At 72.2% G+C, this 91957-nt stretch carries 87 protein-coding genes and 1 riboswitch; of the genes, 43 read left to right on the top strand and 44 right to left on the bottom strand.

Translation table 11 applies throughout. The annotated features are described in order from the left end of the window. Positions 1–463: 463 nt before the first annotated feature. A complete protein-coding gene (locus ACWC91_RS24355; protein WP_376501769.1) occupies positions 464–1126 on the bottom strand; it encodes a DNA-3-methyladenine glycosylase in 663 nt (220 codons plus the stop codon). A 74-nt stretch (positions 1127–1200) separates the two neighbouring features. Between ACWC91_RS24355 and ACWC91_RS24350 the strand changes: the two genes are divergently transcribed. Together ACWC91_RS24350 and ACWC91_RS24345 are read left to right on the top strand one after the other, a co-directional pair. Next, complete coding sequence (locus tag ACWC91_RS24350) at positions 1201–1740, top strand: YbhB/YbcL family Raf kinase inhibitor-like protein (protein ID WP_388472427.1); 540 nt, start codon at positions 1201–1203, stop codon at positions 1738–1740. A 164-nt stretch (positions 1741–1904) separates the two neighbouring features. After that, entirely contained in the window at positions 1905–2411 is a 507-nt protein-coding gene (locus ACWC91_RS24345; RefSeq protein WP_141362276.1) for an HNH endonuclease, read from the top strand. 66 nt (positions 2412–2477) lie between these two features. Here ACWC91_RS24345 and ACWC91_RS24340 read toward each other — a convergent pair whose 3' ends face one another. The 3 genes from ACWC91_RS24340 to ACWC91_RS24330 form a co-directional block, all read right to left on the bottom strand. Beyond that, positions 2478–3422, bottom strand: a complete 945-nt coding sequence (locus tag ACWC91_RS24340; protein ID WP_141362274.1) for an SPFH domain-containing protein — start codon at positions 3420–3422, stop codon at positions 2478–2480. 141 nt (positions 3423–3563) lie between these two features. Next, positions 3564–3995, bottom strand: a complete 432-nt coding sequence (locus ACWC91_RS24335; RefSeq protein WP_141362272.1) for an NfeD family protein — start codon at positions 3993–3995, stop codon at positions 3564–3566. Between the two features lie 51 nt (positions 3996–4046). Continuing rightward, complete coding sequence (locus ACWC91_RS24330; protein WP_141362270.1) at positions 4047–4844, bottom strand: ABC transporter ATP-binding protein; 798 nt, start codon at positions 4842–4844, stop codon at positions 4047–4049. A 152-nt stretch (positions 4845–4996) separates the two neighbouring features. Between ACWC91_RS24330 and ACWC91_RS24325 the strand changes: the two genes are divergently transcribed. Beyond that, positions 4997–5794 carry a hypothetical protein gene (locus tag ACWC91_RS24325; protein WP_225074030.1) on the top strand — a complete coding sequence of 266 codons (798 nt, stop codon included), beginning with the start codon at positions 4997–4999 and terminating at the stop codon, positions 5792–5794. Positions 5795–5891: 97 nt separating this feature from the next. On the opposite strand, the gene chpE is transcribed toward ACWC91_RS24325, so the two are convergent. From chpE to ACWC91_RS24310, 3 genes are all read right to left on the bottom strand, one after another. Next, a complete protein-coding gene (gene chpE / locus ACWC91_RS24320; RefSeq protein ID WP_225074031.1) occupies positions 5892–6137 on the bottom strand; it encodes a chaplin ChpE in 246 nt (81 codons plus the stop codon). Positions 6138–6293: 156 nt separating this feature from the next. After that, on the bottom strand, positions 6294–6935 hold the full coding sequence (locus ACWC91_RS24315) for a response regulator (protein WP_225074032.1): 642 nt from the start codon (positions 6933–6935) through the stop codon (positions 6294–6296). Then, complete coding sequence (locus ACWC91_RS24310) at positions 6928–8073, bottom strand: GAF domain-containing sensor histidine kinase (RefSeq protein WP_281154793.1); 1146 nt, start codon at positions 8071–8073, stop codon at positions 6928–6930. The genes ACWC91_RS24315 and ACWC91_RS24310 overlap by 8 nt, the downstream gene beginning before the upstream one ends. Positions 8074–8546: 473 nt before the next feature. Here ACWC91_RS24310 and ACWC91_RS24305 point away from each other — a divergent pair, with 473 nt between their 5' ends. Further along, positions 8547–9266, top strand: coding sequence for a transglycosylase SLT domain-containing protein (locus ACWC91_RS24305; RefSeq protein WP_281154794.1), 720 nt, complete (start codon positions 8547–8549; stop codon positions 9264–9266). Between the two features lie 82 nt (positions 9267–9348). Here the strand turns inward: ACWC91_RS24305 and ACWC91_RS24300 are convergent, their stop codons facing one another. Continuing rightward, the gene (locus tag ACWC91_RS24300) at positions 9349–11871 is read right to left on the bottom strand and encodes an ABC transporter ATP-binding protein/permease (RefSeq protein ID WP_225074035.1); all 2523 of its coding nucleotides are present in this window, start codon (positions 11869–11871) and stop codon (positions 9349–9351) included. A gap of 243 nt (positions 11872–12114) precedes the next feature. Between ACWC91_RS24300 and ACWC91_RS24295 the strand changes: the two genes are divergently transcribed. Together ACWC91_RS24295 and serB are read left to right on the top strand one after the other, a co-directional pair. Beyond that, on the top strand, positions 12115–14418 hold the full coding sequence (locus ACWC91_RS24295; protein WP_450641608.1) for a streptophobe family protein: 2304 nt from the start codon (positions 12115–12117) through the stop codon (positions 14416–14418). A 108-nt stretch (positions 14419–14526) separates the two neighbouring features. After that, positions 14527–15735 carry a phosphoserine phosphatase SerB gene (gene serB, locus ACWC91_RS24290; protein ID WP_225074037.1) on the top strand — a complete coding sequence of 403 codons (1209 nt, stop codon included), beginning with the start codon at positions 14527–14529 and terminating at the stop codon, positions 15733–15735. A 37-nt stretch (positions 15736–15772) separates the two neighbouring features. On the opposite strand, the gene ACWC91_RS24285 is transcribed toward serB, so the two are convergent. The 4 genes from ACWC91_RS24285 to ACWC91_RS24270 form a co-directional block, all read right to left on the bottom strand. After that, positions 15773–16291 (bottom strand): SixA phosphatase family protein, encoded by a 519-nt coding sequence (locus ACWC91_RS24285; protein ID WP_225074038.1) that lies wholly within the window; start codon positions 16289–16291, stop codon positions 15773–15775. Positions 16292–16412: 121 nt separating this feature from the next. Next, complete coding sequence (locus ACWC91_RS24280; RefSeq protein ID WP_281154796.1) at positions 16413–16622, bottom strand: hypothetical protein; 210 nt, start codon at positions 16620–16622, stop codon at positions 16413–16415. A gap of 253 nt (positions 16623–16875) precedes the next feature. After that, the gene (locus ACWC91_RS24275) at positions 16876–16995 is read right to left on the bottom strand and encodes an SGM_5486 family transporter-associated protein (RefSeq protein ID WP_263637344.1); all 120 of its coding nucleotides are present in this window, start codon (positions 16993–16995) and stop codon (positions 16876–16878) included. 49 nt (positions 16996–17044) lie between these two features. Further along, a complete protein-coding gene (locus ACWC91_RS24270) occupies positions 17045–18400 on the bottom strand; it encodes a CynX/NimT family MFS transporter (protein WP_225074040.1) in 1356 nt (451 codons plus the stop codon). 82 nt (positions 18401–18482) lie between these two features. Between ACWC91_RS24270 and ACWC91_RS24265 the strand changes: the two genes are divergently transcribed. Beyond that, positions 18483–19175 carry a FadR/GntR family transcriptional regulator gene (locus ACWC91_RS24265; protein WP_225074041.1) on the top strand — a complete coding sequence of 231 codons (693 nt, stop codon included), beginning with the start codon at positions 18483–18485 and terminating at the stop codon, positions 19173–19175. Here ACWC91_RS24265 and ACWC91_RS24260 read toward each other — a convergent pair. The 3 genes from ACWC91_RS24260 to fabG form a co-directional block, all read right to left on the bottom strand. Further along, positions 19153–19503 carry a hypothetical protein gene (locus ACWC91_RS24260; RefSeq protein ID WP_225074042.1) on the bottom strand — a complete coding sequence of 117 codons (351 nt, stop codon included), beginning with the start codon at positions 19501–19503 and terminating at the stop codon, positions 19153–19155. The two genes, ACWC91_RS24265 and ACWC91_RS24260, sit on opposite strands and share 23 nt — an antisense overlap. A 210-nt stretch (positions 19504–19713) precedes the next feature. Then, positions 19714–20481 (bottom strand): enoyl-ACP reductase FabI, encoded by a 768-nt coding sequence (gene fabI / locus ACWC91_RS24255; RefSeq protein ID WP_141362248.1) that lies wholly within the window; start codon positions 20479–20481, stop codon positions 19714–19716. Between the two features lie 5 nt (positions 20482–20486). After that, a complete protein-coding gene (fabG, locus tag ACWC91_RS24250) occupies positions 20487–21206 on the bottom strand; it encodes a 3-oxoacyl-[acyl-carrier-protein] reductase (protein WP_225074043.1) in 720 nt (239 codons plus the stop codon). Positions 21207–21514: 308 nt separating this feature from the next. On the opposite strand from fabG, the gene ACWC91_RS24245 reads away from it, so the two are divergent. The 3 genes from ACWC91_RS24245 to tyrS all read left to right on the top strand — a co-directional run bounded on the left by ACWC91_RS24245 (position 21515) and on the right by tyrS (position 25872). Then, the gene (locus ACWC91_RS24245; protein ID WP_450641613.1) at positions 21515–23038 is read left to right on the top strand and encodes a TldD/PmbA family protein; all 1524 of its coding nucleotides are present in this window, start codon (positions 21515–21517) and stop codon (positions 23036–23038) included. 82 nt (positions 23039–23120) lie between these two features. Continuing rightward, on the top strand, positions 23121–24515 hold the full coding sequence (locus ACWC91_RS24240; RefSeq protein WP_450641614.1) for a metallopeptidase TldD-related protein: 1395 nt from the start codon (positions 23121–23123) through the stop codon (positions 24513–24515). An 88-nt stretch (positions 24516–24603) separates the two neighbouring features. Further along, a complete protein-coding gene (gene tyrS / locus ACWC91_RS24235; protein WP_225074046.1) occupies positions 24604–25872 on the top strand; it encodes a tyrosine--tRNA ligase in 1269 nt (422 codons plus the stop codon). 104 nt (positions 25873–25976) lie between these two features. On the opposite strand, the gene ACWC91_RS24230 is transcribed toward tyrS, so the two are convergent. Beyond that, positions 25977–26267 carry a GlsB/YeaQ/YmgE family stress response membrane protein gene (locus tag ACWC91_RS24230; RefSeq protein WP_141362238.1) on the bottom strand — a complete coding sequence of 97 codons (291 nt, stop codon included), beginning with the start codon at positions 26265–26267 and terminating at the stop codon, positions 25977–25979. A 269-nt stretch (positions 26268–26536) separates the two neighbouring features. On the opposite strand from ACWC91_RS24230, the gene ACWC91_RS24225 reads away from it, so the two are divergent. Both ACWC91_RS24225 and ACWC91_RS24220 read left to right on the top strand, forming a co-directional pair. Beyond that, on the top strand, positions 26537–26935 hold the full coding sequence (locus ACWC91_RS24225; protein ID WP_225074048.1) for a DUF3099 domain-containing protein: 399 nt from the start codon (positions 26537–26539) through the stop codon (positions 26933–26935). Between the two features lie 211 nt (positions 26936–27146). Next, complete coding sequence (locus ACWC91_RS24220; protein WP_225074049.1) at positions 27147–27365, top strand: hypothetical protein; 219 nt, start codon at positions 27147–27149, stop codon at positions 27363–27365. 7 nt (positions 27366–27372) lie between these two features. Here ACWC91_RS24220 and moaA read toward each other — a convergent pair whose 3' ends face one another. The 3 genes from moaA to ACWC91_RS24205 all read right to left on the bottom strand — a co-directional run bounded on the left by moaA (position 27373) and on the right by ACWC91_RS24205 (position 30520). Then, positions 27373–28362: a GTP 3',8-cyclase MoaA gene (gene moaA / locus ACWC91_RS24215; protein WP_225074050.1), complete on the bottom strand. Its 990-nt coding sequence runs from the start codon at positions 28360–28362 to the stop codon at positions 27373–27375. 173 nt (positions 28363–28535) lie between these two features. Next, positions 28536–30167: a solute symporter family protein gene (locus tag ACWC91_RS24210; RefSeq protein ID WP_225074051.1), complete on the bottom strand. Its 1632-nt coding sequence runs from the start codon at positions 30165–30167 to the stop codon at positions 28536–28538. Further along, on the bottom strand, positions 30164–30520 hold the full coding sequence (locus ACWC91_RS24205; RefSeq protein WP_225074052.1) for a DUF485 domain-containing protein: 357 nt from the start codon (positions 30518–30520) through the stop codon (positions 30164–30166). Before ACWC91_RS24205 ends, ACWC91_RS24210 begins: the two co-directional genes overlap by 4 nt. 259 nt (positions 30521–30779) lie before the next feature. On the opposite strand from ACWC91_RS24205, the gene ACWC91_RS24200 reads away from it, so the two are divergent. The 4 genes from ACWC91_RS24200 to ACWC91_RS24185 all read left to right on the top strand — a co-directional run bounded on the left by ACWC91_RS24200 (position 30780) and on the right by ACWC91_RS24185 (position 36675). After that, positions 30780–32327, top strand: a complete 1548-nt coding sequence (locus tag ACWC91_RS24200) for a S8 family peptidase (RefSeq protein ID WP_281154798.1) — start codon at positions 30780–30782, stop codon at positions 32325–32327. Between the two features lie 91 nt (positions 32328–32418). After that, entirely contained in the window at positions 32419–33954 is a 1536-nt protein-coding gene (locus tag ACWC91_RS24195) for a S8 family peptidase (protein WP_225074054.1), read from the top strand. Positions 33955–33991: 37 nt separating this feature from the next. After that, positions 33992–35371, top strand: coding sequence for a CoA transferase (locus ACWC91_RS24190; protein WP_450641616.1), 1380 nt, complete (start codon positions 33992–33994; stop codon positions 35369–35371). A 299-nt stretch (positions 35372–35670) separates the two neighbouring features. Then, on the top strand, positions 35671–36675 hold the full coding sequence (locus ACWC91_RS24185) for a CopD family protein (RefSeq protein WP_450641617.1): 1005 nt from the start codon (positions 35671–35673) through the stop codon (positions 36673–36675). A 34-nt stretch (positions 36676–36709) separates the two neighbouring features. Here ACWC91_RS24185 and ACWC91_RS24180 read toward each other — a convergent pair whose 3' ends face one another. Continuing rightward, on the bottom strand, positions 36710–37420 hold the full coding sequence (locus ACWC91_RS24180) for a VIT1/CCC1 transporter family protein (protein ID WP_450641618.1): 711 nt from the start codon (positions 37418–37420) through the stop codon (positions 36710–36712). Positions 37421–37573: 153 nt separating this feature from the next. Between ACWC91_RS24180 and ACWC91_RS24175 the strand changes: the two genes are divergently transcribed. The 4 genes from ACWC91_RS24175 to ACWC91_RS24160 all read left to right on the top strand — a co-directional run bounded on the left by ACWC91_RS24175 (position 37574) and on the right by ACWC91_RS24160 (position 40529). Beyond that, complete coding sequence (locus ACWC91_RS24175) at positions 37574–38560, top strand: DEDDh family exonuclease (RefSeq protein ID WP_225074057.1); 987 nt, start codon at positions 37574–37576, stop codon at positions 38558–38560. Between the two features lie 78 nt (positions 38561–38638). After that, complete coding sequence (locus ACWC91_RS24170) at positions 38639–38872, top strand: hypothetical protein (RefSeq protein WP_141362214.1); 234 nt, start codon at positions 38639–38641, stop codon at positions 38870–38872. Positions 38873–38921: 49 nt separating this feature from the next. Next, on the top strand, positions 38922–39713 hold the full coding sequence (locus ACWC91_RS24165) for an SURF1 family cytochrome oxidase biogenesis protein (protein ID WP_281154801.1): 792 nt from the start codon (positions 38922–38924) through the stop codon (positions 39711–39713). 60 nt (positions 39714–39773) lie between these two features. Then, the gene (locus ACWC91_RS24160) at positions 39774–40529 is read left to right on the top strand and encodes an SDR family oxidoreductase (RefSeq protein WP_376501743.1); all 756 of its coding nucleotides are present in this window, start codon (positions 39774–39776) and stop codon (positions 40527–40529) included. A gap of 36 nt (positions 40530–40565) precedes the next feature. Here ACWC91_RS24160 and amaP read toward each other — a convergent pair whose 3' ends face one another. The 8 genes from amaP to ACWC91_RS24120 all read right to left on the bottom strand — a co-directional run bounded on the left by amaP (position 40566) and on the right by ACWC91_RS24120 (position 46133). Continuing rightward, positions 40566–41144, bottom strand: a complete 579-nt coding sequence (amaP, locus tag ACWC91_RS24155) for an alkaline shock response membrane anchor protein AmaP (RefSeq protein ID WP_376501741.1) — start codon at positions 41142–41144, stop codon at positions 40566–40568. A gap of 4 nt (positions 41145–41148) precedes the next feature. After that, positions 41149–41820, bottom strand: a complete 672-nt coding sequence (locus tag ACWC91_RS24150) for a DUF6286 domain-containing protein (RefSeq protein ID WP_450641619.1) — start codon at positions 41818–41820, stop codon at positions 41149–41151. Next, positions 41817–42149 carry an Asp23/Gls24 family envelope stress response protein gene (locus ACWC91_RS24145; protein WP_225074457.1) on the bottom strand — a complete coding sequence of 111 codons (333 nt, stop codon included), beginning with the start codon at positions 42147–42149 and terminating at the stop codon, positions 41817–41819. The genes ACWC91_RS24150 and ACWC91_RS24145 overlap by 4 nt, the downstream gene beginning before the upstream one ends. Before the next feature lie 48 nt (positions 42150–42197). Further along, a complete protein-coding gene (locus ACWC91_RS24140) occupies positions 42198–42383 on the bottom strand; it encodes a hypothetical protein (RefSeq protein ID WP_141362204.1) in 186 nt (61 codons plus the stop codon). Between the two features lie 88 nt (positions 42384–42471). Then, complete coding sequence (locus tag ACWC91_RS24135) at positions 42472–42963, bottom strand: Asp23/Gls24 family envelope stress response protein (RefSeq protein ID WP_141362202.1); 492 nt, start codon at positions 42961–42963, stop codon at positions 42472–42474. Between the two features lie 79 nt (positions 42964–43042). Then, positions 43043–43846: an enoyl-CoA hydratase/isomerase family protein gene (locus tag ACWC91_RS24130; protein WP_450641621.1), complete on the bottom strand. Its 804-nt coding sequence runs from the start codon at positions 43844–43846 to the stop codon at positions 43043–43045. A gap of 131 nt (positions 43847–43977) precedes the next feature. Next, positions 43978–44199, bottom strand: a complete 222-nt coding sequence (locus ACWC91_RS24125; protein ID WP_018567695.1) for a helix-turn-helix domain-containing protein — start codon at positions 44197–44199, stop codon at positions 43978–43980. A 335-nt stretch (positions 44200–44534) separates the two neighbouring features. Then, positions 44535–46133 carry an ABC-F family ATP-binding cassette domain-containing protein gene (locus tag ACWC91_RS24120; RefSeq protein ID WP_141362198.1) on the bottom strand — a complete coding sequence of 533 codons (1599 nt, stop codon included), beginning with the start codon at positions 46131–46133 and terminating at the stop codon, positions 44535–44537. A gap of 239 nt (positions 46134–46372) precedes the next feature. Between ACWC91_RS24120 and ACWC91_RS24115 the strand changes: the two genes are divergently transcribed. Next, positions 46373–46786 (top strand): VOC family protein, encoded by a 414-nt coding sequence (locus ACWC91_RS24115; protein ID WP_376501735.1) that lies wholly within the window; start codon positions 46373–46375, stop codon positions 46784–46786. A 22-nt stretch (positions 46787–46808) separates the two neighbouring features. Here ACWC91_RS24115 and ACWC91_RS24110 read toward each other — a convergent pair whose 3' ends face one another. From ACWC91_RS24110 to ACWC91_RS24100, 3 genes are all read right to left on the bottom strand, one after another. Beyond that, on the bottom strand, positions 46809–48194 hold the full coding sequence (locus ACWC91_RS24110) for a hypothetical protein (protein ID WP_225074064.1): 1386 nt from the start codon (positions 48192–48194) through the stop codon (positions 46809–46811). Between the two features lie 342 nt (positions 48195–48536). Next, positions 48537–49664 carry an alpha/beta hydrolase gene (locus ACWC91_RS24105; RefSeq protein ID WP_225074065.1) on the bottom strand — a complete coding sequence of 376 codons (1128 nt, stop codon included), beginning with the start codon at positions 49662–49664 and terminating at the stop codon, positions 48537–48539. A 136-nt stretch (positions 49665–49800) separates the two neighbouring features. Next, positions 49801–50523 (bottom strand): class II aldolase/adducin family protein, encoded by a 723-nt coding sequence (locus ACWC91_RS24100; protein ID WP_376501733.1) that lies wholly within the window; start codon positions 50521–50523, stop codon positions 49801–49803. Positions 50524–50678: 155 nt separating this feature from the next. Between ACWC91_RS24100 and ACWC91_RS24095 the strand changes: the two genes are divergently transcribed. From ACWC91_RS24095 to cobI, 9 genes are all read left to right on the top strand, one after another. Further along, positions 50679–51941 (top strand): inorganic phosphate transporter, encoded by a 1263-nt coding sequence (locus ACWC91_RS24095; protein WP_225074067.1) that lies wholly within the window; start codon positions 50679–50681, stop codon positions 51939–51941. Between the two features lie 33 nt (positions 51942–51974). After that, positions 51975–52199, top strand: a complete 225-nt coding sequence (locus ACWC91_RS24090; RefSeq protein WP_225074068.1) for a hypothetical protein — start codon at positions 51975–51977, stop codon at positions 52197–52199. Between the two features lie 227 nt (positions 52200–52426). Further along, positions 52427–52571, top strand: a riboswitch (cobalamin riboswitch). A gap of 100 nt (positions 52572–52671) precedes the next feature. Continuing rightward, complete coding sequence (locus ACWC91_RS24085) at positions 52672–53613, top strand: cobalamin biosynthesis protein (RefSeq protein WP_225074069.1); 942 nt, start codon at positions 52672–52674, stop codon at positions 53611–53613. Continuing rightward, positions 53610–55142, top strand: a complete 1533-nt coding sequence (locus tag ACWC91_RS24080) for a cobyric acid synthase (RefSeq protein WP_450644204.1) — start codon at positions 53610–53612, stop codon at positions 55140–55142. The genes ACWC91_RS24085 and ACWC91_RS24080 overlap by 4 nt, the downstream gene beginning before the upstream one ends. After that, positions 55139–58792, top strand: a complete 3654-nt coding sequence (cobN, locus tag ACWC91_RS24075) for a cobaltochelatase subunit CobN (RefSeq protein ID WP_450644202.1) — start codon at positions 55139–55141, stop codon at positions 58790–58792. Before ACWC91_RS24080 ends, cobN begins: the two co-directional genes overlap by 4 nt. Beyond that, positions 58789–60795 (top strand): putative cobaltochelatase, encoded by a 2007-nt coding sequence (locus tag ACWC91_RS24070; protein WP_225074072.1) that lies wholly within the window; start codon positions 58789–58791, stop codon positions 60793–60795. The genes cobN and ACWC91_RS24070 overlap by 4 nt, the downstream gene beginning before the upstream one ends. Next, positions 60795–61403 carry a cob(I)yrinic acid a,c-diamide adenosyltransferase gene (gene cobO, locus ACWC91_RS24065; protein WP_225074073.1) on the top strand — a complete coding sequence of 203 codons (609 nt, stop codon included), beginning with the start codon at positions 60795–60797 and terminating at the stop codon, positions 61401–61403. The genes ACWC91_RS24070 and cobO overlap by 1 nt, the downstream gene beginning before the upstream one ends. Continuing rightward, positions 61397–62782, top strand: coding sequence for a cobyrinate a,c-diamide synthase (locus ACWC91_RS24060; protein ID WP_281154806.1), 1386 nt, complete (start codon positions 61397–61399; stop codon positions 62780–62782). The genes cobO and ACWC91_RS24060 overlap by 7 nt, the downstream gene beginning before the upstream one ends. After that, entirely contained in the window at positions 62779–63528 is a 750-nt protein-coding gene (gene cobI / locus ACWC91_RS24055) for a precorrin-2 C(20)-methyltransferase (RefSeq protein WP_450644199.1), read from the top strand. Before ACWC91_RS24060 ends, cobI begins: the two co-directional genes overlap by 4 nt. Before the next feature lie 26 nt (positions 63529–63554). On the opposite strand, the gene ACWC91_RS24050 is transcribed toward cobI, so the two are convergent. Continuing rightward, positions 63555–64286 carry a ZIP family metal transporter gene (locus ACWC91_RS24050; RefSeq protein WP_225074076.1) on the bottom strand — a complete coding sequence of 244 codons (732 nt, stop codon included), beginning with the start codon at positions 64284–64286 and terminating at the stop codon, positions 63555–63557. A gap of 95 nt (positions 64287–64381) precedes the next feature. On the opposite strand from ACWC91_RS24050, the gene cobM reads away from it, so the two are divergent. The 6 genes from cobM to cobC are packed head-to-tail and all read left to right on the top strand — an operon-like array spanning position 64382 to position 70720. Next, positions 64382–65200 carry a precorrin-4 C(11)-methyltransferase gene (gene cobM, locus ACWC91_RS24045; RefSeq protein WP_225074077.1) on the top strand — a complete coding sequence of 273 codons (819 nt, stop codon included), beginning with the start codon at positions 64382–64384 and terminating at the stop codon, positions 65198–65200. Further along, positions 65197–66441, top strand: a complete 1245-nt coding sequence (gene cbiE, locus ACWC91_RS24040; protein WP_450726032.1) for a precorrin-6y C5,15-methyltransferase (decarboxylating) subunit CbiE — start codon at positions 65197–65199, stop codon at positions 66439–66441. Before cobM ends, cbiE begins: the two co-directional genes overlap by 4 nt. Then, positions 66438–68138: a precorrin-3B C(17)-methyltransferase gene (gene cobJ / locus ACWC91_RS24035; protein ID WP_225074079.1), complete on the top strand. Its 1701-nt coding sequence runs from the start codon at positions 66438–66440 to the stop codon at positions 68136–68138. Before cbiE ends, cobJ begins: the two co-directional genes overlap by 4 nt. After that, on the top strand, positions 68135–68731 hold the full coding sequence (locus ACWC91_RS24030; protein ID WP_450643623.1) for a precorrin-8X methylmutase: 597 nt from the start codon (positions 68135–68137) through the stop codon (positions 68729–68731). Before cobJ ends, ACWC91_RS24030 begins: the two co-directional genes overlap by 4 nt. Beyond that, positions 68728–69645, top strand: a complete 918-nt coding sequence (locus ACWC91_RS24025; RefSeq protein WP_450643622.1) for a sirohydrochlorin chelatase — start codon at positions 68728–68730, stop codon at positions 69643–69645. The genes ACWC91_RS24030 and ACWC91_RS24025 overlap by 4 nt, the downstream gene beginning before the upstream one ends. Continuing rightward, positions 69635–70720, top strand: coding sequence for an Rv2231c family pyridoxal phosphate-dependent protein CobC (gene cobC, locus ACWC91_RS24020; RefSeq protein ID WP_450643621.1), 1086 nt, complete (start codon positions 69635–69637; stop codon positions 70718–70720). Before ACWC91_RS24025 ends, cobC begins: the two co-directional genes overlap by 11 nt. A 63-nt stretch (positions 70721–70783) precedes the next feature. Here the strand turns inward: cobC and ACWC91_RS24015 are convergent, their stop codons facing one another. The 3 genes from ACWC91_RS24015 to ACWC91_RS24005 form a co-directional block, all read right to left on the bottom strand. After that, complete coding sequence (locus tag ACWC91_RS24015; RefSeq protein WP_450643620.1) at positions 70784–71764, bottom strand: SCO1860 family LAETG-anchored protein; 981 nt, start codon at positions 71762–71764, stop codon at positions 70784–70786. Positions 71765–72373: 609 nt separating this feature from the next. Continuing rightward, positions 72374–72592, bottom strand: coding sequence for a hypothetical protein (locus tag ACWC91_RS24010; protein ID WP_450726030.1), 219 nt, complete (start codon positions 72590–72592; stop codon positions 72374–72376). A gap of 787 nt (positions 72593–73379) precedes the next feature. Further along, positions 73380–74477: an amidohydrolase family protein gene (locus ACWC91_RS24005; RefSeq protein ID WP_450643619.1), complete on the bottom strand. Its 1098-nt coding sequence runs from the start codon at positions 74475–74477 to the stop codon at positions 73380–73382. Between the two features lie 127 nt (positions 74478–74604). On the opposite strand from ACWC91_RS24005, the gene ACWC91_RS24000 reads away from it, so the two are divergent. The 5 genes from ACWC91_RS24000 to thpD all read left to right on the top strand — a co-directional run bounded on the left by ACWC91_RS24000 (position 74605) and on the right by thpD (position 79432). Further along, positions 74605–75708, top strand: coding sequence for a pyridoxal-phosphate-dependent aminotransferase family protein (locus ACWC91_RS24000; RefSeq protein WP_376501712.1), 1104 nt, complete (start codon positions 74605–74607; stop codon positions 75706–75708). 457 nt (positions 75709–76165) lie between these two features. Further along, positions 76166–76705 (top strand): diaminobutyrate acetyltransferase, encoded by a 540-nt coding sequence (gene ectA, locus ACWC91_RS23995; RefSeq protein WP_225074087.1) that lies wholly within the window; start codon positions 76166–76168, stop codon positions 76703–76705. An 87-nt stretch (positions 76706–76792) separates the two neighbouring features. After that, positions 76793–78064 carry a diaminobutyrate--2-oxoglutarate transaminase gene (gene ectB / locus ACWC91_RS23990; RefSeq protein ID WP_450643618.1) on the top strand — a complete coding sequence of 424 codons (1272 nt, stop codon included), beginning with the start codon at positions 76793–76795 and terminating at the stop codon, positions 78062–78064. Positions 78065–78132: 68 nt separating this feature from the next. Continuing rightward, a complete protein-coding gene (locus ACWC91_RS23985; protein ID WP_450643617.1) occupies positions 78133–78537 on the top strand; it encodes an ectoine synthase in 405 nt (134 codons plus the stop codon). Between the two features lie 7 nt (positions 78538–78544). Then, entirely contained in the window at positions 78545–79432 is an 888-nt protein-coding gene (thpD, locus tag ACWC91_RS23980; RefSeq protein WP_450643616.1) for an ectoine hydroxylase, read from the top strand. Positions 79433–79587: 155 nt separating this feature from the next. Here the strand turns inward: thpD and ACWC91_RS23975 are convergent, their stop codons facing one another. From ACWC91_RS23975 to ACWC91_RS23965, 3 genes are all read right to left on the bottom strand, one after another. Continuing rightward, positions 79588–80673: an aminotransferase class V-fold PLP-dependent enzyme gene (locus tag ACWC91_RS23975; protein WP_374113869.1), complete on the bottom strand. Its 1086-nt coding sequence runs from the start codon at positions 80671–80673 to the stop codon at positions 79588–79590. A 71-nt stretch (positions 80674–80744) separates the two neighbouring features. After that, on the bottom strand, positions 80745–81467 hold the full coding sequence (locus ACWC91_RS23970; protein ID WP_225074092.1) for a DsbA family oxidoreductase: 723 nt from the start codon (positions 81465–81467) through the stop codon (positions 80745–80747). A gap of 218 nt (positions 81468–81685) precedes the next feature. Continuing rightward, positions 81686–83212, bottom strand: coding sequence for an aldehyde dehydrogenase (NADP(+)) (locus tag ACWC91_RS23965; protein ID WP_450643615.1), 1527 nt, complete (start codon positions 83210–83212; stop codon positions 81686–81688). A gap of 167 nt (positions 83213–83379) precedes the next feature. Between ACWC91_RS23965 and ACWC91_RS23960 the strand changes: the two genes are divergently transcribed. Both ACWC91_RS23960 and ACWC91_RS23955 read left to right on the top strand, forming a co-directional pair. Continuing rightward, positions 83380–84153, top strand: a complete 774-nt coding sequence (locus ACWC91_RS23960) for an IclR family transcriptional regulator (protein ID WP_225074094.1) — start codon at positions 83380–83382, stop codon at positions 84151–84153. Positions 84154–84156: 3 nt separating this feature from the next. Further along, on the top strand, positions 84157–84636 hold the full coding sequence (locus tag ACWC91_RS23955) for a GNAT family N-acetyltransferase (protein WP_225074095.1): 480 nt from the start codon (positions 84157–84159) through the stop codon (positions 84634–84636). A 63-nt stretch (positions 84637–84699) separates the two neighbouring features. On the opposite strand, the gene ACWC91_RS23950 is transcribed toward ACWC91_RS23955, so the two are convergent. From ACWC91_RS23950 to ACWC91_RS23925, 6 genes are all read right to left on the bottom strand, one after another. Continuing rightward, a complete protein-coding gene (locus ACWC91_RS23950; protein WP_450643614.1) occupies positions 84700–85497 on the bottom strand; it encodes an HAD family acid phosphatase in 798 nt (265 codons plus the stop codon). 130 nt (positions 85498–85627) lie between these two features. Continuing rightward, entirely contained in the window at positions 85628–86794 is a 1167-nt protein-coding gene (locus tag ACWC91_RS23945; protein ID WP_450726028.1) for a pectinesterase family protein, read from the bottom strand. Positions 86795–86879: 85 nt separating this feature from the next. Then, positions 86880–88199 (bottom strand): pectate lyase family protein, encoded by a 1320-nt coding sequence (locus tag ACWC91_RS23940; RefSeq protein WP_281156758.1) that lies wholly within the window; start codon positions 88197–88199, stop codon positions 86880–86882. A gap of 133 nt (positions 88200–88332) precedes the next feature. Further along, positions 88333–89673, bottom strand: a complete 1341-nt coding sequence (locus ACWC91_RS23935; RefSeq protein WP_225074099.1) for an ABC transporter substrate-binding protein — start codon at positions 89671–89673, stop codon at positions 88333–88335. Between the two features lie 183 nt (positions 89674–89856). Continuing rightward, positions 89857–90696: a DUF6807 domain-containing protein gene (locus ACWC91_RS23930; protein WP_281156759.1), complete on the bottom strand. Its 840-nt coding sequence runs from the start codon at positions 90694–90696 to the stop codon at positions 89857–89859. Further along, entirely contained in the window at positions 90693–91829 is a 1137-nt protein-coding gene (locus ACWC91_RS23925; RefSeq protein ID WP_450644838.1) for a Gfo/Idh/MocA family protein, read from the bottom strand. The genes ACWC91_RS23930 and ACWC91_RS23925 overlap by 4 nt, the downstream gene beginning before the upstream one ends. Positions 91830–91957 lie beyond the last annotated feature (128 nt).

The following is a 91957-nucleotide window of genomic DNA, read 5'->3' as shown; positions in this document are numbered from 1 at the left end:
TGGCGTTGATTTTTGGCACGCTGTTGAGTTCTCAAGGAACGGACGCTTCCTTTGTACTCACCCTCTCGGGCTTTCCTCCGGGCTTCCCTTCGGTGTTTCCGACTCTATCAGATCTTTTTCCGATCCGATTTCCTCGGCGCTTTCCAGTTCTTCGCTCTCGCGTTTCCCTTTCCGGCGGTTCCGACTCTATCAGATCCTTTCTCGACCTGATCCCCAGTCAGCGGGGTTTGTCCTGGGCTTTTGGGCTTTCGCCCGTCGGCCTTTCGACATTCACTACGCTAGCTGATTTCCCCGGCGACTCATAATCGAGTCCTTGCGAGTTCGAATTCGGGTACGCGGGCGCACCGAAGACGACCCCGCTGAAGGGGTGATCGTTAGGTAGTGGGTTGGCCGCTCCGGCTGCAGGCGATCGCCGTACCCGGTTCAGCGGCTTGGGCCACGTTACGCACCTTCCGCTGGCGAGTCAACTTCCCAGTCCACTTCGGCGGCGCCTCGGCACATGGGCCCGGTACGGGCTCACCGTCCGGTCGTCAGCGACCCAGAAGCGCCAGGGGTGGACGTCGCCGTTGCCGCCCTCGCCGGCCACTCCGGTGCGCGGACCGTTGCGTACCTGATCGGCACGGACGGGTGTACCGGTGAGCATCCGTATAGGGGTGTCGCCGGCGGCGCAGGCGTCGGTGCCGTCGAGGGTCCGGTCCACGGCCAGGGCCATGGCCAGACGGGCCGGACCTTTGGCCAGCTCCTTGTCGTCGCGGGCCGAGAGGCGGCGGGCGCGGGCCAGCTCGGCGCCCTCGACGATCTCGCCGGCGCGGAGCAGGACTCCGCTCGCCCTGCCCTCGGGTCCGCACACCAGGTTCATGCAGTGCCACATGCCGTAGGTGAAGTAGACGTATACGTGGCCGGGGGGACCGAACATCACGCCGTTGCGGGCCGTGCGGCCGCGATAGGCGTGGGAGCCGGGGTCGTTCGGACCGTCGTAGGCCTCGACCTCCGTCAGGCGCAGGGCGATCGGGCCGTCGGGGGTCGTTCGCACCAGGACGCGGCCCAGCAGGTCGGGGGCGACCTCCACGACGGGGCGGTCGAAGAACTCTCTGGGCAGCGGCGTACGGGCCGAGGACGCGATCACGGCTCACGAGCGTAGTCCAGCCGGATGGGATCATTGATCGGGAATCATCCAGGAACCGATCAGGAGGTACCGAGGTGACCGAGCTCAAGCGGCGGCCGCTCCCCCACGACTTCCATCCGCCCGTGCCGTCCTTCACGGTCACGAGCGACGACGTCCGGGAGGGCGCGACGCTCGGGGACGCTCAGGTCCACGCGGGCGGGAACACCTCCCCGCAGCTGCGCTGGGCGGGTTTTCCGCCGGAGACCAAGAGCTTCGCCGTGACCTGCTACGACCCGGACGCCCCGACGGGCAGCGGGTTCTGGCACTGGGTGGTGTTCGACATCCCGGCCTCGGTGACGGAGCTGCCTGCGGGTGCGGGCGGCGGCGCGTTCAAGGGGCTTCCCGGGGGCGCCGTGCACGCGCGCAACGACTACGGCACGAAGGACTTCGGCGGTGCCGCGCCGCCGCCCGGGGACGGACCGCACCGGTATGTGTTCACGGTGTACGCCGTGGACCAGGACAAGCTCGGTCCGGACTCGGACGCCTCGCCCGCGGTGGTGGGCTTCAACCTGCGCTTCCACACGCTGGCGCGCGCGCAGCTGATCGGTGAGTACGAGAATCCCGCCGAGGGCTGAGCCGCGCGGCGCGCAGGCCGCCGTTCACTGAACGTTTGCCCGCTTCTGGTCTTGGACGTGGCCGGGGGCGGGCATTTTTATTGCGTTGTCCATCCCGGCGAGCCCGGCCAGAGTTGATCCAGCCCGCCAGGGGGTGGGCCGGCGCTCTTGGGAGGTGGGCTGGGATGCGGGACACGCTGGTGCTGAACGCGAGCTTCGAGCCGCTGTCGACGGTGACGCTGAAGCGAGCGGTCGTGTTGGTGCTCCAGTCGAAGGCCGTGGTCGAGCAGGCTCATCCGGAGCTGCGGCTGCGTGGTGCCGAGGTCGACATCCCCGCACCCCGGGTCATACGGCTGTGCCGGTATGTGAGGGTGCCGTTCCGAAGACAGGCTCCGTGGTCGAGACGGGGTGTGCTCGTACGGGACCGGCACCGGTGCGCGTACTGCGGGCGGCGCGCGACGACCGTGGACCACGTGGTGCCGCGGTCGCGGGGCGGGCAGGACACCTGGTTGAACACGGTGGCCTCGTGCGCGGAGGACAACCACCGCAAGGCGGACCGGACTCCGGAGCAGGCCGGGATGCCGCTGCTGCGGGAGCCGTTCGAGCCGACGCCCGCGGACGCGATGCTTCTGGCGCTGGGGCAGGAGGAGTTGGAGGCGCTTCCCGCCTGGCTGGCCCGGTCGGCCGCGTAGGCGTACATCAGTGGGGCCCGCCTTCGTGACGAAGGCGGGCCCCACTGGCATGGCGGACCGGACGGGTCAGTCGATGGACGGCTTCTCGCGGCGTTCGGTGGCCGCGGGGGCGTTGCCGCCGCTCGGAGCGCCGCCCAGGGAACCGAAGTTGCCGATGGCTCCGGACAGGCCCTTGAGGGCGTCGCCGATCTCGCTGGGCACGATCCAGAGCTTGTTGGCGTCGCCCTCGGCGATCTTCGGGAGCATCTGGAGGTACTGGTAGGAGAGCAGCTTCTGGTCGGGGTCTCCGGCGTGGATGGACTCGAAGACGGTGCGGATGGCCTGGGCCTCGCCCTCGGCGCGCAGGGCTGCGGCCTTGGCCTCACCCTCGGCGCGCAGGATCTGGGACTGCTTCTCGCCCTCGGCGGTGAGGATGGCGGCCTGGCGCGTACCTTCGGCGGTGAGGATCGCGGCGCGCTTGTCGCGGTCGGCGCGCATCTGCTTCTCCATCGAGTCCTGGATGGAGGTGGGCGGTTCGATGGCCTTCAGCTCGACGCGGTTGACGCGGATGCCCCACTTGCCGGTGGCCTCGTCGAGGACGCCGCGCAGGGCCGCGTTGATCTCCTCGCGGGAGGTCAGGGTGCGCTCCAGGTCCATGCCGCCGATGATGTTGCGCAGGGTGGTGACCGTGAGCTGCTCGATGGCCTGGATGTAGCTGGCGACCTCGTAGGTGGCGGCGCGGGCGTCGGTCACCTGGTAGTAGATGACGGTGTCGATGTTCACGACCAGGTTGTCCTGGGTGATCACCGGCTGCGGCGGGAACGGCACGACCTGTTCACGCAGGTCGATGCGGTTGCGGATGGTGTCGATGAACGGGACGACGATGTTGAGGCCCGCGTTCAGTGTTCGTGTGTAGCGGCCGAAGCGCTCGACGATGGCGGCGCTCGCCTGTGGGATGACCTGGATCGTCTTGATCAGGGCGATGAAGACCAACACCACCAGGATGATCAGAACGATGATGACCGGTGCCATCGTTGCTGCCCGTACCCTTCTCCGCCTCGGCTCTTTCGGAAGATCTTACGGTTGTCGAAGATCTTGCTGGTCGAGTCTGACAGACCGTTACCCAACTCGCTGCCTGTTCGGCCCACTTGCGTTGTCGCCTTTGGTGCGAGGTCACATGACGACGGCGGTGGCGCCCTCGATGTCCACGACGTCGACCTGTTCGCCGGCTTCGTAGACGTGGTCCGTGTCGAGCGCGCGTGCCGACCAGATCTCCCCGGCGAGCTTGATACGGCCGCCGGAGCCGTCGACGCGTTCCAGGACGACGGCCTGCTTGCCCTTCAACGCGTCCACTCCCGTGGCGAGTTCGGGGCGCTGTTTGCCGTGCCGGGCCGCGATGGGCCGGACGACGGCGATGAGGGCGACCGAGACGACGACGAAGGTGAGCACCTGGACGACGACGCCGAAGCCGAAGCCCGCGACGGCCGCGGCGGCGACCGCCCCCACCGCGAACATGCCGAACTCCGGCATCGCGGTCACCACGAGCGGGATTCCGAGCGCCGCCGCGCCGACCAGCCACCACACCCATGCGTCGATGTTGTTCACATGGTCATGTTAGGCCGCGGGCGGTGACGGCGGACAGGGTGCGGAGTGGGTTCAGGACAGCGGCAGTCCCTGGGCGGTCCAGCGGTCACCGACCTGTTCGACGACGAGCGGGAGACCGAAGCACAGGGAGAGGTTGCGGGAGGTGAGTTCGAGCTCCAGCGGGCCGGCGGCGAGGACCTTGCCCTGGCGGATCATCAGGACGTGGGTGAAGCCGGGGGCGATCTCCTCGACATGGTGGGTGACCATGATCATCGAAGGGGCGATCGGGTCCCGGGCGAGCCGGCCGAGGCGGCGGACCAGGTCCTCGCGGCCGCCGAGGTCGAGACCGGCGGCGGGCTCGTCGAGCAGGAGCAGTTCGGGGTCGGTCATCAGGGCGCGGGCGATCAGGGTGCGCTTGCGCTCGCCCTCGGAGAGGGTTCCGAACCTGCGGTCCAGGTAGTCGCTCATGCCGAGGCGGTCGAGGAAGGCGCGGGCGCGCTGCTCGTCGACGTCCTCGTACTCCTCCTGCCAGCCGGCGGTCATGCCGTAGGCGGCGGTCAGCACGGTCTGGAGCACGGTCTGGCGCTTGGGGAGCTTCTCGGCCAGGGCGATGCCGGCCATGCCGACGCGGGGGCGCAGCTCGAAGACGTCGGTGCCGGGCCTGCCGAGCGTCTCGCCGAGGACGGTGGCGGTGCCGCTGCTGGGGAAGAGGTAGGTGGAGGCGACGTTCAGCAGGGTGGTCTTGCCGGCGCCGTTGGGGCCGAGGATGACCCAGCGCTCACCCTCCTTGACCGACCAGGAGACCTGATCCACGAGAGCCCGGCCCTCACGGACCACGGATACGTCCTGAAGCTCCAGAACATCGCTCATGAGCGCGTTGTCTCCCCTTGCAGTGTGCCGCCGGTCTCGGCTGTCGCGTACGCCTGTGGCTGGGTCCGCCGCGCCGGTGGGCGCAGCCCTCACCGAATCTACGCCACGAGCCGGGCGGGCCGTTCCATCGGTCCGGTCCTTAGGGTGGAGGCATGCTCTCGGAACCGCGCTCTGGACGCCTCGCCGCTTGGGGAAACTCCCTCTTGTCCGGATATGTCTCACCGGACGACGCCGTGCTCGCCATCGTCGGGGACGACGCTGTCCATCGGGTGGAAGGGCTGCCCGGGGAGTCGGGGCCGGTCGGACTCACGTTGGCGCTGGGGCGGCTGCGGCGGCTCGGGGTGGGCGCGCTGCGGGTGGCGCTGCCCGCGCCGGGGCATCCGCTGGGGCTGAGCGGGCCGCCGGAGTTCAACGCGCGGGCGCTGGAGGCCGGGGAGGCGGTGCTCTGCCACGGGGCCGCGTTCGGGCTGGTGCCCCAGGTGCACGAGGCGGGACCCGAGGGCGATGTCCACGCGGAGGTGCTGTGGCACGTGCTGCCCGTGCGGGAGGCGCCGCCGGCCGACGTGCCGTCACTGGGCGAGGCCGAACGGGAACTGGCGGAGGCGCTGCGGGAGGCGACTTCGGTGCTGTCTCGGCTGGACGTGGCCGGATCGGGGCCGGTGGCGGAGGCGGCGATCGACGCGTACCGGGCGCGGGCCGAGCGGGGGCAGGAGGTTCTGGCGCCGGGGTATCCGCCGCGGGCGGTGCGGGTGCTGGAGCTGGCGCGGCGGGTGGCGCTGCTGGTGTCGCTGGCGTACGAGAAGGGGCACGGGGGCGCCGTGAGCGCGTCCGAGATGGCGGCGCGGGGGGCCGCGCTGCGTCCGGTGGAGCGGACGGCTCGGCGGGCGCAGGTGGCGGCGTACAACTCGGTGGTGGAGGAGCGGGAGAAGCGGGAGAAAGGGGCGCGCTGACGAGTGGCCCGACCGGCGTCGGGACTGCCCGCGGACGGCGAAGGGGAACGCGAAACGGCCTCCCGGGGGGAGCCGGGAGGCCGTCGGTCGAGGTGGCTCAGTGGTTGAGGCCGAGGTTGCCGAAGGCGGGGTTCAGGACGCCGATGACGTTGACGCTGTTCCCGACGGCGTTGACCGGGATGTGGACCGGGGCCTGGACGACGTTGCCCGAGACGACGCCCGGGGAGCCCTTGGCGGCGCCGCAGGCCCAGGCACCGTCGGTGGCGGAGGCCATGGAGGCGCCCGCGGCCACGAGCCCCCCGGCCACCATCGTCACGGCCGCCGCCTTCTTCAGGTTCTTCACTTCCGACCCCTCCTGGTGATCGCCGCGACGGTCGCCGCGGCACGCACTGGAGAACGGCCGGGGCGCACGGAGGTTGCGCCATCCGGGGGACATTCCCACGACGGTATGAATCTCAGTCCGGAGGGGAACCCTCCGCATTGCCGTCCGCGGGTGGAGTCAGCCGCTCACGCCGTGGCGTACGGCCCACAGCGCGGCCTGGGTGCGGTCCGCCAGGTCGAGCTTCATCAGGATGTTCGACACATGTGTCTTGACGGTCTTCTCGGAGAGCACCAGGGCCCGGGCGATCTCGCGGTTCGAGCGGCCGTCGGCTATCAGGCCGAGCACCTCCCGCTCCCGCTCCGTCAGTGACGTTCCGCGGCTCTGGCCGGAGTTGTTCTCCTCCTGGGACAACAGGACGCCCGCGACCTCCGGTTGGAGGAGGACGTGCCCGGCGTGAACCGAGCGGATGGCGCCGGCGAGAGCGTCGGGGTCCACGTCCTTGTAGACGTACCCGGCGGCGCCCGCGCGCAGCGCCGGGACCACCGTGCGCTGCTCGGTGAAGCTGGTGACGATCAGCACGCGTGCGGGGTTGTCGAGTTCGCGGAGCCGGCGCAGCGCCTCGACCCCGTCCATGACGGGCATCTTGACGTCCATGAGGACGACGTCGGGCCTCAGTTCCTCGGCGCGGGCGACTCCCTCGGCGCCGTCCGCCGCCTCGCCCACGACCTCGATGTCGTCCTGCACCTCCAGAAAGGTGCGCAGGCCCCGGCGGACCACCTGGTGGTCGTCGACGAGCAGCACCTTGATTGCGTCAGCCACCGGGGACCTCCATCTCGATCGCGGTGCCCTTGCCGGGCTCCGATTCCACTGTCAGCCGTCCGCCGACCCCGCTCGCCCGGTCCCGCATGGAGACCAGGCCGAGATGGCGTCCCGCGCGGCGCACCGCCTTCGGGTCGAAGCCGGTGCCGTCGTCGGTGATCCGCAGGACGGCACCGCTGCCACGGCGGTCCAGGGTGACGTGGACGTGGTCCGCCCACGCGTGCCGCAGCGCGTTGTGCAGGGCTTCCTGGGCGACGCGGAGCATGGCCTCCTCCTGCGCGGCGGGCAGGGCGCGGATGCCGCGGGTCGTGAAGGTGACGCGCGCGCTGTGGGCGCGGTCGAGGACCTGGATCTGGGTGCGGAGGGTGGCGACCAGGCCGTCCTCGTCGAGGGCGGCGGGGCGCAGCTCCACGACGGCGGCGCGCAGTTCGTCGGTGGCCTCGGCGGCGAGCGCGGCCACCTGCTGCAGTTCGCCCTTGGCGCGCGCCGGGTCGCGGTCCACGAGGGCGGTGGCGGCCTGGGCGGTCAGGCGCAGGGAGAACAGTTTCTGGCTGACCGCGTCGTGCAGTTCGTGGGCGAGACGGGAGCGCTCCTCGGCGATGGTCAGCTCGCGGCTGCGTTCGTAGAGGCGGGCGTTGGTGAGGGCGATCGCGGCGTGCTGGGCGAGGATGGCGAGCAGTTCCTCGTCCTCCTCGGTGAAGCCGCAGCCGCCCCGGGGCGTCTCGCGGTTCTTGTTCGCGAGGAACAGGGCGCCGATGACCTCGTCGCCGTCGCGGATCGGCAGGCCCAGGAAGTCGGACATCTCCGGGTGGGCGGCGGGCCAGCCCTCGAAGCGCGGGTCCTCGCGCAGGTCCGCGAGGCGCTCGGAGCGGGCCCCGTGCAGCATCGCGGCGAGGATGCCGTGCTGGCGCGGGAGCGGGCCGATGGCCCGCCACTGCTCGTCGCTGACCCCGTCGACCACGAACTGGGCGAAGCCCCCGTGGTCGTCCGGCACGCCGAGGGCGGCGTACTGCGCGTCGAGCAGTTCGCGGGCCGAGGCGACGATCGTCTTCAGGACGTCGCGCACCTCCAGATGCCTGCTCATGGCCAGCAGCGCGGCGCTCACCGCGGCGAGGCCGGACCTGGGGCCTTGACTCATGTCCTCACGGTACCGGCGGGGGGTGACGGCGCGGATCGGCCCTGTGACGGCCGCGCCCCGGTCGCTGGACCTAGGTCCGGCGGCCCGGTACCGGACGGGCCGGGGGCGGCGGCGCGTACCGCGTCCCACTCGGAGAACCCGCTCACCCAGTGCGTTGCGACGGCAACCAACGGTGAGAAAACCTCGCCCCCGATGTGAGGGCACCCACAGGACGCAGGTCACGTACGAACGGACATAGGAGACAGCAGGCCCCATCGCGAACGGGACAGACGTTCCCGTCTGTCCTATTTTGTCCGTTCCGCTCCACTACCCGGCTTCGTACGTCACACCTTTGCCAGGGCATTTTGCGGCCGCTAAGAATTGCTCTCGTCGCTCAACGCCGCGGGTTTCCGCTCGCGGCGATTGTGTGGGACGGACCCCCTCCCGCAGTCCGGAGAGCGACCTCCGAGCTACTCGAAGAGGTCTATTTCGCCATGCCCGCAAACTTCCGTCGTCACAGTCGTGCCCTGGCCCACCCCCGCAAGATCGCCGTCGCCGGCGTCGCCGTCCTCGGTGCGGCCGCAGTGGCCTTCTCGGCCGCGCCCAGCCAGGCCGAACCGACGAGCAGCGTCGCCGCCGCCCCGGTGCAGCTCGGCTCCCAGCCGATCCAGGGCGTCAAGGCCAGCGTCACCGACCAGCTCGCGGGCGAGAGCGTGAAGATCCAGGCGATCGCGGCCAAGAAGCAGGCCGCCGTGAAGCAGCAGGCCCGGGCCGCCGCCCTGCACAAGGCCAAGGCCACGCACAAGGCCAAGGTCGCGCACGAGGCCAAGCAGGCCGCGAGCCGGTCCGCCAAGCGCCCCCAGATGCAGACGGTCGCCGTCCACACCAGCTACGGCAACAACCTGGACGGCTGGATCCGGCAGGCGCTCGCCGTCATGAAGCAGCACAACATCCCCGGCTCCTACAACGGCCTGCACCGCAACATCATGCGCGAGTCCTCGGGCAACCCGAACGCCATCAACAACTGGGACATCAACGCGCGCAACGGCATCCCGTCCAAGGGTCTGCTCCAGGTCATCGGCCCGACCTTCAACGCGTACCACGTGCCCGGCACGTCCAAGAACATCTACGACCCCGTCGCCAACATCACCGCCGCCGCCAACTACGCGGCGCACCGGTACGGCTCCATCGACCACGTCAACAGCGCGTACTGAGGCCGGCGCGGACCTCTGACAGCACGCCGAAGGGCGGCACCCCACCGCGGGGTGCCGCCCTTCGTGCCGTGACGCGGCGCGGTTACTTGCGCATGACCTCCGGCTCGTGGCGGCGCAGGAAGCGCGCCACCAGGAAGCCGCACACGACACCGAGCGCGATCAGCGCGACCATGTCGATGCCCCAGGCCGAGGCCGTGTGGTCCCACAGCGGGTCCGTGCTGGTCGGATCGTCGGTGTTCGGGGCGATGTTGTTGAAGTCCAGCGTGGTGCCGGCGGCGGCCACCGCCCAGCGCGACGGCATCAGGTACGAGAACTCGTTGACCCCGATGGTGCCGTTCAGCGTGAACAGGCAGCCGGTGAACACGACCTGGACGATGGCGAACATCACCAGCAGCGGCATGGTCTTCTCGGCGGTCTTCACCAGCGAGGAGATGACCAGGCCGAACATCATCGAGGTGAAGCCGAGCGCCATGATCGGCAGGCACAGCTCGAACAGTGTGGCGTTGCCCAGGATCAGGCCCTTCTCGGGGATCTCACGGCTGGAGAAGCCGATCACGCCGACCATCAGGCCCTGGATCACGGTGACCGCGCCGAGCACGATCACCTTGGACATCAGGTACGCCGAGCGGGACAGGCCGGTGGCGCGTTCCCGCTCGTAGATGACCCGTTCCTTGATCAGTTCGCGGACGGAGTTCGCGGCGCCCGCGAAACAGGCGCCGACCGCGAGGATCAGCAGCACCGTGGTCGCCGTGCCGTTCGGGACGTGCAGCCCCGTCGTCCGGTTGATCTGCTCGTTGACCAGCAGTCCGCGGTTGTGGTCGATGAGCAGGCTGACCGCGCCGAGCACCGCCGGGAGGATCAGCGACAGCGCCAGGAAGCCCTTGTCGGAGGCGATCACCGACACGTACCGGCGGATCAGGGTCATCAGCTGCGAGCCCCAGCCCTGCGGCTTGGGCGGCCTGATGGCCTGCGGCGGAGGCATGTGTACGGACTGCGGCTCGACGGCGTCGATGTCCGCGGCGTACATCTGGTAGTGCTGCGAGCCCTTCCAGCGGCCCGCCCAGTCGTAGTCGCGGTAGTTCTCGAAGGCGGAGAACACATCGGCCCAGGTGTCGTAGCCGAAGAAGTTCAGCGCCTCCTCCGGCGGACCGAAGTAGGCCACGGCGCCGCCCGGCGCCATCACCAGCAGCTTGTCGCACAGGGCCAGCTCGGCCACCGAGTGGGTGACGACGAGGACCGTGCGGCCGTCGTCCGCGAGTCCCCGCAGCAGCTGCATGACATCGCGGTCCATGCCCGGGTCGAGACCGGACGTCGGCTCGTCCAGGAAGATCAGCGACGGCTTGGTGAGCAGCTCGAGGGCCACCGAGACGCGCTTGCGCTGGCCGCCCGAGAGGGAGGTGACCTTCTTGTCCTTGTGGACGTCCAGCTTCAGCTCGCGCAGCACCTCGTCTATGCGGGCCTCGCGCTCGGCGGCCGTCGTGTCGGCCGGGAAGCGCAGCTTGGCCGCGTACCTCAGGGCCTTCTTCACGGCCAGTTCCTTGTGCAGGATGTCGTCCTGCGGGACCAGGCCGATGCGCTGACGCAGCTCGGCGAACTGCTTGTACAGGTTGCGGTGGTCGTAGAGGACCTCGCCCTGGTCGGCGGGCCGGTAACCGGTGAGCGCCTTCAGCAGGGTCGACTTGCCGGAACCGGACGGGCCGATGACTCCGACCAGCGACTTCTCCGGGAGGCCGAAGGAGACGTCCCTGAGGATCTGCTTGCCGCCGTCGACCGTCACGGTCAGGTGGCGGGCGGAGAAGGACACCTCGCCGGTGTCGACGAACTCCTCCAGCCGGTCGCCGACGATCCGGAACGTCGAGTGGCCGACGCCGACGATGTCGGTCGGGCCGAGCTGCACCGAGCCGCCCTTGGGGACCGGGTGGCCGTTGACGTACGTGCCGTTGTGCGAGCCCAGGTCGCGGATCTCGAAGCGGCCGTCGGGCGTGGCGTGGAACTCCGCGTGGTTGCGGGAGACCTGGAGGTCGGAGACGACCAGGTCGTTCTCCAGGGCACGGCCGATGCGCATCACGCGGCCGAGCGAGAACTGGTGGAAGGTCGTCGGGCTGCGGTCGCCGTAGACCGGCGGCGCCCCCGCGCCGCTGCCGGGGCCCTGCTGCTGCGGGATCGACGGCGTCTGCTGCCCCTGCTGCGGTTCCTGCCAACCGGCCTGCGGGGACTGCTGTTGCGGCGCCTGCTGCGCCCAGCCGGGGTTCGCACCCTGGGCCGCGTACGGCTGCTGCTGCGGCTGGGCCTGCGGCGTCGCCGCCGGGGCCGCGGCGCCGGAAAGGCTCAGCAGCGGCCCGTCGGTCGCGTTGCCGAGGTGGACGGCCGCGCCCGGCCCGAGTTCCAGCTGGTGGATCCGACGGCCCTGCGCGAAGGTGCCGTTGGTGCTCCCGTGGTCATCGATGACCCAACTGCGGCCGTTGAAGCTGACCGTGGCGTGACGCCAGGAGACCCTGGCGTCGTCGAACACGATGTCCCCCTGCGGATCGCGTCCCAGGGCGTAGGACCGGGACGGGTCGAGCGTCCAGGTCCGTCCATTGGTTTCCAGTACGAGTTCCGGCACTCCAAGCCCCACTGAGTTGTCCCCCGAGTTGCCCCCGTCGCGGGGAGTCTAGGGATGTCGAACATCGTGGGGAACTATTTCAGGCTCAGCCCACTGACCGAAAGCCGGGCCTTGTGAAGAGTGTGTACGTCCGCTTCGGCTGCTTTTTCGCCTACGGGGTTGAAACCCGGCCGGAGAGTGGTATTTCACGCGAGGGGGGACATGCGCGGCAGTCGGGCCGCGCCGCGGATCGGGGGGTCTGCCATGAGCGCTGCCACGGACGTAGGGACCGCGAGGCATGGTGCACGTCTGCCGTGGCTCGACGTGCTGCTGTCCGCGATCGCCTCCGTGAGCTGGGCGTTGATCGGCATGGCGGGCACGGCCGCGCTGGGTCTGCATCTGCTGCGGGCCGACGCGGCGGGTTCGCTCGGGCCGATGACCGCCGCGGTGGTGGCACTTGGGGCGGGTGGTTCGGTCACGCCGTCCGGTGATGTGTCCGCGTTCGGCCTGAAAGGCGCCGAGGCGCACACCGCCCTCCAGATCACGCCACTCGGGGTGAGTCTGGTCGGTGCGCTGCTGCTGTCGTGGTTCTTCCTACGGTCCTTGCGCGCGGCGGGAGTTGTGATCGCCCCGGCCGAACTCCTGGCCCGGGCGGGCGCGGTGGTGGCGCTGTTCGTGGCGGTGCTGGGCGGGCTGGCCTGGGCGGGCCACGACGTCGTCACGATCGACGGGGGCGCGCTCGGGGTCGGGAGGCTGCCGGGCGGCGCGGGATCCGGCGGCGTGAACATTCCGGGGCTCGGCGACCTGGGGAACATCGGCGGGCTCCTGCCCGACCGCATCGGCCGGCTCATCGACGCCAAGGCCGCGGTCGGCTTCACCGTCGACACGGGGCCGACCCTGCTGGGCGGGCTCGCCTGGTCGGCCGGGGTCCTGCTGATCGCCCTGCTCGCCTCACGCCGCACGCCGCTGCCGCGCGGCTGGGAGGCCGTGCACCGGGTGGTGCGGCCGGCCGTGTCGGCGCTCGTCACGGTGCTGATGGTCGCCGTGGCGGCGGGTCTCGCGGCGGCCGCGTACGCGGCGACCGGCGACGACCACCCCCGGCGCATCGCGGGCGCGGCACTGCTCGGCACCCCCAACGGGGTGTGGCTCGGCATCACGATCGGTCTCTTCGTCCCTTGGGACGGCAGGGCGACCGGCGAACTGACCGGGCTGCTGCCGGACCCGCTGGACAGGCTGCTGACGGCGCACTCCGACCAACCGGTCACGCTGTCCCGTCTGGCCGACCTGGACGGCCGGGTGTGGCTGCTGGGCGTCGCGGCGGCGCTGGCGATGCTGCTGGCGGGGGTGCTGACGGCGGTACGGACTCCGGTGGGAGCGGCGCCGGGCCGCGGCGCCCTCGGCTTCGCGGGGCGGTGCGCGCTGCGGCTGGGCGTCGCCACCGCGCTGGCGCTGCCGTTGCTCGCGTGGACGGCGGCGGTGTCGGTGGACGCGTCCTTGTCCGTCCTCGGCTTCGACGCGTTCGGCGCCGGGGTGGAACTGCGCGGGCAGCTGGGCACGGCGCTGCTGCTCGGCGCCGTGTGGGGGGCCGGCGCGGGCGCCGTGGGCGCCCTGCTGGCGAGCGCGACCGGAGCCGCCGGCAGCCGTGCGGCGCCCTTGGCACGGGGTGACAAGACCGTCGCGGAAGGGGCCGCCCCTGGGGCCGGGACCGCGGAGGAAGCCGGTCACGGGATACGGACCGCCACGAACGAGGCCGGAATGCCCGGCCGTACGAGCGGACCCGGCCCCTACGCGTCGGGGACCCCCTACGCACCAGGGGCGCCGTACCGCCCGCCGAACCCGTCCACCAACCCGTACCTGCGCCTACCGGACGAACTGCGAGCCCCGCAGGAAGCCCGTCCTGAGGAGTCCCGCCCACGGGACGCACGCCTGCCGGACGGCCGGGCGCGGTACGGCGGGGCGGAGTCCACCGAGGCGGCTGGGGCGGCCGAACCCGGGGGACGCGGCGGGGGGTGGGCTCGGCCGGCGGACTCGGGCGGGCCGCGAGGCCGGCAGGACACCAATCCGGCGAGCCGCCGTCCGCCCGACGGCCGCGGCCAGTCCGGTTGGGCAAAGCCCACCGAACCGGACGGACAAGGCGGACCAGGCAGGGGGCGGGCTCGGCCAGGCCCGCAGGACGACCGAAGCCAGTCCGGCCGGGCCCAGCCCGCCGAGCCGGAAGGGCCGGGCCGACCGGGCCCACCCGGCGGCGGACGGGACCGGCCGGCGGACTCGGGCGGACCGCGAGGCCGCCAGGACACCAATCCGGCGGATGGTCGTCCGCCTGATGGCCGAAGGCGATCCGGCCGGGCGGAGCCCGTCGAGCCGGGTGAGGCCGGCGGACCCGGCGATGGGCAGGATCGGCCGGCGGGTTCGGGGGACGACGTGTACGGGGCGCCGACGGTGGTGGGGCCTGTGCGGCCCCTCCCGCCTCCGCGGCCGCCGAAGCGGCCCCCGGGCGCGCAGGACGATGGGCCCCCTCCGCCGCCTCCGCCGCCTCCGCCCAGGCCGCCGCGGTCTCCGAAGAAGTGAGCACCGGACGGCAGGCAGGCCGTCGTCCGGTGGACACCTGTTGTTCGCTGTCCGTCAGGCGGACCTGAGGGGCAGCGGGCACTGGGTGCCGGATACGGTGGAAGCACCATGAGCGCTTCGCAGACCTCTGCCGATCCCACCCTTCTCGTCAAGATCTTCGGGAAGGACAGGCCGGGCATCACGGCCGGCCTCTTCGACACCCTCGCCGCCTACTCCGTCGACGTGGTCGACATCGAGCAGGTCGTCACCCGTGGCCGGATCGTGCTCTGCGCGCTCGTCACCCAGCCGCCCGCCTCGCTGGAGGGCGACCTGCGGGCCACCGTGCACAGCTGGGCCGAGTCGATGAAGATGCAGGCGGAGATCATCTCCGGCCGCGGCGACAACCGGCCGCGCGGCCTGGGACGCTCCCTGGTCACCGTTCTCGGCCACCCGCTCACCGCGGAGGCGACCGCCCGGATCGCCGCGCGGATCACCCGGGCCGGCGGCAACATCGACCGTATCTTCCGGCTGGCCAAGTACCCGGTGACGGCGGTGGAGTTCGCGGTGTCCGGCGTGGAGACGGAGCCGCTGCGCACCGCTCTCGCGACGGAGGCCGCGGCACTCGGTGTCGATGTCGCGGTCGTGGGGGCGGGCCTGCACCGGCGGGCCCAGCGCCTGGTCGTCATGGACGTGGACTCCACGCTCATCCAGGACGAGGTGATCGAACTGTTCGCCGGGCACGCCGGCTGCGAGGACAAGGTCGCCGAGGTGACGGCGGCGGCGATGCGCGGCGAGCTGGACTTCGAGCAGTCGCTGCACGCCCGTGTGGCCCTGCTGGAGGGGCTGGACGCCTCCGTGGTGGACAAGGTGCGCAGCGAGGTGCGCCTTACGCCGGGGGCGCGCACCCTGATCCGTACGCTCAAGCGGCTCGGTTACCAGGTCGGTGTCGTCTCGGGCGGCTTCACCCAGGTCACGGACGATCTGAAGGAACGGCTCGGGCTGGACTTCGCGCAGGCCAACACCCTGGAGATCGTCGACGGGAAGCTGACCGGCCGGGTCACCGGCGAGATCGTCGACCGGGCGGGCAAGGCGCGGCTGCTGCGCCGGTTCGCCGCCGAGGCGGGCGTTCCGCTGTCGCAGACGGTCGCGATCGGTGACGGCGCGAACGACCTGGACATGCTCAACGCGGCCGGTCTCGGGGTCGCCTTCAACGCCAAGCCGGTGGTGCGGGAGGCGGCGCACACGGCGGTGAACGTGCCGTTCCTCGACACCGTCCTCTACCTGCTCGGGGTCACCCGCGAAGAGGTCGAGGCGGCGGACGCGCACGAGGAGAGCTGAGCGGTCCGCGCCGGCCGCCTCCCGCACCGCCGTCGGACTACTCCGACGGCGCCCAGTAGTCGAGCAGCGTGGCCACACCCGGCTCCAGGGCCTTCCAGGAGCCGTCGAAGGACACCACCGCGAACGCGGCGGCCGGGAATCCACGGCGGCTCATCCGTTCGCGGGCGTCGCCCTCGGCCGAACCGGACAGCACCTCGGCAAGGCCCTGGATGCCTGGGTTGTGGCCGATGAGGATCACGCTCCGCACATCGTCCGGCGTCTCGTTGAGCACGGTGATCAGCTCGCCGGGCGAGGCGTCGTAGACCCGCTCCTCGTAGACCGTCTTCGGCCGATGCGGCAACTCGTGGACGGCGAGCTTCCAGGTCTCGCGGGTTCGGGTCGCGGTCGAGCACAGGGCCAGGTCGAAGGCGACACCGGCGTCGGCCAGTTTGCGGCCGGCGACTGCGGCGTCCTTGCGGCCCCGCTCGGCGAGTGGTCGTTCGCGGTCGGTCACCTGCGGCCAGTCGGCTTTCGCATGCCGGAAAAGGACAATCCTGCGGGGTTCTGCGACGCTCATGCGTCCCAGCTTCGCATGAAACAGGCCATGGGGCGCAGGGAGTTGACATGCGCCTTCTCAGGCGGGCGGGCGGCCCGGGACCATGAGCCGGGGACGGCGTCCGGGGCGCCCCCTTTGGGCGTCAACGGGCGAGCAGTTCCCGGGCGTGCCGGAACATCTGGGTGATCGCGGGGTCGCCGGAGGCCGCCTGTGCCTCCGCCGGGTTGCGGATCATGAGGAGCAGCGCGACGAACGCCAGCACCGGCAGGGCCAGGGCCCACCACGGCAGCCGGGACTCGACGCCGGCGTCCGTGGTCGCCGGGTGGGGCCGGGTGTGCGTACGCGCCGACATGATCGCCTCCGCTGGTCTCCGAGGTCCGTGGACCGCCTCTCGCGGTCACATCTCGAAGCTACGGAATCCGCGCTCCCCGGCCCATCCGGTGATCCACCCACTTGCCCCTGACCCTCACCCCCTAGGGGATGGGGGGTTAACCCCACCATCGACCCCGAGGACGAGCATCACCGGCCGGCGGACGTCACAGGACGCACGTACGGCGCGGGGAAAGCGGCCGCCGCCGCGGCGCGGGGCCGCGGCGGCAGGTCGGTCACGGCGCCGCGAGGGTGGCGACGATGGCGATGATCACGAAGATGGCGAAGAACGTGCCGAGGACGAACAGCATCTTCCTCTGGCCGTCCTTGGGGTTCGGGTCGAGCACAGGCTGCATGCGCCCCAGTCTCGCACCCTTCGCCCGGAACGCGGCCCGCGGGGCAGCCTCAGCGCGCCGCCTCGTCCTCCACCGTGCGGTCGCGGCCCGCCACGTAGCCGACCACCATCTGCGGCACCATCAGTCCGGCCATGAGCGCGATGGGCAGCCCCCAGCCGCCGCTGCTCTGGTACAGCACGCCGACCAGCAGCGGACCCGGGATGGAGATCAGGTAGCCGGTGCTCTGCGCGAACGCGGACAGCTGGGCCACGCCCGGACCGGTCCTGGCCCGCATGCCGACCATCGTGAGCGCGAGCGGGAAGGCGCAGTTGGCGATGCCGAGGAGCAGGGCCCAGGCCCAGGAGCCGGTGGCGGGCGCGAGATAGAGACCGGCGTAGCCGACCAGGCCGCAGGCGCCGAGCACCAGCACGATCGGGCCCTGGTGGGGCAGCCGGGTGGCCAGGCGCGGGATGACGAAGGCCAGCGGCACGCCCATCGCCATGGTGACGGCGAGGAGCAGTCCGGCCTTGCCGGCGGGGACGCCCGCGTCCCGGAAGATCTGCGCCATCCAGCCCATGGTGATGTAGGCGGCGGTGGCCTGGAGTCCGAAGAAGACGGCCAGGGCCCAGGCGGTACGGCTGCGGGCGATGCGCAGCGCCGGGGCCTGCGCCTCCCGCGCGCGGGCCGTTTCCCCGGACGCGGCTCCGGTGTGGGCCGGCGCCTGCGCGGTGGTACGGGACCGGTCCCGTACCACCGGCAGCCACGGCAGCACCGCCACCGCGGCGAGCAGGGCCCACACGGAGAGGCCCGACCGCCAGTTGCCGCCGAGCGCCCCGGTCAGCGGCACGGTCACCGCGGCGGCGGCCGAGGTGCCGAGGGCGAGGGCCATCGAGTACAGGCCGGTCATGGTGCCGACCCGGTCGGGGAACCAGCGCTTGACGATGACCGGCATCAGGACGTTGCTGACGGCGATGCCCATGAGGGCCAGCGCGCTGGCGGCGACGAACGCGGCCGTGCTGCCCACGTAGGGCCGAATCGCCAGTCCGGCGGCGATGGCGACCATGCCCGAGCACACCACGGCGGCCGGTCCGAAGCGGCGGGCCAGCCGGGGTGCCATGACGCCGAAGACGGCGAAGCAGAGCGGGGGCACGGAGGTGAGCACTCCGGCGACGCTGCCGCTCATGCCGAGCCCGTGGCGCACCTCCTCCAGGAGCGCGCCGAGGCTGGTGATGGCGGGGCGGAGGTTCAGTGCGGTCAGCACGAGTCCGACGACGACCAGGCGCGTGGTCCACGCGCGCGTGGCGCCGCCACCGGGCGCTCGTCGTCCGTGCGGTTCCGGCTCCGGAATGTCCCGGGAACCGGTGGTCGCGGCCGGGACGCGTTCGGTCGTCTGTGTCGTCGTGCGGGTCGTTTCCTCGCGTGGCATGAGAACCATCATAGAATGATGGGATGATTGGTTGTCGACGCCTCGGGGTCCTGACCCCGGGTCCCGCGTGCGAAGGTGTGCCATGCCGCTGAACCATCCGCGCCGGTCGGCGCTGTCCGAACAGGTCATCGCCGCCCTGCGCAGCCAGATCACCACGGGCGAGTGGCCGGTCGGCTCCCGCATCCCGACGGAGCCGGAGCTGGTGGAGCAGCTCGGTGTGGCCCGCAACACGGTCCGCGAGGCGGTCCGGGCACTGGCCCACAACGGTCTGCTGGACATCCGCCAGGGTTCGGGCACGTACGTCGTGGCGACCAGCGAGCTGGCGGGCGTGATGCACCGCAGGTTCGCCGAGGCCGATCCGCGGCACATCGCCGAGCTGCGTTCCGCGCTGGAGTCGGCCGCGGCCGGGCTGGCCGCCGAGCGGCGCACCGAGAAGGACCTCAAGCAGCTCCACGCGCAGTTCCTGCGCCGCGAGCAGGCCTGGGAGTCCGGTGACACGGAGGCGTTCGTGACCGCGGACGCCACGTTCCACCTGGCGGTGGTGGCCGCGTCCCACAACGACGTGATGACGGCGACGTACGCGGATCTGGGCGAGGTGCTGCGGGACTGGCTGCGCGCGGACGTCGGCGCGGAACTGACGCCGGACACGTACATGGACCACACCCGGCTGCTCGACGCGATCCGCGAGGGCGACGCCGAGACGGCCGCCGCCGAGGCCGCGAGCTACGCGCTGCTGTGCCGTACGGGCCGGATCACTTCGCCCGCTGGTGAGTGATCCAGGCCGAGCGCACCTCTTTCCAGCAGCGGCCGGTCAGCCGCACGGTCTGCGCGGGTTCCGCGGCCACCGGGGAGCCGTCGCTGCCGATGTCCCACCAGTCGTCGCACTCGACGTGCAGGCTGACACGGTCGGTCCCGGGATACGGGTTGTGGCAGTACGCGGTCACCTCGGAGCCGGAGACGGTGGTGCGGCAGCCGGCGCCGAACGGCTCCTGCGCCGCGGGCGGACCGGCACGCGCGCGTGTGTCAGGCGTCGACCCGTACGGCAGCGACAGCGCGAGGGCGACGGCCACGATCAGTGGGGCCGCGCCGCGGAGCAGACGCACACCGGAACCTCCTCGGCCGTCCTGCGAAGGAGAACGCGAGGTGAGGGCGGACTTTCAGCGTGCACACCCGGCGCGTCGCCTGCCCGGCCGAGTGCCCCGACCGGGTGAACCGTCCAACCGGCCGCGGAGGACAACCCCGGGCAACGGCGGAGGGCCCGCACCCCCTCGGGGGTACGGGCCCTCACACGTCGCTGAGGCTCAGCGGCAGCGTCACGCGCCGATGGCGTGCAGACCGCCGTCGACGTGGATGATCTCGCCGGTGGTCTTCGGGAACCAGTCGCTCAGCAGGGCCACGATGCCGCGACCGGCCGGCTCGGGGTCCTTCAGGTCCCACTCCAGCGGGGCACGGGTGTCCCACACCGAGGCCAGCTCGCCGAAGCCCGGGATGGACTTGGCGGCCATGGAGCCGATCGGGCCCGCGGAGATGAGGTTGCAGCGGATGTTCTGCTTGCCCAGGTCGCGCGCCATGTAGCGGCTGGTCGCCTCCAGGGCGGCCTTGGCCGGGCCCATCCAGTCGTACTGCGGCCAGGCGTACTGGGCGTCGAAGGTCAGGCCGACGACCGAGCCGCCGTTCTGCATCAGCGGCAGGCAGGCCATGGTCAGCGACTTCAGGGAGAACGCCGAGACGTGCATGGCGGTGGAGACCGACTCGAACGGCGTGTTGAGGAAGTTGCCGCCCAGCGCGTCCTGCGGCGCGAAGCCGATGGAGTGGACGACGCCGTCGAGGCCGCCGAGCTCCTCGCCGACGATGTCGGCCAGGCGGCCCAGGTGCTCGTCGTTGGTGACGTCGAGCTCGATGACCTTGGTCGGCTTCGGGAGCTTCTTGGCGATGCGCTCGGTCAGCGTGGGCCGCGGGAAGGCGGTGAGGATGATCTCCGCGCCCTGCTCCTGGGCCAGCTTGGCGGCGTGGAAGGCGATGGAGGACTCCATCAGCACACCGGTGATCAGGACGCGCTTGCCCTCGAGGATTCCGCTCATGGTGATCAGTGACCCATTCCCAGTCCGCCGTCAACGGGAATGACGGCTCCAGTGATGTACGAGGCGTCGTCCGAGGCGAGGAACCGCACCGCCGCGGCGATCTCCTCGGGCTGGGCGTACCGGCCGAGCGGCACCTGCCCCATGATGTTCTCGCGCTGTTCGTCGGAGAGCGCCCGAGTCATGTCGGTGTCGACGAAACCGGGGGCGACGACGTTGAAGGTGATGTTGCGCGAACCCAGCTCACGGGCGAGGGACCGCGCGAAGCCGACCAGGCCGGCCTTGGAGGCGGCGTAGTTGGCCTGGCCCGCCGAGCCGAGCAGGCCGACCACCGAGGAGATCAGCACGACACGGCCCTTCTTGGCGCGCAGCATGCCGCGGTTGGCCCGCTTGACGACCCGGAAGGTGCCGGTGAGGTTGGTCTCGAGGACCGAGGTGAAGTCCTCCTCGGACATGCGCATCAGGAGCTGGTCCTTGGTGACGCCGGCGTTGGCGACGAGGACCTCGACGGGGCCGTGCGCGGCCTCGATCTCCTTGTAGGCCTGCTCCACCTGCTCGGAGTCGGTGATGTCGCACCTGACGGCGAGGCAGCCCATTTCCTTGAGGGCGGCCGGCGGCTCCCCCGAACGGTAGGTGATGGCGACCTTGTCGCCGGCGTCGGCGAACGCGCGGGCGATGGCGAGGCCGATCCCCCGGTTGCCTCCGGTGACGAGAACCGAGCGGCTCAACGGATCACCCTTTCGATAGCGGTCTGAAGCATTCCGACAACCCGCCCGAACACCTCGATGACAGGCGGCTTCACCGAAAACCTATCGGTCCGGCCACGCCACCGGGCAATCGGGCACCGACAGTGGCTCTCCCCGGCTCCTGTCGGGTTCCTACAGTCGGAACGTCGTGGCCGGTCCGCCGTGCCGGGACGTTCGCCGAAGGGTCCGCTCGTCCCCGTGTCACTTACTCGGAGGAACACGACGCGTGGGACGTGATTCACTGCCCGCGACGGCCATCACAGGAGAGCGCCTCGAAGGGAAGCCCGCCCGTGCCCCACGAAGTCGATCAGTCGTTCCTCGCCCTGCCCCTACGCCCCCTCGCCGACGCCGCCCTGGCACGCGCGCGTTCACTGGGGGCCGAGCACGCGGACTTCCGGTTCGAGCGGGTGCGCGGTGCGTCCTGGCGGCTCAGGGACACCCGGCTCGCCGGGTCGTCGGACACCACCGACCTGGGATACGCGGTGCGCGTCGTGCACGGCGGGACCTGGGGGTTCGCCTCCGGGGTGGACCTGACGCCGGACGCGGCAGCCAAGGTCGCCTCACGGGCGGTCGCGATGGCCAAGCTGTCGGCGCAGGTCATCAAGGCCGCGGGGTCCGACGAGTATGTGAGGCTGGCGGACGAGCCGGTGCACGGGGAGAGGACCTGGGTGTCCTCGTACGGGATCGACCCCTTCACCGTGCCCGACGAGGAGAAGGCGGGGCTGCTCGCCGAGTGGAGCGCGCGGCTGCTCGCGGCCGACGGCGTCGACCATGTCGACGCCTCACTGCTGACCGTGCACGAGAACAAGTTCTACGCCGACACCGCCGGGACCGTGACCACGCAGCAGCGGGTGCGGCTGCATCCGCAGCTGACCGCCGTGTCGGTGGACGAGTCCAGCGGCGAGTTCGACTCGATGCGCACCCTCGCCCCGCCCGTCGGGCGCGGCTGGGAGTACCTCACCGGGACCGGCTGGGACTGGGAGGACGAGCTGGAGCGGATTCCCGGGCTGCTCGCCGAGAAGATGCGCGCGCCGAGCGTCGAGGCGGGCGTCTACGACCTGGTCGTCGACCCCTCCAACCTGTGGCTGACCATCCACGAGTCCATCGGCCACGCCACCGAGCTGGACCGGGCCCTCGGCTACGAGGCCGCCTACGCCGGCACCTCCTTCGCCACCTTCGACCAGCTGGGCAAGCTGAAGTACGGCTCCGAGCTGATGAACGTCACCGGCGACCGCACCGCCGAGCACGGCCTGGCCACCGTCGGCTACGACGACGAGGGCGTCGAGGCGCAGTCCTGGGACCTGGTCAGGGACGGCACGCTGGTCGGCTACCAGCTGGACCGCAGGATCGCGCAGCTGACCGGGTTCGAGCGGTCCAACGGGTGCGCCTTCGCCGACTCCCCCGGCCATGTGCCCGTGCAGCGCATGGCGAACGTGTCGCTCCAGCCCGACCCGGCCGGGCTGTCGACCGAGGATCTCATCGGGAGCGTCGACCGCGGGATCTACGTCGTCGGGGACCGGTCCTGGTCGATCGACATGCAGCGCTACAACTTCCAGTTCACGGGTCAGCGGGCGTACCGGATCCGCGACGGCCGCCTCGACGGGCAGGTCCGCGACTTCGCCTACCAGGGGATCACGCCCCAGTTCTGGGGCTCCATGGCGGCCGTGGGCGGACCGCAGACGTATGTCCTGGGCGGCGCCTTCAACTGCGGCAAGGCCCAGCCGGGCCAGATCGCGGCGGTCTCGCACGGCTGCCCGTCGGCACTCTTCAAGGGCGTCAACATTCTGAACACCACGCAGGAGGCCGGTCGATGAGCGTCGGTTTCGGAGCCGGCCGGGGGTCCGGGGGTTGTCCCCCGGAAAAGCACAGTCTCAACACCACGCAGGAGGCCGGTCGATGAGCCCGCGTAGCAGAAAGCCGCACGAGGTCGTCGAGCGCGCCCTCGCACTGTCCCGGGCCGACGGGTGCGTCGTGATCGCCGACGAGCAGTCCACCGCCAATCTGCGCTGGGCGGGCAACGCGCTGACCACGAACGGTGTCACACGCGGGCGCACCCTCACCGTGATCGCGACCGTCGACGGCCGGGAGGGCACCGCCTCGGGCGTGGTGTCGAGGGCCGCCGTGACCGAGGACGAGCTGGAGCCGCTGGTGCGGGCCGCGGAGGCCGCCGCGCGCGGGGCCGGGCCCGCCGAGGACGCCCAGCCGCTGGTCACGGACGTACCGCGGTCCCCGGGCTTCACCGACGCGCCCGCCGAGACCTCCTCCGCGGTGTTCGCGGACTTCGCGCCGGCGCTCGGCGAGTCGTTCGCACGCGCGCGTGCCGGTGGCCGCGAACTGTACGGCTTCGCCAACCACGAGATGGTGTCGACGTACCTGGGCACGTCGACGGGCCTGCGGCTGCGCCACGACCAGCCGGCCGGGACGCTGGAGCTGAACGCCAAGTCCCCGGACCGCACCCGCTCGGCGTGGACCGGGCGGTCCACGCGGGACTTCAAGGACGTCGACCCGGCGGCGCTGGACGCGGAGCTGGCCGTACGGCTCGGCTGGGCGGAGCGCCGGATCGAGCTGCCCGCGGGGCGGTACGAGACGCTGCTGCCGCCGACGGCGGTCGCCGATCTGCTGATCTACCAGATCTGGTCGTCCTCGGGCCGGGACGCCGCCGAGGGGCGCACGGTGTTCTCCAAGCCGGGCGGCGGCACCCGCGTCGGCGAGAAGCTGACCGAGCTTCCGCTGACGCTGCGCAGCGATCCGGACGAGCCCGGCCTGGAGTGCGCGCCGTTCGTGGTGGCGCACTCCTCCGGGGAAGACAGGTCGGTGTTCGACAACGGACTGCCCGTGCACGCCACCGAGTGGATCGGCGGCGGCGAGCTGCGGCATCTGCTGACCACCCGGCACAGCGCGGGCCTGACCGGCCTGCCGCTCGCCCCGTCGGCCGGGAACCTGATCCTCGACGGGGGTGGCGATCGCTCCCTGGAGGAGATGGTCGCGGGCACCGAGCGCGGGCTGCTGCTCACCTGTCTGTGGTACATCCGCGAGGTGGACCCCGCGACGCTGCTGCTCACGGGCCTGACCCGGGACGGCGTGTACCTCGTGGAGAACGGCGAGGTGACCGGCGGGGTCAACAACTTCCGGTTCAACGAGTCGCCGGTGGACCTGCTGGGAAGGGCGACCGAGGCCGGGCGGACCGAGAAGACGCTGCCCAGGGAGTGGAGCGACTACTTCACCCGGGCCGCGATGCCGGCGCTGCGCGTCCCGGAATTCAACATGAGCTCTGTCAGCCAGGGCGTATAACCTCGTAGTCGGCTGTCACCCGACTGCCCGAAGAGCACCGAGCTCGCACCGAGCTCGCACCGAGCTTCATCTAGGAGACACGAGAACCGTGACGGACATCGTCGACGAGCTGAAGTGGCGTGGGCTGTTCGCCCTCTCCACCGACGAGGACGCTTTGCGCAAGACGCTCGCGGACGGTCCCGTCACGTTCTATTGCGGCTTCGACCCGACGGCGCCGTCACTGCACGTGGGGCACCTGGTGCAGGTGCTCACCGTGCGCCGGCTCCAGCAGGCCGGGCACCGGCCGCTGGCGCTGGTCGGCGGGGCCACGGGCCTGATCGGCGACCCCCGTCCGACCGCCGAGCGCACGCTGAACGACCCGGAGACGGTGGCCGGCTGGGTGGACCGGCTGCGCGGCCAGATCGAGCCGTTCCTGTCCTTCGAGGGCGAGAACGCCGCCGTGATGGTGAACAACCTCGACTGGACGCAGGGCCTGTCCGCGATCGAGTTCCTGCGGGACATCGGCAAGCACTTCCGGGTCAACAAGATGCTGACGAAGGACTCCGTCGCCCGCCGTCTGGAGTCCGACCAGGGCATCAGCTACACCGAGTTCAGCTACCAGATCCTCCAGGGCATGGACTTCCTCCAGCTCTACCGGAGGTACGGCTGCGCGCTCCAGCAGGGCGGCAGCGACCAGTGGGGCAACCTCACGGCGGGCCTCGACCTGATCCACCGGCTGGAGCCGGACGCGGCGGTGCACGCGCTCGCGACGCCGTTGATGACGAAGGCGGACGGCACCAAGTTCGGCAAGACCGAGGGCGGCGCGGTCTGGCTCGACGCGGAGATGACGACGCCGTACGCGTTCTACCAGTTCTGGCTGAACGTGGACGACCGGGACATCTCCCGCTACATGCGCATCCTGTCCTTCAAGTCCCGCGAGGAACTGGAGGAGCTGGAGCGGCAGACCGAGGAGCGTCCGCAGGCCCGGGCCGCGCAGCGCGCGCTGGCCGAGGAGCTGACGACGCTGGTGCACGGCGCCGAGCAGACGGCCGCCGTGATCGCCGCGTCCAGGGCTCTGTTCGGCCAGGGCGAGCTGACCGGGCTGGACGAGCGGACCCTGACCGCGGCGCTGTCGGAGGTCCCGCACGCCCAGGTCACCGAGCTGGGCCCGGTGGTCGACCTGTTCGCCGAGGTCGGCCTGGTGCCCAGCAAGTCGGCCGCGCGCCGCACGGTGAAGGAGGGCGGCGCCTACGTGAACAACGTCAAGGTCACCGCCGAGGACGCGGTCCCGGCCACGGAGGACCTGCTGCACGGCCGCTGGCTGGTGCTGCGCCGGGGCAAGAAGAACCTGGCGGCGGTCGAGGTCACGAGCGGCTGAGTCCGCGCATGAGGCCAGGCGCGAAGGGGGCGGCCCACCCGGGATTCCGGGTGGGCCGCCCCCTTCGGCCGTCCTTCCACCGCCCCTCGGCCCGTGCGCCCGCGCTATGCCCGCTGGGCATCCTGCCGCTTCTTGTTGCCCCACAGCGCCATGTACGCCATGTCGCCGACGAAGACGATGATGATCGCGGCCACGAGCTGGAAGAAGTGCCTGCTCCAGTCGATGCCGCGGGTCGAGGCGACACCGGCCGCGCGGGCCACCGCGTTGCCGACGATCGCGCCGAGCATGCCGAAGATCGTGGTCAGCCAGATGGGGCTGTGCTGCTTGCCCGGGATGATCGCCTTCGCGATCAGCCCCAGCACGAAACCCACGATGATCGCCCACAACCAGCCCATGGCTGCCTCCTCGTCCGGCTCTACATGAGCATTACGCCCAGTGTCGGGGCGGCTTCCGTGCGTCGCACGTCGGGTGCGGCCGCCGGAACGTCCTGGGGCGGCCCGCGGGACGGAGCCGGCGCCGTTCGTGCAGGCAGAACGGCGGCCCCGGTCTCGTAGGCGGTGGGAACGCGGCGTAACGTGTAGTTCGTGCGGTCGTTGTCCCGACCGGTCCAGGACCGGAACGCGGGCCGGGGAGTTGTCCGATACGGACGAATGGTGGACAGGTGATGCGGAAACAGCACGGCGAGGGCAACGCCCAGGTGTTCCGGATCACGGGAGCCCGGACGGGCCTTCAGGAGGATGTGCGCGGCCGGCAGCGCCGGTACGTCATCTCGATGTCGATCCGTACGGCGTCGGTGATCCTCGCGGTGGCGCTGTGGAACGTCGAGCGGTATGTGGCGATCGTGGCGCTGGTGCTCGGAGCGGTACTGCCCTACGTCGCCGTGGTGATCGCGAACGCGGGGCGGGAGGGCGCGCCCAAACTGCCGTCGACGTTCGTCACCATGCCGTCGAAGCCGATGATCACGCCGCCGCGGAGCGACGACGATTTCGCCCGGTCCGCCACGGACGACACCGCGGGCGACAGCGCGGCCGGCGCGGCGCGCGAGCCGCGTGACGGGGCTTGACCTGGCGCGTCGGCGCGGCCGCACGGCGGCTTTCCCGGAAGCTCAAGAAACGCTCAGATCAATCATGTTGTTCCGGTGCCGGGCGGCGGGTTACCCGTGACATACTTCGTACGCGCTCCGCATCCCCCGTCGGAGCGACAGACCGACGCCGGGCAGCTCCCCCCGTGGCTGCTCGGCGTCGCCTTGTGTGCAGTGGCTGTGAGACGAACCCGTGACTGACGAAACCCCGATCTGCTCCGCCAAGAGCTGCCATGCCGCCGCGGTGTGGGTGCTGGCCTGGAACAACCCGAAGATCCACACACCCGAGCGCCGCAAGACGTGGCTGGCGTGCGAGGAGCACAGGGAGCACCTGTCGCAGTTCCTCGGTGTGCGGGGCTTTCTGAAGGACGTGGTCCCCTTCAGCGAGTGGGAAGCGCCGGACAGGCCCTAGCCGTGCCCTAGCCGCCGATCGCCGACATCGGCCGCTCCGGCTGGACGAACGACGGGTCGTCCAGGCCCGCTCCCGCCTTCTTGCCCCACATCGCCACCCGCCATATGCGGGCGATCTCCTCGTCGGGGGCGCCGGAGCGCAGGGCGGCGCGCAGGTCGGTCTCCTCGGTGGCGAACAGGCAGGTGCGGATCTGGCCGTCGGCCGTGAGCCGGGTGCGGTCGCAGGCGGCGCAGAACGGGCGGGTCACCGAGGCGATCACGCCGACGCGGTGCGGGCCGCCGTCCACGATCCAGCGCTCGGCCGGCGCCGAGCCGCGCTCCCCGGCGTCCTCGGGGGTCAGCTCGAAACGGGTGCCCAGCGAGGTCAGGATCTCGGCCGCGGTCACCATGCCCTCGCGCTTCCAGCCGTGCTGGGCGTCCAGGGGCATCTGCTCGATGAAGCGGAGCTCGTAGTCGTGCTCCACCGCCCAGGCCAGAAGGTCCGGGGCCTCATCCGCGTTCAGGTCACGCATCAGGACGGTGTTGACCTTCAGCGGGGTCAGGCCGGCCTCCCGGGCGGCTTCGAGGCCCTCGATGACGTCCTTGTGCCGGTCCCGGCGGGTGAGCGCCTTGAAGACGTCCGGGCGCAGGGTGTCCAGGGAGACGTTGACCCGGTCCAGGCCGGCGGCCCTCAGAGCGGTCGCCGTGCGCTTCAGTCCGATGCCGTTGGTGGTGAGGGACGTCTGCGGGCGGGGGTCCAGCGCCGCGACGCGCTCGACGATGCCGACCAGGCCGGGGCGCAGCAGGGGTTCGCCGCCGGTGAAGCGGACCTCCCTGATGCCGAGGGAGGTGACGGCGATGTCGATCAGGCGGACGATCTCGTCGTCGGTGAGCAGGCTCGGCTTGGCCAGCCACTGCAGCCCTTCCTCGGGCATGCAGTACGTACAGCGCAGATTGCACCGGTCGGTCAGCGAGACTCTCAGGTCGGTGGCCACCCGGCCGTAGGTGTCGATGAGCATGTGGCCCCCTCCCTCGTCCCGGATCCATGTGGCGCACCACTCGAAGTTGTCGTCATCTGCGAGCCTACGTGACACCACTGACAACGACAGCGCCGGAAGTCACGAGATACGGCGCGGCCGCGTCGTAGGGATCTACGATCCCCGCGACGCGGCCGCCTCGGACGGGTGGGCGTTCAGTGCGCTCCGGTGCCCGTCAGGGAGCGCACCTCCAGTTCGGCGTACTTGGCGTCGTCCGGGGTCTCCTTGGACAGGAGGGTGCCCACGACGCCGAGCAGGAAGCCGACCGGGATCGAGATGAGGCCGGGGTTCTCCAGCGGGAACCAGTGGAAGTCGACGTCGGGGAACATCGACGTCGGCTTGCCCGAGACCACCGGCGAGAACAGCACCAGGCCGACCGCGGTGACCAGGCCGCCGTAGATCGACCACAGGGCGCCCGAGGTGGTGAACCGCTTCCAGAACAGGCTGTAGAGGATCGTGGGCAGGTTTGCGGAGGCGGCGACGGCGAAGGCGAGCGCGACCAGGCCGGCGACGTTCAGGTCGCGGGCGAGGGCGCCCAGGACGATCGAGACCGCGCCGATGCCGACGGTCGCCCAGCGGGCCGCGTTCACCTCCTGCTTCTCGGTGGCGGTGCCCTTCTTGATGACGTTGGCGTAGATGTCGTGGGCGAAGGAGGAGGACGAGGCCAGGGTCAGGCCGGCGACGACGGCGAGGATCGTGGCGAAGGCGACGGCGGAGATGGAGGCCAGCAGGATGGCGCCCCAGTTGGAATCGACTCCGCCGAGATGCAGGGCGAGCAGTGGCGCCGCGGTGTTGCCCGCCTTGTTGGAGGCGATGATCTCGTCGGACTTGATGAGCGCGGCGGCGCCGAAGCCGAGCGCGAGGGTCATCAGGTAGAAGGCGCCGATCAGGCCGATCGCCCAGATCACGGACTTGCGGGCGGCCTTGGCCGTGGGGACGGTGTAGAAGCGGATCAGGATGTGTGGCAGACCGGCGGTGCCGAGGACCAGGGCGATGCCGAGCGAGAGGAAGTCGAGCTTGGTGGTGCCCGTGGCGCCGTACTTCAGTCCGGGCTCCAGGAAGGCGCTGCCCTTGCCGCTGTTGGCGGCGGCCTTGCCGAGCAGGTCGGAGATGTTGAAGTTGAACTTCAGCATGACCAGGAAGGTGAGCAGCACGGCGCCGGCGATGAGCAGCACGGCCTTGACCATCTGCACCCAGGTGGTGCCCTTCATGCCGCCGATGGTGACGTAGACGATCATCAGCACGCCGACCAGCGCGACGATGGCGATCTTGCCTCCGTCGCTGGTGATGCCGAGCAGCAGGGAGACCAGGACGCCGGCGCCGGCCATCTGGGCCAGCAGGTAGAAGATCGACACCACGATGGTGGAGGTGCCGGCCGCGGTGCGGACCGGGCGCTGGCGCATCCGGTAGGCCAGTACGTCGCCCATGGTGTACCGGCCGGAGTTGCGCAGTGGTTCGGCGACCAGGAGCAGGGCGACCAGCCAGGCGACGAGGAAGCCGATGGAGTACAGGAAGCCGTCGTAGCCGAACAGCGCGATGGCGCCGGCGATGCCGAGGAAGGACGCGGCGGACATGTAGTCGCCGGAGACCGCGAGGCCGTTCTGGAACCCGGTGAACTGCCGTCCGCCGGCGTAGAAGTCCGCGGCGTCCTTGGTCTGCCGGCCGGCCCACACGGTGATGACGAGGGTCGCGAGGACGAACACCGCGAACAGGGTGATGATCAGCGGCCGGTGCCGGCTCGCCTCACCGGCCGCGAGGGTCAGCGTGGGTGCGATCGCGGGGCTCATTCGGCGCCCTCCATCCGGGACTTGATGGCCTCGGCCTTGGGGTCGAGCGTGGCGGCGGCATGCCGCGCGTACCACCAGGCGATGAGGAACGTGGTGAGGAACTGGGCGAGGCCCAGGACGAGGGCGACGTTGATGTTGCCGAACAACTTGGTGCCCATGAAGCCGCCCGCGTAGTTGGAGAGCAGCACGTACAGCAGGTACCAGGTGATGAAGGCGACGGTCAGCGGGAAGGCGAAGGATCGGTAGGAACGGCGCAGTTCGACGAACTCCGCGCTGTCCCGCACCGCGACGAACTCCTCGGTGCTCGGGAGTGGGGCCTGGGTCTTCGAGGGTGGCGGTGTCTCGGTGGCCACTTCGGTCTCCTCGCGTGTCGGATGCGGTTGGGACAGGGGCCCGATCGTGCTCGGGTTCCCCGCCCAAGGTCCACGGCGCCACGCGGTGACCGGTTCAAGTCCCGTTGGTTGTTTCGCAACCGGTCTGAACAAGTCATTGCTAAGTCATTGCTGGTGGGGGAGGCGGCGAGATAGCTTCACCCTGCACCACCCGTCATGTACCTGCCTGCGCTGCCACCTGTGGCCGGGCAGGTCTGCACCCGGATGATGTGGAGACCCCATGGCTCATCTGCGTTCCAGACGCCGCCTCGCCCTGGCCGTACCGGTCGCGCTGTCGCTGACCGCGTCACTCGGCTTCCTCCCCTCGGCGGCGTCGGCGGCGCCCCGAGCGGCCTCGGCGGCGCAGGCGAAGGACGCGCCGACTATGGCTTACGTCGTCAATACCAAGACGGACCGTCACACGATCGCCCAGGTGCAACGGTCGATCACCGCGGCCGGCGGCACCATCGTGATGACGTACGACCAGATCGGCGTCATCGTGGCGCGCTCCGCGAACCCGGACTTCGGCAGGACCGTCCGCAAGGCCCATGGGGTCGACTCCGCGGGTGCCACCCGCACCGCGCCTCTACGCGCGTCCGGGACGACGGACGAGGGCGCGGTGCAGTACCTCTCCGAGGCCGAGGTCGCACAGCTGAAGAAGACGGCCAAGGCCTCGAAGGCCCCGAAGGGTTCGGTCGCCCAGGAGCCCCTCGAGGCCGAGCAGTGGGACCTGCGGGCCATCGGCGCCGACAAGGCCGCCGCGATCAACCCGGGCAGCCCGAAGGTCACCGTCGCCGTGATCGACACCGGCGTCGACGACACCCACCCGAACCTCGCGCCGAACTTCTCCGCCAAGCAGTCGGCCAGTTGTGTCGGCGGCAAGCCGGACACCTCGCCGGGCGCCTGGCGGCCCGCCAGCCCCGACCACTACCACGGCACGCACGTCGCGGGTGAGATAGCCGCCGCCCGCAACGGGACGGGCGTCGCGGGCGTCGCGCCGGGCGTGAAGGTCTCCGGCATCCGGGTGGCCGAGCCGGACACCGAGCTGTTCTACCCGGAGAGCGTGGTCTGCGCCTTCGTGTTCGCCGCCGACCACGGTGTGCAGGTCACCAACAACAGCTACTACGTGGACCCGTGGCTGTACAACTGCAAGGACGACGCCGACCAGAAGGCCGTCCTCGACGCGGTCGGCCGGGCCCAGCTGTACGCGCAGCGCAAGGGCACCCTGAGCGTGGCCTCCGCGGGCAACTCCAACCACGATCTGGCCGCCAAGTCGATCCTCGACACGTCCAGCCCGAACGACACGACCGCGGTCGACCGCACGATCGACCCGAAGAAGTGCCTGGACGTGCCGGCACAGCTGCCGGGTGTGGTGACGGTCAGCGCCACCGGCGTGCAGACCCTCAAGTCGTACTACTCCAACTACGGCGACGGCGTCATCGACGTCGCGGCACCGGGCGGAGACAAGTACCAGATCCCGGACACCCCGTCGCAGAACGGCCGCATCCTGTCGACCATGCCGGAGGGCCAGTACGGCTTCCTCCAGGGCACGTCGATGGCCGCCCCGCACGTCGCCGGTGTCGCCGCGCTGCTGAAGTCGACCCATCCGAACGCCAAGCCCGCCCAGTTGCTGGCCCTTCTCAAGGCCCAGGCGGACAACCCGGGATGCCCGGTCGAGCCCTACGACCCCGACGGCAACGGCGTCGTCGACTCGTTCTGCAAGGGCAACAAGAACCGCAACGGGTTCTACGGCTCCGGCGTCGTCAACGCGCTCCGCGCGGTCAAGTGACCGGCACGACCCGTCACTTCCACATACGCCCCCCACGTTTCGCATGCCTGTCGCATGCCGCACCGCAATGGTTCGAAACACTGGAGTTCACATGAGCGTTCGCCTCAACCGGCGTACCGTCACCATCCCGCTCGGCATGGCCGTCGCCTCCGCTCTCGCGTTCCTGCCGAACGTGGCGTCCGCCACCGAGGCCGGTCAGCAGGTGGCCGCCGCGCAGAGCATCTCCGCCGCCGCCGACGGGGACGCGCTGAGCTACGTCGTCAACGTCCGTCCCGGCCACAGCTCCGCGGCCGTGCAGAAGGCGATCGGCAAGGCCGGCGGCTCGGTCGTCGTCGCCTACGACCAGATCGGCGTCATCGTCGTCCACTCGTCGAACGCCGACTTCGCCAAGGAGATACGCAAGGACAAGGGTGTCGAGTCGGCGGGCTCCACCCGGACCGCTCCGCTGTCCCCGCAGTCGACCACCGAGATGTGGTCGCCGCAGGTGCTCACCGGTGCGGAGCTGGCGGCGGCGACCGAGGCCTCCGCGGCCGACCAGGAGCCGCTCCAGGGGCTCCAGTGGGACCTGCCGATGATCAAGGCGGACAAGGCCCACGAGGTCACCCTGGGCAGCTCCAAGGTCACGGTCGGCGTGATCGACACCGGTGTGGACGACACCCACCCGGACCTCGCCGCCAACTTCGACCGTGCCGCGTCGGTGAACTGCGTGTCGGGCAAGCCGAACACGGCGGACGGCGCCTGGCGGCCGAACAAGGGCGAGAGCGCGCACGGCACGCACGTCGCCGGTGAGATCGCCGCCGCGAAGAACGGCATCGGCATGGTCGGTGTCGCCCCGGGTGTGAAGGTGTCCGGCATCAAGGTGTCGACGCCGGAGGGCTGGTTCTACACCGAGGCCGTGGTGTGCGGCTTCATCTGGGCCGCCGAGCACGGCGTGGACATCACCAACAACAGCTACTACACCGACCCGTGGAACTTCAACTGCACCGACGACCTCGACCAGAAGGCTCTGGTGGAGGCCGTGTCGCGGGCCACCAAGTACGCGGAGGGCAAGGGCACGGTCAACGTCGCGGCCGCCGGCAACGACAACTGGGACCTCGCCGGGAAGACCATCCTCGACCCGGGCAGCCCGAACGACTCCACCCCCGGTGACCGGGTGATCGACCCGAAGAAGTGCCTGGACATCCCGGCGATGCTGCCGGGCACCGTCACGGTCTCCTCCATCGGCGCCAAGGGCATCAAGTCCTCGTTCTCCAACTACGGCCAGGGCGTCATCGACGTCTCCGCGCCGGGTGGCGACTCGACCGCCTATCAGCGGCCCGACGCCCCCGCCACCAGCGGCCTGATCCTCGGCACGCTGCCGGGCGGCCAGTACGGCTACATGGCCGGCACCTCGATGGCCTCGCCGCACGTCGCCGCCGTCGCCGCGCTCATCAAGTCGACCCACCCGCAGGCCAAGCCGAACCAGGTGAAGGCGCTGCTGGCCCAGGGTGCCGACAAGAAGGAGTGCACGACCCCGTACGACATCAACGGCGACGGCAAGATCGACGCCGAGTGCAAGGGCGGCAAGGGCAAGAACTCCTTCTACGGCGAGGGTGTCGTCAACGCCCTCAACGCCGTGACGAAGTAGACACGGCGGATGTCGGCCGGTACCGCATAGTGCGGTCATGACTGACATCAGCTACGCGTGGTCCGCGCTGGGCGGCGATCCGGCCCTGCTGTCGCGGGTCACCACCGTTCAACGGGAAGGCGCGCTCCCGGCGCGCCTTCCCGTACAAAAACTGGCACGCACGTGCGTGTGTGCCTGCGCCCTGGCCGCCGCCGAACTGGGAGCGCGGCGGGCGGGGCTCGCCGCGGTGCCGGCGGTTCGGGGGGACGACGGCGCCGTGGCCACGGCCTTCACGAGCGAGCGGCGGCTGCGGGTGGACGGGCAGGCGCCCGTCTCCTTCGCGCCGCTGTCGCGGTTCTGGCGGACGGCGGACGGCTGGGTGCGCACCCACGCCAACTACCCGCACCACCGCCAGCGGTTGCTCCGGGCGCTGGACGTGCCGGAGGACGTGGACCGGGTCGCGTCCGTACTCGCCGAGCGGTCCGCGCACGAGGTCGAGGACGCCGTGTACGCGGCCGGAGGCCTCGCCGTCGCCCTGCGCACTTCCGAGGAATGGGCCGCGCACGGGCAGGGTGCGGCGGTGGCCGCCCGGCCGCTGGTCGAACGGGAGCGGCTGGACGAGGCACACGCGCGCGTGCTCGCGCCCGTGCCGGGCGATCCCCTGCTGCCCGCCGCCGAACTGCGCGTGCTCGACCTGACCCGGGTGCTCGCGGGCCCCGTCGCCACCCGGACGCTCGCCCTGCTGGGCGCCGATGTGCTGCGCGTGGACGCGCCGGACCGTCCCGAAGAGACCGGCCTGCACGCGGACACCGGTTTCGGGAAGCGGTCGGCGGCGCTGAACCTCACGGCCGACCGGGCCGTCTTCGAGGAGCTGCTCGCGTCGGCGGACGTCGTGGTCACCGGGTACCGGCCCGGCGCCCTGGACCGGTTCGGGCTCTCCGCCGAGGCGCTGGCCGAGCGGCGGCCCGGTCTGGTCGTGGCACAGCTGTCGGCGTGGGGCGGGTACGGGCCGTGGGGCGGACGCCGGGGCTTCGACAGCCTCGTACAGGTCGCCACCGGCATCGCCGCGATCGAGGGGTCGCCCGAGCAGCCGGGTGCCCTGCCCGCGCAGGCCCTGGACCACGGCACGGGCTATCTGCTGGCGGCGGCGGTGCTGCGCGCCCTGGCCGAGCAGACGCGGCAGGGCGGCACCCGGGTCGTACGACTGGCCCTGGCGCGCACGGCGTCCTGGCTGACGCGGACCGGCGTCGGACCGGCCCCCACGACGGACGCCGTGCGGGGCTCCGCGTACGACAGCGCCGACCCCTGGCTCGGCCAGACGACCAGCCGGATCGGCCGCCTGCGCCACGCCCGCCCGCCCGTCGCCTTCACCGGCGCCCCGTCCGACTGGTCCCGTCCGCCGGGACCCTGGGGCACGGACGCACCCCACTGGACCTGACCGAAACGGCGGGCAGCCGGGTGGCCGACGGCTTCTCCACACACACCGGGACACCGGGCGGCGGGCGCGTCGGCCGCGATCGCCGCACGGGCGCCGCGCGGGTTGCCGTCGGGTGAGGTGACGACGACGGCGTCCGGCTCGGTCCGTGCCCGGGGGCACAGGGCACGTGCCGGCGCGTGGCGCCGGGAGTCGCCCGGGACGGGGTGTGCCGGGACACCGGGACCGCACGGGCGGAACCGTGCTCCCCCACTTGGCCGCGCGCGCTTGCCCCGTTCGGGGCGGCTGGCGAAGATCATTGGGTGACGCTCATACGACCGGCCGCCGGGACGGGGGACGCGCGAGGGACGGGGCGGCGCGGTGCGACGGCCCGGGCCGTCGCCGTCCTCGTTCTGGTGGCGCTCGCCGCACTCATACCCCTGCTGGGTCCGTCCACCGCCCTGCACGGCACCGGAGAGGCGGCGGCCCCCGGCACCGGCGGCATAGCGGTGCTGCGGACGGTGCTGTTCGCGGCGGTCTGCGTCCCCGTCGGCGAGCTGTTCGTGAACCGGCCGGCCGGCCGCCTGCCCGGGGCCCCGGTCGAACTGCCGCGCAGTTGGGCCCTCTACGCGGCCGCCGCGGGTTTCCTCGCCGCCCTGGGCCTCGCTTCCGTGGTGGCCACCGGCAACCTGGTGCCCGACAGCCCGGCCCAGATCGACGTCGGCGGCCTCTACCGGACCCGGGACGGGGCGCTGGCCCTGCTGGAGGTCAACGCGTTCCTCGTCACCGGTCTGTGCGCGCTCTCCCGGCGCCCGGCGACGCAGCTGTGGCCGCTCGCCGCGGTGGTCGTGGCCGAGGCGCTGCGCGCGCACCCCGGGACCGAGAGCACCCCGCTCGTCGGCTCCGCGCTGACCGTCGTGCACCTGGTCTGCGGTGCCCTGTGGGTGGGCGGGCTGCTGCACGTGCTGCGCACGCTGCGGCTGTGGCGCGGGGCGGTGGCGGGTGCCGCGCTGCTGGGCCGCTACGCGCGCGTGGCGGCCGCGCTCGCCGGGGTGACCGCGACGGGTGTGTGCAGCACGCTGCGCCGGATGCCGGCGGACACGGTGCTGCACCAGCTGACGGCGACGGCCTACGGCCGCACCCTGCTCGCCAAGGTGCTCCTCGTGGCCGGCGTCGCCCTGCTCGCCCTGTGGGCCCGGATCCGGCTGCGGCGGGCACCCGACCCGCTGAGCGCCTGCGTCCCCGCACGGGCCGAGGTCGCCGTCCTCGGCGCGGTCGTCGCGGTGTCGGGGCTGCTGACGGCGCTGCCGCTGCCGATCCGCTGGTGAGCGGAGCCGGCGGGCCCGGTGCGCGAAGGGGGCGTCAGACCCCCACCGCGCCCAGCAGGCTCCCCGCCGCATAGGTCACCGCCATGGCCAGCGCCCCGCCGGCCACGTTCCGCAGCACCGCCCGGCCCGGCCTGGCCGCCCCCAGCCGGGCGCTGCTCCAGCCGGTGAGGACGAGGGCCGCCAGGACGGACAGCACGGTGACGCCCAACCGCCAGGCCGCCGGCGGGAGCACGATCGCCAGCAGGGGGAGCAGCGCGCCCACCGTGAACGCCAGGAAGCTCGCCCCGGCCGCGTGCCACGGGTTGGTCAGCTCGTCCGGGTTGATCCCGAGCTCCACGCCGGCGTGCGCGCGCAGCGCGTCCCGCTCGGTGAGCTGTTCCGCCGCCTCCCTGGCCACGTCACGCGAGAGTCCGCGCGCCTGGAGCAGGTCGGTCAGCTCCCGCAGCTCCGCCTCGGGATGCTCGCGCAGCTCCCGTTTCTCCATCGCCAGCGCGGCCATCTCCGAGTCCCGCTGCGTCGACACCGACACGTACTCCCCCGCCGCCATCGACATCGACCCGGCGAGCAGACCGGCCAGTCCCGCGGTCAGCAGTGCCGAACGGGAGTCCGTCGCACCGGCCACGCCGACGACGAGTCCCGCGGTGGACACGATGCCGTCGTTGGCACCAAGGACGGCCGCCCGCAGCCAGTTGAGCCGCGAGCCGAGCGCGCCGCCGTGCGGCTCGTCATGCGTTGGTTCCGTCACAGGACGGAGGATCGCACGGTTCGTCCCCCGTGTCCCCGCGCGGTTCCTGATGTTCCGTGAGGCACACCGCTGTTCCCACGGGAGGCCGTTCGCCGGCTCCGTGGGGCGACCGGTGGGCGGGGCTGTCGGTCGTGGCCCGTATCCTCAGTGACCATGCTCGAAGACCGCACGCTCGCAGGCTTGTCCCCCACACCGTGGCCGGCCGCGTATCCGAAGGGATACGCGGTCGTTGACGTGGAGACCACCGGCCTGGCCCGGGACGACCGCATCATCTCCGCGGCGGTCTACCGGCTGGACGCGCGCGGCGAGGTCGAGGACCACTGGTACACGCTGGTCAACCCCGAGCGGGACCCGGGGCCGGTGTGGATCCACGGGCTGACGAGCGACGCCCTGGAGGGGGCGCCGCTGTTCGCGGACATCGCCGAGGAGTTCGCCGTGCGGCTGGCGGACCGGGTGCTCGTCGCGCACAACGCGGTGTTCGACTGGCAGATGATCGCGCGGGAGTACGCGCGCGCGCAGCGTGAGGCGCCGGTGCGGCAGCGGCTGTGCACCATCGCGCTCGCCAAGGAGCTGGACCTGCCCCTGCCCAACCACAAGCTGGAGTCGCTGGCGGCGCACTTCGGCGTCGTGCAGCAGCGGGCGCACCACGCGCTGGACGACGCGCGCGTGCTGGCCGAGGCGTTCCGGCCGAGCCTGCGGGCCGCGGCGGCGGGCGGGATGCGGCTGCCGCTGCTGGAGTGCCGGCCGCTGACGGAGTGGTCGGACCGGCCGGTGCCCCGGCAGCAGTCCGGCGGCAACAGCGGCTACCGCGCGGGCAGTTGGCGCCCCTCGCGCAAGCGTCCCGCGTGCCCGTACCCCAACCCGGGTCGCTACGAGGACGGCAAGCGCCTCAAGCAGGGCATGCGGGTGGCCTTCTCCGGCGACACCTCCACCGACCGCGAACTGCTGGAGGACCGGGCCACCGAGGCCGGGCTGCACGTGGCCACCAGCCTGTCCCGGCTGACCAGCCTGCTGGTGACCAACGACCCGGACTCGGGCACGTCGAAGGTGGTCAAGGCGCGGCAGTACGGCACCCCGGTGGTGGACGAGGCGGCGTTCGGCCAGTTGCTCCGGGACGTGGAACCGGCGGAGAGCCGCTGACGGGCGTACGGGTGATTACCGGGCGACTCGCCCACGGTCCGCTCGCCCGCGCCGCGGCCACGGCTCACCCTGTGGCGCATGGCGAGATGTGAAGTATGCGGCAATGACTACGGAATGACCTTCGAGGTGCACGCCCAGGGTTCGGTGCACGTCTTCGACTGCTTCGCCTGCGCGATCCACCGCATGGCACCGATCTGCGAGCACTGTCGTGTCCAGATCATCGGCCAGGGCGTCGAGGTCGAGGGCCACTGGTACTGCGGCGCGCACTGCGCCCGCGCCGAGGGGAGGGTCGGGATCGTCGACCGCGTTTGAGGACACCCCTGCCGAAAACACCCCACGGCCGCAGAGGTACCGTCGTGGGGTGTACCGCTTCCTGTTGACCCGCCAGTGGGTGATCCTCACCATCGTCGCGATCGCGCTGATCCCGACGATGATCCGGCTGGGTTTCTGGCAGTTGCACCGCCATGAGCACAAGGTCGCGCTGAACAAGGTGATCGCCGAGTCGCTGGCCGCGCAGCCGGTGCCGGCCGAGTCGCTGACCTCACCCGGCGCGACCGTGAAGCACGCCGACCTGTACCGCAGGGTCACCGCCAAGGGGCACTTCGACACCGCGGACGAGGAGGTCGTGCGCCGCCGCACCAACGACGACGGCGATGTCGGCTACCACGTGCTGACCCCCTTCGTCCTCGAGGACGGCAGGATCCTCCTGGTCAACCGGGGCTGGGTCCCCGCGGACGCCTCGCAGACGGCGTTCCCGGCGATCCCGGCGCCCCCGCGCGGAGAGATCACCGTCACCGGCCGGCTGATGCCCGACGAGACGACCGCGGCGAGCGGCATCAAGGACGTCAAGGGCCTGCCCGACCGCCAGGTGATGCTGATCAGCAGCACGCAGCAGGCCGAGCGGCTCGGGAAGCAGGTCCTCGGCGGCTACGTCCAGCTGACCTCGCCCGCGCCCCGGGGCGGCAGCCCCCAGTTGCTGCCCGACCCGGAGCACGGCGACATCGGCCCGCACCTGGCGTACGCCATCCAGTGGTGGCTCTTCACGGCGGGCGTCCCGGTCGGCTGGGTGGTCCTGCTGCGCCGCGAGGCGCGTGAGCGCGCGCAGGCGGCGGCGAAGGAAGCGACGCCGGAGGCGGAACCCGCGGCGGTGTAGCACGGGACGTCCCCCCGCCGGCCTCGCCCCGCGCCGCGGCGACCGGGCAGGATGGGGGCCATGGATCTTGGACTGAAGGACCGGGTGTACGTCGTCACCGGCGCCACGCGCGGACTGGGCAACGCCACCGCGCGCGAGCTGGTCGCCGACGGCGCGAAGGTGGTCATCACCGGACGGGACGGCGAGCGGGTCGCGGAGGCGGCGGCCGAGCTGGGGCCGAACGCGGTCGGGGTGGCCGTGGACAACGCGGACGCCGAGGCGCCGGCGCGGCTGATCGCGACGGCGCGGGAGCACTTCGGCGGCTTCCACGGCGTGCTCGTGAGCGTCGGCGGGCCGCCGGCCGGCTTCGTCGCCGACAACACCGACGAGCAGTGGCAGGCCGCGTTCGAGTCGGTGTTCCTCGGCGCGGTGCGGCTCGCCCGCGCGGCGGCGGCCGAGCTGGAGCCGGGCGGGGTCGTCGGGTTCGTGCTGTCCGGGTCCGTGTACGAGCCGATTCCGGGGCTGACCATCTCCAACGGGCTGCGGCCCGGCCTGGCCGGGTTCGCCAAGTCCCTCGCCGACGAGCTGGGACCCCGGGGCATCCGGGTCGTGGGTGTGCTGCCGGGCCGCATCGACACGGACCGCGTGCGCGAGCTGGACGCGCTGTCCGCGGATCCGGAGGCGACACGGGCGGCCGCCGAGTCGCGGGTGCCGCTGCGCAGGTACGGGAGGCCGGAGGAGTTCGGCCGGACGGCGGCCTTCCTGCTGTCGCCCGCGGCGTCCTACGTCACCGGTGTGATGCTGCCGGTGGACGGCGGGGCCCGGCACGGGTTCTGAGCGCGGCGCGGCCGGGACGCCGGGGCCGCGGACGGGTCAGCTCACCCGTTCCGCACGGTGCCCGACCGCCGTCAGCCGCACCTCCGCCGGAAGCGCGGCGAGGCGGGCGGAGTCCCGGGCGTGGGCGAGGGCCCGGCCGGTGAGGTGGTCCAGGGCCGCTCCCGGATCCACATGGGGTTCCAGGAGGAGCTGCACGTGGGTCCTGGGGGCGCCGCGGCGGCCGGTCAGACGGACCTGGGCGCGGGCGACACCGTCCGGCTGCTCGGCGTCCGCGGCCAGGACCCCCTCCAGGGCCCGGCCCCGCAGCAGGGCCGCCTCGCCGTCCCCGGTGTCGACGACCACTTCCCCGAGCCGCCGTCGGCGCACCACCGCGACCAGCCACCACAGAGCCAGCAGCACCAGGACCGCCAGGGCGGCGAGGACGGCGGGCCACCACCAGCCGGCCTCCCGCCACCGTGTCCGCTCGGCGGTGCTCAGCAGGACGTCGTGCCGGCCGCGGTGGATCCACCAGGAGGGCGGCCGTACGCCCAGCGCGACGGCGAGCACCGAACCGCCCACCACCAGCAGCACCAGCCCGACGAGCCCGGTCAGCACCCGGTTGACGATCCTCAGCACGTCCTCACCCCTTCCTCCCGGGCCGCGCGACGCGCACCGTCAGGACGGGCGGCCGGGTCAGGCCCAGCCCCCGGACCGCCTCGGCGAGCACGGTGTCCAGGTCGGCGCGCACCTCCTCCAGCGCCCGGAAGTGCGAGACGACGCGTACGTCGGCCCTGCGGCGGCGCAGCCGTACGCGCACCGACCGCACACCGGCGATCTCCATGGCCCGGTCGCGCAGCACCAGCGCGGCGGCCTCCCGGTGCAGCCCGGCCCGTACGTCGGGGTGGGTGCGCCGCATGGGCAGCAGGCGGCGCAGCCCCGGAGTGGCGGCCAGCACGATCAGCCACAGGCCGAGGACCGCGGCGACGCTCGCGCCGACGAGCACCCAGGTGTCGTCCAGCGGCCGCTCGGCCAGCTGCCGGGTCAGTTCCCGGCGCCAGCGCAGGCCGGGCCGGCCGGCACGGACGGCCGCGATGTCGTACAGGAAGGCGCCCGCCACGATCAGGAGCAGCAGCGCGACGATGCCCGCGGGCACCCGGCGCACCGACCAGAAACGGCCGCCGCGGCCGTCCGCGCCCTCCTGGACGGGCGGGGAGCCGTCGGTGTCCGGGACGGCGGGCCGCCCGAGGGTGTCGTCCTTCTCGAGGACCGGCAGGCGCTGCGTGGTGCCGTCGGAGCCCTGGGACTCGCTCATCGCGTCCTCCCCTGTGCCGCACCGTACGCGGGTGCCAGATGCAGCCGTTCCACGCGGACCGCGACCTCCGGCACCTGCATTCCCACCAACGCGCCTACCCGCTCGACCACTTGGCGACGCACCTCATGGCAGGACGCGCCGATGTCGCTCGGGTAGACGAGGTCGAGGACGATCCGGACGCGTGCGACGTCGTGGCGCACCACCACCGTGGCGTGCGGTGGCGCGGCGTCCGGCGGCAGGTCGCCGAGCGCCTCGCGGGCCGCCCGTGCGGCGATCTTGGCGACGACGCGGTCGGCGATCGTCGTCGCGCCGCGCTCGCCGGGCGGCATGTCGGCCGGGGTGACGCCCGGCTCACCGTTCCCACCGCTCACCGCGGGTCACCTCCGGCGGTGGTCACGGGGACGGAAGAAGTCGCCGAGTTCCAGGTCCCCCTCCAGGAACCGGCCGACGACGAAGCCGACGGCGCCCAGGGCCGCCACCAGCAGGAAGGCACCGAAGCCGCCGAAGTACCCGGCGAAGCCCAGTGCCATACCGGCGATCATGCCGGCCACGGCCATGCTCATTGCGCGCTCCTCAACTCCTCGGCCGTCGCCGGGCCGTCTTCCGGTCGCCCCTCGTCATCGGTCCTTCACCGGTGTGATGGCCGGCGCGTCACTGGATGCGGGGCTCGATCTCCTCCTCCTCTTCCTCCGGCAGTTGCACGTCGCTGACGGCGATGTTGACCTCGACGACCTCGAGACCGGTCATCCGCTCCACCGACGCGATCACGTTCTCCCGGACCGCCCGCGCCACCTCGGTGATCGACACGCCGTAGTCGACGACGATCTCCAGGTCGAGTGCGGTCTGCACCTCGCCGACCTCGGCCTTCACACCCCGGGTCACGGACTTCGCACCGCCCGGGACGCGGTCCCGCACGGCCCCGAAGGTCCGGGAGAACCCGCTGCCCATCGCGCTCACCCCGACCACGTCGCGAGCGGCCATCCCGGCGATCTTCTCCACGACCCCGTCGGCGATGGTGGTCCGCCCCCGGGTGGCGGGATCTCCCAGACCGCGCCGGGTGGCCTGTGCCCTGCGGGTCGCGGTGGTCTCCGGCACCTCCCGCTCGCCCTCGGGGGTCCTCGTCCGGTCCTGTTCCGTGGTCATCGCCGTACGTCCTCTCGGTCGCCGTCCCGAACCACGGTAGGCGTACCGGCACGATCGCGCGCTCGATGCGGAGCCGCCGTCAGTCGCCGGCGCCGGCCAGGTCCCGCAGGCGCCGGGCCTGCGCCTCGCGCTCGGCGGCGCGCTGCTCCTCGTACGACCGTTCCCGGGCACCGCGCAGCAGCGCCTTGGTCTCGACCACGGCGTCACGGGGCGCGGCCAGGAGCGCCGCGGCCAGGTCCCGTACCGTCCCGTCGAGCTGGTCCGCGGGCACGGCGAGGTTCGCCAGCCCGCTGTCCACCGCCTCGGCGGCACCCACGTACCGGCCGGTGAGGCAGATCTCCAGCGCGCGGGCGTAGCCGACCAGTCCCACCAGCGGATGCGTGCCGGTGAGGTCGGGCACCAGCCCGAGGCTGGTCTCGCGCATGGCGAGCTGCACGTCGTCCGCGACGACGCGCAGATCACAGGCCAGCGCCAGCTGGAAGCCCGCCCCGATGGCGTGCCCCTGCACCGCCGCTACGGACACGATGTCGTTGCGGCGCCACCAGGTGAACGCCTCCTGGTACTCGGCGATGGCCGCGTCCAGTTCGGCGTCGGAGCCACGCGCGAGGTCGATGAACGACGGCTCGCCGTCGAAGCCCTCGGGCGTGAACGCCTGCCGGTCCAGCCCCGCGGAGAAGGACTTGCCCTCGCCGCGCAGCAGCACGACGCGCACGGAGCCCGGCAGCAGCCGACCGGCCTCGGTGAGCGCCCGCCACAGAGCCGGGCTCTGCGCGTTGCGCTTGGCCGGGTTGGTCAGCGTCACCGTGGCGATCGCGTCGTCGACGGTGAGCCGTACGCCGTCCTTCTCGAGTACCGGATCGAGGTCGTGCTCGGGCGAAGCCATGGTGCGCCTCCGACGGGTGCGGTCATCGTGGATGCCCTGCGGGCATCATAAGTGACTGCACAGTAACCACCCGGCCGATCGGAGAACCGACCGGGTGGTCACCGTCGAAAGCCGATGGGCCGCCCGCGGTTTCAGGCCGAGGCGGCCTTCTTGCCCCGCGTCGCCCCGCCACGCCCACGGAGCGTGACACCCGACTCGCTGAGCATCCGGTGAACGAAGCCATACGAGCGGCCGGTTTCCTCGGCCAACGCCCGAATGCTCGCACCGGCGTCGTACTTCTTCTTCAGGTCTGCCGCGAGCTTGTCGCGCGCGGCGCCGGTAACCCGGCTGCCCTTCTTCAGAGTCTCGGCCACCCGTGCCTCCTCATGGGAAGTGCGCTCTGGTCCCCTCATGATCACCCCTCCGGGGCCCGATGGCCACCCATTCGGCAAGGTCCGTGAGACCCGCCCGTGACGACAGGAGCACATCCCCACAAGCGGAATCTGTGATTCCGCGCCTCGGCGTCCGTACCGCTGATCGGGTTCTTCCGCGAAGTACCTGGTCAGCGACGCACTGCGGCCGAGCCCTTGGCACATAAGGGCTCGGCCGCGAAATCGATGAAGGACACACCTCGATACGAGGAGATCTCACGCAGATGATGGATCACCGATGGGCCGAATGATCCATACTCCGTTGATCAGCTGTTCGGTCAAGCGAGGGCGACGAGATCCGCGTAGTCCGCGCCCCACAGGTCCTCGACACCGTCGGGCAGCAGGATGATCCGCTCCGGTTGCAGCGCCTCGACCGCGCCCTCGTCGTGCGTGACGAGGACGACGGCGCCCTTGTAGGTGCGCAGCGCGCCGAGGATCTCCTCGCGGCTGGCCGGATCGAGGTTGTTGGTGGGCTCGTCGAGCAGCAGGACGTTGGCGGAGGAGACGACCAGGGTCGCCAGCGCCAGGCGGGTCTTCTCGCCGCCGGAGAGGACCCCGGCCGGCTTGTCGACGTCCTCGCCGGAGAACAGGAACGAGCCGAGCACCTTGCGGACCTCGACCAGGTCCATGTCGGGAGCGGCCGAGCGCATGTTCTCCAGCACCGTGCGGTCCGGGTCCAGGGTCTCGTGCTCCTGGGCGTAGTAGCCGAGCTTGAGGCCGTGGCCCTCGACGACCCGGCCGGTGTCGGGCGTCTCCACCCCGCCCAGCAGGCGCAGCAGCGTGGTCTTGCCCGCGCCGTTCAGGCCGAGGATGACGACTCGGGAGCCCTTGTCGATGGCCAGGTCGACGTCGGTGAAGATCTCCAGGGAGCCGTACGACTTCGACAGGCCCTCGGCGGTCAGCGGCGTCTTGCCGCAGGGCGCCGGCTCCGGGAAGCGGAGCTTGGCGACCTTGTCGGACTGGCGGACCGCCTCCAGGCCGCTGAGCAGCTTGTCCGCGCGGCGGGCCATGTTCTGCGCGGCGACCGTCTTGGTGGCCTTGGCGCGCATCTTGTCGGCCTGCGCGTTGAGCGCGGCGGCCTTCTTCTCGGCGTTGGCCCGCTCCCGCTTGCGGCGCTTCTCGTCGGCCTCGCGCTGCTGCTGGTAGAGCTTCCAGCCCATGTTGTAGACGTCGATCTGGGCGCGGTTGGCGTCCAGGTAGAACACCTTGTTGACGACCGTCTCGACCAGGTCGACGTCGTGGGAGATGACGATGAAGCCGCCGCGGTAGGTCTTCAGGTAGTCGCGCAGCCAGATGATCGAGTCGGCGTCGAGGTGGTTGGTGGGCTCGTCGAGGAGCAGGGTGTCGGCGTCGGAGAACAGGATCCGGGCCAGCTCGATGCGGCGGCGCTGACCGCCGGAGAGGGTGTGCAGGGGCTGGCCGAGCACCCGGTCGGGCAGGTTGAGCGCGGCGGCGATGGTGGCGGCCTCGGCCTCGGCGGCGTACCCGCCCTTGGTCAGGAACTCGGTCTCCTGGCGCTCGTACTGCTTGAGCGCCTTCTCACGGGTGGAGCCCTTGCCGGTGGCGATGCGCTGCTCGTTCTCGCGCATCCTGCGGATCAGCACGTCCAGGCCGCGCGCGGAGAGGACGCGGTCGCGGGCGAGTACGTCGAGGTCGCCGGTGCGCGGGTCCTGCGGGAGGTAGCCGACCTCACCGGACCGGGTGACGGTGCCGCCGGCGGGGATGCCCTCGCCGGCCAGGACCTTGGTGAGGGTGGTCTTGCCGGCGCCGTTGCGGCCGACCAGGCCGATGCGGTCGCCCTTGGCGACGCGGAAGGTGGCGGACTCGATGAGGACGCGGGCACCGGCGCGCAGCTCGATGCCGGAAGCGGAGATCACGGACAGACTCCAGGGCTGGGGACCCCTGCTCGAAGAGCTCGGGGGAAGGGTGGCGGGTGGGCGGCTGAGGACGTACCCGCCGTCTAATGCACGAGGAGAATGGCCATGGGGGACAGTCTAACGGGGGCGGGCAAGCGCTTTTCCGGGTGTTTGCGCCGGGGCGCTGTCAGTGGCCGGTGCCAGACTGGGCGGCGCACCGGACACCTCGGTGCGAACCGACTCACAAGGAAGTGATCGGCATGGCGGACACGGCCGGCGAGAGCCCGAGCATCTACCCGACGCTGCTGTACGCGGACGCCAAGGCGGCCGTCAAGCAGCTGACGGAGGCCTTCGGCTTCACGGAACTGGCGGTGTACGAGGGCGAGGACGGCCTCGTGCACCACGCCGAGCTGGTGCAGGGCAACGGCGCGGTGATGCTGGGCTCGAAGGGCCGCGGCGGCCGCTTCGACGAGGCGATGCGCGGCGCGGGGCCCACGGGGGTGTACGTCGTGGTGGACGACGTGGACGCCCACCACCGGCGTGCGGCGGACCACGGCGCGGAGATCCTGATGCCCCCGACCGACCAGGACTACGGCTCCCGGGACTACATGGCCCGGGACGTCGAGGGCAACATCTGGAGCTTCGGCACGTACGCCCCCCGCGTCGAGGGCTGACCGGCCCCGCGGTCCCGGGTGGTCAGCTGCCTCCGGTGTGGACCTGGAAGGCCGCCCGGCGGACGGCCTTGGCCAGCGCCGGGTCGGGGTGCGCGGCGGCGAGCGCGACCAGCACCTGCACGGTGCGGGGGTGGCCGACGGTGCGCACCTCGTCGAGCAGCATCGGGACGGTGGGCTGCACCGCGGCCTCCAGATGCCGTACGAGCATCGAGGCCTCGCCGTGGTCGGTGACGGCGGCGGCGGTGTCGACCCACAGCCATGTGGCCTCATCGCGGGTGAGCACCTCGTGGGCGTCCTCCGCGTCGACGCCGTCGTGCTCGGCGAGCCAGAGCAGGGCGTACGGCCTGAGCGCCGGCTCGTCGAGCACGGCGTGCACGTCGGGCTCGGCGGGCGCGCCGACGACCCGCAGCGCCTCGAAGGCGAGCCCGCGCAGCAGGGCGTCCTCCCCGCGGGCGGCGCCGAGCAGCTCGGTGACGGCGCTGCCGACGGGGCGGGCGGCGAGCCAGGCGCGGTACTCGGCGCGGGCCGCGTTGGGCCGCAGTTGCGCGCAGCCGCGGAGCATGTCCTCGGCCGACTGCTCGATGTTCCCGGCGGGGCTCTGCGCGGCCACGCAGATCTGCTCCAGCTTCACCCACACCGCCCAGTTCCCGAGCGGGGTGAGCGTGGCCTGCCCGTCCCCGTCGGTCAGCGCCCCCACCGCGGCGAGTGCCCGGAGGGCCCAGCCGAGGAGCGGCGCGAGCGAGGTGCGCTCACCGAGGGCATCGGCCAGTGGGCCTTCCGGCGCCGTGACCGCCGCGCTGCCGGGGTCGGAGACCGCGGTGGGCCGGGCGGCAGGGGCCGGCCGGAGTGCGGTCTCCCGGCCGAGGACGGCGGCGGTCGTGGTGCCGTCCTCGCCCGGGGCCGCCGGACCGGCGGCGGGGTCGTAGGGGACCTCGCAGCGGTCGGTGCGCAGTTCCGTGACGCGCTGGCGGAGGAGGTCGAGGAGCTGCTCGACGGGGACGGGGCCGGCGGAGAGCTGGAGGAAGGACAGGACCTGCGGCATGGCCGAGACGACCTCGGCGACGGCGGCCGCCTCGTGGCCCTCGGGTTCCGGGCAGGCGAGCGACCAGGCGTCGAAGAGAGCCACCCAGCCGCGCAGGACGGCGCTGTCGTCGCGGTTCCAGGCGCGCAGCCGCCAGCCGGGCCGGGCGTTGTCGCCGTGCACCTCGATGAGGCCGGCGAGCCGGGCGGTGTCCCAGTCGGCACGGACCTGAGCGGCGGTCAGGCCCAGATCGGCGGCCGCCCGTTCGGCGGTCGCGTCGGAGAGGGTGGCCTTGTCGTCGGTGGTCGGCCCCCCGCGGCCGGGCCCGAGAGCGGCGTCCGCCCAGCGGGCGAGGCGGGCCGCCCCGGCCAGACGGGAGCGCGCCATTCTGGCCAGCTCCGCGGGTGCCGGAGTGCCCTCCGGGGGGCGCGGGGCGGGGCGGCGCGTGTGCCGCTGGTTCACGGCTGTGGGGGCGGCGGCCAGGGGTCGTGGGCGGACGATGCGAAGCCTGGAGTCGCGCGGGATACGGGACGTCACGGGTGCAGTCTTCCGGTTGACGGTCCGAAAACCCAAACGGAATGCCACGGCAGGCGATGGAGAAGGCCAAGGGAGGGTAAAGAGGGCTCCGGCAGGGCACCATTTCGGCCGGTTCCGAAAGGGGTCCGGAGCTCCGCCCGCACGCCGGCCGCGAGGCAGGTGACACGGGGCGAAACGGAACCGGGCCCCGCCTCACATCAGCGGCGTCAGGAAGCGCCGCAGGGCTTCCTCGTACCCCTCGGGGTCGGCGTTCCACATCGCGCCGTGCGGAGCGTTCGGCACCGTGTTCAGCGCGACCAGGTTGGGACGGCGTTCGGCGAGGCGGCGGGAGAGCTGCCAGGGGGCCACCTGGTCGCCCGGGCCGTGGAAGATCAGCGTCGGTACCGTGAGTCCCTCCGGGTCCGTCGTGTGGGCCAGGCGGTCGCCGTACAGACCGGTGCGCCCCTGCGCGGCGCGCACCGCGAGCGGCAGCAGCGGGCCCGGGGTGTGCCGCGCCCGGGCCAGGGCCCGCAGCGTCACCTCCCAGTTGAGCACCGGGGAGTCCAGCACCAGTCCGGAGATCCGCTCGCGCACCGCCGAGCGGGTGGCGGCGCGCAGCGCCATCGTGGCGCCGGTGGACCAGCCGTGCAGAACGATCCGCTCGGCGCCGTACCGCACGGCGTAGCGGATCGCCGCGTCCAGGTCCCGCCATTCGGTCTCGCCGAGGTGGTTCAGGCCGTCCGGCGGACGGGGCGCGCCGAGGTCGCCGCGGTAGGCGAGGGCCAGCACCGGGAAGTGCCGGCGATGCAGGAACCCCATGATGTTCATGGGGAGTTCGCGGGTGGCGCCCAGGCCGTGCACCGCGATCACCCAGGCCTCGCGCACCCCGGGCACGAACCACGCGGGCAGGGGGCCCAGTTCGCCCGGTATGTCGATGTCGGCGTGCTCGATGCCGAGGGCGGAGCGCGGGTTGCCGACGTGCAGGTTCGGGGTGAGCCACACCTTGTCGCCGCGGTTCAGGGCGCCGTGGGTGACGCGCTCCAGCCGGCGTACGACGGTGTCGGGCCGGTGCGGGGCGGTGGGCAGGACGGGGCCGACCACCGCGTGGGAGCCGTTGCCGGCCAGGCCGTAGGTGCCCGGGCGCAGGGAGGCCAGGTCCCGGGTGAGGCTGATCTGGCCTGCGGCCGTGCCGTGCACGCTGAGCCGGGGTTCGGTGGGCAGGGGCCGGCCCGGAAGTGCCTTGAGCGCGGCGTCGCTGGCGAGCCGGCCGGCGGCGACGCTCGCCGCGCCGGCCGCCAGGGCTGCGGTGACGGCCACGGCCGTCGCTTTGACTGTGGGCACGGCTCCAGTGTCCTGGCGCACCCGGTCACCGGCCAGTGGGACGAAGGGTCGGGGTGACATGTCCGCGCGAGTTCCATGGAGAGCGGCGTTCATTCCCGCGCCGCCCGCACACGGGGCCGGCGGCGCGCACACGGGGCTACCGTCCCGCGCCGTCCCCGACTCCCTGCCCCGGCTCCCGCCCCTGTCCCGACCCCTGCCCCTGCCCCTGCCCCTGCTGTCCGTACGCCCGCAGCCGCTCCCCCGCCCGGGCCAGTTGCTCCGGCGTCAGCAGAGCCGGTGTCAGGCCGGGGACGCTGGACGCCGCCAGCCACACACGGCACATCCACTCCAGCTGGGCCGTACGGTCGTAGGCCTGGTCGAGGGTGGTGCCGTAGGTGACGGTGCCGTGGTTGCGCAGCAGGCAGCCGGTGCGGCCGTCGAGGGCGCGCAGCATGTTCCCGGCCAGTTCCTCGGTGCCGTACGTGGCGTAGGGGGCCACGCGGACGGGCCCGCCGAGCGCGCCGGCCATGTAGTGGATCAGCGGGAGCTCGGTGACGAGGGTCGAGACGGCCGTCGCGTGCACGGCGTGGGTGTGGACGACTGCGCCCGCGTCGGTGCCGCGGTAGACCGCGAGGTGCATGGGCAGTTCGCTGGTCGGCACCAGTGTGCCGAGCACCTGCCGGCCGTCCAGGCCGACACCGGTGACGTCGTCGTCCGTGAGCCGGTCGTAGGGGACGCCCGAGGGGGTGACCAGCACGGTGTCGCCCACGCGTACGGACACGTTGCCGGAGGTGCCGACGACCAGCCCGTCGGACACCGTGCGGCGGGCCGTCGCGACCAGTGCCCGCCAGGCGCGGGCCGTCTCTCCGAGTTCGGTCATGTGCCGATCCTGCCAGGACACCTCCCGCGAGCGACCGCTCTCTCCCCACCGGACCACGGGAACGGACACCACGATGACCGACTCAGTTCATCTTCCGTTCACCCGGGTTACCTACGTTCAACGCGCCAATGACGCTCGAACGATTGCCTGGGTAAATGGAAAGCTTCTCGCTGATCCTCGCGATGGTGGTGATCACCGCACTCGCGTTCGATTTCACGAACGGTTTCCACGACACCGCAAACGCGATGGCCACAACCATCTCCACCGGTGCACTCAAGCCCAAGGTCGCGGTGGCCATGTCCGCCGTGCTGAACCTGGTGGGCGCCTTCCTGTCCGTGGAGGTCGCCAACACGATCTCCAAGGGTCTCGTCGACGAGAACGGCATCCGTCCCGAAGTCATCTTCGCCGCCCTGGTGGGCGCGATCCTCTGGAACCTGCTGACCTGGCTGGTCGGACTCCCCTCCAGCTCCTCGCACGCCCTCATGGGCGGTCTGATCGGCGCCACCATCGCCTCGGCCGGCTTCAGCGCCGTGCACGGCGGTGTCCTGCTCACCAAGGTCCTCATCCCGGCGGTCGCCGCCCCGGTCGTCGCGGGTCTCGCCGCGCTGGTCTCGACCCGGCTGTCGTACGGCATCGGCAGCAGGTCGAATTCGCACGGCAAGGCGGCCGAGAAGGGCCACCGCGCCGGGCAGATCGCCTCCGCGGGCCTGGTCTCGCTGGCCCACGGCACCAACGACGCGCAGAAGACGATGGGCGTCATCACCCTCGCCCTGATCGCCGGCGGCGCCCTCGCCCCCGGTTCCAACCCTCCCACCTGGGTCATCCTCTCGGCGGGCCTGGCCATCGCGCTCGGCACCTACATCGGCGGCTGGCGCATCATCCGCACCATGGGCAAGGGCCTGACCGACCTCCAGCCGCAGCAGGGCTTCGCCGCCCAGACCAGCGCGGCCACCGCCATCCTGGCCTCCTCCCACCTCGGCTTCTCCCTCTCCACCACGCACGTCGTCTCCGGTTCGGTGATGGGCGCGGGCCTGGGCCGCAAGGGCGGCGTGGTCCGCTGGTCCACCGCGACCCGCATGGCCGTCGCCTGGGCCCTCACGCTGCCCGCCGCGGCCCTGGTCGCGGCCGGCGCGGAGGCGGTGACGCGCCTCGGCGACTGGGGCACCTGGCTCGTCGCCGCGTTCCTGGTGGCCTCCAGCGCCGTGATCTGGAAGATCTCCCGCCGCGAGGTCGTCGACCACACCAACGTCAACGAGACCGGGGAGCCGGCCGGCGTGGTCACCCAGGCCATCGCCGCCGTCACCCCGCCCCCGGCCTCCCCGGTGACCGAGGAGCTCACGGCCACGATCCCCGCCCAGGCCTCCGCGCCCGCCGGTGATCCCGCGTCCGTGGCGACCCCGCCGGCCGCCGCCGTCTGAGCCCGCGCCACAGGCAGAAGGAAGAGAAACACCATGCAGATCGACTGGGTGGCCCTCGGCTCCGTCTTCGGCGTCAGCCTCGGCGTCGCGGTGGGCCTCGTGGCCCTGTTCACCCTCGGCATCGCCGGTCTCTCCCGCCGCGAGCGGGCCGTCGCCGAGGGCCACGGCGGCGGGGGCCTCGCGGTCACCGGCGCCTACGCCTGCTTCGCCGCGTGCGCCGCCGCCGTGGCCTACGGGATCTACCTGATCGTGGCCTAGCTGGTGCTGTGACCGGAAAGGTTCACCGGCTCGCGGCGTCCGGCACGGCACCAGCCACGGCACAGCCCGGCGCGGGACCCGGACAACCGGGTCCCGCCCCCCACCTCACCCGCCCTTCCCGGACCGTCCCCACGACGGGCCCGGGAAGGGCGGGTCTTCTGGTTCCCGGCGCCCGAGGTGTGGGCCTCATCTCAGTACCCCTGCGCAGGTCAACGCCAGGTTGACGGGTGTTCGCGGTGCGTGGTGGACTGCCGGAGCCAAGTACGGCGGCAGGAGAGGAAGTCCGGTGCGAATCCGGCGCGGTCCCGCCACTGTGACCGGGGAAGAACTTCCCCGGGAGCCAGGAACTCTCGCCGCCGGTCTCGTCGAACCAGGGCGTGGACACCCTGAGTGAGGACACATATCGCCATGCGCGGCTGCCGACCGAGGTTCACCACCGTCTGTCCGACCGACCGCACGACCGGCTGACCCGATGGGTGCCGATCGCGACTTCGCGTACGGCGCCGCCGCCGGCCTCCTCGGTGACCTGCTCCTCGGCGATCCACGCCGCGGGCACCCCGTCGCCGTGTTCGGACGGGCCGCGGGTGCCGTGGAACGCGCGCTGTGGCGGGACCACCGCGGCTGGGGCGCCCTGCACACCGCCGTGTGCGTGGGCGGTGTCCTGGGATCGGCCGCGCTGGCCGCGTCCGCCGCGCGTTCCTCGCGTACCGCGTCCGTCGCGCTGACCGCCGCCGCCACCTGGGCCGTCGTCGGCGGCACCTCCCTCGCCCGTGAGGCACGGGAGATCGGGCGCGCGCTGGACGCCGGGGACGTCGAGGGCGCCCGGGCGCGGCTGCCGCATCTGTGCGGGCGCGATCCGCAGGCGCTGGACGCCGACGGGATCGCCCGGGCCGTCGTCGAGTCCGTCGCCGAGAACACCTCCGACGCGGTGGTGGGCGCGCTGGTGTGGGGCGCCGCCGCCGGTGTGCCGGGCCTCCTCGGCTTCCGCGCGGTCAACACCCTGGACGCCATGGTCGGGCACAAGTCCCCCCGGTACCGCCGCTACGGCTGGGCCTCGGCCCGGCTCGACGACCTCGCCGGATGGCCGGGGGCGCGGCTCACCGCCGCCCTGGCGGCCGTCGCGGGCGACGACCCGCGCGGTGCCGTACGGGCCTGGCGCGCCGACGCCGGCCGGCACCCGAGCCCCAACGCCGGTCCGGTGGAAGCCGCGTTCGCGGGGGCGCTCGGGGTGCGGCTGGGCGGCACGCTCTCGTACGCCGGGCGCGTGGAGCACCGCCCGGAGCTCAACGGCAACGGACGAGCCGTCCGGCCGGGTGACATCGAGCGCGCGGTGCGGCTCTCCCGCCGCGTGGGCTGGCTCGCGCTCGGCGTGTGCGCGGGCGTACGGCTGCTGAAGAGAGGACGGACGTCATGAGTGGCGGTCTGCTCGTCGCCGGCACCACCTCCGACGCCGGGAAGAGCGTCGTCACCGCCGGGATCTGCCGGTGGCTGGTGCGCCAGGGCGTGAAGGTCGCCCCCTTCAAGGCGCAGAACATGTCCCTCAACTCGTTCGTCACCCGGGAGGGTGCCGAGATCGGGCGGGCGCAGGCCATGCAGGCCCAGGCGTGCCGCATCGAGCCGACCGCGCTGATGAACCCGGTGCTGCTCAAGCCGGGCGGCGAGCAGAGCAGCCAGGTCGTGCTGCTGGGCAGGCCGGTGGGCGAGTTGAGCGCGCGCGGCTACCACGGCGGGCGGCAGCAGAAGCTCCTCGGCACCGTGCTGGACTGCCTCGCCGAGTTGCGCAGCACGTACGACGCGGTGATCTGCGAGGGGGCGGGCAGCCCGGCGGAGATCAACCTGCGCCGGACCGACATCGTCAACATGGGGATCGCGCGCGGCGCGCGGCTGCCCGTGCTCGTCGTCGGCGACATCGACCGCGGCGGCGTCTTCGCCTCCTTCTTCGGCACGCTCGCGCTGCTGTCGCGGGAGGACCAGGAACTCGTCGCCGGGTTCCTCGTCAACAAGTTCCGCGGGGACGTCTCGCTGCTCGAACCCGGGCTCGACATGCTGCATGGGCTCACCGGCCGGAGTACGTACGGCGTGCTGCCGTTCCGGCACGGGCTCGGCATCGACGAGGAGGACGGACTGAGGGTGTCGCTGCGGGGCGCGGTGCGGGAGTCCACCGTGGCGCCGCCGGTCGGCGAGGACGTGCTGCGGGTCGCCGTCTGCGCCGTGCCGCTGATGTCCAACTTCACCGACGTGGACGCGCTCGCCGCCGAACCGGGCGTCGTCGTGCGGTTCGTGGACCGGCCCGAGGAACTCACCGACGCCGACCTCGTCGTCGTGCCCGGTACACGCGGCACGGTCAGGGCACTGGAGTGGCTGCGGGAGCGGGGGCTCGCGCGGGCCCTGGCGAGCAGGGCCGCCCAGGGGCGGCCGGTGCTGGGCATCTGCGGCGGCTTCCAGCTCCTCGGCGAGCACATCGAGGACGACGTGGAGAGCCGGCGCGGACACGTCGACGGGCTCGGCCTGCTGCCCGTACGGGTCAGGTTCGCCCGCGAGAAGACCCTCGCCCGGCCGCGGGGCGAAGCCCTCGGCGAGCGGGTCGAGGGATACGAGATCCATCACGGGGTCGCCGAAGTCACCGGCGGGGAAGGGTTCATCTCCGATGACGGTGGACACAGCCTGGACGGCTGCCGGGTCGGGGCCGTCTGGGGCACGCACTGGCACGGCTCACTGGAGTCGGACGGCTTCCGGCGCGCGTTCCTGCGCGAGGTGGCGGCCGCCGCCGGCCGCCGTTTCGAGCCGGCGCCCGACACCTCGTTCGCCGCGCTGCGCGAGGAGCAGCTCGACCGGCTCGGCGACCTGATCGAACAGCACGCGGACACGGACGCGCTCTGGCGGCTCATCGAGTCGGGCGCGCCGCAAGGACTGCCTTTCATTCCACCGGGAGCGCCCGCATGAGCACAGTGTTGTTGTTGTCGACCGCCGACACCGATCTGCTCGCCGCCCGAGCCTCGGCCGCCTCCTACCGGATCGGCAACCCGACCCGCGTGGACGTCGACGAGGAGCTTCCGGGGCTGCTGGACGGCGCGGACATCGCCGTCGTACGGCTGCTCGGCGGCAAGCGCGCCTGGGAGGACGGGCTCGCCGCGCTGAAGGCCTCCGGCGTCCCGACGGTGCTGCTGGGCGGAGAGGCCGTACCGGACGCCGAGTTGATGGCCGAGTCGTCGGTGCCGGCCGGAGTCGTGGCGGAGGCGCTGAAGTACCTCGTCGAGGGCGGCCCGGAGAACCTGGCGGAACTCGCCCGGTTCCTCTCCGACACGGTGCTGCTGACCGGCGAGGGCTTCGAGGAGCCGCGGCGGATGCCGGAGTACGGCGTCCACGGTTCCCGTGCGACCCGCGAGGGCCGCCCGACCGTCGGCGTGCTCTTCTACCGTGCCCACGAACTGAGCGGCAACAGCGCGTTCGTCGACACGCTGTGCGACGCGATCGAGGCGCACGGGGCCAACGCCCTTCCCGTCTACTGCGGTTCGCTGCGCGGCGCGGACGCCGGGCTGTACGAGATCCTCGGGCGCGCCGACGCCCTGGTCGCCACCGTCCTCGCGGCCGGCGGCACGCACGCCTCGCAGGCCTCGGCGGGCGGGGACGAAGAGGCGTGGGACATCGGGGCGCTCGCGGACCTGAACATCCCTGTGCTGCAAGGGCTCTGCCTGACCTCCTCGCGCACCGCCTGGGACGAGTCCGACGCCGCGCTGTCCCCCATGGACGCGGCCATGCAGGTCGCGATCCCGGAGTTCGACGGGCGGCTGATCACCGTCCCGTTCTCCTTCAAGGAGCAGGGCCCGGACGACGTGCCGGTGTACGCGGCCGACCCCGAGCGGGCCGCCCGGGTCGCCGGGATCGCCGTACGGCACGCGCGGCTCAGGCACAAGCCGAACGCCGAGAAGAAGCTCGGACTGGTCTTCACCGCCTATCCGACCAAGCACTCCCGGGTCGGCAACGCCGTCGGTCTTGACACTCCCGCCTCGGCGGTGCGGGTGCTCGACGCGCTCCGGGACGCCGGGTACTCCCTCACGGAATACCCCGCGGGCGGCGACGAGTTGATCCACCGGCTCATCGAGGCCGGTGGCCATGACGTGGAGTGGCTGACCGAGGACCAGCTGGCCGCGGCGCCCGCACGGGTGCCGCTCGCGGACTACCGGGCGTGGTTCGGCACCCTGGACCCCGAGCTGCGGAACGCCATGCTGGAAGCCTGGGGCGAACCGCCGGGCAGCCTGTATGTCGACGGCGACGACATCGTCCTCGCCTCCCTCCGGTTCGGGAACGTCGTGGTGATGATCCAGCCGCCGCGCGGCTTCGGGGAGAACCCGATCGCGATCTACCACGACCCCGACATGCCGCCGTCCCACCACTACATGGCGGCCTACCGGTGGCTGGAACACTCGTTCGGCGCCGACGCGATCGTGCACATGGGCAAGCACGGCACGATGGAGTGGCTGCCGGGCAAGGGCCTTGGGCTGAGCGGGGGGTGCGCCCCGGACGCGGTCCTCGGCGATCTTCCGCTGATCTACCCCTTCATCGTCAACGACCCCGGTGAGGGCACCCAGGCCAAGCGGCGCGGGCACGCCACGGTCGTCGACCACCTCGTCCCGCCGATGGCGCGCGCGGACACGTACGGCGACCTGGCCAAACTGGAGCAGTTGCTCGACGAGTACGCGCTCGTCTCCGACCTGGACCCGGCGAAGGCACCCGCCGTACGGGCCCAGATCTGGACCCTGGTCAAGGCCGCCGAGCTGCACCACGACCTGCGGGTGGACGAGCAGCCGGACGACGACGCGTTCGACGAGTTCGTCATGCACATCGACGGCTATCTGTGCGAGATCAAGGATGTGCAGATCAGGGACGGTCTGCACATCCTCGGCGGCGGCCCGGTCGGCGAGCCGCGCGTGAACCTGGTGCTGGCCGTGCTGCGCGCCTCGCAGGTGTGGGGCGGGCAGGCGAACGCGCTGCCGGGGCTGCGGGCCTGTCTCGCGGAGCACTTCGGTCTGGTGGAGAAGGAGTTGCTGGCCGAGCCGGGCGCTCCGGTGAAGGTGCCGGTGGAGCTGACGGACCTGGTCGAGGGGCCCTCGCGCACGGCGGCGGACGCCATCGACCTGCTGGAGCAGCTGTGCCGGCGGATCGCCGAGGGCATGGAGGCGCGCGGCTGGGCGGCCGACGCGGGTCCGGCGCTCGTCCGGGAGGTACTGGGCAGCGAACTCCCGGACGCGACGGCCGTGCTGGAGTTCGCCTGCACCGAGGTCGTGCCGCGGCTCGCCCGTACGACGGACGAGATCGGGCACATCCTGCTGGCGCTGAACGGCGGTTACGTCCCCGCGGGCCCGTCCGGCTCGCCGACCCGGGGCCTGGTCAACGTGCTGCCGACCGGGCGCAACTTCTACTCGGTCGACCCCAAGGCGATCCCGTCGCGGCTGAGTTGGGAGGTCGGCCAGTCCCTCGCGGACTCGCTGGTGGCCCGCTATCTCCAGGACACGGGCGCGTACCCGAAGTCGGTCGGCCTGACGGTCTGGGGCACGTCCGCGATGCGCACCCAGGGCGACGACATCGCCGAGATCCTGGCGCTGCTGGGCTGCCGCCCGGTGTGGGACGACGCCTCCCGCCGGGTGACCGGCTTCGAGGTGGTCCCCCTGGCGGAGCTGGGCCGGCCGCGCATCGACGTGACGGTCCGCATCTCGGGCTTCTTCCGGGACGCGTTCCCGCACGTCGTCCGGCTGATCGACGACGCGGTACGGGCGGTGGCGGAGCTGGACGAGCCCGCCGAGCGGAACTTCGTGAAGGCCCACGCCGACGAGGACACCGCCGTGCACGGCGACCGGCGCCGCGCCACGGCCCGTGTCTTCGGCTCCAAGCCGGGCGCGTACGGCGCGGGTCTGCTGCCGCTGATCGACGCGCGCAACTGGCGCTCGGACGCGGACCTCGCCGAGGTGTACGCGGTGTGGGGCGGCTACGCCTACGGACGCGGGCTCGACGGGCGAGCGGCGCGCGGGGACATGGAGACGGCGTTCCGGCGGATCGCGGTGGCGGCGAAGAACGTCGACACCAGAGAGCACGACCTGGTCGACGCCGACGACTACTTCCAGTACCACGGCGGCATGGTCGCCATGGTGCGGCATCTGACGGGGGCCTCGCCCGAGGCGTACGTCGGGGACTCCGCCGTACCGGACCAGGTGAAGACCCGCACGCTGGGCGAGGAGACGCACCGGGTCTTCCGCGCGCGGGTGGTCAACCCGCGCTGGATGAGCGCGATGCGGAGGCACGGCTACAAGGGTGCCTTCGAGATGGCGGCGACCGTGGACTACCTGTTCGGGTACGACGCCACGGCGGGCGTGGTCGACGACTGGATGTACGAGAAGCTCAGCGCCGAGTACGTCTTCGACGCCGAGAACCGGGACTTCATGAAGAAGTCCAACCCGTGGGCGCTGCGCGGCATCACCGAGCGGCTGCTGGAGGCGGCCGACCGGGGGCTGTGGGCGGAGCCGGACGCGGACACGCTGGAGCGGCTGCGGGCCACCTATCTGGAGCTGGAGGGCGACTTGGAGGGCGAGGACAAGTGACCACCCCGTTTCCGTTCACGGCTGTCGTCGGACAGGACGACCTGCGCTTGGCGCTGCTGTTGAACGCGGTGAGCCCGGCCGTCGGCGGTGTTCTCGTGCGCGGCGAGAAGGGCACCGCCAAGAGCACCGCTGTGCGCGCTCTTTCGGCGCTGCTGCCCCAGGTGGACGTCGTCCCCGGGTGCCGTTTCTCCTGCGACCCCGGGTCGCCCGATCCCGCCTGCCCGGACGGCCCCCACGAGCCGGGATCCGGTACGGCGCGGCCGGCGCGGATGATCGAACTCCCCGTCGGCGCCTCCGAGGACCGGCTCGTGGGGGCGCTCGACATCGAGCGGGCGCTCGCCGAGGGCGTGAAGGCCTTCGAGCCCGGCCTGCTCGCCGACGCGCACCGCGGGATCCTCTACGTCGACGAGGTCAACCTTCTGCACGACCACCTCGTGGACCTGCTGCTGGACGCCGCCGCCATGGGCGCCTCCTACGTCGAGCGCGAGGGCGTCTCCGTTCGGCATGCGGCGCGCTTCCTGCTCGTCGGGACCATGAACCCGGAGGAGGGCGAGCTGCGGCCGCAGCTCCTCGACCGGTTCGGGCTCACCGTCGAGGTGGCGGCCTCGCGGGAGCCCGACCAGCGGGTGGAGGTCGTGCGCAGGCGTCTCGCCCACGACGACGATCCGGCCGCCTTCGCCGCCCGGTGGGCGGCGGAGGAGGCCGCCGTACGGCAGCGGATCGTGGCCGCGCGTGAGCTGCTGCCGTCGGTGCGGCTCGGGGACGGGGCACTGCGGCAGATCGCGGCGACCTGTGCCGCCTTCGAGGTGGACGGGATGCGCGCCGACATCGTGATGGCCCGCACCGCCACCGCGCTGGCCGCGTGGGCCGGGCGGACCGACGTGCTCGCCGAGGACGTACGGCAGGCCGCGCTGCTGGCCCTCCCCCACCGGCGGCGGCGCAACCCCTTCGACGCTCCGGGACTCGACGAGGACAAGCTCGACGAGACCCTTCAGGAGTTCGGAGGCCCGGAGGACGACGATCCCGACCCCGGTCCCGATGGGCCCGGCGGTGGCGGCGGGCAGCCCGCCCCCGACGACGGCGGCCCGCAGGGCGGTGACACAGCGGCACAGGCGGAGTCCGGAGAAGGCGGCGAGCCGCAGCCTTCCGGTGCCGGCGCCGGTGAGCAGTCCGCCGTACGCGCCTCCGAGCCGTTCCGTACCAAGGTGCTGAGCGTGCCCGGCCTCGGCGAGGGCGCCGCCGGGCGGCGCTCGCGGGCGCGGACCGAACACGGGCGCACGATCGGGGCGCGGCGGCCCCGAGGCGCCCTGACCAAGCTGCACTTGGCGGCCACCGTGCAGGCCGCCGCCCCGCACCAGCGGGCGCGTGGACGGTCCGGGCCGGGACTGGTGGTCCGCCGGGACGATCTGCGGCAGGCGGCCCGTGAGGGGCGTGAGGGGAACCTCGTGCTCTTCGTCGTCGACGCCTCCGGCTCGATGGCCGCGCGGCAGCGGATGAGCGCCGTGAAGGGGGCCGTGCTGTCCCTGCTGCTCGACGCCTACCAGCGGCGGGACAAGGTGGGGCTGGTGACCTTCCGCGGCAGGGACGCGCAGGTCGCGCTGCCGCCGACCTCGTCCGTCGACGCCGCCGCGGCCCGCCTGGAGTCGCTGCCGACCGGTGGGCGGACTCCGCTCGCCGCCGGGCTGCTCAAGGCACATGAAGTGCTGCGGGTCGAGCGGCTGCGTGATCCCGCGCGGCGGGCGCTGGTCGTGGTGGTGACCGACGGGCGGGCCACCGGTGGTCCGGAGCCGGTGGCCCTGGCCGGGCGCGCGGCGCGGCTGTTCGCGGCCGAGGGGGTCGCGTCGGTGGTCGTGGACTGCGAGTCGGGGCCGGTGCGACTGGGGCTCGCCGGGCAGCTCGCGGGTGAACTGGGCGGTACGGCCGTGACGTTGGACGAGCTGCGAGCGGACAGCATCGCCGGTCTTGTCAGGGACGTGCAGGGGACTTCGAGGAGGGCCGCGTAATGCCTCAGGGGCAGCCGAGCGTCGTACCGGAGGATGGACTGACGACCCGTCAGCGGCGCAACCGCCCGCTGGTCGTCGTGCACACCGGGGTCGGCAAGGGCAAGTCCACCGCCGCCTTCGGGCTGGCGCTGCGCGCCTGGAACCAGGGCTGGCCGATCGGGGTGTTCCAGTTCGTCAAGTCGGCCAAGTGGAAGGTCGGCGAGGAGAACGCGCTGCGGGTGCTGGGTGCCTCCGGGCAGGGCGGCACCGTCGACTGGCACAAGATGGGCGAGGGCTGGTCCTGGGTGCAGCGGGACGCACAGGGTGACAACGCGACCAACGAGCAGAAGGCGCGTGAGGGCTGGGAGCAGGTCAAGCGCGACCTGGCCGCCGAGACGTACCGGCTGTACGTGCTCGACGAGTTCGCGTATCCGATGCACTGGGGCTGGATCGGCACCGACGAGGTCGTGGAGGTGCTGCGGAACCGGCCCGGAACCCAGCATGTGGTGATCACCGGGCGGAACGCGCCCGGTGAGCTGGTGGACTTCGCCGACCTCGTCACCGACATGTCCAAGGTGAAGCATCCGATGGACGCCGGGCAGAAGGGGCAGAGGGGCATCGAGTGGTGACGTCCCTGTCCGTGCCCCGGCTGGTCGTCGCCGCGCCCTCGTCGGGCAGCGGCAAGACCACCGTCGCCACGGGGCTGATGGCCGCGCTGACCCGGCGGGGCCTTTCGGTGTCGCCGCACAAGGTCGGCCCGGACTACATCGATCCCGGGTACCACGCGCTCGCCACCGGGCGTGCGGGGCGGAACCTGGACGCGTACCTGTGCGGGCCGGAGCTGATCGGACCGCTGTTCCTGCACGGGGCCCGCGGGTGTGGCATCGCCGTCGTCGAGGGGGTGATGGGGCTGTACGACGGGGCCGCCGGAGAGGGTGAACTGGCGTCCACCGCGCAGGTGGCGAAGCTGCTGCGGGCGCCGGTGGTACTGGTCGTCGACGCGTCGTCGCAGTCCCGGTCGGTGGCGGCGCTGGTGCACGGGTTCGTGACGTGGGACCCGGAGGTGCGGATCGGGGGCGTGATCCTCAACAAGGTGGCCTCCGACCGGCACGAGGCGCTGCTGCGTGAGGCGCTGGACTCGGTCGGGGTGCCCGTGCTGGGAGTCCTCCGGCGGGTCGAGCAGGTCGACACGCCCTCTCGTCATCTCGGCCTGGTGCCGGTCGCCGAACGGCGGGCGGCGGCCGTGGACGCGGTGGCGGCGATGGCGGCGCAGGTTTCCGGCGGGTGCGATCTGGAGGCGCTGGTCGCGCTGGCGCACAGCGCGGGGCCGTTGTCGTGTGCGGCCTGGGACGCGGCCGAGGTCCTGCTCTCCTCCTGCGGGGAGTCCTCCCCAAAGAGGCCGAGAGTCGCCGTCGCCGGTGGATCCGCCTTCACCTTCTCCTACGCGGAGCACGCCGAGTTGCTGAGTGCCGCCGGGGCCGAGGTCGTGCCGTTCGACCCGCTGCGGGACGAGCGACTGCCCGAGGGGACCCGCGGGCTGGTCGTCGGGGGCGGGTTTCCCGAGGTGTACGCGGCGGAGCTGTCCGCCAACGAGCCGTTGCGCGGGGCCGTCGCCGAGTTCGCGCTCGGCGGTGCTCCCGTCGCCGCCGAGTGTGCCGGGCTGCTGTATCTGTGCCGGGAGCTGGACGGGCAGCCCATGTGCGGGGTGCTGGACGCCTCGGCGCGGATGACCGGGCGGCTCACGCTCGGCTACCGGGACGCCGTGGCCGTGAGCGACAGCGTGCTCGCCGGGGCCGGGGAGCGGATGCGGGGGCACGAGTTCCACCGGACCGTCGTCGAGCCCGGCTCGGGGACGGGGGCGGCGGCCCCCGCCTGGGGTGTGCGCGTCCCCGAGCGGCGGGTCGAAGGCTTCGTACAGCGGAACGTGCACGCGAGTTATCTGCACACGCACTGGGCCGCCGCACCCGGTGTCGCCCGTCGGTTCGTCGAGAGGTGCCGGACGTCATGAGCAGCAGGCTGATCGGAGTCGGGGTGGGGCCCGGCGATCCGGAGCTGGTGACCGTCAAGGGCGTCAACGCCCTGCGTGCCGCGGACGTCGTCGTGGTGCCCGTCATGGGCGCGTCCGACGGAACGGACGGCGGGGAGAGGGGGCGTGCCGAGGCGACGGTGCTGCACTACGTGCCCGCGGCGAAGGTCGTCCGGGTGGTGTTCGCGCTGAACGAGCGGTCGGACCGGGCGCGGCGGGAGGCCGCGTGGGACGCGGCCGGGGAGCGGGTCGCCGGGCTGCTCCAGGCCCGCGGCACGGTCGCCTTCGCCACCATCGGCGATCCCAACGTCTATTCGACCTTCACGTATCTCGCGCAGACCGTCGCCGCCCTGGTGCCGGGAACCGTGGTGGAGACCGTGCCCGGGATCACCGCTATGCAGGATCTGGCGGCGCGTTCGGGAGCCGTGCTGACCGAGGGCACCGAGCCGCTGACACTGGTGCCGGTCACCGCGGGGGCCTCCGTGCTCAAGGAGGCGCTGAACGGGCCCGGGACCGTCGTGGCGTACAAGTTCGGACGGCAGGCGCGGGAGGTGGCCGAGGCGCTGCGGGACAGCGGGCGGATCGACGACGCGGTGTGGGGGTCGGCGCTGGGGCTGCCGGAGGAGTCGATCCGGCCGGCGTCGGGACTGGACGGGGCTCCGCTGCCGTACCTCTCGACGCTCATCGCGCCCGCGCGGCGCGAGGGCGGGCGGGGCGGCAAGCTGTGAGCCGTACCCGCGCGCGGGGGGACCGGTCATGCCGCCAGGCCGACCACCACCCAGATGAAGGCCACGCCCGCGACCGTGCACAGCAGGGTCGAGCGGGCCGGGTGCTCGTGGTGGGCCTCGGGGAGGATCTCGGCCGCGGCGAGGTAGAGCAGGGCCCCGCCGAAGAGGCCGAGATAGCCGCCGAGGAACCACTCCGGGATGCTGACGAGCGTGGTCGCGGCGGCGCCCGCCATGGGGGCCAGGGCGTCCGCGACGAGCATGGCGACGGCCTTGCGGCGCGCGTTGCCGTACAGGCTGGTGATGGTGAACGTGTTGAAGCCGTCGGCGAAGTCGTGGGCGATGACGGCGACCGCGACCGCGGCGCCCATGCCGTCGTTCACCTGGAAGGCGGCCCCTATGGCCACGCCGTCCATGGCGCTGTGACCGACCATGGCGGCCGCCGCCGTCAGGCCCACCTCGGGGGCGCGGTGGTTGTGCCGCTCGTCGCCGCCGTGCGCGGCCTGCCGCGCGGCCAGCAGGCGTTCCACCAAGTGGGCCACCAGGAACCCGGCCACGAACAGCAGCAGGGCCGCCGGTACGCCGAACACCTCCTGGCCGGCCGCGTGCAGCGCCTCCGGCAGCAGGTCCAGGCCGACCACGCCCAGCATCAGGCCGCCGGCCAGTCCCAGGACCAGGTGGCGGCGGTCGGTCACCCGCTGTGCCGTCCAGCCGCCGGCCAGCGTCATCAGGAACGCGCCGAGCGCGACGAAGACCGCCATGTGCCCTTGCTATCCGATCAGGCCCCGATCGCGCACATCCGGCCACTGCCACATCACCGCATACCAGAACATTTCGCATGAGAGGACCCGAACCCATGGCCGATGCCCCGACCGGCAAGGTGACCTTCGTCGGTGCCGGCCCCGGCGCCGCCGACCTGCTGACGTTCCGCGCGGCCCGCGCGATCGCCGAGGCCGACGTGGTGATCTGGGCGGCCAGCCTGGTGCAGGCCGAGGTGCTCCAGCACGCGCGGGAGGACGCGGAGATCCTGGACTCGGCGGCCATGTCCCTGGAGGACGTCGTCGCCGTGTACGAGCGGGCGCACGCGGAGGGGCTGAGAGTGGCCCGTATCCACTCCGGCGACCCGGCGCTGTGGGGCGGCACGCAGGAGCAGCTCGACCGGTGCGCGGACATCGGGATCGGTACGGAGGTCGTGCCCGGTGTCTCGTCCTTCTCGGCCGTGGCCGCGCTGGCCCGGCGCGAGCTGACGATTCCGGAGGTCGCGCAGTCGGTCGTGCTGACCCGGCTCGGTGGCGGGAAGACGCCGATGCCGCCCGGCGAGGAGGTGCGCGAGTTCGCCCGGCACGGCACCACCATGGCGGTGTTCCTGTCGGCGGCCCGCAGCGGCCAGCTGGTGCGGGAGCTGCTGGAGGGCGGCTACCCGACGTCCACGCCGGTCGTGGTGGCGTACCAGGCGACCTGGCCGGAGGAGCTGATCGTCAGGTGCACGGTCGGCACGCTGGAGGAGACGGTCAAGGAGCACAAGCTCTGGAAGCACACGCTGTTCCTGGTCGGACCGGCCCTCGACGCGCACGGCACCCGCTCGCACCTGTACCACCCCGGTCACTTCCACGGCCATCGCAAGGCCGACCCCGAGGCCCGCAGGGCCCTGCGCGCGCGGGGTGCGAGCACGTGATCACGGTCGTCGGCACGGGCACCGGGGCGTCGCACGGCACTCGGGTGCCGCCCGGCGCCGGGCTCGTCGTGGGCGCGCGGCGGCATCTGGACGCCGTACGGCTGCCGGAGGGCGCCGAGCGGGTCGTCCTGGGTCGGCTGGCGCCCGCGCTCGACACCATCGCGGAGTACGTCGGCAAGGAGCGGCCCGTGCTCGTGCTGGCCTCCGGGGACCCCGGTTTCTTCGGGATCGTACGGGCGCTCGCCGAGCGGTTCGGGCCCGAGCTGCTGGACGTCCGTCCCGGGGTCTCCTCCGTCGCCGCCGCCTTCGCGCGGATCGGGCTGCCCTGGGACGACGCGGTGGTGGTCAGCGCGCACGGGCGGGATCTGCGTACGGCCGTGAACGTGTGCCGGGCGCGGGCGAAGGTCGCCGTGCTGACCGGGCCGGGGGCCGGGCCCGCCGAGCTGGGCGCCGCGCTGGCCGGCGCCTGCGGCGACGACCGGGTGCTGGTCGTCGCCTCCGCGCTGGGCGACCCGGCGGGCGAGCGCGTGGAGCGGCTCACCCCCGCCGAGGCCGCCGCCCGCGACTGGGGCACGGCGGTCAACGTGGTGCTGTGCCTGGCCGGGACGAGGAGACCGGGGCCGTTGCGCACGGTCGCGGGGCCACCGGCCGGCCCGTCCCGATGGGCCCTGGAGGAGAGCGAGTTCGCCCACCGCGACTCGATGATCACCAAGTTCGAGGTGCGCGCCCTGGCGCTGGCCCGGCTCGGGCCGCGCCTCGGCGACCTGGTCTGGGACGTGGGCGCGGGCTCCGGGTCGGTCGCCGTCGAGTGCGCCCGGCTGGGCGCCGCCGTCACCGCCGTCGAGAAGACGGCCGATGGCGTGGAGCGGATCCGCGCCAACGCGGCGGCGCACGGCGTGGACGTGTCGGTGGTGCACGGAGTCGCGCCGGAGGCGCTGGCCCGACTCGCCGATCCGGACGCGGTGTTCGTCGGTGGCGGCGGGCGTGAGCTGCCCGCCGTCGTGACCGCGTGCGCGCGGCGGGCCCGGCGGACCGTCGTGGTCGCCGTGGCGGCGCTCGACCGGGTGCCGTCCGTGCGCGAGGCGCTGCTCGCCGCCGGGTTCGCCTGCGACGGCGTGCTGCTCCAGTCCTCGCGACTGGCGCCGCTGCCGGGCGACGTGACCCGGCTCGCGGCCACCAACCCTGTTTTCCTGCTGTGGGGCACGCGGCCCCCGGTGCTTCATGAAGGAGTCGCTGAGTGATCGGCCTCATTTCCGCCACGGCGGCGGGCGCGGCTGCGCGGGACCGGCTGGCCGCGGCCTGGCCGGACCGCACCCGGGTGTACGAAGGGCCCGTCGGGGACGCCGTGCGGGCCGCCTTCGCCGAGTGCGGGCAGCTGGTGTGCTTCCTGGCGACGGGGGCGGTCGTCCGGCTGATCGCGCCGCTGCTGGGCGACAAGGCCTCCGATCCGGGTGTGGTGTGCGTCGACGAGGGCGGCCGGTTCGCGGTGTCCCTGGTGGGCGGGCACGCGGGCGGGGCGAACGAACTGGCCCGCGCGGTGGGCGAGGTGCTGGGCGCGGAGCCGGTCGTGACGACCGCGACGGACGCCGTGGGACTGCCCGGCCTGGACACGCTCGGGCTTCCGGTGGAGGGCGACGTCGCCGGGGTCTCGCGGGCGCTGCTCGACGCGGAGCCGGTCGTGCTGGACGCGGAGGTGCGCTGGCCGCTGCCGCCGCTGCCGGTCGCCGCCGAGGGCGTGTACACGATCCGGGTCACCGACCGTGCCGCCGTCCCCGCCGAGCGGGAGGTGGTCCTGCGGCCGCCGACCCTGGTGGTGGGCGTCGGCGCGTCCCGGGGCGCACCCGCCGACGAGGTGACGGGCCTGGTCGAGAGCGCGCTCGCGGAGGCCGGGCTGTCCGCGGCGTCGCTCGCCGAACTGGCCACGGTCGACGCCAAGGCGGAGGAACCCGGCGTCGTCGAGGCGGCCCGGCGGCTCGGGGTGCCCCTGGTGACGTACTCCGCCGATGAGTTGGCGGCGGTCGACGTGCCCAACCCGTCGCGGGCGCCGCTCGCCGCCGTCGGCACCCCGTCGGTCGCGGAGGCCGCCGCGCTCGTGCGCGGAGGTGAACTCCTCGTGCCCAAGCGGAAGTCGGAGCGCCCCGACGGGACGCCCGCGATGGCCACCTGCGCGGTCGTACGGCGGCCGGGCCGCGGGCGGCTCGCGGTCGTCGGGCTGGGGCCGGGCGCGCGGGACCTGCTCACGCCGCGCGCGCAGGCGGAGTTGCGGCGCGCTTCCGTGCTCGTGGGGCTCGACCAGTACGTCGACCAGATCCGCGACCTGCTGCGGCCCGGGACGCGGATCCTCCAGTCGGGGCTGGGCGCGGAGGAGGAACGGGCGCGCACGGCGGTCGCCGAGGCCCGGCGCGGACACGCCGTCGCGCTGATCGGCAGCGGGGACGCCGGGGTGTACGCCATGGCCTCCCCCGCGCTCGCCGAGGCGTCCGGCGACATCGACGTCGTCGGGGTCCCCGGGGTCACCGCCGCCCTCGCCGCGGGCGCCCTTCTCGGTGCTCCCCTGGGCCATGACCATGTCTCGATCAGCCTCTCCGATCTGCACACCCCCTGGGAGGTCATCGAGCGGCGGGTGCGGGCGGCGGCCGAGGCGGATCTCGTCGTGACGTTCTACAACCCCCGCTCCCGGGGCCGGGACTGGCAGTTGCCGAAGGCGCTGGCGATCCTCGCCGGGCACCGGGAGCCGACGACGCCGGTCGGTGTCGTACGCAACGCCTCACGGCCCGGTGAGTCCAGCCGGGTCACCACGCTGGCCGGTCTCGCCCCGGAGACGGTCGACATGATGACGGTCGTGACCGTGGGCAACACCGCGACCCGCGAGATCGCGGGGCGCATGGTCACGCCGCGCGGCTACCGCTGGCAGGCACCCCGGGAGGAGTCCGAGTGAACCGCGTCGTCCACCCGATCGAACAGGAGTCGTTCCGGCGGCTGCGGGCCCGCCTGGACACCTCTCACTTCGCGCCGCTGACGCGGGCGGTGGTGGAGCGGGTCGTCCACTCCTCCGCCGACCTGGAGTACGCCTCCGACCTCGTCATGGACGAGAACGAGCTGGTGACGGCGCACGCCGCGCTGCACGCGGGGGCCCCGGTGGTCGCGGACGTGGAGATGGTGGCCGCCGGGATCACCCGGCGTGACAGTGTCTGCCGGCTGAGGGACGCCAGGTCCGGTCCCGGGATGACCCGCTCGGCGCACGCGATCCGGCTCGCGTACGAGGACGTCGGCCCCGGCGCCCTGTGGGTGATCGGCTGCGCCCCGACCGCCCTGGAGGAGCTGCTGAAGCTGAACGCCTCCCCCGCGCTCGTCATCGGTCTGCCCGTCGGTTTCGTCGGGGCGGCCGAGTCCAAGGCCGCGTTGCGCGAGAGCGGGCTGCCCGCCGTGAGCAACGTGTCCGAGAAGGGCGGTTCGGCGGTCGCCGCGGCCGCGCTCAACGCCCTGCTTTACCACCCCACTTCGCTTGAATCGCCTGAGGAGACCCTGTGACCACCCCGCCGCCGCCCGCCCTGCTCATCGCCGGTCACGGCACCCGGGACGACGCCGGAGCCGAGGCGTTCCGCGATTTCGTGAGGGAGTTGGGGCGCCGTCGGCCCGAACTGCCCGTCGCGGGAGGCTTCATCGAGCTGTCCCCGCCGCCGCTGGGCGAAGCCGTCGCCGAACTGGTGGAGCGGGGCGTGCGGCGGTTCGCCGCCGTACCGCTGATGCTGGTGTCCGCCGGGCACGCCAAGGGCGACATCCCGGCGGCGCTGGCCCGCGAGAAGGAACGGCATCCGGGGATCTCGTACACCTACGGCCGGCCGCTGGGCCCGCACCCCGCGCTGCTGCGGGTGCTGGAGCGGCGGCTGGAGGAGGCGCTGGAGGGTGCGGCCGGGGACCGGTCGGACGTGACGGTGCTGCTGGTGGGGCGCGGCTCGACCGACCCGGACGCCAACGCCGAGGTGCACAAGGCGGCGCGGCTGCTGTGGGAGGGGCGCGGGTACGCGGGCGTGGAGACGGCGTTCGTGTCGCTGGCGGCGCCGGACGTGCCGAGCGGGCTCGACCGGTGCGCGAAGCTGGGCGCGCGGCGGATCGTGGTGCTGCCGTACTTCCTGTTCACGGGCATCCTGCCGGAACGGGTACGGCGGCAGACGGCGGACTGGGCCGCCGCGCACCCGGAGACCGACGTGCGCTCGGCGGACGTGATCGGGCCGGAGCCGGAGCTGCTGGACCTCGTGATGGAGCGGTACGAGGAGGCGGTGAAGGGCGATCTGCGGATGAACTGCGACTCGTGCGTGTACCGGATCGCGCTGCCGGGCTTCGAGGACAAGGTGGGGCTGCCGCAGCAGCCGCACTTCCACCCGGACGACGACGGGCACGGGCACCACCACCATGGAGGGCACGCTCACTCCCATGCGCACTGAGGACGTGGCCGGGCACGATCTGCGGCACCACGGGGACGCCGAGGTGCGCGACGGCGGGGCGGCACTGGTCGATCTGGCCGTGAACGTACGGGCGGACACGCCGCCGGCGTGGCTGCGGGAGCGGATCACCGCCTCCTTGACCGGTCTCGCCGCCTACCCGGACGGGCGGGCCGCGCGGGCGGCGGTGGCGGCGCGGCACGGGCTGCCGGTGGAGCGGGTGCTGCTCACGGCGGGCGCCGCGGAGGCGTTCGTGCTGCTGGCGCGGGCGTTGAAGGTGCGGCGGCCGGTCGTCGTGCACCCGCAGTTCACCGAGCCGGAGGCGGCGCTGCGGGACGCGGGGCACACGGTGGACCGGGTGCTGCTGCGGGCGGAGGACGGCTTCCGGCTCGATCCGGCGGCCGTCCCCGAGGACGCGGACCTGGTGGTGGTCGGCAACCCGACGAACCCGACGTCGGTGCTGCACCCGGCCTCGGTGATCGCCGAACTTGCCCGTCCGGGGCGGGTGTTGGTCGTCGACGAGGCCTTCATGGACGCGGTGCCGGGCGAGCGGGAGGCGCTGGCGGGGCGGACGGACGTGCCCGGCCTGGTGGTGCTGCGCAGCCTGACCAAGACGTGGGGCCTTGCGGGGCTGCGGATCGGCTATGTGCTGTCGTCGCCCGAGGTGATCGCCGAGCTGGAGCGGGCCCAGCCGCTGTGGCCCGTGTCCACTCCGGCGCTCGCGGCGGCGGTCGCGTGCGTGGAGCCGCGGGCGCTGGCGGAGGCGGAGGACGCGGCTCGCCGCATCGCCGCGGACCGGGCCCACCTGGTGGCGGGCCTGGCCTCCTTCGCGGGGCACGGGGTGCGGGTGGGGGTGCGGGTGGTGCGGCCGGCCGAGGGCCCCTTCGTGCTGGTGCGCATGGCGGGGGCGGCGGACGTGCGGCGGCGATTGCGCGCCCTGGGATACGCCGTGCGGCGCGGGGACACGTTCCCCGGGCTGGGCGCGGACTGGCTGCGGCTGGCGGTACGGGACCGGGGCACGGTGGACGGCTTCGTGCGCGCCCTGGGCTCGGCGCTGTCGCCGCCCACCGTTCCCTGACTCATCGCGCCGGGAAGTCCCGCCGGTCCTGGACTTCCCGGCCGGCCAGCGAGGCCCCGGCTGTCAGCCGCGGCGCCGACGTGCCACCGCCAGCGCGCCTCCCCCCGCGGCCAGCAGGACGGCGGAGCCCGCCGCCAGGTACGGCGTGAGGGAGCTGCCGCCCGTCTCGGCCAGGTCGACGGTCTTCTTCTCGGGCGCGGCCTGCGGCTTCACGTCGGCGCTCTGGGGCTTCACGTCGCCGCCCTGCGGCTTCTCGTCGCCGCCCTGGGACTCGTCGCCGCCGCCCTGGTCGGCGGGCGGGGCCGCCTCCTTCTCCGGTGCCGTCGGGGACTCGCACGTCGCCTTGGCGAGGGTGACCGTGCCCTCCACCTCGGCCACGTTCAGCTTGAGCGGGTTGACGGAGACCTTGAGTTCCAGGGCCGTCGCCGCGGCCGTGCGGGAGGTCGTCTCACGCTTCGACAGGTCCAGGCGGACCTCGCCGACGCCGGGGACACGGACGTCGGTCGTGCCGCCGGCGGTGAGCGTCACCCTCTTGCCGAGCACCCTCACGGAGCCCAGGACGTTGCTGCTCGCGACCGGGGACTCGCCGGCCTCGCAGGTCGCCTTGGACGTGACCTGGTCGACCTCGATCAGGGACAGCAGGGGCAGGCCGGGGACGTGGATGCGCGCGTGGGCCAGCTGGACCACGCCCTCCGCCTTGTCCGCGGAGACGGTCGCGTCGGTCTTCGCGACGTCCGCGCGGATCACGCTGAAGGGCTTCCCGCCGTCGACGCCGTCGAGACGGGCGGTCAGCGCCGTCTGCTGCGCGCTCCGCGGTGCCTCGACCTCGTTGAAGGAGACCGCGAGCGGGACGTTCACCGTCTTGTTGACCAGGGACACGTCCAGCCCGGTGCGCAGGACGGAGGCGCTCGCGTGACCCGCCTGCCCGCCGGTCGCGTGCGCGGAGCCCGCGCCGGCCAGCGTCACCGGGCCGGCGGCCAGGACGGTGGCCGCGGCGGCGGTGGCGCAACGGCGGGCGGACACGCGGAAGTTGTTGCCGTTCAAGGTGTGGGCCCCCCAGAAAGGAATGCTTGGGACCCGGTAAGAATTACGTACTGAGAGTGAACGGTCAGCGATCTAACGTGACTTCACCCGTTCGGGAAGTTTCCGCGCACGCATTCGATTCCTCTGACCTCATCTGGTGCAGGTGTTCGTTCCGGCCACTCCCGTGACAGACGGCGGTCGGCAGACAGAGCAGTCTCCGGAATGCGGCAGGAAGACGGCCCAGGCCTCCCGGCCGACACGCACCCATGGCCGCCGGTGTCCTGCCGCTTGTTCATGCCGCTCCTGCAAGTCGTTGGATGAGACGTCCGGACTCCTCGACGTTGAGGTGGTACGTCGTACGGAGCAGCGGCGCTCCACCCGACCGCCGTAGGTTCCGGCCAGGAACCACACGTCCTCGGGCTGCTGCCGGTCCGCGAACTCACCGGTCTCGTCCAGCACCGGACTGCACTCATCGGGCGCGGGAAACGCCCACTGCCACCATCGCGCCACGAGTCTGCCGCCCTCGTGAACATTCATGTCCCACACGTCCGCCCCGAAAGCATGCAGCATTGGAATAAGCGCTTTCCGGCTCGGAGCGACTGAGTCCTCTCCCCGGTCCGCCCTGCTCCGTTAGATGCCACGGCGGACCTCGGCCGGACGGTGACTGTAGTGCGGGTGGCCACGCTCCATGGCGATGAGAGTGAGGCGCGGGTTGTCGGCGATGGGGGCGAGGTCACCGTCGCCGATTCGTGTGCTTCCAGTGATCAGTACCTCACGCAGGGCCGGATGCTCGGCGAGCGGGGCGAGTGTCTCGATGTCGCCGCTGTTCTCAAGTTCCAGCCTCTCCAAGCAAGGCAAAGCTGCCACGAACGCCACGGAGTCCGTCTTGGTCGACAACAATGCGACGTTTCTCAATTGATGGGCATCAGCAAGCAAGCGGGAGTCCCTCAGGCGGCCGCCATGGAGGCGCAGTTCTCGCAGTCGGGGAAACATGTCCGCACCCTCGGCACTCGTAACGGCGGACCTCGCGACCTCAAGGCGCAGGCGTTGAAGCGCCGGCTTGGCAGCCAGAACCGAGAAGGAGGTTCCCTTCCAGCGGGTCACAGTCAATTCTTCGACAGAAACGAGCCGAGGAAGACTACGCACCGCAGCTTTCCATGGGATCTCCACCTCACAGAGTCGCATGAGTTGCGAGAGGTCCAACTGCTGGGTGTAGAACTCGGAAATCCATAGCCGTTCCAGGCTCGCACAGTCATGACAGGCGTAAGGTCCGAACCGCCGCGCAATACCCGCAGGCTCCGTACACCCTGAAGGTCCGACAGAAAAGAAATGTCCATGCCTGTCCTCTGCATGGGAGCACCCACAACCAATCCGTTGCAGGCGCCGCTGGAGAAGTAACGACTGTATTCGGGCCGCCATTCTTCGTCCGTCACGAACATCTCGACCCAACCGGACCTCTGCCTGATGATCTTCATTTCATATACGCCTGTCCGTGAACCGGAGAACCGTAAAAATATTGGGGTGTTCCGCCGTTGCCCAAACCGTGTCCTCGCGTACACGAAAAACCCCATCCGATCACGTCTCCGCAGATCGGATGGGGTTTACAAGCGGCCGCGGGGGACGGGCCCCTTGACCCTCAGCCGACCACCTTGCCGTTCAGCACCACCCGCCGCGGTGCCGCCAGTACCCGTACGTCCGCTCGTGGGTCCTCGTCGTAGACGACGAGGTCGGCGGGGGCGCCCTCGGTGAGGCCGGGGCGGCCGAGCCAGGTGCGGGCGGCCCAGGTGGTCGCGGAGAGGGCCTGAAGGGGTGGGATCCCGGCCTTGACCAGTTCGGCGACCTCGGCCGTGGCCAGGCCGTGGGGCAGGGAGCCGCCGGCGTCGGTGCCGACGTAGACCGGGATGCCGGCGTCGTAGGCGTCCCGGACCGTGTCGTAGCGGCGTTCGTGCAGCCGTCGCATATGGGCCGACCAGCGCGGGAACTTGGTCTCGCCGCCGTCGGCGAGGCGGGGGAAGGTGGCGATGTTGACGAGGGTGGGGACGATCGCGACGCCGCGTTCGGCGAACAGCGGGATCAGGTCCTCGGTCAGCCCCGTGGCGTGTTCGACGCAGTCGATGCCCGCCTCGACCAGGTCACGCAGGGAGTCCTCCGCGAAGCAGTGGGCCGTCACACGCGCGCCCAGGCGGTGGGCCTCCGCTATCGCCGCCTCGACCGCCTCGCGCGGCCAGCAGGCCGACAGGTCACCGAGGTCGCGGTCGATCCAGTCGCCGACCAGCTTCACCCAGCCGTCGCCGCGCCGGGCCTCCTGGGCGACGTACGCGAGCAGGTCCTCCGGTTCGATCTCCCAGGCGTAGTTGCGGATGTAGCGGCGGGTGCGGGCGATGTGGCGGCCCGCGCGGATGATCTTCGGCAGGTCCTCGCGCTCGTCGATCCAGCGGGTGTCCGAGGGCGAGCCCGCGTCCCGCAGGAGGAGGGTGCCCGCGTCGCGGTCGGTGAGCGCCTGCTTCTCCGAGACGTCGTCGGGCACCGGTCCGTGCTCGTCGAGGCCGACGTGGCAGTGCGCGTCGACCAGGCCGGGCAGCACCCAGCCCTCGACGGTCCTCACATCGGAGGCGCCGGCGGGACGGTCGTAGGAGATCCGGCCGTCGACCACCCACAGCTCGTCCCGGACCTGGTCGTCGTCCGGGCCGACGAGCACCCGACCCTTCACGTGCAGCACCGCGCGATCGCTCATGCACCGCACCCTAATCAGCCCGCGCCCGCTGCGGACCACCCGGTCCGAGGTCACCGGGTGAAAGGGGGGCAGACCCGCCGACTACCCTCGATGCGTCCGTCCCCGCCCGCACGAAGAGAGCACCGCCGTGACCAACCCGTTCCTGGACCTCGCTCCGCTGAGCGCCGACCGATTCGCCTCGATCGAGGACCGGGTGGCGCGGCTGCTGGACACCGAACAGGATGTCGTGATCATGCAGGGTGAGGCGCTGCTGCCGCTGGAGGGCGCGATCAGGGGAACGGCCGGTCCCGGCACGACCGCGCTGAACGTGATCACCGGGCCGTACGGGCAGACGTTCGGCAACTGGCTGCGCGACTGCGGCGCGACGGTGTACGACCTGTCGGTGCCGTACCACACGGCGGTCACGGCGGACCAGGTCAGGGAGGCTTTCGCCGAGCACCCGGAGATCGACTTCGTGTCGCTGGTGCACGCGGAGGCGGCGACCGGCAACACCAATCCGGTCGCGGAGATCGGCAAGGCCGTGTCGGAGCAGGGCGCCCTGTTCTACCTGGACGCCGTGGCCTCGGTCGGCGCGGAACCGGTGCTGCCGGACGCGTGGGGTGTGGACCTGTGCGTGATCGGGGCGCAGAAGGCGATGGGCGGGCCGGCCGGGGTGTCGGCGGTGTCGGTCAGCGAGCGTGCCTGGGCCCGGATGGCGGCGAACCCGCAGGCGCCGCGCCGCTCCTACCTGTCCCTGCTGGACTGGAAGGAGCGCTGGATCGACGGCGGCCGCAAGGCGCTGCTGCACGCGCCCGCGCAGTTGGAGATGCTGGCGCTCGAGGCCTGCCTGGAGCGCATCGAGGTGGCCGGCCTGAACGCGGTGATGGACCGCCACACCCGTGCCGCCGCGGCGACCCGCGCGGGTGCGCCGGCCCTGGGCGGGGGCCTGGAGCCGTACGTGCACAAGGCCTCGGAGGCGGCCCCGGTCGCCACCACTCTGCGGGCCCCGTCGGACATCGACGCCTCCGAGCTGGTGGCCCGCGCCCTGGAGACCGACCCCGCCCTCCCGCTGGCCGCGGGCGGCGGCGCGCTCGCCAAGGAGATGATCCGCGTCAACCACTACGGGGCCGACGCCACCCGGGACGTGGTCGAGGCCTCCCTGACGGCCCTGGGCGCCGCCCTGACCGGTCTCGGCGCGACCGTGGACGTCGCGGCAGCCAGGAACGCGGTCGCGGAGGCCTGGCGCCGGTAGGCGCGCGGGCGGCGGGCCGGGCGGCGGCCGGAATGCCGGTGGGGTTCGTTGGACATGATGGCGACATCATTACGGACCACGCCCGGCACAACGGCCGGCACAACGGCGGGCCCGCATTCTCCAGAATCGGACGGACGGGGTTGACGGGTTTTCCCTGCGAGACAATTCGGTAATTAAATTGTAGGCAGCTTCCCACATTCTTCTGCCCCGTTTCTCCGGGCCTAAACGCAGAGATTTCATGAGCGCTCGGCGATGCAATTCGACGGCCCCCGGGAGCGTTACGTGACTGTGATGCGGTCCGCAGGTGCACCCCTTTTGCCCGGTTATTAACGGGCAAACCCGCCCATATCGCCGCCCTCTCGCGCGATCACGCGCCCGCGCGATAACACATGTGCACAGTTCACGTAAGGCCCGAGGGCGATGCATTTTTGAATTCTGCTCGGTAAGTTCATTCCACATGACTGCCGCCCAAGCAGACCTGCATTCCCCCCACACAGAATTGCCCGAGGCGCTCCGCATCGAGCGTCCCTCCCCCGCCGACGGCGCCGCACTCTGGCGACTCGCGAAGGAATCCGGGACGCTCGATGTGAACTCCTCGTACAGCTATCTCCTCTGGTGCCGCGACTTCGCCGCCACGTCCGCGGTGGCGCGCGGCGCCGACGGCGAGCCGGTCGGTTTCGTCACCGGATACGTGCGGCCCGACCGTCCGCACACCCTGCTCGTGTGGCAGGTGGCGGTGGACGCCGGCCACCGCGGTCGGGGCCTGGCCGCCCGGCTGCTGGACGTGCTCACCGCCCGGGTCGCCGCCGAGGGCGGGCTCACCTCCGTGGAGACCACGATCACCCCGGGCAACGCCGCCTCCGAGCGGCTCTTCACCTCCTACGCCGCCCGGCACGGCGCCACGGTCGAGCGCGAAGTCCTTTTCGGGGCCGAGCAGTTCCCGGACGGACCGCACGACCCGGAGGTCCTCCACCGGATCGGTCCGCTCTCCTTCTGACAGCCCTCCGGCCCCTCCGGCTCTCGGGCCCACCGCCACCTCTCCCCCCGCCTCCCTCTCACTCCCCACACCGAGGAGCGATTCGTCGTGACCATCACCCAGCCCGACCTGAGCGTCTTCGAGACCCTGGAGTCCGAGGTGCGCAGCTACTGCCGCGGCTGGCCGACCGTCTTCGACCACGCGCGCGGCAGCCGCATGTACGACGAGGACGGCCACGAGTACCTCGACTTCTTCGCGGGCGCAGGCTCGCTCAACTACGGCCACAACAACCCCGTGCTGAAACGGGCGTTGATCGACTACCTGGAGCGTGACGGGGTCACCCACGGGCTCGACATGTCGACCACCGCCAAGCGCACGTTCCTCCAGACCTTCCAGAACCTGGTCCTGCGCCCGCGTGACCTGCCGTACAAGGTGATGTTCCCGGGCCCGACCGGCACCAACGCCGTGGAGTCGGCGCTGAAGCTGGCCCGCAAGGTCAAGGGGCGCGAGGCGATCGTGTCGTTCACCAACGCCTTCCACGGCATGTCGCTGGGCTCCCTGGCCGTCACCGGGAACGCCTTCAAGCGGGCCGGCGCCGGTATCCCGCTCGTGCACGGCACGCCCATGCCGTTCGACAACTACTTCGACGGCAAGGTCCCGGACTTCCTGTGGTTCGAGCGGCTGCTGGAGGACCAGGGCTCCGGTCTGAACAAGCCGGCCGCCGTGATCGTCGAGACGGTGCAGGGCGAGGGCGGCATCAACGTCGCCCGGCCCGAGTGGCTGCGCGCGCTCAAGGAGTTGTGCGAGCGGCAGGACATGCTGCTGATCGTCGACGACATCCAGATGGGGTGCGGGCGCACCGGGGCCTTCTTCTCCTTCGAGGAGGCCGGCATCGTGCCCGACATCGTCACCGTCTCCAAGTCCATCAGCGGCTACGGCCTGCCGATGTCGCTGTGCCTGTTCCGGCCGGAGCTGGACGTGTGGGAGCCGGGCGAGCACAACGGCACCTTCCGCGGCAACAACCCGGCGTTCGTCACGGCCACGGCCGCCCTGGAGGCCTACTGGACGGACGGCTCGGCGATGGAGAAGCAGACCCGCGCCCGCGGTGAGCTGCTGGAGCAGTGGCTGATCTCGATCACCGAGGAGAACCTCGCGGACGTCAAGGAGTACCGGGGCCGGGGTCTGGTGTGGGGCCTGGAGTTCCACGACCCGCAGCGGGCCGGACGGATCGCGCGGCGCGCCTTCGGCCTCGGGCTGCTGGTCGAGACGTCCGGCCCGCAGGGCGAGGTCGTCAAGCTGCTGCCGGCGCTGACCATCACCCCCGAGGAGCTGGACGAGGGCATGAGCGTCCTCGCCCGCGCGGTCCGCGAGACCGCCTGACCACCGAGCGGCAGAGCACCGGAACACCGGAGCACCGCAAACAACGACGCAAGGAGGCACGCAGCACCGTGATCGTCCGTTCGTTCAAGGACATCGAAGGCACCGACCGGCATGTGAAGGCCGCGTCCGGCACCTGGGAGAGCAAGCGCATCGTCCTCGCCAAGGAGAAGGTCGGCTTCTCCGTGCACGAGACGATCCTGTACGCGGGTACGGAGACGTCGATGTGGTACGCGAACCACATCGAGGCCGTCGTCTGCGTCGAGGGCGAGGCCGAGCTGACCGACCGCGAGACCGGGAAGACCTACACGATCACGCCCGGGACCATGTACCTCCTCGACGGCCACGAGCGGCACACGCTCCGCGTCAAGGAGGACTTCCGCTGCATCTGCGTGTTCAACCCGCCCGTCACCGGCCGGGAGGACCACGACGCGAACGGCGTCTACCCCCTGCTCACCGAGCCCGAGGAGGTGTGAACACCCCATGACCGACGTCACCGACCTGTACCCCACCCGCGACACCACCGAGGTGACCACTCCCCGCCAGGACCCGGTCGTCTGGGGCTCCCCGGACACGCCCGGACCGATCGACACGGCCGGCCTCCAGTCGTTCGAGCGCGACGGCTTCCTCGCCGTCGACCAGCTGATCACCGAGGACGAGGTCGCCGTCTACCGGCGGGAGCTGGACCGGCTGGTGGGCGACCCGGCGATCCGCGCCGACGAACGCTCCATCGTGGAGCCGAAGTCCAAGGAGATCCGCTCGGTCTTCGAGGTGCACCGGATCAGCGAGGTGTTCGCCCGGCTGGTGCGCGACGAGCGCGTCGTCGGGCGGGCCCGGCAGATCCTCGGCTCGGACGTCTACGTCCACCAGTCGCGGATCAACGTCAAGCCGGGCTTCGGGGCCAGCGGCTTCTACTGGCACTCGGACTTCGAGACCTGGCACGCCGAGGACGGCCTGCCGAACATGCGGACGGTGTCCGTCTCGATCGCGCTGACCGAGAACTACGACACCAACGGCGGCCTCATGATCATGCCGGGGTCGCACCGGACGTTCCTCGGCTGTGCGGGGGCCACGCCGAAGGACAACTACAAGAAGTCGCTTCAGATGCAGGACGCGGGTACGCCGTCCGACGAGGCGCTGACCGCCCTGGCCGGGCAGTACGGCATCAAGCTGTTCACAGGCAGGGCCGGTTCGGCCACCTGGTTCGACTGCAACTGCATGCACGGCTCCGGCGACAACATCACGCCGTTTCCGCGCAGCAACGTGTTCATCGTCTTCAACAGCGTGGAGAACGCGGCGGTGGATCCGTTCGCGGCGCCGGTACGGCGTCCCGAGTTCATCGGAGCGCGGGACTTCACCCCGGTGCGGTGAGACGAACCGGCCGGGGGTCCGGGGGTCGGCCCCCGGAGGACACAGCACCGGAGCTCGGGACTTCACTCCGGTGCGATGACCCGGGGTGATACGGGTCGGGGCCTCCTCGTGTGGGACGGGAGGCCCCGGCCCGTGTCCGGATCCCGGTGGCGGCCTCAGCCGGCCAGCGCGTCCAGCAGGCGGTCGACGTCGGCGGGCGTGTTGTAGAGGTGGAACGCGGCCCGCAGATTGCCCGCACGCTGGGAGACCTCGATGCCCTTGGCGCTCAACTCGCCCTGACGGGCGCCGAGTCCGGGCACGGCGACGATCGGCGAGCCCGGCGCCCGGACCGGTTCGTGGCCGAGGGAGCGCAGCCCGGCGCGGAAGCGGTCGGCGAGCGCGAGATCGTGGGCGCGTACGGCGGACACACCGAGTTCCTCGACGAGTTCGAGCGAGCGGCGAGCGCCCGCGTAGCAGAAGAGGGCGGGACTCTCGTCGAACCGCCGTGCGGAGTGGGCGAGTTCCTCGACGGGGCCGTAGCAGCTGTCCCAGGGCCGCTCCCCCGCCACCCAGCCCGCGAACAGCGGGTCGAGGCCGCCGAGGTCGTCGGGGACGACGAGGAAGGCCACGCCCCGGGGGCACAGGAGCCACTTGAAAGCGACGGCGCTGACGTAGTCGTAGGCGTTCGCGTCGAGGTCCAGCCAGCCGGCGGCCTGGGAGGCGTCGACGTACACGCGCGCGCCGTGCTCGCGCGCGGCCGCGCGGATGGCGGGCAGGTCGGCGACGCGGCCGTCGGCCGACTGTGCGGCGCTCACCGCGACCAGGGCCGTGCCAGGCCGTACCGCCTCGGCGACCCGCTCCAGCGGTGCGCTGCGCACCTTCAGGTCCCGGCGGACGTGGAAGGGGTTCACCAGGGAACTGAAGTCGCCCTCGACGGTGAGGACTTCGGCGCCCTCGGGCAGCGCGGCGGCGATCAGCCCGGTGTAGACGGCGACGGAGGCGCCGGCCGCGACGCGCCGGTCCGGCACCTTCATCAGCCGGGCGAAGGAGGCGCGGGCGGCCTCGACGTCGGCGAACACGTCGGTCGGCTGCCCGGCGGCGGCCGCCGCCACGGCGGTGCCCAGGGCCTCCACCGTACGGGCGGGCAGGAGACCGAGGGTCGCGCTGTTCAGATAGGTGGTCTTCGGGGCGAACTCGGCGCGGACGAGGGTCTCGAAGGCTTCCATGGGTCCACTGTGGGGCCCGTCGCGGCCCCCGTCCATCGCGCGTTTCTGCCGAGTGCTCCGAAGGATCCCTTATGGATCCGCCCCGACCTGCGGTTCGTCCTCGCCGGTCAGCTCCGCGGCACCGCGCATCCGTCCGGGCCGCAGGCGTCCCCATCCGCGTCGCCGCCCTGGAGGAGGGTCAGCGGCGAGCGTTCGCCCCACGCCTGGGTGAGTGCCTGGGTGAAGACCTCGGCGGGCTGGGCGCCGGAGACGCCGTACTTCCGGTCGAGCACGAAGAACGGCACCCCGGAGGCACCGAGTTGCGCGGCCTCCCGCTCGTCGGCGCGGACCTCGGCGGCGTAGGCGTCGGGGTCGGCGAGCACCTTCCGGGCGGTGCCGGCGTCGAGCCCGGCGGCGACGGCCAGCTCCACCAGCCGCTCGGCGCCCTCGGTGAAGACGGACCGCTCCTCGGCGAAGTTCGCCCGGTACAGCGCGTCCAGCAGCTCGCTCTGCCTGCCGTGCTCCTTGGCGAGGTGCAGCAGGCGGTGCATGTCGAAGGTGTTGCCGTGGTCCCGGCCCCGGGTGCGGTACGCGAGCCCCTCGTCGGCGGCCTGCCGTCCCAGGTTCTCCTCGCCGTCGTGCGCCTGGGCCTCGCTCATCCCGTACTTCTTGGTGAGCATGGTGATCACCGGCTGCACGTCGTCCTTGGCCCGTCCCGGATCCAGCTCGAACGACCGGTGCACCACCTCGACCTGCTCCCGGTGCGGGAAGGCCGCGAGTGCCTTCTCGAAGCGCGCCTTCCCGACGTAGCACCAGGGACAGGCGATGTCCGACCAGATCTCGACGCGCATGCTCTCGGCTCTCTCCCGCTCGTACGGAAGCGGAGGTGGACGTCCTCCGCCAGGTCCGTGAACGTTCAATCAGCGGGTTTCATTCCCCGGTCACGGGACGGGAGGCGCTGCGCCCGCACGCCGGATCACCGGGCGTCCGCGCACGCTGCCGTCGGCCATGCGGGGCATGCAGGCAAGGGAAGGCGCGGACGTCCGGTGATCCGGTGGGGTGCGGCCGCTCAGCGCTCCAGTTGACCGTTGAAGCGGCGGGGCAGCCCGAGCGGGTTGTCGTCGCGCAGCTCCGGGGGCAGCAGCGCCTCCGGGGCGTTCTGGTACGCCACCGGGCGCATCCACCGCTCGATCGCCGTACCGCCCACGGAGGTGGATGTCGAGGTCGTCGCGGGGTAGGGGCCGCCGTGGTGCTGGGCGGGGGCCACCGCGACACCGGTCGGCCAGCCGTTGACGAGCACGCGTCCGGCGAGCGGGGTCAGCCGGGCGAGCAGTTCGGCGCCGCGTCCCTGGCCGGCCGCCTCCTCGGTGGACAGGTGCACGGTCGCGCTGAGGTTGCCGGGCAGTCGCGACAGGACGGCCTCGGCCTCGCCCTCGTCCTCGTAGCGGGCCACCACGGTGACCGGTCCGAAGCACTCCTCCAGGAGCAGGTCGTGCTCCCCGTCCTCGGTGAGCTTCCCGGCCGGCACGGTCAGGAAGCCCGCGCTGACCGAGTGCTCGCCGCCCGCGCCCGGGGTGACCGGCGACTCGACGCCGGGCAGTGCGGAGCGCCCGGCGACGCCGGTGAGGAAGTTGTCGCGCATCCGGTGGTCGAGCAGGACGCCCGGGTCGGTGTCGCTGACGGCGTCGGTGAGCGACTTGACCAGGCCGTCGCCGGCGGCTCCGGACGGCACGAGGACCAGTCCGGGCTTCACGCAGAACTGCCCGACCCCCATCGTCATCGACCCGGCCAGCCCGGTCCCGATGTCCTCGGCCCGTTCGGCGGCCGCGGCCTCGGTGACGAGGACCGGGTTGAGCGACCCCAGCTCGCCGTGGAAGGGGATCGGCGCCGGCCGCGCGGCCGCCGCGTCGAACAGGGCCCGGCCGCCGCGTACGGAACCGGTGAAGCCGGCGGCGGCGACGAGCGGGTGCCCGACGAGTCCGACGCCCGCCTCGAAGCCGTGGACGAGACCGATCACGGCCTCGGGAACGCCGTGGTGCGCGGCCGCCCCGCGCAGCACCCTGGCGACCAGTTCGGACAGTGCCGGGTGGTCGGGGTGGGCCTTGACGACGACGGGGCAGCCCGCGGCGAGCGCGCTCGCGGTGTCGCCGCCGGCGACCGAGAAGGCGAAGGGGAAGTTGGAGGCGGAGTAGACGGCCACGACCCCGAGCGGCACCTTGTAGCGGCGCAGGTCCGGGATCGGCGGGGCCGCGGTGGCGTCGGGGTGGTTGATGATCACGTCGAGGAAGGCGCCCTCGTCGACGATGTCCGCGAAGGCCCGCAACTGGTAGCAGGTCCGGGCCAGTTCACCGGTCAGCCGGACCGGTCCGAGCGCGGTCTCGGCGTCGGCGGCCTCGACGAGCCGGTCCCGGGCCCCTTCCAGCCGGTCGGCGGCGGAACGCAGGAAGGCCGCGCGGACGGCGCGGTCGGCGAGCGCCCCGCGCGCCTCGTGCGCCGCCCGCACGACGGCGTCCACCTCCTGCGCTGTGGCCTCCACCGCAACCTGTTCCCGCTGCTTCCCGGTACGGGGGTCGACACTCCAGACTGGTGCTGCCACCGCGGATCCCTCCACATGTCTTGCCGCAGTATCCGGCCGGTCCCTACGGTCGGCCGCATTCGGGTTCACCACCAGGGCGTTCGATATACTGAACGCTGTCTCTGGTGATGAATACACTGTCGGAGACTATATCTCCAGCTTCTCGTCGAACGAAGGGGTCCAGGACGATGTCGGCAGGCGACGCAGGCGGCGGGGCGCAGGTCAAGTCCGCGGTACGGACCGTGGAGTTGCTCGAGTTCTTCGCCGGCCGGCCCGGTATGCACTCGCTGGCCGCGGTCCAGGAGGCCGTCGGCTATCCCAAGTCCAGCCTGTACATGCTGCTGCGCACACTCGTCGAGCTGGGCTGGGTGGAGACCGACGCCACCGGCACGCGCTACGGCATCGGCGTGCGGGCCCTGCTCGTCGGCACCTCCTACATCGACGGCGACGAGGTGGTCGCGGCGGCCCGTCCCACGCTGGACCGGCTGTCCGACGACACCACCGAGACGATCCACCTCGCCCGCCTGGACGGCACGAACGTCGTCTACCTGGCCACCCGCCAGTCGCAGCACTATCTGCGCCCCTTCACCCGGGTCGGCCGCCGCCTGCCCGCCCACTCCACCTCGCTGGGCAAGGCGCTGCTGAGCACGTACACGGACGAGCAGGTGCGCAAGATGCTCCCGGAGACGCTGCCCGCGCTGACCGAGCACACCATCACCGACCGCGAGCGGCTCATCGAGGAACTGCATCAGATCCGCGAGCAGGGGTACGCCGTCGACCGTGAGGAGAACACCCTGGGCCTGCGCTGCTTCGGTGTGGCGATCCCGTACCGCACCCCGGCCCGGGACGCGGTCAGCTGCTCGGTCCCGGTGGCGCGCCTGACGCCGGCCCACGAGCAGATCGTGAAGGATGCTCTCTTCGACGCCCGTGACCGACTGACGCTCGCCACCCGGAGGCTGTGACACATGGAGGTCGTGCTCCGCGAGGTCCACGACAGCGATCTGCCGGTGTTCTTCCGGCAGATGAACGACCCGGAGGCGCTGCGGATGGCCGCCTTCACCCCGAAGGACCCGGCCGACCACGACGCCTTCACGGCGCACTGGCGAAGGATGCGCGCCTCGTCCGTCGTGCTGCGCACCGTCCTGCTGGACGGTGACGTGGTCGGCAGCGCCGCCGTCTACGGGGAGCCGGGCGAGCGCGAGGTCACCTACTGGGTGGACCGTGCCTACTGGGGCCGCGGCGTCGCCACGGCCGCGCTGCGCGCCCTGCTGGCCGAGGTGCCCGAACGCCCGCTGTACGCGCGGGCGGCGGCGGACAACGCCGGCTCGCTGCGGGTGCTCGCCAAGTGCGGCTTCCGGGAGTCCGCGCGGGCCCGGGGGTTCGCCGAGGCGCGGGGCCAGGAGATCGACGAGGTGGTGCTGTCGCTGCGGGCCGACGCCGGCTGAACGCGCGAGCGAGCGTGACGTGCCCCGCCCGGCCTCGTGGAGCGGGCGGGGCACGTCATGTGCCTAGCCGACGAAGTACGTCGGGTTCGGCAGCTTGAAGGTGTGCTCGGCGTAGCCGCCGTCGAGGTCGGAGTACTGGTCGCCGAAGTTGGCGACGATGTCGTACCCGAGGTCCTCGATGTGCTTGCGGGTGCCGGACTTGTACTGGACGGTCGTGCAGGTCCAGGCGCCCGGGGTGGCGCAGCCCTTCAGGTAGGACGGCGGGTTGGCCGCGTCCTTGAGGAACATGTGCGCGGCGTCGAGGTTGACGTCGGCGCCGACCTTCTTCAGGTTCTCCACGGCGGCGGAGCGCTGTGCCTCGCTCAGGCCGGAGTTGTAGAAGACCTCGACGCCCTTCTTCGCGGCGTAGCGCACGAGTTCGGGGCTGCCGAAGACCGCCGGGCGGTCGGCCTTGTTGACGTAGGCCGCCCAGGTGGCGCTGTTGTAGCCGTAGCTGTTCTTCTTCTCGTAGTCCAGGCTGAGCAGCAGCGTGTCGTCGATGTCGAAGACGACGGCCGGCTTGTTCTTGCCCTTGTGGCCCGCCTTGTCCGCCGCCTTGTCGATCCACTTCTTGGCGTCGGCGTCGACACGCGCGAGGTCCTTGGCGTACGGGCTGTCCGGGGACGCCTGGTAGACACCGTCGGCGTCGAGCTTGGTGCCGTAGTAGGTGTCGATGTCCTGGGTGAGGAGCCCGATGTTGTAGGGCTCGTGGGTGGAGTTGGCGGTGGACTGACCTGCCGTTGCCGCACCGGCGCCGTAGATCACGGCACCGGTGAGGGCGCAGGTGGCGGCGAGGGCCGCGATACGCAGTGGCTTGTGCATGAGTCGTTTTCTACGCGCGTCACCCTCGGATGCGCGAGACCGCGCGGGGTACCTTTTGCCCGATCGATATCTGACGTGGCCGACAATTCGCCTGCGCCACCCGCCGTTCACCTCGGCCGGTCACGCACTGTCAGCGTTCCCGCCACGGCGTCCAGTCGCCGAGGTACGCCTCCCGGTTCGCCGTCCGGGCCTCGGCGCGGGTGAGCTGGGGACGGTCGGCCGGGTCGGCGATCCGCGCGCCGGGGCCGGAGTTGCGGTACTCGGCGAAACGCTGGTTCTGCCAGGGGTACATGTCCGACATGTTGGCATATGGCGTGACCGCGTCGATGCCCGGGCCGAGCCAGGTGTCGCGGACGGTCAGCATCGGGCGGGCGGTCGTGTCCGAGCTGGGCACCCAGGGACGGGCGAGCTTGTAGCCGCCGTCCGGGGCCCGGCTGGTGACGCGGCCGTGCGTGACCAGGTAGCCGCGCGGGTTGGCGGCCGCGGTGGAGGGCGCGAAGACGAAGCCGTACGGTGCCGCCGCCAGGTCGGTGCGGTCCAGCGCGCGGAAGTGGCAGTGCTCGAACACCGCGGTCGCCCGGCCGAAGACGAAGTCGACGTCGCCCTCGACGTGGCAGTGGGCGTAGTACTGGCGGGCGAAGGCGGACAGGGTCCTGGTGTCGGCGTACAACGTGTCCTGGTGGCCCAGGAAGCGGCAGTGCCAGAACGCCGAGCGGTCGCCCTGCACCTTGACGGCGACGGCCTGGGTGCCGCTGACGCCGGGGTGGCCGGCGCGCAGCCAGTCGTTGGCGAAGGTGATCCGGTGGGCGGTGAAGCCGTCCGCCTGGACGGTCGTGGTGGCCGATCCGCTGGTGCCGTAGGTGCCGCCGTCGGGTGTGGGCGTGCCGGCCGCGCGGTCGTACACGATCGTCACGTCGCGGGCGTCGCCCGTGGCGCCGATCCAGGTCATGTCCGTGCGGGTGGCGTCCACGGAGACGGTCTCCCGGTAGGTACCCGGCGCGAGGACCAGGGTCCAGCCGCCGCCCGCGGCCGCGTCCACCGCGGCCTGCACCTGGGTGAAGTCGCCGCGGCCGTGCGGGTCGACGTAGAGGGTGCGCGGGGTGCGGCGGGCGGCCGGTGAGCCGTGGCGGCCGAACGGGTGCGGCCGGACGGCGGCCCCGGCGGGAGGGGCGGCCAGGCCGAGCGCGGCGCCGGCGGCGGCACCGGCGAGCAGCAGTCCCCTTCTGGACAGGCTCTCTCCGGGCCGTCCCCTTCCAGGCGGGGACGGCGGGGACGGGCGCAGGTGGGGCGAGGGCATGCGGGTGCTCCTTCGCGGTGCGGCGGGTCGGCGGCGGTGGCGGGCCGGGGCGGAGGGTGCGCCCCGGCCCGCCGGGAGGTGGACGTCAGCGCAGACGGCCGGCGCCCGCCTGGTGGTCGACGATCCCCGGCAGCGCCTTCGGGTTGTCGATCCGGGTGCGCAGGGCCGGGGTCCAGTCCCCGCCCCGCTGGAGGATCTCGTCGGGGACCCGGGCGTTGTGCACGGCGACCAGGTCGGTGAGCCTGCCGTTGACGTAGTTGTGGGACTCGGTGACCGGCGAGTCCTTCCACTTCTTGAGGACCTGGCCCGCGCCGACCCCGGGCGCGAGCGTGAACGCGTTGTGCTCGGCGACGAGTTGGGACTCCATGCCGATGCCGAAGCTGTAGCCGTAGCCGGCGTTGGCCACGAAGTGGTTGTTGTAGGAGTCGACCTGTCCGAAGCGGACACGCGGGGCCCGCTCGACGAGGTTCCTGAACAGGTTGTGGTGCAGGGTCACCTTCAGGTGGCCCCGGTCGATCGCGGCGGTGGACGCGCTGTCGCTGTTCCCGATGAGGATGGTCTTGTCGTGGTCCTCGAAGACGTTCCAGGAGACCGTCACGTAGTCGGCGCCCTTGACGATGTCCAGCTCACCGTCGTGCTGCTCGAAGATCCGGCCGTAGTAGTACGGCAAGGTGCTGTTGGGGTGCTCGCCGTCGGTGAAGGTGTTGTGGTCCATCCAGACATGGGTGGAGCCGGTGATCACCGCGCTGTCGTACTCGGAGTTCCAGTTGCCGTCGGCGGTGTCGGTGGGGTCCCACTGCGGGAAGCAGTCGAGCGGGCTCTCCAGGGTGACGTTGCGGACGATGACGTTGTCCACGTTCTTGATCTGGAGGCTGGCGCCCTTGAAGCCCGCGTCCTTGCCGACGCCGACGATGGTGGTGTTGGCGGGGACGTTCGCCTTGATGTACTTGTCCTGGAGCGCGGCGGAGGCGCGGCGCAGGCCCTCGGGGCTGTCGTCGGGCTCGCCGTCCAGGTTCCGGTCGCGGCCCCACGTCTGAGGCGCGTAGGTCTCCAGGTAGGTGCCGAAGTCGTAGCCGGGCACCTCGAAGGCGGAGCAGCTCGGGCCGTCGGCGTCGATCATGCCCTTGACCTTGATGATCTTCGGCGCGCTGCCGCCGGCGGCGAGCGCGGCCTTGAAGCCGTCCCAGGTGGTGACGGTGTAGGTGTGGGCGGCGTCGGCCTTGGCGCCGCCGGTGGTGCCGGTGCCGTAGGAGCCCCAGCCGTCCTCGGCCGCGAGCACCTGGCGGGCGGTGTCGGGGGTGTGGGGCCCGGGAGCCGCGGCGGCGGTGCCGGTGACGGCGAGCACCAGGGCGGTGCAGCCCACGGCCGCAGTGATGACACGCTCATGACATTTCTGTGTGCGCACTGTACGGATCCTCTTTCCACGGAGAGCGGGACAAGAAGGGGCGCGGGGAACCGCGCACCCAGCCACGGACGGCCCGCGGCCCGGAACCGGCCTCAAGCCCCCGGACCGTCCGCCTTGGTTTCGTCGGCCGGCGTCAGCCCTGGTTCTGCTTCCACTCGGCCTGTGCCTTGTTCAGCTGGTCGGCCAGCGTGTCCAGGAACTGCTTGGCGCTCGTCTTGCCGAGCAGCACCTTCTGGAAGTTCGCCTCGTTGTCGGCCTTGGAGATGGTGTTCCAGTCGGGCAGGTAGTACGGCAGCTGGACGATCTTCGTGTCGGCCCCGTTCAGCGCCTCGGCCGCCAGCTTCGTCGGCTCGGCCTGCTGGATCCAGGCGTCCGCGGCGGCGTCGACGTTGGTGGGCACCTGCCCGGCGGACTCGTTGAACTTGGAGTTCTCCGCGGCCGAGGCGGCGAACTCGATGAACTTCCAGGCGGCCGCCTTGTTCTTGCTCGCCTTGAACAGGCCGATGCCGTCGACCGGGTTGGACACCTGCACCCGGGTGCCGTCGCCCAGCGTGGGGTTCGGGATGCCGCGGAACTTGTCCTTGCCGAGGGCCTTCAGGTGGTCCTGGTACGAGCCCAGGTTGTGGCTCAGCATGCCGATGGTGCCGCTGTCCCACTGGGCGACCATCTTGGTGAAGTCGTTGTTGACGTCGGCGGACGGGGTGTCCTTCTTGTACAGCGCGACGTACTTGTCCAGCGCCGCCACGTTCTTCGGGTCGTTGACGGTCGTCTTGTCGCCGTCCCAGAAGGAGGTGATGCCGGTCTGCCCGTACACCGCGTCCAGGGCCGGCGCGATGGAGCCCTCGCCGCCGCGGATGGTGAAGCCGAACTCGTTCCTGCCCTTGTTCGTGAGCTTGCCCGCGGCCTCGTAGAACTTGTCCCAGGTCGTCGGCGCGTCCAGGCCGGCCTTCTTGAACAGGTCGGTGCGGTACCACAGCGTGCCGTTGTTCACCGAGGTCGGCACGTGGTACAGGGTGTCGCCGCCGCCCGCCGCCTTGCTGACGCCGAGCACGTTCTCGCTGAGCTTGCCGTTCAGCTCGCTCTTCGCCAGCCTGCCGTCCAGCGGCTCCAGCGCCCCCTGGGCGGCGATCTCGGCGAGCATCGCGGTGCCCACGCCGCCGACGTCCGGCAGACCGCCGCCCTGGATGGCGGTGTCGTACTTGGACTGGGCGCTCGCGGCCGGGATTCCGACGTAGTTGACCTTGATGTCCGGGTACTTCTTCTCGAAGTCCGCGATGATCTGCTTCCAGACGTCGGTGCGCACACCGCCGTTGTTGTCCCAGAAGGTGATCTCGCCCTTGCCGGAGCCCTCGGAACCCTTGCTCTTCCCGGAGCCGCTGCCGTCGTCACCGCACGCGGTGGCGGTCAGCGCGAGCGCGGAACCCAGGACGACGGCCACGGCGGCGCGCCTGCTTCTACGGATGTTGATCTTCATTGATCGGCTCTCTTCTTCTGGATCCAACTCGGAGGTGGAGCTTGGGGCTTGGGGCCGGGGACTCGGGGACACTTTCCGGTAAGCGCTTGCTGGAGGGGTGTGCCTCGGCGGCTCCCGACCGGGGCGACGACGGAGCGGGTTACTGCACGGTGGGGGCGGGAGGGTTCCCGACGAACGGCTTCCTCATGACAGGACCGCCTCGCGGGCCAGCTCCCCGGCCTCGTCCCGGCCGAGCCGGCCGTCGGCGACGACGGTGATGATCCGGCGCAGGACGGTCTCGCCCGGCTCGATCGCGAGCCGCCGCTCGGCCGCCAGCGACGAGCCCACGCCCGGGTACTCCGCGGCCCGCACGAACCAGGCGTCCCGGCGGGTGGCGTCGGTGGCCCCGGCGAACACCAGCGTCCAGGTGCCACCGACGAGCGCCAGCCAATCGGCGCGGGTGCCGTGGGCCTCCGCCTCGCCGTCCCGGTCGGCGGTGAGGACGAGCGGGGGCCGCTCCTCCTTGCGGGCCCGCCAGAAGAAGCCGCCGTACGCCGCGCCGGGGCGTCCGTTGGTGGCGGGGCTGCCGATCGACAGCACCCGAGGGGTGACGTTGGTGAGGGCGAAGGTGAAGTCCAGGGCCCAGGCGGTGGCGTTGAGTCCGGTGGCCGCCACGGTACGGCGCTCGCGCAGCAGTTCACTGCCCGCGGCCACCCAGCGCAGCTCCTCCTCGAACCGGTCGGCCTCGCGCAGGGGGAAGGCGGTGTGCCGCTGGGCGCCGTGGTTGTCCAGCTCGGTCGGGCCCAGGTCGCGCACGAAGGTGCGCCCGCCCCAGAAGTTGTGCCCCTCGACGTCGGGAACGGCGACACCGACGCCGAGGTGGTGCAGGTGGTCGGCGGGGCCGAGTTCGGTGACCGCGGTGCCGGCCAGGGTGGTGACGGGGTGCAGATACGGGCGCGGGGAGCGCCGGTCGGGCAGCTCGGGCCGGGTGACGTAGCGGGCGACCGGCCGGCCCGCCACGCGCAGGACCGGGGAGTCCGTCATCCGACGGTCACCTCCTTCGGCGACGCCCAGTCGACGTCCAGCTCGGAGTACAGGGAGAGGGTGTCGGCGACGGCCGCGACGAGCCCGTCGACACCGGGGACGATGCGGCGGTCCTCGTCGGCCAGGCGACGCCAGAGGCCGGCCGGCAGCGCGCCGGGGTCGGGGGCCGTGCGGATCGCCTCGACGACCCGCATGAAGGCGCCCGTGGACGCGGGCGGAACCAGCAGTCCGGCCCCGGTGGTCAGATGGCCGACCAGGTTCTCCAGCAGGTCGGTGCGGCCGTACTCGAACTCCTCCGGGCCGTGGCCGGCCCGCTGCAGCAGCACCCGGTCCTGCTTGTACCAGAAGGTGATCCGGCCGCTGCTGCCGTGCACCATGACGTACGGGTCTCCGGGGCGCTCGGCGCACAGGGTCGCCGCGACCGCGGCCGGGCCGTGCGGGGTCGTGACGCGGACGCAGCTGGTGTCGTCGGCCTCGATGGCATTGGCCCGCCACAGCTCGGTCTCGATGCCGGTGACGTCCTCGGCGCGGGTGGCGCCGAGCAGGGCGAGCGCGGTGGACACGGCGTGCGCGAGGGGGTTGGTGAGCACCCCGTCGACCACGTCGGCGCCGTTCAGACGGCGCCTGCCCGCCCAGGGCGCCCGTCGGTAGTAGGCCTCGTCGCGTGCCCAGGCGCCGGCCGCGCCGACCCCGGTGACCGTCCCGATCATGCCCTTCTCGACCAGGTCCCGGATCGCGGGCATCGCGTGCGAGCCCAGTGCCTGGAAGCCGATCTGGCAGGCGACACCGGCCTCGGCGACCCCGTCGGCCATCCGGCGGAACTCCGCATACGAGGGGGCGGGCGGCTTCTCCAGCAGGAGGTGGACGCCCCGCGCGGCGGCGGCGAGCGCCAGGTCGGTGTGGGTCGGGATGGGCGTGCAGATCACCGCGATCCGCGCGCCGGTGGCGTCCAGCAGGGCGCCGAAGTCGGCGGACTGCGCCAATGCGCCGAGACCGCCGGGGATCTCGTCCTCGGTCAGCGGGGTCAGCTCGCAGATGCCCACGAGCCGTACGAGGCCCTTGTCCTGGAGCCGGCGGATGTTGTCCAGGTGCCAGCGGCCGTGACCGCGGGCACCGGCGAGCACGACCGGCAGCGGCGTGGTGGCGTCCGTCGGCGCGGAGGTCGCCGTCGGCGCGGAGGTCGCCGTCGGCGCGGAGGTCGCCGTCGGCGCGGAGGTCGCCGTCGGCGCGGAGGTCGCCGTCGGCGCGGAGGTCGCCGTCT

Source organism: Streptomyces sp. NPDC001204 (assembly GCF_053598035.1).
This window is presented reverse-complemented; position numbering and strand designations above follow the sequence as displayed.

Coding starts and splice junctions, on each gene's coding strand:
- ACWC91_RS24345 (WP_141362276.1), top strand. CDS start 1,905: ATGCGGGACACGCTGGTGCTGAACGCGAGCTTCGAGCCGCTGTCGACG.
- ACWC91_RS24340 (WP_141362274.1), bottom strand. CDS start 3,422: ATGGCACCGGTCATCATCGTTCTGATCATCCTGGTGGTGTTGGTCTTC.
- ACWC91_RS24330 (WP_141362270.1), bottom strand. CDS start 4,844: ATGAGCGATGTTCTGGAGCTTCAGGACGTATCCGTGGTCCGTGAGGGC.
- ACWC91_RS24325 (WP_225074030.1), top strand. CDS start 4,997: ATGCTCTCGGAACCGCGCTCTGGACGCCTCGCCGCTTGGGGAAACTCC.
- ACWC91_RS24310 (WP_281154793.1), bottom strand. CDS start 8,073: ATGAGTCAAGGCCCCAGGTCCGGCCTCGCCGCGGTGAGCGCCGCGCTG.
- ACWC91_RS24305 (WP_281154794.1), top strand. CDS start 8,547: ATGCCCGCAAACTTCCGTCGTCACAGTCGTGCCCTGGCCCACCCCCGC.
- ACWC91_RS24295 (WP_450641608.1), top strand. CDS start 12,115: ATGAGCGCTGCCACGGACGTAGGGACCGCGAGGCATGGTGCACGTCTG.
- serB (WP_225074037.1), top strand. CDS start 14,527: ATGAGCGCTTCGCAGACCTCTGCCGATCCCACCCTTCTCGTCAAGATC.
- ACWC91_RS24285 (WP_225074038.1), bottom strand. CDS start 16,291: ATGAGCGTCGCAGAACCCCGCAGGATTGTCCTTTTCCGGCATGCGAAA.
- ACWC91_RS24280 (WP_281154796.1), bottom strand. CDS start 16,622: ATGTCGGCGCGTACGCACACCCGGCCCCACCCGGCGACCACGGACGCC.
- ACWC91_RS24275 (WP_263637344.1), bottom strand. CDS start 16,995: ATGCAGCCTGTGCTCGACCCGAACCCCAAGGACGGCCAGAGGAAGATG.
- ACWC91_RS24270 (WP_225074040.1), bottom strand. CDS start 18,400: ATGCCACGCGAGGAAACGACCCGCACGACGACACAGACGACCGAACGC.
- ACWC91_RS24265 (WP_225074041.1), top strand. CDS start 18,483: ATGCCGCTGAACCATCCGCGCCGGTCGGCGCTGTCCGAACAGGTCATC.
- fabI (WP_141362248.1), bottom strand. CDS start 20,481: ATGAGCGGAATCCTCGAGGGCAAGCGCGTCCTGATCACCGGTGTGCTG.
- ACWC91_RS24240 (WP_450641614.1), top strand. CDS start 23,121: ATGAGCCCGCGTAGCAGAAAGCCGCACGAGGTCGTCGAGCGCGCCCTC.
- ACWC91_RS24230 (WP_141362238.1), bottom strand. CDS start 26,267: ATGGGCTGGTTGTGGGCGATCATCGTGGGTTTCGTGCTGGGGCTGATC.
- ACWC91_RS24225 (WP_225074048.1), top strand. CDS start 26,537: ATGCGGAAACAGCACGGCGAGGGCAACGCCCAGGTGTTCCGGATCACG.
- moaA (WP_225074050.1), bottom strand. CDS start 28,362: ATGCTCATCGACACCTACGGCCGGGTGGCCACCGACCTGAGAGTCTCG.
- ACWC91_RS24210 (WP_225074051.1), bottom strand. CDS start 30,167: ATGAGCCCCGCGATCGCACCCACGCTGACCCTCGCGGCCGGTGAGGCG.
- ACWC91_RS24200 (WP_281154798.1), top strand. CDS start 30,780: ATGGCTCATCTGCGTTCCAGACGCCGCCTCGCCCTGGCCGTACCGGTC.
- ACWC91_RS24195 (WP_225074054.1), top strand. CDS start 32,419: ATGAGCGTTCGCCTCAACCGGCGTACCGTCACCATCCCGCTCGGCATG.
- ACWC91_RS24190 (WP_450641616.1), top strand. CDS start 33,992: ATGACTGACATCAGCTACGCGTGGTCCGCGCTGGGCGGCGATCCGGCC.
- ACWC91_RS24175 (WP_225074057.1), top strand. CDS start 37,574: ATGCTCGAAGACCGCACGCTCGCAGGCTTGTCCCCCACACCGTGGCCG.
- ACWC91_RS24170 (WP_141362214.1), top strand. CDS start 38,639: ATGGCGAGATGTGAAGTATGCGGCAATGACTACGGAATGACCTTCGAG.
- ACWC91_RS24160 (WP_376501743.1), top strand. CDS start 39,774: ATGGATCTTGGACTGAAGGACCGGGTGTACGTCGTCACCGGCGCCACG.
- ACWC91_RS24150 (WP_450641619.1), bottom strand. CDS start 41,820: ATGAGCGAGTCCCAGGGCTCCGACGGCACCACGCAGCGCCTGCCGGTC.
- ACWC91_RS24145 (WP_225074457.1), bottom strand. CDS start 42,149: ATGCCGCCCGGCGAGCGCGGCGCGACGACGATCGCCGACCGCGTCGTC.
- ACWC91_RS24140 (WP_141362204.1), bottom strand. CDS start 42,383: ATGAGCATGGCCGTGGCCGGCATGATCGCCGGTATGGCACTGGGCTTC.
- ACWC91_RS24135 (WP_141362202.1), bottom strand. CDS start 42,963: ATGACCACGGAACAGGACCGGACGAGGACCCCCGAGGGCGAGCGGGAG.
- ACWC91_RS24130 (WP_450641621.1), bottom strand. CDS start 43,846: ATGGCTTCGCCCGAGCACGACCTCGATCCGGTACTCGAGAAGGACGGC.
- ACWC91_RS24115 (WP_376501735.1), top strand. CDS start 46,373: ATGGCGGACACGGCCGGCGAGAGCCCGAGCATCTACCCGACGCTGCTG.
- ACWC91_RS24110 (WP_225074064.1), bottom strand. CDS start 48,194: ATGGCGCGCTCCCGTCTGGCCGGGGCGGCCCGCCTCGCCCGCTGGGCG.
- ACWC91_RS24100 (WP_376501733.1), bottom strand. CDS start 50,523: ATGACCGAACTCGGAGAGACGGCCCGCGCCTGGCGGGCACTGGTCGCG.
- ACWC91_RS24095 (WP_225074067.1), top strand. CDS start 50,679: ATGGAAAGCTTCTCGCTGATCCTCGCGATGGTGGTGATCACCGCACTC.
- ACWC91_RS24090 (WP_225074068.1), top strand. CDS start 51,975: ATGCAGATCGACTGGGTGGCCCTCGGCTCCGTCTTCGGCGTCAGCCTC.
- ACWC91_RS24085 (WP_225074069.1), top strand. CDS start 52,672: ATGGGTGCCGATCGCGACTTCGCGTACGGCGCCGCCGCCGGCCTCCTC.
- ACWC91_RS24080 (WP_450644204.1), top strand. CDS start 53,610: ATGAGTGGCGGTCTGCTCGTCGCCGGCACCACCTCCGACGCCGGGAAG.
- cobN (WP_450644202.1), top strand. CDS start 55,139: ATGAGCACAGTGTTGTTGTTGTCGACCGCCGACACCGATCTGCTCGCC.
- cobO (WP_225074073.1), top strand. CDS start 60,795: ATGCCTCAGGGGCAGCCGAGCGTCGTACCGGAGGATGGACTGACGACC.
- cobI (WP_450644199.1), top strand. CDS start 62,779: ATGAGCAGCAGGCTGATCGGAGTCGGGGTGGGGCCCGGCGATCCGGAG.
- ACWC91_RS24050 (WP_225074076.1), bottom strand. CDS start 64,286: ATGGCGGTCTTCGTCGCGCTCGGCGCGTTCCTGATGACGCTGGCCGGC.
- cobM (WP_225074077.1), top strand. CDS start 64,382: ATGGCCGATGCCCCGACCGGCAAGGTGACCTTCGTCGGTGCCGGCCCC.
- cobC (WP_450643621.1), top strand. CDS start 69,635: ATGCGCACTGAGGACGTGGCCGGGCACGATCTGCGGCACCACGGGGAC.
- ACWC91_RS24005 (WP_450643619.1), bottom strand. CDS start 74,477: ATGAGCGATCGCGCGGTGCTGCACGTGAAGGGTCGGGTGCTCGTCGGC.
- ectA (WP_225074087.1), top strand. CDS start 76,166: ATGACTGCCGCCCAAGCAGACCTGCATTCCCCCCACACAGAATTGCCC.
- thpD (WP_450643616.1), top strand. CDS start 78,545: ATGACCGACGTCACCGACCTGTACCCCACCCGCGACACCACCGAGGTG.
- ACWC91_RS23975 (WP_374113869.1), bottom strand. CDS start 80,673: ATGGACGGGGGCCGCGACGGGCCCCACAGTGGACCCATGGAAGCCTTC.
- ACWC91_RS23970 (WP_225074092.1), bottom strand. CDS start 81,467: ATGCGCGTCGAGATCTGGTCGGACATCGCCTGTCCCTGGTGCTACGTC.
- ACWC91_RS23960 (WP_225074094.1), top strand. CDS start 83,380: ATGTCGGCAGGCGACGCAGGCGGCGGGGCGCAGGTCAAGTCCGCGGTA.
- ACWC91_RS23955 (WP_225074095.1), top strand. CDS start 84,157: ATGGAGGTCGTGCTCCGCGAGGTCCACGACAGCGATCTGCCGGTGTTC.
- ACWC91_RS23950 (WP_450643614.1), bottom strand. CDS start 85,497: ATGCACAAGCCACTGCGTATCGCGGCCCTCGCCGCCACCTGCGCCCTC.
- ACWC91_RS23945 (WP_450726028.1), bottom strand. CDS start 86,794: ATGCCCTCGCCCCACCTGCGCCCGTCCCCGCCGTCCCCGCCTGGAAGG.
- ACWC91_RS23935 (WP_225074099.1), bottom strand. CDS start 89,673: ATGAAGATCAACATCCGTAGAAGCAGGCGCGCCGCCGTGGCCGTCGTC.
- ACWC91_RS23930 (WP_281156759.1), bottom strand. CDS start 90,696: ATGACGGACTCCCCGGTCCTGCGCGTGGCGGGCCGGCCGGTCGCCCGC.